General features: G+C 52.3%; 85 protein-coding genes and 1 riboswitch (2 of these 86 cut by a window edge). Of the genes, 49 read left to right on the top strand and 36 right to left on the bottom strand.

What is annotated here, in order from left to right; translation table 11 throughout:
* From BUB30_RS14770 to BUB30_RS14750, 5 genes are all read right to left on the bottom strand, one after another.
* Positions 1-296 carry the 5' portion of a sensor histidine kinase gene (locus tag BUB30_RS14770; RefSeq protein ID WP_073135460.1) on the bottom strand. Its footprint begins 1,810 nt before the window's first position, so only the first 296 of its 2,106 coding nucleotides appear in the window; it begins with the start codon at positions 294-296; the stop codon falls past the left edge of the window.
* Between the two features lie 4 nt (positions 297-300).
* Positions 301-1,872 carry a tetratricopeptide repeat protein gene (locus tag BUB30_RS14765; RefSeq protein ID WP_178377116.1) on the bottom strand — a complete coding sequence of 524 codons (1,572 nt, stop codon included), beginning with the start codon at positions 1,870-1,872 and terminating at the stop codon, positions 301-303.
* 34 nt (positions 1,873-1,906) lie between these two features.
* A complete protein-coding gene (locus tag BUB30_RS14760) occupies positions 1,907-2,839 on the bottom strand; it encodes a PorP/SprF family type IX secretion system membrane protein (protein WP_073135456.1) in 933 nt (310 codons plus the stop codon).
* A gap of 1 nt (position 2,840) precedes the next feature.
* Entirely contained in the window at positions 2,841-9,446 is a 6,606-nt protein-coding gene (locus tag BUB30_RS34875; protein ID WP_143164935.1) for an HYR domain-containing protein, read from the bottom strand.
* Positions 9,447-9,816: 370 nt separating this feature from the next.
* Positions 9,817-12,207: an ABC transporter permease gene (locus BUB30_RS14750; protein ID WP_073135452.1), complete on the bottom strand. Its 2,391-nt coding sequence runs from the start codon at positions 12,205-12,207 to the stop codon at positions 9,817-9,819.
* 839 nt (positions 12,208-13,046) lie between these two features.
* On the opposite strand from BUB30_RS14750, the gene BUB30_RS14745 reads away from it, so the two are divergent.
* Both BUB30_RS14745 and BUB30_RS14740 read left to right on the top strand, forming a co-directional pair.
* Positions 13,047-13,601 carry a hypothetical protein gene (locus BUB30_RS14745; RefSeq protein ID WP_143164934.1) on the top strand — a complete coding sequence of 185 codons (555 nt, stop codon included), beginning with the start codon at positions 13,047-13,049 and terminating at the stop codon, positions 13,599-13,601.
* 102 nt (positions 13,602-13,703) lie between these two features.
* On the top strand, positions 13,704-14,708 hold the full coding sequence (locus tag BUB30_RS14740; protein WP_084138133.1) for a family 43 glycosylhydrolase: 1,005 nt from the start codon (positions 13,704-13,706) through the stop codon (positions 14,706-14,708).
* Between the two features lie 71 nt (positions 14,709-14,779).
* Here BUB30_RS14740 and BUB30_RS14735 read toward each other — a convergent pair whose 3' ends face one another.
* Positions 14,780-15,652, bottom strand: coding sequence for an alpha/beta fold hydrolase (locus BUB30_RS14735; RefSeq protein WP_073135446.1), 873 nt, complete (start codon positions 15,650-15,652; stop codon positions 14,780-14,782).
* Positions 15,653-15,702: 50 nt separating this feature from the next.
* Positions 15,703-16,293, bottom strand: coding sequence for a TetR/AcrR family transcriptional regulator (locus BUB30_RS14730; RefSeq protein WP_073135444.1), 591 nt, complete (start codon positions 16,291-16,293; stop codon positions 15,703-15,705).
* Between the two features lie 287 nt (positions 16,294-16,580).
* On the opposite strand from BUB30_RS14730, the gene BUB30_RS14725 reads away from it, so the two are divergent.
* Entirely contained in the window at positions 16,581-17,603 is a 1,023-nt protein-coding gene (locus tag BUB30_RS14725) for a DUF2278 family protein (RefSeq protein ID WP_073135442.1), read from the top strand.
* A gap of 17 nt (positions 17,604-17,620) precedes the next feature.
* Here BUB30_RS14725 and BUB30_RS14720 read toward each other — a convergent pair whose 3' ends face one another.
* From BUB30_RS14720 to BUB30_RS14700, 5 genes are all read right to left on the bottom strand, one after another.
* Positions 17,621-18,430, bottom strand: coding sequence for a DUF5995 family protein (locus tag BUB30_RS14720; protein ID WP_084138132.1), 810 nt, complete (start codon positions 18,428-18,430; stop codon positions 17,621-17,623).
* A 138-nt stretch (positions 18,431-18,568) separates the two neighbouring features.
* Positions 18,569-19,495 (bottom strand): DUF4440 domain-containing protein, encoded by a 927-nt coding sequence (locus tag BUB30_RS14715; protein ID WP_178377115.1) that lies wholly within the window; start codon positions 19,493-19,495, stop codon positions 18,569-18,571.
* A 40-nt stretch (positions 19,496-19,535) separates the two neighbouring features.
* Entirely contained in the window at positions 19,536-20,633 is a 1,098-nt protein-coding gene (locus tag BUB30_RS14710) for an alpha/beta hydrolase (protein WP_073137238.1), read from the bottom strand.
* 207 nt (positions 20,634-20,840) lie between these two features.
* Positions 20,841-21,563 carry a LytR/AlgR family response regulator transcription factor gene (locus BUB30_RS14705; protein WP_073135439.1) on the bottom strand — a complete coding sequence of 241 codons (723 nt, stop codon included), beginning with the start codon at positions 21,561-21,563 and terminating at the stop codon, positions 20,841-20,843.
* A gap of 10 nt (positions 21,564-21,573) precedes the next feature.
* Positions 21,574-22,761 (bottom strand): sensor histidine kinase, encoded by a 1,188-nt coding sequence (locus BUB30_RS14700; protein ID WP_073135437.1) that lies wholly within the window; start codon positions 22,759-22,761, stop codon positions 21,574-21,576.
* Positions 22,762-23,055: 294 nt separating this feature from the next.
* Here BUB30_RS14700 and BUB30_RS14695 point away from each other — a divergent pair, with 294 nt between their 5' ends.
* Complete coding sequence (locus tag BUB30_RS14695; RefSeq protein ID WP_073135434.1) at positions 23,056-25,512, top strand: TonB-dependent receptor; 2,457 nt, start codon at positions 23,056-23,058, stop codon at positions 25,510-25,512.
* A gap of 45 nt (positions 25,513-25,557) precedes the next feature.
* Here BUB30_RS14695 and BUB30_RS14690 read toward each other — a convergent pair whose 3' ends face one another.
* The 3 genes from BUB30_RS14690 to BUB30_RS14680 are packed head-to-tail and all read right to left on the bottom strand — an operon-like array spanning position 25,558 to position 28,086.
* On the bottom strand, positions 25,558-26,310 hold the full coding sequence (locus BUB30_RS14690; protein ID WP_073135432.1) for an SDR family NAD(P)-dependent oxidoreductase: 753 nt from the start codon (positions 26,308-26,310) through the stop codon (positions 25,558-25,560).
* A gap of 58 nt (positions 26,311-26,368) precedes the next feature.
* The gene (locus BUB30_RS14685; protein ID WP_073135430.1) at positions 26,369-27,121 is read right to left on the bottom strand and encodes an SDR family NAD(P)-dependent oxidoreductase; all 753 of its coding nucleotides are present in this window, start codon (positions 27,119-27,121) and stop codon (positions 26,369-26,371) included.
* A gap of 26 nt (positions 27,122-27,147) precedes the next feature.
* Positions 27,148-28,086, bottom strand: coding sequence for an SMP-30/gluconolactonase/LRE family protein (locus BUB30_RS14680; RefSeq protein WP_245804102.1), 939 nt, complete (start codon positions 28,084-28,086; stop codon positions 27,148-27,150).
* A gap of 373 nt (positions 28,087-28,459) precedes the next feature.
* Between BUB30_RS14680 and BUB30_RS14675 the strand changes: the two genes are divergently transcribed.
* Together BUB30_RS14675 and BUB30_RS14670 are read left to right on the top strand one after the other, a co-directional pair.
* Positions 28,460-29,380, top strand: coding sequence for a family 2A encapsulin nanocompartment shell protein (locus BUB30_RS14675; RefSeq protein ID WP_073135428.1), 921 nt, complete (start codon positions 28,460-28,462; stop codon positions 29,378-29,380).
* Positions 29,381-29,430: 50 nt separating this feature from the next.
* Positions 29,431-31,200 (top strand): family 2A encapsulin nanocompartment cargo protein cysteine desulfurase, encoded by a 1,770-nt coding sequence (locus BUB30_RS14670; protein WP_073135426.1) that lies wholly within the window; start codon positions 29,431-29,433, stop codon positions 31,198-31,200.
* A 24-nt stretch (positions 31,201-31,224) separates the two neighbouring features.
* Here the strand turns inward: BUB30_RS14670 and BUB30_RS14665 are convergent, their stop codons facing one another.
* Positions 31,225-31,947 (bottom strand): CHAD domain-containing protein, encoded by a 723-nt coding sequence (locus BUB30_RS14665; protein WP_073135424.1) that lies wholly within the window; start codon positions 31,945-31,947, stop codon positions 31,225-31,227.
* A 212-nt stretch (positions 31,948-32,159) separates the two neighbouring features.
* Between BUB30_RS14665 and BUB30_RS14660 the strand changes: the two genes are divergently transcribed.
* Entirely contained in the window at positions 32,160-33,071 is a 912-nt protein-coding gene (locus tag BUB30_RS14660) for a pirin family protein (RefSeq protein WP_073135422.1), read from the top strand.
* 24 nt (positions 33,072-33,095) lie between these two features.
* Here BUB30_RS14660 and BUB30_RS14655 read toward each other — a convergent pair whose 3' ends face one another.
* Positions 33,096-34,523: an arabinose isomerase gene (locus tag BUB30_RS14655; RefSeq protein ID WP_073135420.1), complete on the bottom strand. Its 1,428-nt coding sequence runs from the start codon at positions 34,521-34,523 to the stop codon at positions 33,096-33,098.
* A 271-nt stretch (positions 34,524-34,794) separates the two neighbouring features.
* Here BUB30_RS14655 and BUB30_RS14650 point away from each other — a divergent pair, with 271 nt between their 5' ends.
* From BUB30_RS14650 to BUB30_RS14635, 4 genes are all read left to right on the top strand, one after another.
* Complete coding sequence (locus tag BUB30_RS14650; protein ID WP_073135418.1) at positions 34,795-35,688, top strand: PIG-L deacetylase family protein; 894 nt, start codon at positions 34,795-34,797, stop codon at positions 35,686-35,688.
* 349 nt (positions 35,689-36,037) lie between these two features.
* The gene (locus BUB30_RS14645; RefSeq protein WP_073135417.1) at positions 36,038-37,621 is read left to right on the top strand and encodes a hypothetical protein; all 1,584 of its coding nucleotides are present in this window, start codon (positions 36,038-36,040) and stop codon (positions 37,619-37,621) included.
* 189 nt (positions 37,622-37,810) lie between these two features.
* A riboswitch (SAM riboswitch) is annotated at positions 37,811-37,918 on the top strand.
* Between the two features lie 126 nt (positions 37,919-38,044).
* The gene (locus tag BUB30_RS14640; protein WP_143164933.1) at positions 38,045-38,518 is read left to right on the top strand and encodes a hypothetical protein; all 474 of its coding nucleotides are present in this window, start codon (positions 38,045-38,047) and stop codon (positions 38,516-38,518) included.
* A gap of 375 nt (positions 38,519-38,893) precedes the next feature.
* A complete protein-coding gene (locus BUB30_RS14635; protein ID WP_073135413.1) occupies positions 38,894-40,876 on the top strand; it encodes an alpha-L-arabinofuranosidase C-terminal domain-containing protein in 1,983 nt (660 codons plus the stop codon).
* A 766-nt stretch (positions 40,877-41,642) separates the two neighbouring features.
* Here the strand turns inward: BUB30_RS14635 and BUB30_RS14630 are convergent.
* From BUB30_RS14630 to BUB30_RS34870, 4 genes are all read right to left on the bottom strand, one after another.
* Positions 41,643-44,252: an ABC transporter permease gene (locus BUB30_RS14630; protein ID WP_221408722.1), complete on the bottom strand. Its 2,610-nt coding sequence runs from the start codon at positions 44,250-44,252 to the stop codon at positions 41,643-41,645.
* The gene (locus BUB30_RS14625) at positions 44,249-44,587 is read right to left on the bottom strand and encodes a PadR family transcriptional regulator (protein WP_073135410.1); all 339 of its coding nucleotides are present in this window, start codon (positions 44,585-44,587) and stop codon (positions 44,249-44,251) included. The genes BUB30_RS14630 and BUB30_RS14625 overlap by 4 nt, the downstream gene beginning before the upstream one ends.
* Before the next feature lie 196 nt (positions 44,588-44,783).
* A complete protein-coding gene (locus BUB30_RS14620; RefSeq protein WP_073135408.1) occupies positions 44,784-45,170 on the bottom strand; it encodes a superantigen-like protein SSL4 in 387 nt (128 codons plus the stop codon).
* Positions 45,171-45,349: 179 nt separating this feature from the next.
* Complete coding sequence (locus BUB30_RS34870; RefSeq protein ID WP_143164932.1) at positions 45,350-45,547, bottom strand: hypothetical protein; 198 nt, start codon at positions 45,545-45,547, stop codon at positions 45,350-45,352.
* A gap of 103 nt (positions 45,548-45,650) precedes the next feature.
* On the opposite strand from BUB30_RS34870, the gene BUB30_RS14615 reads away from it, so the two are divergent.
* From BUB30_RS14615 to BUB30_RS14555, 13 genes are all read left to right on the top strand, one after another.
* A complete protein-coding gene (locus BUB30_RS14615) occupies positions 45,651-46,310 on the top strand; it encodes an HAD family hydrolase (RefSeq protein ID WP_073135407.1) in 660 nt (219 codons plus the stop codon).
* Between the two features lie 148 nt (positions 46,311-46,458).
* Positions 46,459-48,153, top strand: coding sequence for a ribulokinase (locus BUB30_RS14610; RefSeq protein WP_073135405.1), 1,695 nt, complete (start codon positions 46,459-46,461; stop codon positions 48,151-48,153).
* Between the two features lie 23 nt (positions 48,154-48,176).
* On the top strand, positions 48,177-48,878 hold the full coding sequence (locus tag BUB30_RS14605; RefSeq protein ID WP_073135403.1) for an L-ribulose-5-phosphate 4-epimerase: 702 nt from the start codon (positions 48,177-48,179) through the stop codon (positions 48,876-48,878).
* Between the two features lie 45 nt (positions 48,879-48,923).
* Positions 48,924-50,414, top strand: a complete 1,491-nt coding sequence (gene araA, locus BUB30_RS14600; protein ID WP_073135401.1) for an L-arabinose isomerase — start codon at positions 48,924-48,926, stop codon at positions 50,412-50,414.
* Between the two features lie 54 nt (positions 50,415-50,468).
* Positions 50,469-52,157 (top strand): sodium:solute symporter family transporter, encoded by a 1,689-nt coding sequence (locus BUB30_RS14595; RefSeq protein ID WP_073135398.1) that lies wholly within the window; start codon positions 50,469-50,471, stop codon positions 52,155-52,157.
* Positions 52,158-52,193: 36 nt separating this feature from the next.
* The gene (locus tag BUB30_RS14590) at positions 52,194-52,883 is read left to right on the top strand and encodes an NUDIX hydrolase (RefSeq protein WP_073135395.1); all 690 of its coding nucleotides are present in this window, start codon (positions 52,194-52,196) and stop codon (positions 52,881-52,883) included.
* Positions 52,884-52,987: 104 nt separating this feature from the next.
* Positions 52,988-54,544, top strand: a complete 1,557-nt coding sequence (locus BUB30_RS14585; protein WP_073135392.1) for a DUF6377 domain-containing protein — start codon at positions 52,988-52,990, stop codon at positions 54,542-54,544.
* A gap of 219 nt (positions 54,545-54,763) precedes the next feature.
* Complete coding sequence (locus BUB30_RS14580; protein WP_073135389.1) at positions 54,764-56,764, top strand: glycoside hydrolase family 97 protein; 2,001 nt, start codon at positions 54,764-54,766, stop codon at positions 56,762-56,764.
* 39 nt (positions 56,765-56,803) lie between these two features.
* Positions 56,804-59,920 carry a SusC/RagA family TonB-linked outer membrane protein gene (locus tag BUB30_RS14575; protein ID WP_084138129.1) on the top strand — a complete coding sequence of 1,039 codons (3,117 nt, stop codon included), beginning with the start codon at positions 56,804-56,806 and terminating at the stop codon, positions 59,918-59,920.
* 6 nt (positions 59,921-59,926) lie between these two features.
* Positions 59,927-61,480 carry a RagB/SusD family nutrient uptake outer membrane protein gene (locus BUB30_RS14570; protein ID WP_073135384.1) on the top strand — a complete coding sequence of 518 codons (1,554 nt, stop codon included), beginning with the start codon at positions 59,927-59,929 and terminating at the stop codon, positions 61,478-61,480.
* A gap of 11 nt (positions 61,481-61,491) precedes the next feature.
* Entirely contained in the window at positions 61,492-62,736 is a 1,245-nt protein-coding gene (locus BUB30_RS14565) for a glycoside hydrolase family 99 protein (protein WP_073135382.1), read from the top strand.
* Positions 62,737-62,794: 58 nt separating this feature from the next.
* The gene (locus BUB30_RS14560) at positions 62,795-64,012 is read left to right on the top strand and encodes a hypothetical protein (protein ID WP_143164931.1); all 1,218 of its coding nucleotides are present in this window, start codon (positions 62,795-62,797) and stop codon (positions 64,010-64,012) included.
* Positions 64,013-64,145: 133 nt separating this feature from the next.
* Complete coding sequence (locus tag BUB30_RS14555) at positions 64,146-64,607, top strand: hypothetical protein (RefSeq protein ID WP_073135377.1); 462 nt, start codon at positions 64,146-64,148, stop codon at positions 64,605-64,607.
* A gap of 27 nt (positions 64,608-64,634) precedes the next feature.
* Here the strand turns inward: BUB30_RS14555 and BUB30_RS14550 are convergent, their stop codons facing one another.
* On the bottom strand, positions 64,635-65,558 hold the full coding sequence (locus BUB30_RS14550) for a polysaccharide deacetylase family protein (protein WP_073135374.1): 924 nt from the start codon (positions 65,556-65,558) through the stop codon (positions 64,635-64,637).
* Between the two features lie 148 nt (positions 65,559-65,706).
* On the opposite strand from BUB30_RS14550, the gene BUB30_RS14545 reads away from it, so the two are divergent.
* From BUB30_RS14545 to BUB30_RS14535, 3 genes are all read left to right on the top strand, one after another.
* The gene (locus BUB30_RS14545) at positions 65,707-66,363 is read left to right on the top strand and encodes a GDSL-type esterase/lipase family protein (RefSeq protein WP_073135372.1); all 657 of its coding nucleotides are present in this window, start codon (positions 65,707-65,709) and stop codon (positions 66,361-66,363) included.
* A 127-nt stretch (positions 66,364-66,490) separates the two neighbouring features.
* Positions 66,491-67,813, top strand: a complete 1,323-nt coding sequence (locus tag BUB30_RS14540) for a Gfo/Idh/MocA family protein (protein ID WP_073137232.1) — start codon at positions 66,491-66,493, stop codon at positions 67,811-67,813.
* Between the two features lie 75 nt (positions 67,814-67,888).
* A complete protein-coding gene (locus BUB30_RS14535) occupies positions 67,889-68,746 on the top strand; it encodes an alpha/beta hydrolase (protein ID WP_073135370.1) in 858 nt (285 codons plus the stop codon).
* A gap of 125 nt (positions 68,747-68,871) precedes the next feature.
* Here the strand turns inward: BUB30_RS14535 and BUB30_RS14530 are convergent, their stop codons facing one another.
* Together BUB30_RS14530 and BUB30_RS14525 are read right to left on the bottom strand one after the other, a co-directional pair.
* Complete coding sequence (locus tag BUB30_RS14530; protein WP_073135369.1) at positions 68,872-70,215, bottom strand: AGE family epimerase/isomerase; 1,344 nt, start codon at positions 70,213-70,215, stop codon at positions 68,872-68,874.
* Between the two features lie 244 nt (positions 70,216-70,459).
* On the bottom strand, positions 70,460-70,879 hold the full coding sequence (locus tag BUB30_RS14525) for an OsmC family protein (RefSeq protein WP_073135367.1): 420 nt from the start codon (positions 70,877-70,879) through the stop codon (positions 70,460-70,462).
* A gap of 497 nt (positions 70,880-71,376) precedes the next feature.
* Between BUB30_RS14525 and BUB30_RS14520 the strand changes: the two genes are divergently transcribed.
* The gene (locus BUB30_RS14520) at positions 71,377-72,273 is read left to right on the top strand and encodes a hydroxypyruvate isomerase family protein (RefSeq protein WP_073135366.1); all 897 of its coding nucleotides are present in this window, start codon (positions 71,377-71,379) and stop codon (positions 72,271-72,273) included.
* Positions 72,274-72,344: 71 nt separating this feature from the next.
* Positions 72,345-73,901, top strand: coding sequence for an alpha-N-arabinofuranosidase (locus BUB30_RS14515; RefSeq protein WP_073135364.1), 1,557 nt, complete (start codon positions 72,345-72,347; stop codon positions 73,899-73,901).
* 472 nt (positions 73,902-74,373) lie between these two features.
* Here BUB30_RS14515 and BUB30_RS14510 read toward each other — a convergent pair whose 3' ends face one another.
* Both BUB30_RS14510 and BUB30_RS14505 read right to left on the bottom strand, forming a co-directional pair.
* Complete coding sequence (locus BUB30_RS14510) at positions 74,374-74,841, bottom strand: hypothetical protein (protein ID WP_073135362.1); 468 nt, start codon at positions 74,839-74,841, stop codon at positions 74,374-74,376.
* Positions 74,842-74,858: 17 nt separating this feature from the next.
* Positions 74,859-75,635: an HAD-IIA family hydrolase gene (locus BUB30_RS14505; RefSeq protein ID WP_073135360.1), complete on the bottom strand. Its 777-nt coding sequence runs from the start codon at positions 75,633-75,635 to the stop codon at positions 74,859-74,861.
* Positions 75,636-75,889: 254 nt separating this feature from the next.
* Between BUB30_RS14505 and BUB30_RS14500 the strand changes: the two genes are divergently transcribed.
* The 4 genes from BUB30_RS14500 to BUB30_RS14485 all read left to right on the top strand — a co-directional run bounded on the left by BUB30_RS14500 (position 75,890) and on the right by BUB30_RS14485 (position 83,886).
* On the top strand, positions 75,890-77,560 hold the full coding sequence (locus BUB30_RS14500) for a sodium/sugar symporter (protein WP_073135358.1): 1,671 nt from the start codon (positions 75,890-75,892) through the stop codon (positions 77,558-77,560).
* 333 nt (positions 77,561-77,893) lie between these two features.
* A complete protein-coding gene (locus BUB30_RS14495; RefSeq protein WP_073135357.1) occupies positions 77,894-81,121 on the top strand; it encodes a SusC/RagA family TonB-linked outer membrane protein in 3,228 nt (1,075 codons plus the stop codon).
* Positions 81,122-81,136: 15 nt separating this feature from the next.
* Complete coding sequence (locus BUB30_RS14490; RefSeq protein WP_073135355.1) at positions 81,137-82,813, top strand: RagB/SusD family nutrient uptake outer membrane protein; 1,677 nt, start codon at positions 81,137-81,139, stop codon at positions 82,811-82,813.
* A 110-nt stretch (positions 82,814-82,923) separates the two neighbouring features.
* Positions 82,924-83,886 carry a helix-turn-helix transcriptional regulator gene (locus BUB30_RS14485; protein WP_073135353.1) on the top strand — a complete coding sequence of 321 codons (963 nt, stop codon included), beginning with the start codon at positions 82,924-82,926 and terminating at the stop codon, positions 83,884-83,886.
* Positions 83,887-84,041: 155 nt separating this feature from the next.
* Here the strand turns inward: BUB30_RS14485 and BUB30_RS14480 are convergent, their stop codons facing one another.
* Entirely contained in the window at positions 84,042-85,244 is a 1,203-nt protein-coding gene (locus BUB30_RS14480; RefSeq protein ID WP_073135350.1) for an acetyltransferase domain-containing protein, read from the bottom strand.
* Positions 85,245-85,286: 42 nt separating this feature from the next.
* On the opposite strand from BUB30_RS14480, the gene BUB30_RS14475 reads away from it, so the two are divergent.
* On the top strand, positions 85,287-85,790 hold the full coding sequence (locus BUB30_RS14475) for a YkgJ family cysteine cluster protein (RefSeq protein ID WP_073135348.1): 504 nt from the start codon (positions 85,287-85,289) through the stop codon (positions 85,788-85,790).
* 81 nt (positions 85,791-85,871) lie between these two features.
* Positions 85,872-87,275, top strand: a complete 1,404-nt coding sequence (locus BUB30_RS14470; RefSeq protein ID WP_073135345.1) for a sialate O-acetylesterase — start codon at positions 85,872-85,874, stop codon at positions 87,273-87,275.
* 96 nt (positions 87,276-87,371) lie between these two features.
* Here the strand turns inward: BUB30_RS14470 and trxA are convergent, their stop codons facing one another.
* Entirely contained in the window at positions 87,372-87,695 is a 324-nt protein-coding gene (gene trxA / locus BUB30_RS14465; protein ID WP_073135343.1) for a thioredoxin, read from the bottom strand.
* Between the two features lie 108 nt (positions 87,696-87,803).
* Positions 87,804-91,994, bottom strand: coding sequence for a DNA polymerase III subunit alpha (gene dnaE, locus BUB30_RS14460; RefSeq protein ID WP_073135341.1), 4,191 nt, complete (start codon positions 91,992-91,994; stop codon positions 87,804-87,806).
* 465 nt (positions 91,995-92,459) lie between these two features.
* Between dnaE and BUB30_RS14455 the strand changes: the two genes are divergently transcribed.
* The 3 genes from BUB30_RS14455 to BUB30_RS14445 are packed head-to-tail and all read left to right on the top strand — an operon-like array spanning position 92,460 to position 95,889.
* A complete protein-coding gene (locus BUB30_RS14455; RefSeq protein ID WP_073135339.1) occupies positions 92,460-93,152 on the top strand; it encodes a succinate dehydrogenase cytochrome b subunit in 693 nt (230 codons plus the stop codon).
* 48 nt (positions 93,153-93,200) lie between these two features.
* Positions 93,201-95,120, top strand: coding sequence for a fumarate reductase/succinate dehydrogenase flavoprotein subunit (locus tag BUB30_RS14450; protein WP_073135337.1), 1,920 nt, complete (start codon positions 93,201-93,203; stop codon positions 95,118-95,120).
* Between the two features lies 1 nt (position 95,121).
* Complete coding sequence (locus BUB30_RS14445; RefSeq protein WP_073135336.1) at positions 95,122-95,889, top strand: succinate dehydrogenase/fumarate reductase iron-sulfur subunit; 768 nt, start codon at positions 95,122-95,124, stop codon at positions 95,887-95,889.
* 290 nt (positions 95,890-96,179) lie between these two features.
* On the opposite strand, the gene BUB30_RS14440 is transcribed toward BUB30_RS14445, so the two are convergent.
* Positions 96,180-96,695, bottom strand: a complete 516-nt coding sequence (locus BUB30_RS14440) for a hypothetical protein (protein WP_073135334.1) — start codon at positions 96,693-96,695, stop codon at positions 96,180-96,182.
* 143 nt (positions 96,696-96,838) lie between these two features.
* On the opposite strand from BUB30_RS14440, the gene BUB30_RS14435 reads away from it, so the two are divergent.
* The 3 genes from BUB30_RS14435 (at position 96,839) to BUB30_RS14425 (ending at position 99,352) form a co-directional block, all read left to right on the top strand.
* The gene (locus tag BUB30_RS14435; protein ID WP_073135332.1) at positions 96,839-98,203 is read left to right on the top strand and encodes an LPP20 family lipoprotein; all 1,365 of its coding nucleotides are present in this window, start codon (positions 96,839-96,841) and stop codon (positions 98,201-98,203) included.
* A gap of 90 nt (positions 98,204-98,293) precedes the next feature.
* Positions 98,294-98,863 carry a hypothetical protein gene (locus BUB30_RS14430; RefSeq protein WP_073135330.1) on the top strand — a complete coding sequence of 190 codons (570 nt, stop codon included), beginning with the start codon at positions 98,294-98,296 and terminating at the stop codon, positions 98,861-98,863.
* 84 nt (positions 98,864-98,947) lie between these two features.
* Positions 98,948-99,352: a DUF3052 domain-containing protein gene (locus BUB30_RS14425; protein WP_073135328.1), complete on the top strand. Its 405-nt coding sequence runs from the start codon at positions 98,948-98,950 to the stop codon at positions 99,350-99,352.
* Positions 99,353-99,356: 4 nt separating this feature from the next.
* Here the strand turns inward: BUB30_RS14425 and BUB30_RS14420 are convergent, their stop codons facing one another.
* A complete protein-coding gene (locus BUB30_RS14420) occupies positions 99,357-100,043 on the bottom strand; it encodes a hypothetical protein (protein ID WP_073135326.1) in 687 nt (228 codons plus the stop codon).
* 458 nt (positions 100,044-100,501) lie between these two features.
* On the opposite strand from BUB30_RS14420, the gene BUB30_RS14415 reads away from it, so the two are divergent.
* Genes BUB30_RS14415 through BUB30_RS14405 form a run of 3 tightly spaced genes read left to right on the top strand, consistent with a single transcriptional unit; the run spans position 100,502 to position 104,023 of the window.
* Positions 100,502-102,634, top strand: a complete 2,133-nt coding sequence (locus BUB30_RS14415; protein WP_073135324.1) for a HEPN domain-containing protein — start codon at positions 100,502-100,504, stop codon at positions 102,632-102,634.
* Positions 102,631-103,416 (top strand): uroporphyrinogen-III C-methyltransferase, encoded by a 786-nt coding sequence (gene cobA / locus BUB30_RS14410; protein ID WP_073135322.1) that lies wholly within the window; start codon positions 102,631-102,633, stop codon positions 103,414-103,416. Before BUB30_RS14415 ends, cobA begins: the two co-directional genes overlap by 4 nt.
* A gap of 13 nt (positions 103,417-103,429) precedes the next feature.
* Positions 103,430-104,023, top strand: coding sequence for a precorrin-2 dehydrogenase/sirohydrochlorin ferrochelatase family protein (locus tag BUB30_RS14405; protein WP_073135320.1), 594 nt, complete (start codon positions 103,430-103,432; stop codon positions 104,021-104,023).
* Positions 104,024-104,096: 73 nt separating this feature from the next.
* Here the strand turns inward: BUB30_RS14405 and nth are convergent, their stop codons facing one another.
* Both nth and BUB30_RS14395 read right to left on the bottom strand, forming a co-directional pair.
* A complete protein-coding gene (gene nth / locus BUB30_RS14400) occupies positions 104,097-104,732 on the bottom strand; it encodes an endonuclease III (RefSeq protein WP_073135319.1) in 636 nt (211 codons plus the stop codon).
* A 41-nt stretch (positions 104,733-104,773) separates the two neighbouring features.
* Positions 104,774-105,973 (bottom strand): exo-beta-N-acetylmuramidase NamZ family protein, encoded by a 1,200-nt coding sequence (locus BUB30_RS14395; RefSeq protein WP_073135317.1) that lies wholly within the window; start codon positions 105,971-105,973, stop codon positions 104,774-104,776.
* Positions 105,974-106,056: 83 nt separating this feature from the next.
* Here BUB30_RS14395 and BUB30_RS14390 point away from each other — a divergent pair, with 83 nt between their 5' ends.
* The gene (locus BUB30_RS14390; protein ID WP_073135316.1) at positions 106,057-107,286 is read left to right on the top strand and encodes an ABC transporter permease; all 1,230 of its coding nucleotides are present in this window, start codon (positions 106,057-106,059) and stop codon (positions 107,284-107,286) included.
* Positions 107,287-107,501: 215 nt separating this feature from the next.
* Entirely contained in the window at positions 107,502-107,924 is a 423-nt protein-coding gene (locus BUB30_RS14385) for a hypothetical protein (protein WP_143164930.1), read from the top strand.
* A 19-nt stretch (positions 107,925-107,943) separates the two neighbouring features.
* Here the strand turns inward: BUB30_RS14385 and BUB30_RS14380 are convergent, their stop codons facing one another.
* Complete coding sequence (locus tag BUB30_RS14380; protein WP_073135313.1) at positions 107,944-108,699, bottom strand: polyprenol monophosphomannose synthase; 756 nt, start codon at positions 108,697-108,699, stop codon at positions 107,944-107,946.
* Between the two features lie 437 nt (positions 108,700-109,136).
* Here BUB30_RS14380 and BUB30_RS14375 point away from each other — a divergent pair, with 437 nt between their 5' ends.
* Complete coding sequence (locus BUB30_RS14375; RefSeq protein ID WP_073135311.1) at positions 109,137-109,556, top strand: SRPBCC family protein; 420 nt, start codon at positions 109,137-109,139, stop codon at positions 109,554-109,556.
* Positions 109,557-109,608: 52 nt separating this feature from the next.
* Here the strand turns inward: BUB30_RS14375 and BUB30_RS14370 are convergent, their stop codons facing one another.
* The gene (locus BUB30_RS14370; RefSeq protein WP_073135309.1) at positions 109,609-111,735 is read right to left on the bottom strand and encodes an elongation factor G; all 2,127 of its coding nucleotides are present in this window, start codon (positions 111,733-111,735) and stop codon (positions 109,609-109,611) included.
* Between the two features lie 254 nt (positions 111,736-111,989).
* On the opposite strand from BUB30_RS14370, the gene BUB30_RS14365 reads away from it, so the two are divergent.
* Positions 111,990-112,838: a DUF4412 domain-containing protein gene (locus BUB30_RS14365; protein WP_178377114.1), complete on the top strand. Its 849-nt coding sequence runs from the start codon at positions 111,990-111,992 to the stop codon at positions 112,836-112,838.
* A gap of 80 nt (positions 112,839-112,918) precedes the next feature.
* On the opposite strand, the gene BUB30_RS14360 is transcribed toward BUB30_RS14365, so the two are convergent.
* A complete protein-coding gene (locus BUB30_RS14360; RefSeq protein WP_073135306.1) occupies positions 112,919-114,316 on the bottom strand; it encodes a type III PLP-dependent enzyme domain-containing protein in 1,398 nt (465 codons plus the stop codon).
* Positions 114,317-114,610: 294 nt separating this feature from the next.
* On the opposite strand from BUB30_RS14360, the gene BUB30_RS14355 reads away from it, so the two are divergent.
* Positions 114,611-115,343, top strand: partial view of an arginase gene (locus tag BUB30_RS14355; RefSeq protein WP_073135304.1) — the 5' portion only. It continues 227 nt past the right edge of the window; the window shows 733 of its 960 coding nt (coding positions 1-733); the start codon lies at positions 114,611-114,613; its stop codon lies beyond the right edge, outside the window.

Raw genomic sequence — 115,343 nt, 5'->3', positions numbered from 1 at the left:
GCCGCCGGTTCGTATTGTTCATTCTTTATTTTTATGGTCTTCACCGGCACGTCGGTCTCCAGCAATTCGACAAACACTTCGCCCTTGTTGCCGGTCGAGATGAAGTCTTTGTTGTTGATCGAAACCTCGACATTCTTCAGGGGCTTCAATTGCTCGTCGAAAGTTTTCACCTGGATCAATTGCCGCACCTGCGCAGCGGCGGGAAGCGTGGCAAATGCTGTGAGCGTGAGCAAGAGCAGGATCACATTCAGCTTCGTGAATGGATGGAAAAGAAGGGAACTGTGGGAATGCTTCATATCGCTAGAAGGTGTCTTTTACAAATACAATTTCGTGGGCACTGACTTGTTGCTGATGTCTTGGGATTTCGAACACGACAACGCTTTCTTTTCCATCGGCGCCCACCGCGCGGATAACATATTCGCTAAGATACGGTACCACCACGGAAAAATTCCCGTTGTTATCGGTAACGGTTTGGAATACGGTCGTATTGCGCAAGTTGTCTACGAGGTAGATCTTCGTTTGGGGCATCGCCGTGATGGCCGATGCATCGGTCCAGGCGTGTTCTTTTAATTTAACAATGCCGGCGATGGTCACCGGATAGGTTTGCAGGTCCATGTCAAATTCGTAGAGGTCGTCGTTGAAGCCTCCATTTTTTCGATTGGACGAAAAATAGCCGTGGGTATCCTGCTCGTCCACGGTCATGCCGAAATCGTCGTAGCTGGTGTTGATGGGGTAGCCCATATTGCGCGGCTCGCTATAGCCGTCGGCTTTGATGGCCGTCTCAAAAATGTCGAGCCCGCCCATGCCGGGGTGACCGTTCGATGAAAAGTAAAGGGTCCGGTTTTGATGCAGGAAGGGAAACACTTCATCATAGGGTGTGTTCACCGTCTCGCCGAGGTTTTCCGGCTGGGTCCATTTTCCATCCTCGTCGAGGGCAGACCGGTACAAGTCTTTGCCACCCTGGCCGCCTCCCATGTCCGATGAAAAATAAAGGACCTTGCCGTCTTCGCTGATGGTGGGATCGCTGATGGAATGATACCGGCTGTTGTAAGGGAAAGGATCGGTCTCGGTCCATTCCCCGTTTTTCCATTCCGCAAAGTAAAGCTGCAAATTCCGATTGCCCCCGTTGCCCGTTTCATTCGCCGCCGACACGAAGGCCATCTTTTGTTCCTTGTCATAAAACACCACCGGCCCCGCATTCAACCGCGACGCCAGCTCCTTGCTGAAAAGCGATGGCTTATCATATTGATGCCCCCCGTCGGCGCTTGAGCCGGGAAGGACACGCGCCGAATAGATCTTGTAAAAAGGCGCGTTCATCACCGCATTCACCTTTTCGACGAGCTCGGGTTCTTTCCGGTTCGACATAAACACGATCCTGTTTTTGTAGGGCGTCGCACACAACTCTCCGTATTCCGTGTTCAGCGAAATAGGCCGGACAGCAAAATGTGATGAATCCTCGTACAAGTATTTGATGTTGCTGAGCCGCCATATTTTTCGCAGGGCAAGCTCGTCGTCTTTTTTGTTTGTCAAATGCTTTTGATAGTATTCAATAGCCGCCGCGTAGTTACCGGTAGCGGCCTGCACTTCCGCGTAGTAGTAAGTATCACTCCAGGGGAGCGATCGCCTTTCTTTCAAATACCGGCCATAGTAGGCTACGGCTGTCGAATACTCTTTGAGCGAATAATAACACCGTGCAATTCTGAGTTGGACATCCGGATTTTTCCGGGCGGCTTCCATGTATAGCTTTAGGGCCTCCGTATAATTTTTGTCCTTATAGTATTTGTCGCCAAGACCCACTTCGCTTCTGAACAATCCGAAAACCGTTTGCTGTCCCTGCACGGTCTGCACCGCGGCGAGGAGAAGAAGCAACATAAGGAGGTTTCCGTTTTTCATGATGCGTATTGGATCATCGCGGCGACGCCACCTTGGTTTCTACATATTTGAAAAGATACTGCACCATAAGCTCGTGCGAGCCGTTGCTGATCCGGGCTACGTCGCCAATGGCGTGGTCGTAGGCGTATCCAATCTGGAACTGCGGCGTGATCTGCGCCTTTAGCAAAAAATCCACCGATTCACGTTTCCGGTAGGAGAGCCCCAGCGTCAACACCTTGCGGTAGATCATGTTGATGTTCACGTCGTATGAGAACGGCAATCCTGGGAAATATTTTAATAATACAGAGGGTTCGTATTCGATGCTTTCGTTTTGGGTGATCTTGTATTTGGTAAACAAGAAATAGTTGGCGCGGCTCAAACGGACCGATAGCGTGTCGCTGAGCGAAAGCGTCTCGGGAAGCAATTGGGGCGCCGACAATCCGACGTGCAACCGCGGACTCCTGAAATAAATGCCCGCCCCAAGGTCAAAGAATGTTTGAGAGACGTTGCCGTAAAGCCTGGGATCGTTTGTCACCCCGCCGATCAGTGAAGCATAGTCCGAACGGGTATTGTGCACACCGGCCTGCAGCCCCAACGATAGGAATGACTTTTTGCCCACCTGCAGGTGGTAGGCATAGTCGGTTAGCGCACTCAGATTTTTGTGAACGCCATACTGATCATTGACGAGGGTAGCGCCCAACCCGAAATGTTTTTTCTTAAACAACGTATGTCCCGACAAGGTTTGCGTGGTGGGCGCACCCTCGACACCACTCCATTGTCTTCGATCGATAAACGTAAGACTCAGGGCCTCATCGGCACCGGCATACGCGGGATTGATCACCAGGTTATTGAACATGTACTGACTGAACTGCACTTTTTGCTGGGCCGTGCTCAGCTGAAAAGACAAAATGAGCACCCCTGCCGATAGCGCGATTCTTAAAAAACAATATCGTAGCCGTGCTCCCATACTATCGCAGCAATTCAATAAATCCACTCTTCTTTAAATGCTTCTTCAAGAAATCCACCTCGATGACATAGTAATAGGTACCCGTGGGTACCTGAACACCGTTCGAGCTCACACCGTTCCAGACCATCGTACTATTGTTATACCCGGAAGCCTGGTAAATGATGCTGCCCCACCGGTCTAAAACAATCACCTTGTTACGGGCGAATTTTTCGATATTCACAACGATCCATTCATCGTTCGTCCCGTCGCCGTCGGGCGTTACCACCTTGGTGACTTCAATTTCCAGTTCTTCATAGTCAACGATGACGTTGAAGTTGCAGGTTATTGTTTTACCGGCGTCGTTGGCGGCGGTGTAGACCACCGGTGTGGTACCCACGGAAAATGTTTCCCCCGGTTCGTGCGAACTGGTGAGCGACAATTCCCCACACCGTGTCGTGGCGGTGGGCGGGTCCCAACTTACGATCACCTCGCCTGACTCGCCGCATCGGGCATGCACATCGCTGGGGCAGTCGGCAAACGTGGGCAGTTCTTCATTCCTCACCGTTACCGTGAAGCGGCAAACCGACGCATTGCCATAGATGTCGGTGGCGGTATACACCACGTCGGTGATGCCGATATCAAATCGATCACCAGGCTGATGCGTACTGACCACGCTCATGCTGCAGTTGTCCGAAGCCGTTGGCGGTACCCAGTTCACGATCGCGCCGCAGGAGTTGTCGGCCGCGACTGAAATTTGAGGGGGACAATTTTGAAATGCGGGCGGCGTAGTATCCTCAACGGTCACGGCAAACGAACACGTGGCAATGTTGCCCGCCGCGTCGGTTGCCTTGTAGGTTACCGTGGTGCTGCCCACGGCAAAGAAATCCCCGGGGGCGTGGTCGCTGGTCAACGTGAGCGTTCCTGTGCAATTGTCGGTCACAGTAGGTGCGATCCAGTTTACGTTCGTGCCACAACCCGCACCCTCGGCAACACTGAAGTCGACCGGACAATTGCTGAACACCGGCGCGATGGCGTCGCGCACGATAACGTTGAATGAACAAGTGCTCACATTGCCCGCGGGATCAGTAGCGGTGTAAATAACCGGTGTGGTCCCCAGCGGGAAAGTTTCGCCTGGATTGTGATTGCTCGTGAGCGTAAAGGAACAGTTATCCTTCGCCACGGGCGGGGTCCAGGTTGCCACGGCTTGGCAAGAGGCATCGGCCGCTACCGTAATAGCAGCAGGGCAACCGGTGAACACGGGCGCGCGGGTGTCGTTGACCGTTACGCTGAAGGAACATGTGGTGGTGTTCCCCGCTGCGTCTGTCGCCGTGTAGGTAACCGTGGTCACCCCGATCGGGAACACGTCGCCGGAATTAAAATTACTGGTCACAGCAGGTGTTGCCGTACAATTGTCACTCGCCGTGGGAACGGTCCATGATACGGCCGCATCGCAAGACGTAGTGCTGGCAGGAGCAACAATGTTGGAAGGACAACCCGTAAACGCCGGATTGATATGATCTTCTACTGTCACGGTAAACGAGCACGTCTCTTTGTTGCCTGCCGCGTCGGTCGCTTCATACGTAACAGTGGTCACGCCGACGGGGAAGGCATCTCCCGAATTGAAGTTGCTGGTGACCGCCGGTGCTGCATCGCAGTTGTCGGTAACCGAGAGCGGTAGCCAGCTCACGATCGCTGTGCAGACCGCGGGGTCCGTCGGTACAGAAATGTTGGCGGGGCAATTCGCAAATACAGGCTTGGTGGCATCGATCACCGTAACGATGAAAGAACAAGTGCTTTGGTTTCCCTTGCCGTCGTCGGCAGTGTAGGTGATCGTATGGGGCCCGAGTCCAAAAGTTGCACCCGAAGCATCGGGGCTGGTTGGGATGATCGCCCCAACACAGGCGTCTGTAGCGGTTGGTGCCGTCCAGATCACAACAGCGTCACAGGTTGTAGCATTGGCGGTTACGGAAAAGTCTGCAGGACATCCGGCGAATACCGGGGCCGTGTCATCGGTGACGGTCACCGTAAACGAACACGTGCTTTGGTTTCCATTGCCATCGTCGGCGGTGTAAGTAATGATATGTGGTCCTAATCCAAAAGTTGTTCCCGAAGCATCGGGACTGGTCGGGGTGATCGTCCCCACACAGGCGTCTGTCGCGGTGGGCGGTGTCCAGATCACGACAGCGTCACAGGTATTCGCATCCGCGGATACCGAAAAGTCTGTGGGACATCCGGCGAATACCGGTGCCGTGTTATCAGTAACGGTTACCGTAAATGAACATGTACTTTGATTTCCATTTCCGTCATCGGCGGTGTAAGTGATGATATGTGGTCCTAATCCAAAAGTTGTTCCCGAAGCATCGGGACTGGTCGGGATGATCGCCCCCACACAGGCGTCTGTAGCAGTAGGCGGTGTCCAGATCACGACGGCACTGCAGGTAGCAGCATCGGCGGATACGGAAAAGTCTGCGGGACACCCAGCGAATACCGGTGCCGTATTATCGGTGACGGTTACCGTAAACGAACAAGTGCTTTGATTTCCATTTCCGTCATCGGCAGTGTAGGTAATGATATGCGGACCTAATCCAAAAGTTGCTCCAGGAGCATCGAGGCTGGTTGGCGTGATCGCCCCAACACAGGCATCTGTAGCGGTGGGCGGTGTCCAGATCACAACAGCACTGCAGGTAGCGGCATCGGCGGATACCGAAAAGTCTGCAGGGCATCCGGCGAATACCGGTGCCGTGTTATCGGTGACGGTTACCGTAAAAGAACAAGTACTTTGATTCCCATTGCCGTCATCGGCGGTGTAAGTAATCGTGTGTGGACCTAATCCAAAAGTTGCACCGGGAGCATCGAGACTGGTTGGCGTGATCGCCCCAACACAAGCGTCTGTAGCGGTGGGCGGTGTCCAGATCACAACCGCACTACAGGTAGCGGCATCGGCGGATACTGAAAAGTCTGCAGGACATCCGGTGATTATCGGTGCCGTGTTATCGGTGACGGTCACTGTGAAAGAACAGGTGCTTTGATTTCCATTGCCATCGTCGGCGGTGTAGGTGATAATATGTGGCCCGAGTCCAAAAGTTGCGCCCGAAGCATCGGGACTGGTCGGGATGATCGCACCAACACAAGCATCTGTAGCGGTGGGCGGCGTCCAGATCACGACAGCACTACAAGTGACAGCATCGGCGGATACGGAAAAGTCTGCAGGACAATTAGCGATTACGGGTGCCGTGTTATCGGTGACGGTTACCGTAAACGAACAAGTACTTTGGTTTCCATTTCCATCGTCGGCCGTGTAAGTAATGATATGTGGTCCTAATCCAAAAGTTGCTCCCGAAACATCAGGGCTTGTCGGGATGATCGCCCCAGCACAGGCGTCTGTAGCGGTGGGTGCCGTCCAGATCACAACAGCGTCACAGGTAGCGGCATCAGCGGTCACGGAAAAATCTGCGGGACACCCGGCGAAAACCGGTGCCGTGTCATCGGTGACGGTCACCGTAAACGAACAGGTACTTTGGTTTCCATTGCCGTCGTCGGCGGTGTAGATGATAGTATGCGGTCCTAATCCAAAAGTTGTTCCTGAAACATCGGGACTTGTCGGGATGATCGCTCCAACACAGGCGTCTGTAGCGGTGGGTGCGGTCCAGATCACAACAGCGTTACAAGTAGCGGCATCGGCGGATACGGAAAAGTCTGCAGGACATCCGGCGAATACCGGTGCCGTGTTATCGGTGACGGTCACCGTAAACGAGCAAGTACTTTGGTTTCCATTGCCATCGTCGGCGGTGTAGGTGATGATATGTGGTCCTAATCCAAACGTTGCTCCTGAAGCATCGGGGCTGGTGGGCGTTACGGTCCCAACACAGGCGTCTGTCGCGGTGGGCGGCGTCCAGATTACAACAGCCGTGCAGGTGGCTGCATCGGCGGATACGGAAAAGTCTGCAGGACACCCGGCGATTACCGGTGCTGTGTTATCGGTGACGGTAACCGTGAATGAACAAGTACTTTGATTTCCATTTCCATCGTCGGCGGTGTAGGTAATGATATGTGGCCCTAATCCAAAAGTTGCACCCGAAGCATCGGGACTTGTCGGGATGATCGCTCCCACACAGGCGTCTGTAGCAGTGGGCGCCGTCCAGGTCACGACAGCACTGCAGGTAGCGGCATCGGCGGATACTGAAAAGTCTGAAGGACATCCGGCGATTACTGGTGCCGTGTTATCCGTGACAGTTACCGTAAACGAACAAGTACTTTGGTTTCCATTTCCATCGTCGGCGGTGTAGGTGATGATATGTGGCCCAATTCCAAAAGTTGTTCCGGAGGCATCGGGACTAGTCGGCGTGATCGCGCCCACACAGGCGTCTGTAGCCGTGGGCGGTGTCCAGATCACGACAGCACTGCAGGTAGCGGCATCGGCAGATACGGAAAAGTCTGCAGGACATCCGGCGAATACCGGTGCCGTGTTATCGGTGACGGTCACTGTGAAAGAACAGGTGCTTTGATTTCCATTGCCGTCATCAGCAGTGTAGGTAATGATGTGTGGTCCTAATCCAAAAGTTGTACCCGAAGCATCGGGGCTGGTCGGCGTTACGGTCCCAACACAGGCGTCTGTCGCGGTGGGCGGCGTCCAGATTACAACAGCCGTGCAGGTTGCAGCATCGGCGGATACGGAAAAGTCTGCAGGACATCCGGCGAATACCGGTGCCGTGTTATCGGTGACGGTTACCGTAAACGAACAAGTGCTCTGATTTCCATTTCCATCGTCGGCGGTGTAAGTAATGATATGCGGCCCTATTCCAAAAGTTGTTCCCGAAGCATCGGGACTTGTCGGGATGATCGTCCCCATACAGGCGTCTGTAGCGGTGGGTGCCGTCCAGGTCACGACAGCACTGCAGGTAGCGGCATCGGCGGATACGGAAAAGTCTGAAGGACATCCGGCGATTACTGGTGCCGTGTTATCCGTGACAGTTACCGTGAACGAACAAGTGCTTTGATTTCCATTTCCGTCATCGGCGGTGTAGGTGATGGTATGTGGTCCTAATCCAAAAGTTGTTCCCGAAACATCGGGACTAGTCGGTATGATCGCTCCAACACAGGCGTCCGTAGCGGTGGGTGCCGTCCAGGTCACAACTGCACTGCAGGTAGCGGCATCGGCGGATACGGAAAAGTCCGCAGGACACCCGGCGAATACTGGGGCCGTGTTATCGGTGACGGTCACCGTAAACGAACAAGTGCTTTGATTTCCATTGCCGTCATCCGCGGTGTAGGTAATGATATGTGGTCCTAACCCAAAAGTTGTTCCCGACACATCAGGGCTTGTCGGGATGATTGCCCCAACACAAGCGTCTGTAGCGGTGGGTGCTGTCCAGGTCACGACAGCGTCACAGGTGGCAGCATTGGCGGATACGGAAAAGTCTGCAGGACACCCGGCGATTACCGGAGCGGTGTTATCGGTGACGGTTACTGTGAATGAACAAGTGCTTTGATTTCCCTTGCCATCATTGGCAGTGTATGTAATGATATGTGGCCCTATTCCAAAAGTTGTTCCCGAAGCATCAGGGCTTGTTGGGATCACCGATCCGGCACAATCATCTGTAGCCGTAGGCGCCGTCCAGGTCACGACGGCACTACAGGTGGCGGCATTGGCGGGCACCGAAAAGTCTGCAGGGCAACCGGCGAATACCGGTGGGGTATTGTCGGTCACTGTTACGGTAAAGGAACAAGTGCTTTGATTTCCCTGGGAATCCTTGGCCGTGTAGGTAATGGTATGTGCGCCCAGCCCAAAGGTTGTTCCAGGAGCATTGGGGCTTGTCGGTATGATCGCCCCTTCACAAGCGTCGGTGGCGGTCGGCGCTGTCCAGTTTACGACGGCAGTACACAAACCGGGATCGACAGGTATCGCAAAATTGGCGGGGCAGCCTGCAAATACGGGTGCCGATTGATCCCGGACCCTGACGTTAAAGGAACAGTTTTGCGTGTTGCCATAATTATCCGTCGCGGTATAGGTGACGACCGTTTGGCCCACGGGGAAAAAATCGCCCCGGTTGTGATCGGGTATCACACTGGCCACCGCGCAGTTGTCGGTGACCGTCGGCACCGGCCAGGTGACGTTGGTACCGCAGGCGTTGGCATCGGCCGGCACATCGACGTTCGGTGGGCAAAAGGTAAAGTTTGGGGGAGAGCTCTCCATGTTCAAACAACAGATCGGTTGCCCGCCTACGCTTTCGCCGCCGGTTACCGTAAAGTTGCCAAAAGTGGTCCCGATTTTTACACCGTTCGAGCAGGAGGTGTTGATGTTGGCCAGTACCACCAGCGTGGTGCGGATGGTTACCTGATCGCCTACAAAGGGATTGCCGGCGCCGGCAGAACTTTGTACGGTGAACGTACTTCCGGGAAGCAAAAGCAAGCCACTGAAAATGGTGCCACCCCCATCCTGGACGTCTACCGTAAGGCCCAGCAGACCGGTGAATTGCACGGTCATTTTTGTAAGGCCGACTGTACATCCGCAGGTGGTTATCGGGGGGCAACTGCAACCCTGCCCATAGGCCTGCCACTGACCCAAAATGACCAGCAACAGCCCCAGGAAGAGCGCTTTTCGTCTTCTTACAAAGTCAACCGATAACATATTTTCAGCATGTAACCCGCCGTATACCCGCGAAAGGCACTTTCTGGATTTTTCATTCGGACCCAAACCTTACACCCCCACATCTTAGCAAAAAAGCGCCCTGAAGCGAAAACTAAGCGATACAGTTAAAAAATTAAATCGTAAGTTAGTGATTTTCACCAACCTGACAAGTCAACTGTAAAGTTATTATTCACCTCTTTGAGAGGCTTGGGAAACCCTTCAAATCCTGTTTTGAGACCGGTTTCAGATCCCGTGGGAATGGGGCTTTTTCAGGGCCTTTTAGAAGGCACGTAAAAACCCGTCCCGGTGCTATCTATACGATAGGACCGGGATAGGTAAATCACAGATTCAGAGGTAGTAAGGGGGGAATTTATTCGTTCCGTAAAGAATTCACGGGATTGGCAACGGCTGCCCTGATGGATTGAAAGCTTACCGTGATCAGGGCAATGGTGATCGAGGCCAGCCCGGCAATAACAAAGATCCACCACGATACTTCGGTCCGATAGGCAAAGCTGCTCAGCCACTGCGTCGCGGTATACCAGGTCACCGGCACGGCAATGACGATGGCGAAGGCGATGAGCTTCAGGAAATCTTTTGACAGCAACGCGATGATGCTGGTCACGGTGGCGCCGAGTACTTTGCGCACGCCGATCTCTTTTGTGCGCTGCTCGGCCATGAAGGCGGCCAACCCGAACAACCCGAGGCTGGCAATGAAAATGGCAAGCGATGCAAGACCTCCGATGATGGTCTGGGTTTGCTGCTCGGCTTGATAAAGTTTTTGAAAATCCTGGTCCATGAACGAGTAGGCGAAGGGACTGTCGAGACCGAGTTCTCTCCACCGGCTTTCAAGACGACTCACGGTGCCCGGCACATCGTCGCCTTTGATCTTGAGGGCAATGTAGTTGTACCAGTCGGGAACGATGTGAATGATGAGCGGCGCGATCGCCAGGTGCAGCGAAGAAAAATTAAAGTCCCGGACCACCCCGATCACTTTCCCTTTTTTTCCAAGACCCCAGTCGATCTTTTTTCCAATGGCCCCTTCGGGCGATCCCCAGTTGAATTTCTTCACGGCCGACTCGTTGACGATAAAAGCCTCGGTCTCGTCGGTGGGGATGTCGCGGGAGAAATTCCTTCCCGCCACCACCGGGATCCGGAAGTTTGGAAGAAAGTCGGCGTCTACGCTGATCGTTGCTTCGGACGTGATCTCATTTTCATTGGCACCTTCGGGAAGCATGGCGATGTTGCTCACGTCGTCGCTGAAGGTAAAATTCGTCACTGTAGCGTTCAACACACCGGGCACTTTCCCCATCTCCTCGCGGATGAGCTTATACTTTGTACTGATGGAACTTCGCATGTAAAATTGCAAGGTCTGTTCCTTGTCGATGCCGAGGTTTTGCGTCTGCATGAATTCCACCTGGCGGAAGATCAGGATCGTGCCCGCAATGAGCATGATCGACATCGAGAACTGAAACACGACCAGGCCTTTGCGCAACAGGTTGCTTTCTTTGCCCTGGCGCGCATAGTTCTTCATGGTCTTGATCGGCGAAAACGACGACATGAGGAGTGCCGGGTATGCTCCCGCCAACACGCCGATGAGCAGGAAAATGACAACCACGGTAGTGATCACCTCCGGCCGCATCAGGACCCACGCGCTCATGGTTTTTCCGGTCAAGGTGTTGAAGTAGGGGAGAGCCACCGCGACGATCGCCATCGCCAGGATGAAGGCGATGCACGTGAGCAGGAAGGATTCCCCCAGCAGTTGCACGATCAGTTGTCCGCGTCGTGCGCCAATCACTTTGCGCATGCCCAATTCTTTTGCGCGGTTCACCGAGCGGGCCGTGGCCAGGTTCACGTAGTTCGCACAAGCGATAAGCAACACCAGGATGGCGATGATCGAAAAGATGTACACGTATTTGATGTTGCCGTTTGGCCCGATGTCATACGGTGTAGTAGAATGGAGGTGGATGAAGGGGAGGGGTTGAAGGACAAAATCGTACCACAGACCACTGTTCTTTTTCTCCTCCGCCATTTGCTTTTCCAGGAAGGCCGGGAACTTCGCTTCAAGCTGCTTGTAGTCGTATCCTTCGGGAAGAAGAATATAAGTATAGTAACCGTTGTTGAACCAGTTGTCCTCGGGTTGATTGTTGTTTACTGCCGTGATCGTAGAACGCGACATCACGACATCGAATTGAATGTGCGAGTTTGTGGGAATGTCGGCGATCAGCCCGGTGACGGTGAGCGTGATCGTATCCGACAACGCCATGGTCTTTCCCAGGGGATCAGCGTCGCCGAAGTAACGCTTCGCCGCTTTTTCGGTCAGCACGATGGAATAAGGCTCCGTCAACGCTTTGTCTGGATTGCCTTTGATCATGGGGAAAGTAAAGATCTGGAACAGCGTGGAATCTGCATACCAGACTCGCGTGTCGAAGAACTTCACATCACCATAAGCCAACTGCCGGCTGCTTTTGTTGAGGCGCACCATTTTTTGCACTTCCGGAAAATTCTGCAGCAACGCTGGCCCCATCGGGGGAGAGGTCACGGTTTGTGGTCGCACTTCACGTGGCAAGTGGAGCAATTCCGTTAGTCGGAAAATGCGACCGGCATTCGCGTGAAACCGGTCATAGCTCAACTCATCCAACACATACAGCGTGATGAGGATGCAAGTGCTGATCCCGATGGTGAGCCCCAGGATGTTGATCAAGCTGGTTGCTTTGCTTTTCAACAGCGTGCGAAACGTGACTTTGAGATAATTCCGGAACATAATTTTTTTGCTTTGATTGAGGATTGTGAAAACAGGCTAGCGACATGAGATTCCGAGCCTCATGTCACCTTCCACGGCCAAGACTATGCCATGGCCAAACCATTGGATTGAACCTCATTTGGGGCGATTTTGAGAAGAAACATGTTCCTTTCCGGACGACATCGATCGCGAACGAACGGTTTTCCCCGACAGACTCTGGTTCACTGATCGGGTTCAAAAACAGCTAACGGATGTCTTAAAAGAAATTGGATGATCGAACAAGCCCCAGCCTTTAGGCTTGGTCTATGCACAAATCTTTTGAAGTGAAGGGTATAGATGAGTGAGCACTCTGGGTTTAGGCCTACGTTCGGAAATCCAATGTGTGAGTAAAATCTTGAATAACCCCGGACTTTAGTCCGGGGTACAGGCAACTTAGTTATAACGGGCTTTAGCCCTGACTTTCTCACTGTGTGTATCGCTGTCTGCCAAATCATCGGTGTGGTCAGGGCTAAAGCCCGTGGCTGGATATGGCTTGTGTTCCCCGGACTGAAGTCCGGGGTTATTCATATTTCTCTTCGAAAGACGCAAGCAAGGATAAGGCCTAAAGGTCGGGGCTATGTGTGCATAAAAGGCCGGGGTTTACTCGTTCACTTGATTTGCTAGCTCACAAATAAATGTGTGCATGGACAAGGCTTTTAGGCTGGGGTTTACCCGACAATTTTTACACAGGGCTTTAGCCCTGAACTCGAGTAGGCCTTGTTGCGGAAAGTGTAGTCTGACTTTTGAGGTCCAGCCTTGCGTTTGTATATTAGGCTATTCAAATTTTGTGTACCTCCAGGGTTGTAAACCACAATGAACACATGGAACGACTAAAAAATATTGGAGTATATTTCATCGTCGGACTAACGATGCTGGGCATAATCATCATGTACGGCGTTGCGAAAGCCCATACACCGCATTTGAACTACGTCTTTTTTGGTATCGGCGCCAGCCTGCTTTTGCCGGCAATTATCGCCCTTTACTTTGAACTCCGCGACGAAAAAAAAACAGAAGCTTCCGCCCTGACCAACCTCGCAGACTTCAAGAAAAACAGTATCGTAATCCCCGTCGATCTTTCCCGATGCACGGTCACCGGAAACTCCTGGACCCAGGTCCGCGAAGAAAAAAACGACAAAGAAATCCTCTTCAACGCACTGATCGGAGACCCTTTCGAAAATCGCAAGACCGACAATATCGCCGTATCCCGCATAAAGTACACCACGACCGTTCAAGGCCAACGCCGCACCTTCACCCGCTCAGTTGCAAAAGACAAAACAACGTTACTGATGCTACTCGAGATGCAAAAGGAAACAAACCTCTACATCGACCGCGACAGTCGATATTATTATTTTGATTTAGAGTTCTTAGAAAAATAACACCCATCTTCCAGATTCCACCACTGGCTACTGAATTCTGGCTTCTGGCTCCTAATTTGCAACCATCACCGCGATGTTCACAATCATTCAAAACCCCTCCCCATGCCGATGCGAATAAAAGTTCCTCTCCTTTTTCTGCTCGCTCCAGCATTTTTTGCCTGTTCCTCAGACGAAACGACCCCCTCCTGGACAACCTGGAGCGTGTACGACGCTCCTGCATTTGAGGGACAATTCCCCTTAGTAGGCGATCCTTCCGTGATAAAAGAAAATGGAAGCTACCGCATGTTCTACACCGGCTTCGATCCCAACCGCACACCCCAGGGTCCCGAGATTTGCCAGGCTACGTCAACGGATGGTATGGCGTGGACAAATGTGAAGGTGAATGATCCGGTGGAGGGCCGGATGTTGTATTCGAACAGCACCACGTGGAGCAACGCTCATGAGACCAGCTTTGCACTAAAATTCAAGAGCACATATTTTCTTTATTTTGTCGGCTACCAAGATACGGGTGGCGGCGTGTTTAAGTCCGGGCCGGTAAGCCTTGGGTTGGCCACGTCGACCGATGGTGAAAATTTTACAGCCCAAGCCAACCCGGTAATGATCAGCTCCCCCAAGGGATTTGATCGCGACGCGTTGGATAGCCCTTCCATCATTCACTACCAGGATTCTCTTTTCATGCTTTACACAGGGTATTGTTTTACATCCTGTGGTCCAGTGGCGGCGCGACTCCTGGGGGCAACTTCCCTGGATGGTGTCACCTGGTTTAAGAAAAGCGCGCCGGTCATCGACGCGTCAGAAATTCCCTGGGCGTCAAAGGGTGTGGCGGAAGCTGAGATTGTTGAAGGTCCGGATAATTTCTATTATTTGTTTATGACCTCCGTCGACGAACCCCATGTGATTGGTGTGGCCAGGGGCAAAACGCCAATGGGCCCTTGGGAAGTGAATCCCAAACCCATTGTCAACGCCGATAAATTATTTTCTCCGTTGGGCGCCGTGGCTCCTGGGGTGATCATTGAAAACAATCGCGTCAAACTTTGGTATCATGGTTTTACAGCCGATAAAATTCAAATAGGCTACGCGGAGTCGGCGTGGCCTATAAAGAATTGAGGGCAGGATTGTTTTCGCCGCCCGGTCTGGGCGGGTTTAGGGACGATGACAAATGTTATCTTTTGCACGCACTAGTTAACGTTGTGTTCGGAAACCGTTAACGATGCGTGATTGGATTCATGGATAAATTTAAACACCGCTTCCACCACCGTCGGCGACTTGAGGTTATGACCAAACCCTTGTGTGGAGATCAGGGTTGATTTTTTCCAGACCTCGTTAATTTTCACGGCGTAGTGATACGGCGCTTCGTCATCGCCCTCGTCGTGAATGATCAGGCCTTTCTGCGACAGGGAAGCAGCAAATTTCTTGGTGGAAAAATATGCCGGCGGGACTTTATAGGTCTGCTCGAAATATTGATAGATGTGTTTCATGGCCCGGTTGGAAAGCCGCAGCGTGTCTTTGTAGAAGGTCATAAAATCGGAAGCCTCGCCAGGAGGCGCCATGAGGATCACATTGTCCACCGGCAGCGACGGATTGCGAAAGAAGGTGTATATCAATGAGAAGCTCCCCAACGAATGCCCGACCACTGTTTGTGCGCCACCGATATCCTGGATGAACTTCTGGATCAGCGTGCCATAGACCGGAACGGAAAGAAAGTTGCCGCCAGAGCGACCATGCCCGGGAGCATCCAGGGCATAAATCGTGTAGGCATCTTTGGGCAACGCGTCGATATACGCTTTCCAGCGGTAGCTGTGACTTTGCCAGCCATGAAAGAAAACCACTTTCTTTTCGCCCTTCCCCCACCGGTACACTTGCACGTTGACGCCTTCGCTGGTAATGGTAGATTGATCGGCGGTGTCGAAGAAGTCCTTTTGTTTGTCCGTGACCGGCGTTCTAAAGGGTCTGCAGAAGAGCAGGAAGCCCCGGCGTCCGGCAGCTTTGGGATGGATCCAGGCGAGCAGGTTGAGCGCGACGCCGAGAATTTTGGGGATGATTTTTTTCATGGGGGAAGGGTTTTGTAGATACCAATCGGTATCTATTGGGTTAAAAAAATTTACAGGACCAGATCTTTCAGTTGATTTTCCAGGTGTTGGATGACACGCAGGGTGTCGGCATTGTTGCCCCGCAGCTTGCTCATCATGATGGCACCTTCCAGGGCGGCGATGATCACGGAAGCGTAATACGCCTTGTCGATATCCGGTTTCAATTGTTTATAGCGGATGCCGTTCTCGAGTATGGCGACCACGGAGTTGTGGAGCATGTCCAGTATTTTTAACGCCGCTTTGCGAAGCCCTGGATGAGCATCGTCGGCTTCGATGGCGGCGTTCATGAGCGGGCATCCACCTTTGACAACCGGTTTGCCGAGATACGATTCGAAAAACCGAAAGATGGCCTTCAATTTGTCGGGGGCTGTCGTTTCGGTTTTGATGCGGCCCCGCAAGGCCTCCATCATCAGCAGGGACATCTGAAACAAGGATTCCATTTCCAGTTCTTGTTTGCTTTTGAAGTGCCGGTAGATGGCGCCTTTCGTGAAGCCCGTGGCGTCGGTGATCTCGCTGATGGAGGTCGCCTTGTACCCTTTGGTGTTAAAAAGTACCCCCGATTTTTTCAAGATCTTTTCGCGTGTGGCTTCCGGATTGCGCATTTTCAAAGATACCAATTGGTATCTTAAAATTCAAGTCGTCTTATCATACGAAAGAAAGCCGGTCGGGTTTCCGGAAAGGGCAGGATTATCTTTCTGTTAATTCGGACTCAAAAACTGTCTAAAACAAAAGCAAAAGCCCTTTCACCTCTTTCCGGGATTGACTCTTTCGGGAGGGTTGACTAGTTTTATTTACTCAAGTTCCTCGCCTCGCGTCAGCCCCCCTGGAAATTGACCAGGTGCTATTGGCTGAATTTTAAGATTTAGATAACGTTTTAATTTATCCTGTTATGCCTCTCAAAAAATACGGCGTCCTCCTGGGGAAGGCCACGGACAGTATACTTGCCTCGTCCAGCAATGAACATTTCCAGATCAAGATCGATGCTTCGGGAAAACCTTACCGGATTGCGATCAATGTAAAATCGGCTGTGAATCCGCCGGAAGTATTGTTCTATATGGACGAGGATTTTCAACATCCCATCCTGCAAGATATCCTGGATAAAAACCTGGCGGCAGGGTTCACCGAAATTCCATCCCAGCCCAACTCCATTGCCCTGGATTTCATCCGGCGGAACATGTTCCCCACCGCGGCCATGAAACCCATTCCTTTCAACAAGCCCGGTGCCGACAACGATCTGAACGAAAAGGTCGGTTTCTATGTGAGCCAGGCGATCAGCGATAGCGATGCCCGCGTGTATGCCTTCGGCGAACGGTGGGGCCCGGAGCCGGGAGTGAAGGATAAATACTTCGGCTTCGAACCCGGCAATGGCATTCACGATATTCATATGAATCAGGGGAATTCGGGCCAGTATAAAAAGGACAATGGCGTGTACCAGGATGGGGGATTGTTCATTCACTTTCCTTCGCGGAACAAATGGGTTGCCATTTTCATCGCCTTCCAGGTACAGGCCTGGCACACGGACGACAAGACCGGCGATCCCATCACCGGTCCTCCGGTCGTCGACCCCGACCAACCCGAATCCAGCACACCCGTCCGCATCATCGCGGCCATGGTGAACCCGCGGGTTCCGGATGTGGGGAACGAATATGTGATCCTTTTGAACACGGCCGATACGCCCGTCAATCTTCAGGGCTGGAAGATCGTGGACAAATCCAAAACAAGATTCGACACGCTGGGCAATCTCATCATCCCGGGTGGCGATGCCCTTCGCGTTCCCTTGTCGGGACAAGGCGCGCAGCTTAGCAACGATGGCGGGATCATCACGTTGTTGAACAAGCAAGGTTTGAAAGTGGATGGCGTTACCTATACCAAAACCGATGCGGCGAAAACAGGCCTGCTGGTTGTTTTTTGATCTGTGATCGCTACCCGTTAAGATTTTGCAGGTACCGGGCGATTTATGGAGATGAACTTCTTTTTATAGGTGTGTAATACTTCGATGATTCGCCTTGGATTCTTCCACTCAAAAAGATGAATGATCCATAGAGTGATGCGGATGGCCACACCTGGCGGTTGGACAAGCGACGTGGCCAGTGTTTGAATGGTGTTGGCCCGCGCCTGGATACACGCATCGGCTTCGGCTCCTTTTTTGGAACTCAGGTCCTCTGCAAAACTCCACGCACCATCGCGGGCGTTGGTGATGCTGAACTGGATGAGGATCGTGTCGTTTGAGGCGTGTAGTCCAAACAAGGAGAGGAGGGGCGAGATTCGGTTGATTTCCTGGAGTACCTCAAACGTCATGGATCCCAGGATGTCGTTGATGCTGTTGAAGTCTTTCCGGATGTGTGCGATGGGGTCATTGCCCGAAGCTTGAACGGCGGCAATGCCGAGGTCAAGATTGATGTGGGCGTTCATGCCGAGGAGCAGGTGCTGCAGGACCAGACGGGAGGATTTTTTCGAGGCGTCGAATGCCACCTGCCAGGGACCGGTGGGATGTTCTTTATTCCGCCACTGTTGCACGGCCGTCAGGTAGCGGTTTGCAAAAGCGACGTCGAATTGCTCCATGCGCGCGTTGTCTTCAAATTCTCCTTTCTGAATGGCATCTCTCACTCTGACCGTCACTTTATAGTACAAGGAAGCAAAGAACCCGACGCGGTCTTTGGCGTTTGCACAGCCTTCGATCAACTGTTCCAATTGCTGAATGATCGCATCAATGGTTTGGGCTTCTTTGATCGGTGACAAGACCTGTTGGGTTAGGGGTGGTGAAAGATATCGGGGAACCTGTGCAATCGCAGGTTTATGGTATACAAATCCCTCTATACAATATCGGAAAAAATGCTTAGAACGGAAATCCCTGATATCGGCCCCTTTGTTTTTTTGTCAATCGTACATCCCGATGTGTCTGAAGATTTTTAAGCTGCCATCTTTTTCCCTCCGCCAGATCCGGAGATCTTTTCCAACGCCCACGCCAGACCAGTCGCCATTTCGCACCGTGGCAATATGGCTTGCGTATTCGATCACATAATTTCCCAGGTGGTCGATGCGGTCGTTCCGGACGTCCAGTTTCTCGAAGATGGGAAGCTCCCGGCAGTGTTCGATCAGAAATTCGTCCACCTCCTTTTTACCCTTGGAGAGGACATGGCCCGAGTGGCAAAGGATGGCGTCGTCGGAGTAGAACAGGCTCCAAATCCTGGCATCCTGTTGACTCACGGTGGCTTCGACGAGACGGTTCAGGGCGGCCAGCTCAAAACTTATATTGTTGTTGATGTTTACGTGGGGACTCAAAGCAACGTCGACGTTGGGTATTTCCGTGAATTTCAATTGATCGGCAAAATCAATGGCGTGATCATAATTCCAAGCCTCGGTGATCAGGGAGAGCTTGCCATTCTCCTTTCCCCAAAGGTTGAGATACTTTCCTTTCAGATCATACACCTTGCCGGTGTTCTTTATTTTCATTTTCATGGTGAACATTCCAATCTCCGACACCATCGATCCCAGATCGAGTACTTCCATGTCGGCACGGTTGTATTCCTGGATGTCGAACCGGGTGGCGAAAGCCTTATGGTAAGCTACCAGGTTTTCTTTCCCGACGATCGTTCTTTGAAACGGCGGCATCAAACGAACATCTTCACGATAGTAGGTCTCCAACCGTTCAGGCTTTTTGTCGAGGTAGTTTTTGTTGTAGTCCGAAGTGAACTGCTTTAAGAAGGAGAGGGTCTTCTCGTCGACTTTCGTCTGCGCCAATACATCCGGAGCATTCAGGTTGAGAAATGCTGCGAAGAGAATGATGAATCCATTTTTTGTCATATCATTTGATTTTGAGAGTTGATTACGTTTTGCGATACATTCAATTTTTTGCTTCAAACACGAGGTGACGTTCAAAGAAGGGGAGCACCCGGGTATAGAAGCGGCCATCCTCATTCCAAACTGTGTGGAAGGGATCGCCGCGATATTCCTCGGCCTCATGTTCAACGCCCAGGTCGTCGAGTTTGATGGAGAAAGCGCGGGCTGAGAGCACGTGATCCTGGTTGGAATCGTAGCGTGCCCAGTCGAGAGCGATGCCGCGCATCGAGCGGAGGCGGGCGGCGCTTTCCGGAAGTTGGCGATCGAGCAAAAAGGCCGCTTGTGTTTTTGCTGTTTTTTCGGGATCGAGTTTGAGGTTTCCGTTTTCGAGGTCCATAAAGAAGTCGCAATAAAAGGGCGGGCGATCGACATTGGGCAGAAACGCGCGGCTCATGCCGAGCACAAAATCACCTTTCAACTCTTCGGGCGATTTTGCGTTCAGAATTTTGCGCCAGTCGGTAGGGAAGGTCGCCCAGGATTGATAGCCCGTGCCTGTCGCGACGGGGTGCATGGCATAGACCACACGAAACAATTCGGCGTGATCCATAGCCAATTTCAACGCGCCCCGTCCGCCCATAAAGTGGCCGGCCAGGGCACGGCTATCGGCGCTCCGCAGGGTTCGAAACTTACTGTCGACGAAGGGCACAAGTTCTTGCGCGGTGAAGTCGATCCACCGCCCGGAAACAACGGAATTTTCATAGAAGCTGCCGGTCAACGCCGTGCTGTAATCAGCCACTACAAAAATGACCGGCTTGATCACGTTTCTTTCGATGGCCTGATCCAGGAGGCTCGCGATGTTGCCGTCCTGCAACACCTGGGTGGGGTTGCTGTAGGTCGAATGACAATAATATACCACCGGGTAGGATTTGCCGGAGGTGGCATAGCCGGGTGGCAGGTAGACGTGGATGCTGCGGATCGGATCGACCCCGATCTTGGTATCGCGCAAAATAGCCGACGTCAACGTTTCGATGACCAGCGTCCCGTGTTTTGTCTCCGGGACAACAGACTTTGCTTTTGTCTTGGATTGAGCCCGCGCGCCAGTCATGCTCATACCGATGAGGAGGGCGAGTAGACTGGCGGTGAGAATGCCGTTCAATTTCATAAGAGGTGTTTTTTGGATGGACCAAACGATAACGCCAGGAAGCGGGTGTTCGGTGTCAACTAAAAATAGGGGTTCAGGAGAAGGACGGGAAATGATATTGACAACGCGCGCCCCCAGGTTTACCATCGACCTGCTTTCATTGACAACCGGGAAAAACGACTGAGATGCTTTGCTAGTGGCTTGGGACCTAACGGCTATTTCCCAATCTCATTTCTTCCAAAGCCTGTCGTTCACCACGCGTCCCAATACCTCGGCCTGATAGTTCCGGCTGATCGGAATGCGATGGGTCTGGATGTGGATGTCGTTGTTCTCGATGGCTTCTATTTTGGAGATGGAAACAATATAGGATTTGTGCACCCGGATGAACGCCTGGGGATTCAGTTTCTCTTCGATGTTTTTCAGATACAAAAGCGTCATGTACTTGCCTTTCTGGGTGTGGATGGTGATGTAGTTTTGCATGGCCTCGATGTAGAGGATGTCTTTGAAATACAACTTCTCATACTTGTAGTCGCACTTGATAAAAAAATAATCCGGTGTTTCATCGCCGGTAGCGTTCCGGGAAGTGGCGTGGAGAAGCTGATGATAGTCTTTTGATTTGTTGACTGCCTTCAGGAAGCGATTGAACGTGATGGGTTTCACCAGGTAGTCTAGCACATCCAGTTGGAAACCCTCCAGGGCATAGCTGGGGTAGGCGGTGGTGATGATCACCATCGGGGGATCGGGCGTCATTTTGAGAAATTCGATCCCGTTGATAAAGGGCATTTCGATGTCGAGAAAAATAAGGTCGATGGGTTGCTCGTCCAGCATGGCGTTGAGATCGAGCGGATTGGTCCCTGTTCCGACGAGTTGCAAAAAGCTGACTTCCTTTATATAGCTGGCAATGCATTCTACGGCCAAGGGTTCATCGTCGATGATTACGCATTTGATCATGGGCGCAGAATTACAAGTGAATGAGGTTGTCGATGGTGGCATTTTGTTCGGTCAAGGCTGCCGGTTCGGCCATGGCCCTTTCGTGGAGGCTTAACGTCAACGCTATCCGGAATTGATCGTCGCCGTTTTCTTTGACGAGCGTGTATTTACCGGGATATAATAGATCCAGCCGGCGCTGCACGTTTTTCAAACCGATGCCCCGGTGGCGGATAAATTCGGATGAAGAGCTTTGCAGCGGTGAGGCGCTGTTGGAAACTTCGAGTCTCAGCATTTCACGGTCAAGCCGGAGCTTCATCGTGATCCAGTTCGATCCGTTCCGGTGACGGGACACATGCTTGAAGGCGTTCTCAACAAAGGGCATGAGAATGAATGGTGCGATGACAAGTTTCCCCGTGTGTGGGATGTCCATTTGAATGTCCACCGTCACGTGACTGTGGTCCTGTCGCAGTTTTTGCAGCTCGATAAAATTTTCGAGATAATTCAATTCCTGGTCCAGCAGGATCTGTTGTTCGTTGCACTCGTAAAGTTGATAACGGAGAATATCGGAAAACTTGGCCAGCGAATCCGACGCCATCTGCGGATTCTTGTTGATCAACACAAATATGGAATTGATGGTGTTGAAAAGGAAATGGGGATTGAATTGGGACTTCAGAAATTTCAATTCGGTTTCCAGTTTTTCTTTTTCCAGTTCCGATTTTGCCTTCTCCAAATCCTGTTCCCTGCGTTTAGACTGGATCCAATTCTTGGTGAGCTTGATGCTCATCGCCAGGGTCATGCTCGCCACGGTTGAGGGCAGGGTGTTTACCTGGAAGAAATAGAAATATCGCTCGTGCGAGATATGGTAGAGGTCCTCGAAAGTTTGTTCCGATAGCCAGGCGCTCACAGGGTAGCCCAACGCTACAAAAACAGCCGTACAAACGATGGTGACCATCAGCAACGCGATGTATTGGGCATATCGTCCCTTTTCCAAAAAGCGGGGGATCAGGAAGTAAAGATTGAAGTAGACCCCGATCGCCTGGAAGACGACATAAAAACAATATTTAACGGTATAGGGAGAGAAAGAGAGGATGTTGCTGGCGGCATTCCACGCGCTCCCGATGGTGACGGTCCACCAACAATAATGGTAAGCAAACCAAAAGGGAATGTGGTAAAGCTTGTATTTAAAAAACCAGTCGAACTTGGATGGATAGTTTGTCACGCCCGTAAGGTTACATTCCTCAAAACGCCCGCTAAATGAAGGGCCAGTTTTTAAAGTTAGACAAAATTATCCGGGAAGGCCACGGCCGAATGCAAGGGGTGTCAAAAAGCTGATCAAAGGACGGATTAACTTGACGAGAGGTATTCCGGCTGTTTTTCCCCTCCCAGCAGGCTTCAAACTGGAAATTCGCAGGTCAGCAATTTTAATGAACGCCTCAGCAAATAATCTTTAAAACGTGTGTGGTGCCGCATTGATTTGCAGGGTCCGATAGAAACGGAACTTAAATGCTGCCTTATGAAACTGCTGTTTTTTACCTTCGTGTTACTTTGTTTTCTTCAACAGGCCCAGGGTCAGGTGTCCGGAAAAGTGGCCACCCCCGATCAGCAACCCCTCCCTTTTGTCAATGTCCTGCTGATGAACGCCGGCGACAGTTCGCTCGTGAAAGGGGCCGTGGCCACCGAAACGGGAGAATACAAAATTGATGGCATGGCTGCCGGCGACTATTTTCTTCGATTCAGTTTGGTGGGCTATAAGACTTTCAACACTCCCGTGTTCAGGATCGATGCGAACGCGCCCCGGGATTTCGGCGTGCAGGTGTTGGAAGAAGATTCCCAACAACTCGACGAGATCGTTGTGCAAGCCGACCGGCCGTTATACCAGCAGGAAGTGGACCGCACGGTAGTGAATGTTGAAAACAGCGTGATGACCAAGGGAAGCTCGGCCCTGCAGGTATTGGAGCGATCGCCCGGGGTGTTTGTGGACATGCGCAACAATAGTATTGCCTTGAATGGAAAGAGCAGCGTCATGCTGATGATCAACGGCAAACTCATACGCCTCCCCATGGCGCAAGTCGTGGCCATGCTAAACGGCATGAGCGCCAACGACATCGAGAAAATTGAACTGATCACGTCACCACCCGCTCGCTACGACGCAGAGGGAACCGCGGGAATGATCAATATCGTGATAAAGAAACACGAGGAGATCGGCACGACCGGATCCTTTTCGGCGACAGGAGGATATGGCTGGGGAGAAAAAGCCAATGGAAGCGTCAGCGTTTCTCACAACACGGGGAGAGCAAACTTTTATGGATCGTATTCTTTTATGCACAACCGCGCCCGCGACGGCTGGGTGGCGCAAAGCACACAGAACATGCCTACGTTTGGCGGGGAGCTGAGTGTGGATGTGGGGAGCACCACAAAAAGCATAACGAACAATCACAATGCCACGCTGGGTTTTGATATCAACGCGCGGAAGGCAACCTTCGGAGGCAGCGCTACTTATAACACCAGCCGCGGCCCGCGCCATACGTATAACTCCGGCAACTACACGATCATCGCTTCCGATTCTCTACTGGTCATGCATGCGGCCATCGACGGAAAAAGTAACTGGGGCAACCTGGTGACGAACCTCTACCTGGACAAGCCGCTGCGCGAGGGGGAGAAGTTAAACATCGACCTGGACTATCTCCGTTACAGCAATGAAAATCCAACTGAGATCAACATCGCCTTTTTGGACCGCGAGGGACGCGAGGCGCAACCCGGCGGCAACATCTTTTCAACCCGGCAGCGCGGCGTGGCGCGCTCGCCCATTCAAGTGGGCGTGTTCAAAACGGATTATGCGCGGCAATGGAAGACCATAAAATTCGAGGCCGGCCTCAAAGGAACATTGACGGCAAGTACAAGCCTGTCGAGAATAGAGACCTACACCGATGGGGCCTGGTCGGGTAGCGGCCGGTATACCAACGACACGGACATGCGCGAAGTCATCGCGGCGGCCTACTCGTCGATGGAGGCACAAGTCACTCCGGCTGTGCGGCTCGTCGCGGGACTGCGTTATGAATATTCACACACCCATGCCAACGCCGACAAACAAGAAAACAACATCGACCGGAAACTGGGAAAACTTTTTCCCAGCCTGTTCCTGACGCGACGGCTAAACGATCATGCCGAGTTGCAATTGTCCTACACGAAGCGCATCACCCGGCCTTCCTACAACGACCTGACGTCGTACCTGTTCTATAATGACCCGATGTCGGTGGCCACGGGCAATCCTTCGTTGCGTCCGACGATCAGCAACAATTTGAAAATTGGTTATACCTACAATGGCTATTCTTTCTCCCTGCAGGCCGGCCGCGACGATCATCCCATCGTGTTGTATCAACAAAAAGAAAGCCCGGCGCGCGACCTCATGTACCTGCAGCCTCAAAATATGGCCTATCAAAACAACCTGACCTTTCAGGCCAGCCTTCCGTTCACCGTCAACAACTGGTGGAGCATGAGCTATAGCGTGGTGGGTGGGCTCCGGCAATTCAAGCTCGATCATACCCCCGAGAAGTTGAGGAAAACGTATTTCGCCTACACGCTCAACGGCAGTGAGACCTTTACACTTCCGGCAAATTTTTCATTGGAAGTTTCGGGTTGGTATAATTCATCTCAATATGAAGGGTCGAAAAAGATCAGAGGATTTGGTATGTTGAACGCAGGCGTGAAAAAGGACCTGAATCACAATTGGGGAAGCCTTCAGTTGACCGTGACCGATCTTCTGAAATCCATGCGCGTGAATGGTTTTTTTGGAGCGCTTACCGAAGAGGCTTTCTCATTGAAGGCTGAATACACGTACAAGGCGGAGTCTGCAAGTTACAGGATCGTGAAGATCACCTATACAAAGACGTTCGGGAACACGAAAATGAAAAGCCGTGACTCGCGTGGGGCGGTATCCACAGACGAAAGAGAAAGGATCAGGAAAAATTAATGGATGAGCTTGTTGAGGGTACGGGTTTAATGCATTTCGCGCACGTTAAAACGTGATGGTCAAACCTCCATCCACAGTAACGACCGATCCCGTGATGTAGGAGGCATCCGGTCCCGCGAGAAAATAAGCCACTCCGGCAACTTCTTCAGGTTGGCCGGCTCTTTTGAGCGGAAGATGATTGTGCTTGACATAATTCTCTTTGAACCATTCGCTCTCCAACTCATTTCTGCCATCGCCTTTGATCGACATGGGTGTAAAAATAAATCCCGGGGCGATGGCGTTTGCCAGGATATTTCGCGGCGCGAACTCCACGGCTTGTGATCGTGTGAGTTGTGTGATGGCAGCCTTGGCCATGCCATAGGCTGAGCTGCCGGGCGCTACGCGTTCATAGTGAATGGAGGTGATGTGAACGATCCGGCCACCGTCCTTCATGAGCGGAATTAGCGCGCGACACACTTTGACCGCGCCGTAAAGCATGACTTGCAAACACCGGTCCCAGGCTTCGAAGTCGGACCCCAGTAATGGCTGGCTCTGCGAGATGCCGACACTATTGATCAGTACATCAAAGTCGCTAAAGTTTTTTTGTACCTGTTCTTTCAATGCATCGATGTGGCTATCCGATGTGACATCCAGGAGCACCGTCTGGTGGCCTTGCCCTTCCATATCTTTCATCGCGTTTTGAAGAAGGGCCGCCTCCGGTGCGGCGCCCAGCACCTGCCAACCTTCTTTGGCGAAGCGTTGGGCCGTTGCTTTTCCAATGCCGGAAGAGGCTCCCAGTACAATTGCTTTTTTTCTCATGCTGACTTTTTTGAAGCGTTAGGAGATTTTTTTTGAAGGTGTTGAATGTTGCGCGATCTCAATACGTTGCGCGTCCACCGGAGACATCGAAAAGGAAGCCCGTGTTAAAGCTAGCCTCTTTGGAAACGATCCAGGCCGTGATGCTGGCCACTTCTTCGATGGTGCCGAGGCGCTTCATGGGGATCTTGCCGATCATGTAGGCGAGCTGTTCCGGGGCCGTCTGATCGTTCATGGCGGTCTTGATGACGGCGGGAGCCAGCCCGTTCACCGTGATGCCCGTCTCTGCATATTCTTTCCCGATCCCTTTCACCAGTCCAATCACACCTGCTTTCATCGCGGTGTAGCCGGCCATGAACGGATTGCCTTCTTTGCCGGCCATGGATGCCATCAGAAGAATGCGTCCGTAGTTTTTTTTCTTCATGGCTATGAGCGCATACTTGGTCATTAAAAATGAACCGCGAAGATTGATGTTGTAGATCTTGTCGAAGGCTTCCGTGGGATAGTCGGTGATGTTGGTGCTGGTGGGGCCGACAATGCCGGCACAATTGATCATGATGTCGATCTGCCCATACGTGGCTTCCACTTCTTCCATCGCTTTTCGCACCCCATCTTCTGAAGCGACATCCACGAGGTGACCGGAGACGTTGTGGCCTTTGGCTTTGAATTCGGTGAGGGTTTTGTCCAGAACCTGTTGGTTGATGTCGAATAGGGCTACCGTGCCGCCTTCGGAAGCAAGGCGATCGGCAATTCCTTTGCCAAGACCTTCGGCGCCGCCCGAAACCACAGCGACCTGGTTTTTGAATCGTTCCATACTATGAGCAGTTCATTTGAGATATTTTATTGACATTCGAATACAACCGTCGGCACACCTTGCCCACCATTTTTTACCAAGAAGAGTCCGCCGGCCAGCGGCTGCTCCTCCAATTGCTTTTCTGACAAACCGACCTTTGCGGAGGTGATATAAAGATCCTGCAAGTGTTCACCCCCAAACGTGCAGGACGTGACGCGGGCAACGGGCATGGCGATGTGCGAGAGCTTTTCGCCCGTGCGCGGATCCCACCGTGTTACCTGCCAACCGTCCCAGTGTGCGATCCACAACATGCCTTCCGCGTCGATGGTCATGCCATCCGGAAAGCCATCTTCCTTTGGGATTTTTATAACGACACTTCTCTCCGTGATCTCGCCCGACGGAAGATGATAGCGATAGGCCACCACTTCATAGGTAGGGGTGTCGATATAATAAAAGGTTTGATGATCATCGGTCCACGCCATGCCGTTCGAGATCGTGACACCACCGATCTTTTTTGTATGTGCCAGGTTTTTGTCGATCATATAGAGACTGCCGGCACCGGGCGCTTCGGACAGGGCCATGGTGCCCACCCAAAACCTGCCCGCGGGGTCGCACTTGCCATCGTTAAAGCGATTGCCGGGCAAATGCACTTCGGGGTGATGCAGCATCCGGATGCGGCCGCTGTCTTTATGGACAAAGGCCAACCCGGTTTTCAGGGCCGCGATGTATTCGCCATTGTTGCACAAGGCGATGGAGCCCACCATGTCGTTCACAACGATCTTTCGATGGTGTTGCGCGACGGTGGAGAATTCATGCACCTCGCCGTTGAGAATGTCGACCCAGCAAACCGTCTTTCGCGCGGCATCCCAAACCGGTCCCTCGCCCAGCAAACACGTGTGCGGGATAACGAGGGTGGGGGCGCTCCGGGGGGTGATCATGAATTGTAATATAACCCATTTTTCATAATCGGTGACGAGGTTTTCCATCACCTTAAAGATTTGCTTTTCAACGCGATGATTTGAATTTGAACAAACCCTTGTTTTATCCACCATTTAATAATTACCTTACTACAGAATTAGTGCATACTGATTCCCGCCGCTTCAATGTCAGGATCAAGTCCCACCTGTTTGATCTTATTGAAGACGGGCACCTTCAAATTTTCATATCGTTCTTCGTAACGTCTCTTGACGATCAACGTGCGTTTCGCACATTTTCATCAGGAGCGTACAACCGTAAAATGCTTGTCGATCCTTGACCGGGTCGATGGTGTGTATTTCAGTAGAGCAAGACTAAGTGTTGAAAAAACAAAACATTCTATAAATCAAAAAAGCAAGACCTCCGAAAAAAATCTAAAAGCATATGGCAGAGAAAATCAAAAATCAAACCGCACTCGACGATGTAGCCGCACGACAATTGGCCATAGCCACCCGCACCGTGCCTCAAATGGGAACGATCACGCCGCGCTGGTTGACACACCTCATGAGCTGGGTTCCCGTGGAGTCGGGCGTGTACCGTCTCAATAAAGTGAAGGACGCCCAAAACATCGAAGTGGATTGCTCCACGCGCGACGAGCACGTGCTTCCCCACACGTTTGTGGACTACGACGCCAACCCGCGTGAATATAATCTCAGCGCCGTCAACACCCTGGTGGATGTGCACACACGTGTGTCCGATCTGTATAGCCGACCCTACAATCAAATCAGTGAACAACTCCGGCTGGCCATCGAGGCGATCAAAGAGCGCCAGGAAAGCGAGCTCATCAACAACAAGGAATACGGTCTCATCAGCAGCACGCCGGCAGCTCAGACCATCAAAACTCGCACGGGCGCACCGACACCCGACGACCTGGACGAACTGCTGGCCAAAGTGTGGAAAGAGCCCGGCTTCTTCCTGCTCCACCCGCTGACCATCGCAGCCTTCGGTCGTGAGTGTACGCGCAGAGGTGTGCCACCGCCGACCGTTTCGCTGTTTGGTTCGCAGTTCATCACCTGGCGTGGCATTCCGCTGATCCCGAGCGACAAACTCCCGATCACCAATGGCAAATCAAAAATTATCTTGCTCCGCACCGGCGAAGCGCGCCAGGGCGTGGTGGGCCTCTATCAACCCAACCTGCCCGGCGAACAAACACCGGGACTATCCGTGCGATTCATGGGCATCAACGACAAGGCTATCGCCTCTTACCTGATTGCACTGTATTGCTCCATCGCCGTGCTGGTAGACGATGCCATCGCCGTGTTGGAAGACGTGGACATTACGAAGTACCACGAATACAAGTATTGAGGATTTTTTCCTTGGTAAGTGACGTTTGTCCTATTTCTTAACACACGGTCATGAACGATTTACATCAAGATAATCTACCCGACGTCCGGGAACTGGAACGGTTGGCTAATCAATATTTTAAGGCTACCCCCGGCGACCCGTCCGTGGAATCGGCACAACGTTTTGCGCAGGCAAACCCGGTTGCCGAAAGCCAGGTGAGTGACTTTTCGCCGGCGGATGTGGGCGCTTCCAATACCCAGATCAACCACCCGGAAAGTTTTGACATAAAGGATCCACAAACCAGTTTGCCCGATCCTCATTTTTACAATGGTGAAATACCCAAGTCGGTCGCAGGCAGTGGCCGGTCGCCCTCTTTGCAAAATCCGAGCGGAAACTACAGCGCAGAACCGGCGGGAAACAAGTCGTCGCATCGGTTGCCCTTTCAATCGGAACAACCGTTCGAGCAGGAGTTGAACCAGGTGCTCCGGCAGATCAATTCCTTTATGGCCACGCCGCAGCTGCCGGTCAGTCCTTTTCCCGGAATGCATCCCACGTCGTTTTACTTTTTGAATGACAACACACCGTCACCCGTGCCGGGTGGGATTGGGATGGTGAGACCACCCTTCGATATCAACCGCGTGAAAGGCGACTTTCCAATTTTAAAAGAACGGGTCAACGGGAAATCGTTGGTCTGGCTCGACAACGCTGCCACCACGCAAAAGCCAAAACTCGTCATCGACCGCATCAGCGAATTTTACGAACACGAGAACTCCAACATCCACCGCGCCGCCCACGAGCTGGCCGCCCGCGCGACGGATGCTTTTGAAGGCGCACGCAAAAAAGTACAGCGCTTTCTCAACGCAGGCTCGCCCAACGAGATCATCTTTGTCCGCGGCACCACCGAGGGGATCAATCTCGTGGCCCAAAGCTGGGGTGATCAAAATCTGAATGCAGGCGACGAGATCATTCTCAGTCACCTCGAACACCACGCCAACATCGTGCCCTGGCAATTGCTCGCCGAAAAGAAGGGTTTCAAGATCCGGGTGATCCCGGTCGACGATGATGGCCAGATCCGGTTGGACGAATACGGCAAGCTGCTCAACAGCAAGACCAAGCTGGTGTCGTTCACGCACGTATCCAACGCGCTGGGGACGGTAACACCCGCCCAGACCATCATCAATATGGCGCACACGGCTGGAGCAAAGGTTTTGCTCGACGGTGCCCAGTCGGTGTCGCACATGCGGGTTGACGTCCAACAGTTGAACCCTGATTTTTTTGTTTTCTCCGGTCATAAAATATTCGGACCCACCGGCATCGGCGCGGTCTATGGAAAAGAGGAGTTGCTCAACCAGATGCAACCCTGGCAGGGTGGAGGCAACATGATCAAGGATGTGACCTTCGAGCACACCGAGTTTCACAAGGCCCCCGGAAGATTCGAAGCCGGCACAGGCAACATCGCCGACGCCGTGGGGCTTGGCGCCGCCATCGACTATGTGAGCCGCATCGGCATGGAACTCATCAACCAATACGAGCACGCCCTTTTGCTTTACGGAACGCATTTATTGAGACAAGTTCCAGGCCTGCGCCTGATCGGTACCGCCCCCGACAAAGCCAGTGTTATGTCGTTCGTCCTCGACGGCTACACGAACGATGAAGTAGGACAAGCGCTGAATAAGGAGGGCATCGCGGTGAGAACTGGCCACCACTGTGCGCAGCCAATTTTGCGCAGGTTTGGGGTGGAGAGCACCGTTCGTCCGTCGCTGGCGTTTTATAACACCTGCGCCGATGTCGACGCCCTGGTGGCTGTGCTGCATAAATTGAGGTCGGCTAAAAGAAGGTAAGACAAGTATCACATCGATGGGCGGTTAACCATAGAAACCGGCGGTAAGATTTCGGATTTGGCGTATGTCGTGTGCACAGGCCGTGCGGAGAGCGCGGTGCTCATGACGATTGCCGTCATTTTTCTTTAGCAGCTGCAGTAAGAGTTGTTTGTCATGAAGATTGCCGATGGCTTCCTGCAGCGTGTCGTAAAATTTTTCTTTCTTCTTTTTTAAGTGATCGGTGGACCCGGCAATAAATAAAGCCGCCTTTATGGATTTTCGGGTTTTATGAATGTCTTTCAACGCGAGATGAGGATAGAGCTTGCTTTCTATTTTCTTGTATTGATGTTTGAGATAACGACCGATGTCGCGATCCTTGATTTTTTTTAGATAAGGCTTGAGTTTTTCGGATTGCGCCTTTACGGTTTGCAAGTAGTTGGGGACTTTCGATTCAAAACTTTCCAGCGGCGGGTGCTTCGTGGGAGGAAGCTGCAGACCTTCCTCGGGATACTTTGTCAGGAGCGAAGTAAGCACTTCCGATTGGCGGATGGCATCGGCCTTTCGAAAAATAGCACGGAAGGGAAGAAAACGTTTATGACTTCTGAATTTCTTCTTGCCGTTATGGATCAGGTTCAGGACGGCCTTCACTTTTTTTATGTCGATACGGACGAGGTGCAAGGTTTCGATGTCATGATTGACGGGAACGGCTTTCAAATGTTCCGTGAGTGCGCGGAAGGGCTTGTTGGCAAATTTTCTCAACCGTTTCATTGTTTTACGAAGCGGGCCCCTGGTCGGCCCTCGTGTTGGGATTAACAAGTTACGAAAAGAGTTTGTTCACCGGTTCATTTGAGCAAAAAGAAAAGTCGTCGCGGTCTGGCGTGTAAACACAAATCGTTTTTAGGCTTGAGCTCTATTTGTTTAAAACGGTATCTTTGAAAGACCGATAATTTCCATCGAAAAAATCAGAACCAGACTCGATCATGCTCGACATCGTCATTGAAGCCCGCAAAGCCGCTATCGCTCCCGGAATGGAAGTGAAAAGAATTCTTCCCTTCCGGATGCGCAGAATGGTGGGCCCATTTATTTTCATGGACCACGCCGGCCCCGTGAGCATTCAACCCCAGTCGGTCGCAAAGATGGATGTGTTGCCCCACCCGCACATCGGGCTATCCACGGTCAGCTACTTATTTAATGGCGAGGTCACCCACCGCGACAGCCTCGGCGTGCAACAAGTGATCCGCCCCGGCGAAGTGAATTGGATGACGGCCGGAAAAGGGATCGCACACTCCGAGCGATTTGAAGACCCCTCCGTCCTGGTTGGTGGCTTCGAGATGATCCAAACGTGGGTGGCGCTACCCGAAAAAGACGAAGAAGCCAACCCTACCTTCGACAACTACAAACCCGAACAACTCCCCATCTATACCGACACCGGCGTATGGATGCGATTGATCGCCGGCGACGCCTATGGCCTGAACAACAACGTGAAGACCCACTCGCCGTTGCTTTACCTGCACGCCGTGTTGCAACCTGGCGCAACGTTCGGGCTACCGAAGGAACACAGCGAACGCGCCGTCTATGTCGTGAAAGGCAGCATCGAAGTTTCAGGACGCACGTACACGGCGGGCCAGATGCTTGTTTTTACAAAAGGTGTGGATCCTACTTTGATCGCCAAGGAAGCGAGCACGCTCATGCTCCTAGGCGGCGAGCCCGTGGGAGACCGGTTCATCTGGTGGAATTTTGTGTCGTCGCGAAAAGAGCGCATCGAACAAGCCAAAGCCGACTGGACCGCGGGACGGATCGTTCTACCCCCTAACGACAATCATGAATTTGTGCCGCTCCCCGAAGACAAATCGAAAGCCGCGGGTAGCCCGCCACCACAGGCGCTGTCGTAATAGGATCAATTTATTTTAATGTCCTCAACACACCTGGACCACCTCGATCCCCCACAACGCTCCCAACTTTTTTAGCTTACCGGCAATATGGGTTACGCCCACGGCACAGTGATGCGCGGGGCCCTGTCGATTCCAGTGTTCAACAAAATTCCGGGCGCCAATAGGAAAGCGATAGCGACTGTTGGTGTTCCCGATCTCCAGGATCGGGCCAGCAACCGATTCGCCCTCGGCACACAAGAGCATGAGCGTGCCATCCACCTTCTCGACCACCGACAGCAGCGTTACCGGCCCTTGCTTCACACGCATCTCCACCGACAGACCACTGCCCACTTTTCCATGATAGACGTGCAGCGGCTTCACCTTCGTTTTCCCCTGGGCAATGGCAATGTGGCCCGGGCCGTCATGCCCCATCAACACCACATCGTCCACGTAGTCCATGGCATAATATTCCGTGAACGAACCGCCCACGCCAAAGCTGTCCATGATCTTCATGGCTTGCGCATTCTTCACTTCATATTCCCCGGCAACGGGAATGCCCCGGCCCGTGAGCAGCGATGTTCCCAGGATGATCGAACTCATCGTATCGGCATTGGCAACATTGCCGGTTCCTTTGTGATAGTAGGCGAGCGATCCCAACTGATGCTGTTCCACCAGGAGATCCAGGGCGACGGAGGTACGGGCCGCACGGACCAATTCGTCTTTTGAGCAATCGGGTTGAACATCGAAAGCGCTGTTAAAATCATTGACCCGAAGATCGATCAATTCCGGGGCAATGGATTCGCGAAGGGAGGAGAGCTCGTCTACTTCAATGATCTCCATATGTCCGCCAAAGGTGGCGCAGTGCAGGGTTAGGTTGGAGTAGATGTCGAGCATGCCGCCGTAGTAATTGCCCATCAGCCCCAACCGGTTGTGGAACAGGATGTGGGCCACCCGCGCGGCATCTACCCAGGCCGTTACTTCCTCCCAGATCGCCGGATCATGAAGCGTGCCCGTCACTTGATAGAACGGGATCCTGGACCGCTGGAAGACGCTGGCAATTTCGGGCACCGGACAGGGAGAACAATACGCGAGCCACTCACCGGTCATCTGTGTGCGGTCGGTCAGGTGGTTAAAGCGGTGGTAGTCGATCGATGCCTCGGGAACAAGATTGAGAATGACCACCGGCACTTTGGCGCGCTGCACCACCGGCAACACGGTCGACGACAGCGCATAGGTGGTGACGTACAAAAAAATGATGTCGACATCTTTTTCCCGGAAGGTATGACCCGCCTCCAGCGCTTTTTCGGGCGTGTCGATCAGCCCCAGGTTGATCACTTCGTGGTGGGTGGACGAGATGTTTTTGTGTACCACCGATACATAACCCTCCAGCCGTTGCTGTAAGCCTTCAAATTGTTCCCAGTAGGCTTGCAGGCCTATACCGAACAGTCCGATTTTTAAATGATAGTTTTTCATCTGCGTCGAGAGTGGTCTTTTGTTTTTCGCTTTAAAAAAACGCGGTGTTTTAGTAAAGATAGCGAATTCCAAATGCTACACGCCAGCATCAAAACCCCTGTGAACACCCCGCTTCATGCCGGCGATGACGGCATTCGGATAGGGTGAGGAGGTGTATGATTCCGCATATTTTTGTTACGACCGGTCATAAAATAAGAGATGCCGCGGTGACAAGGTGTAGCAATTCTTTTGTAACATTACTTACCAACAGGTATTGATAAAACCATTCCCTATGAAACGTCACGTACTTCACTTCCTCATCGTACCGGTGCTCCTGCTGCTAACGATCGCCGGTTTTGCACAGACCCAACAACCGATCAGGATCGTCATGATCGGCGCGCACCCCGATGATTGTGATATCAAAGGCGGTGGCACCGCTGCGCTCTTCGCTGCGATGGGCTATGCCGTGAAATTTGTGGCGGTGACCAATGGCGATGCCGGTCATCAAACGATGGGTGGTGGTCCGCTGGCCAAGCGCCGGTTTGAAGAAGCGCAGGAGTCGGCGCGTCGACTGGGTATTGCGGCCTATCATATATTGCCAAACCACGATGGCGAGTTGTTACCCAGCCTTAGCGTGCGCCTGGAGATCATCCGCGAGATCCGCGAATGGAATGCTGATGTGGTGATCAGTCCACGTCCCAATGATTATCACCCCGACCACCGCTACACCGGCGTGCTGGTGCAAGATGCCGCCTTCATGGTAGGCGTACCCAACGTAGCCTCCGATGTCCCCGCGCTGCGTAAGAATCCCGTGTTCCTTTATTTTGAAGATTACTTCCAACGCCCCAACCCGTTCCGTCCAGATGTATCGGTTGACATCACTTCGGTATTCGACAAAAAAATAAACGCCCTCGATTCACATAAATCACAAGTATACGAGTGGCTTCCCTGGATCGGCAACTACGCCACCGAAGTACCCGCCGAAGGCCCCGGACGAATCAAATGGCTGGCCACGCGCTACACCCGCAAAATAACCCCCGAAGCCCGCAAAACCCTGGAAGCCGGCTACGGCAAAGACAAGGCCCAAGCCGCCCAACACGCCGAGTCATTCGAAATATGCGAATACGGCACCCAACCCACCCCCGAAGAAATCCACCGCCTATTCCCCATGATCAAAATACAATAGAACCCCACGCCCCAACGATCAAATGTCATAGCAGCCCACACCCACCATGATCCTTTTGTACTTTTCCAAATAAAAAGGGATCACCCGCTTGTTGGTGTCCCCACCAACAAGCATTCCTTCCAGCCACAACGCGAAGACACACCACCCCGCACAACGTTAAAATTTTATACGTCCATTCATCTCAACCCAAGATCCAAACCCCATTTCCCCTCCATATCCCAAACCCAACCCCATCAAAACCCCTGTTTAAACACTTTTTCAACGCCCCGAAATCCAAGTATGATTTCCTCCAATTTTCATTTAGGAATCCTCCCCAAAAATCCAGATTTTTCGGATTATAATATTTCCGATGAGGTTGTGCATTATTTTGATCTTTAGCTGCCTGGGCCTAACGGGAGGTTATGCGCAACAAGCGTCCGTGGACAGTTTACTGAACCGGATACCATCCACCGACAGCCTCCGGGAATTTCTTCCGAAAGACACCCTCCTGCAAAAATCCCATCACAAAGTAGATTCCATACAAGCGTCGTTCTATCACGGCGCCGACAGTTTAAAGGGCATTTATCAGCGCCCCATCAGCAAGCTGGATTCAGTGCAAAACAAATTGCAACACCGGCTCGACAGCCTCACCACACTGAATCTCCCTACCGGCAAAGTAACGCATGCGCTGGACAGCGTGAACCAACTGCGCGAAAAGACGGTGGCCAGCTTCAATGAAAAATTGAATACCCTGAAAGGAAAGACCACGGGCAAGCTCGAACAACTGGAGCTACCGCCTCAATTGAAAGACAAAGTCTCGTCGGTGACCGGGAAGGTTGACGGCTTTCAAATTCCCGGTTCCGAACTCGGCCTGCCCTCCGTGGGAGGTGCCTCACTGGGTAAGATCGATGGAATCAATGGCATCGGGAGCATGGACGGGCTGAATAAAATCAATGGTGTGGACCTTCCTCAGACCGGTGGGTTGGGAGGCATAACCGATGCTGCTAAAGTAGGAGAGCTGCAAAACGTGACCAGCCAAATGGGTGAAGTGTCGAAGGTGACAGGACAGGCCGGCGAATATGCCACGCAGTTGAAAGAAGTGAAGGCCGTGGCCGGCGGCGATCTGAGCAACACCGCAGAATTGTCAAAGACAGCCGAGACAAAAGCCGCAGAGTTGTCGGGCATCAAAGACCTCGAAGGACAAACCAAAGTACTCGACCAATACAAAGACATGGCAGGCAAAGCCGCAGACCCCGAAGCCATGAAAGAAGAAGCGGCCACCAAAGTGAAGCAAATGGCCGTGAACCACTTCGCCGGCAAGGAGAAGCAACTGCAGGAGGCGATGGACATGGTGTCTAAATACAAACAGAAGTACGGCAGTCTGAACAGCCTCAGCGACATCCCCAAAAAACGTCCCAACGAAATGCACGGCAAACCCTGGTATGAGCGCGTGCTCCCCGGTATCGCGATGCAGATGCAAAAGAAAGGCGAGGACCTGATGGTGGATTTCAATCCCTATGCGGGCTACCGCTTCACGGGCCGCATCACCGCCGGAGCGGGTTGGAACCAACGGGTTGCCTACAACACGAAACGAAATTACTTCGATCATGCCGCCCGTGTGTATGGCCCGCGCGTGTATGGCGAGTTCAAACTCTGGAAAGGATTTTCTCCCCGCCTTGAAGTGGAGACCATGAATACCTTTGTGCCGCCCCTGACCCGGGTTGCCATTCCAGACGCCGGCAGTCGCGAATGGGTGTGGGGTGTGTTCACGGGCATGAAGAAGGAATACCGCTTCATCAAAAATGTGAAAGGCACGGCCCTGATCATGGTGCGTCTGTTCGACCCCCATCACAAAAGCCCCTATGCCGACGTGCTGAATGTGCGGTTTGGTTTTGAGTTTCCCATCAAGAAAAAGCCAAAAACCGCCAAGGACACGAAGAATTCAAAGCCCTAGCATTTGAAAAGGTCGACAGTTTTTTCGATGCCCCCAACAACGTCTTGCTGTCCTAACATCCTGATAAATAATTGTTTGTAGTGCATGAAGACAGCTCAAAGGGCTGGCTTTAAAATACCGGAAAATATTTTTTTTAATATTTCCACAAAGTCTATTGACTTACTAGATTTATAACCTATATTTGTTCCATATTTATAAAGAATAGGGAAGAGAGCAGACTCGTTGAACCTATTGCAACCTAGCCTCTTGATGGGAAAAGGTGCTAAATTCTGCCTAAATGATTAGGGAATATAAATAAGTACAAAACCATGAAAAACATTCAAAGTCTCTCCTTCCTCCCCCAAACGTGTTGTTGCTGTTGTTGACGGCCAGTCCACCTCCGCTTTATACAATCCATTTACAACACAAAAAAATCTTACGACCATGTCACAGACAGCATCTGTATTGTCATCCGAACAATCTTTATACATCTCCACAGCCGAAGTTTCATTTGCTCCTGCAAAAAACGCTGAAGCCGTTGCCTCCAACTTGAATTTCGTTTTCGAAGAGAATGGCTTTTATATTCCCTCGACCGCCTTTGCCTACAACGAGCGGGTGAGCCTGACCTTCCGGGTGAAGGAAGCATTTGCCACGCAGTTTATTTTGATCAAGGGATTGATAGAATTCAACCGCTCGAAGGATTTGAAGTTTGCGTATAACCGTGATGAGAGATCTTTCGAGATCGATCTGGAAGCCGCGCAGCTTGAAACGTTGAATAATTTCCTGGGACATATTCATGCGTTGCTTCAGAAAGAAATTCTATTCAAAGCCGTGTTGAAGAAGGTGATCGCCTTCGAGAACCAATACAAAGCCCTCCGCGATGTAGTGTATGCCGAGCAGCAAGCCGTGGCAATCTAGTCAGGCTGAAATTTTCCAGTTCTTCTTATTTTTATTTGGTTGATGACGCCGGTGATTGGGTGACGATCACCGGAATGTCTATTTGCCCTCTTCAGTTTCACCGCCCCGCTTTCGCTAAAGCTTCAGCGGGCACAGAAAGATGCAAAGTTAATGCAAAGCGTGCTCAGCGACTTTCTTTGCGCCTTCTCTGCGTCCTTTGCGACTTTCTTTGCTCGCCGAAGCTTTAGCGAAAGTGAGGCGGTTCAAACCATTCAAAGCCGAGCCAGCACCTCCAAGCGATCCCCGCATCCCCGACATACAAAAATAAATAAGTGTAAATGATACAGTTTATTAAATGTATCGTTAAATTCGAAACACTGTTCAAAAATTTTTGATATGAAACGATCCAAGGCTCTCCACCGGTTTTCGGCATTTCTGTTTTTATCAGGCTTTTCAATTTTATCCCTGCAGGCACAGACCGTGCTGAATGTAAAAGCCGACCAACCCCTCTCGAAAATTGAACCGACCATGTGGGGGATCTTCTTCGAAGACATCAATTTCGCGGCCGACGGCGGGATCTATGCCGAACTGGTGAAGAACCGCTCGTTTGAATTTGCCCAGCCGCTGATGGGATGGAAGGAACAGGCGAGCAACAAATTCGCCATCACCAATGCCGGGAGCGTGCTCATCCTGCACGAAGGCGGCGACACCAATCCGCGCATCGCCCGTGTAAACGTTCAGGCCGACAAAGGCTATGGCCTCACCAACGAAGGCTTTCGCGGCATGGGCATAAAGAAGGGCGCGACCTACACCTTCTCCGTGCAGGCCCGCCAGCAACAGGGAAGTCCCACGATGCGGGTAGAACTCGCGGATGCAAACGGTAAGATCTTGGGGACGACCAGCATTACCCCGGCCGGCAGCGAATGGAAAAAATATACAGCCACGATCGTCGCTTCGGAAACCGAACCCAAAGCGCTGTTGAACATCTGGTTCGACGGCAAAGGCGTGGTGGATATCGACATGGTCTCCCTGTTTCCAAACGACACCTGGAAAAATCGCCCGGGTGGTTTGCGCAAAGACCTCGTACAATTGTTGGCCGACATGAAGCCCGGCTTCATCCGGTTCCCCGGCGGCTGCATTGTGGAAGGTCGTGAACTGACCACGCGCTACCAATGGAAAAAGACCGTGGGCGACATCGAACAACGCGAGATGATCGTGAACCGCTGGAATACAGAATTCAATCACCGGCCTGCGCCGGATTATTTTCAAACGTTCGGCCTCGGTTTCTTCGAATACTTTCAGTTGGCTGAGGATGTAGGCGCAGAGCCCTTGCCCATTCTCAACTGCGGCATGGCCTGCCAGTTCAACTCGGCCGAAGTCGTGCCCATCAACCAACTGGACACCTATGTGCAGGATGCCCTCGACCTCATCGAATTTGCCAACGGAAGTCCCGATTCGCCGTGGGGAAAACTGCGCAAGACCATGGGACATGAAGCGCCCTTCCACCTGAAATACATTGGGGTGGGCAATGAACAGTGGGGTCCGCAGTATATCGAACGCTATGCCGTTTTCTCGGCGATCATCAAGGCAAAGTACCCCGACATTCAAATTGTTTCCGCCGCCGGTCCGGCACCTTCCGGTGAGCTTTTTGATTATGCCTCCAAGGAATTGAGAGATCTAAAAGCGGACCTCGTGGACGAGCATTACTACAGCAGCCCTGATTGGTTTTTGAAAAATGCCAACCGCTATGATGCCTACGACCGCAAGGGCCCAAAAATATTTGCCGGCGAGTATGCCGCACAAAGCGTGGCGACCGTGAGCCCAAAAAATGAAAACAACTGGCGCTGTGCATTATCCGAAGCCGCATTCATGACAGGCCTCGAACGCAACGCCGACCTCGTGCACATGGCCTCCTACGCACCCCTGTTCGCCCACGTCGACGCCTGGCAATGGACACCCGACCTCATCTGGTTCGACAACCTCAACGCCTATGGCACGCCAAACTATTACGTCCAAAAACTATTCTCCACCAACAAAGGCACGCACGTATTGCCGGTGACAGCACAAGGAGAAACGGTGGCGGGCAAGAACGGATTGTATGCATCGGCCGTGACCGACGCGAATGCCAAGACCATTTTAGTGAAACTGGTCAACGCCGGCGACGAGCCACAAACCATTACCCTTCAACTTTCCAGCGCCCGGAAAATTTCACAAGCCGGAACCATAACCGTGTTAAAAGGAAATCCCGACGAAGTGAACAACCTCGAGCACCCCACACAAATCCATCCCGAAGAGCAACCGCTGAAATGGAAAGGTAAGGATGTGAAGACGGTTCTGCCGCCGCGTTCGTTTTCAGTGGTGAAGATCCCTACGCTCTAAAGATGGTTGGTCGTCGGCAGGCTTTGCTAAAATTCCGGACTAGCATAATTCCGCAAGGATCGTCGGGGCCTCGAAGTATTTCTTTTCAAAAACAACATGCGTAAACAATAACCCCGGCCTTTAGGGCCTTGTCTATGCACACATTATCATGATTTAACTTTCTTTGGAAAGGGGCGAATTCAAGACGTTGAACTAAATAAGCCCGTAGGGCTTCCCCATCATAACGCCCGGTGCAACCGGGCGAAGCGAGTCCATGTATTTTAAACCCGCCTAGGCGGGTTACCCTTAAGTGAGGGAATCTAATTCGTAGTCGCAAATCTATATTAGTATGACCAAATTGTGTGGGGCTCCATCGAAGGTTCGGAGTATGGTATGCTGAGTACGAGTAAATGGAGATTCTGAAGCGTAATGGTGTGAATCGAATCTGCAAGAAGAACCCACCCGAAAGGTAACCCGCCTGGGCGGGTTGTTATAGATAGTCGCTGTTCTCCCGGTTGCACCGGGCGTTATGATGGAAAAGCCCTACGGGCTTGAATGCAAATTTTTTTGGCGGTTCATGTGGAGCTTGGCCCAAGGGTAACCTCTTATGTGGATATGGTGCATGGTCACTATTATTCAGTTCCGGGCGCTCTCCCTAACGTAGGTTTCGAATTGACCTTTTTCAGAGATAAATGTGTGCATAGACTGGGCCTTTAGGCCGGGCTTATGAAACAAGCATGTAACGGACTTTAGCCCTGACCGTGCGCCTGAAAAGTCTTTACTAGTCTTATTCCGACCGCAACGATTTCACCGGATTTGCCATAGCAGCGCGTATAGCCTGGTAGCTGACCGTTAGCAACGTCAGCGCAATCGCCCCACCCGCCGAACCTGCGAAGACCCACCAAGCCATTTCTGTGTGATAAGGGAAGCTAAGCAGCCACTCTTGCAGGAAGTAGTAGGCAACGGGAATGGCCAGCACACACGCCACTACCACCAACGCAACAAAGTCAAGCGAAAGCATCTGCCACAAGTTGGCCACTGAGGCGCCCAGCACTTTGCGGATGCCGATCTCATTGGTGCGCTGCTCGGCCACGAACGAGGCGAGCCCGAACAATCCCAGGCAACTGATGAAGATCGCGAAGACCGTGAAGAACGAGGCCAGTTTTCCGATGCGTTCTTCGGCATCGAACTTGGCGGCGTAGGTGTCGTCTATGAATTTGTATTCAAAGGGGGTGGCGGGGATGATCTTTTTGAAGATGGCTTCTGTTTCGGCCAGGGTCTCGTGGGCGCTTCGTGCAGGGTTGAGCTTGAGCAGCATCCAGTTCACCCAGCGGTAGTTCATCAGGTAAACGGTTTGACGGACGGGCTTATAGGGCGACTCGGTGATCATGTCTTTAACAATCCCGATAATGTGCAACCGGTCGCTGCCCCACGTAACTTCCATACCGATGGGATCTTTTACGCCCATGTATTTTGCCGCCGCTTCGTTGATGATCACCGCCGATGAATCCGCTGGAAAATCGCGTGAAAAATTTCTTCCCTCTTTCATCTTCCAGCCAATGGTGGGGCCATACTCCGCGGTGATAAAAATAGCCCCGAAATCTTCCGCGAGACCAGGATCTTTCCCGCTCCACGTAAACCCGTTGCTGTTCAGCCATACGTCGGTGATGGGGCTCGACGATTCGGCCATCTCCTCGATGGTGCCCGCTTGTTTCAGGGCTGTCCGGAGGGCATCGAACTTGCCAAAAAATTCGGGTCCGCTCATTTGGATCGTCAGCAGTCCTTCGCGGGTATAGCCTGCGGGCCGGCTCTTCGTGAATTGGATTTGCTGGTACACCAGTGTTGTGCCAATGATGAGCGCGACCGACACCGTGAACTGCACCACGACCAGCACCTTGCGGGGCAGCGAAGCACGTGGCCCGCTTTTGAAAATACCCTTGAGCACTTTGACGGGTTGAAACGACGACAAGTACAGCGAAGGGTAGGAGCCTGCCAGCAGGCTGGTGACCAGAATGAATCCCACGCTGATCAGCCAGAACACCGGGTTCAGCCAGGTGATGACAATATGCTTATCCGCCAATGCATTGAACCAGGGGAGCGCCGCGCCGGTGCAGGCCAGGGCGATGATAAACGCGAGTGCTACGACGAGAAACGATTCGCTAAGAAATTGATGGACCAATTGACGCCGCACGGACCCCATCGTCATGCGGATGCCAACTTCCTTGGCGCGCTTTTCGGAGCGGGCCGTGCTCAGGTTCATGAAGTTGATGCAAGCGAGGAGCAACACAAAGACACCGATCACACCAAACAACAAAACCATTTGGATCCGGCCGCCGCTGTGCACGCCGTTTTTCCATTCCGAATGCAAGCGCCAGTCGCGCATGGGATGAAGAAAGATGCGGGGATGCAACACTGCTTCTTCTTTTGAGTTTTTGGCTTTGACATTTTCGATTTTCTTCGACACGGTGTTGATGTCGGTATGCGGATTGAGTTGCGCAAACAGCTGGAACGAGTTGTTGCCCCAATTGGTGGCCGAGGGTTTTATCCACGGCTCGGTGGTCACATAAAGATCCCAGGTGCTGATGAATTGAAAGTCACGGAACGTAGTATTGTGCGGAAGGTCTTCATAGACGCCGGTGATTTTTGCATCATGGCGACCGTCGATGCGGATGGATTGATTGAGGGCGTCGTCTGTGCCAAACAAGGCGCGGGCGGTGGACGCAGAAACCAAAACCGAGTTCGCGTCGCGGAGACCGTCGCGCGTGCCGGCGATCATGTGCAGCGAGATCATTTCGGGAAAATCCGGCTGCGTGTAGATGCCGAGCTTGGTGATCTTTTCTTCACCGTGGCTGAGGGCGTGATAGTTGATCCACGTGGCCAGCACGATGTATTTGAAGTCGGCGCCATACGTGTTTCGCATTTCGGTTTCCAGCGGCCAGGGGATGGCAGGTTCTGTGATTACGGTGCCGTCGACGGTTTGGTGCTGCATGACTTGCACAATGTCGTTGTAGTTTTCGTGATACGTATCGAACGACAACTCGTCGTAGATCCACAACCCGATGAGCATCGCCACCATGAGGCCCATGGCCAGGCCACCAATATTGATAAACGAATAGCCTTTGTTCTTTGCCAGGTTTCGCCAACCGATCTTGAAGTAACTTTTGTACATGCCGTAAGGATTTATGGGTTTATGATCATACAAGGGACGGATGATGCCGGGCCTGAACATTTGGAGGACGTCCACGATAAACTTCCGGTTCGCCTTGCGTTTTCCCAACGCTGCACAACGTTCGTTGTATAATTCCATCAGGTCGCCCTCCAGGTGATTGCGCAGCCGGGGCTTGCAATACCAGCGGAAGAAACGAAGGAAGAGTTGGGGTGGGCGTGGAGGGGTCATACGATTTTTACCTGGAGCGCCATTTTCGGGATCGCGCGCCATAGTTCTTCGCGCGTGCTTCGCGAGTATTCCATCGCCCTTTTGCCCAGCGCCGTGATCTGATAATATTTTCGCGGGCGGCCGGCCCGTTCTTCCGTGGCTTCGCCGTCAAAGGTTTTCAGATAGCCTTTGTCTTCCAGTCGCGTCAGCGCGGTGTGCAGGGCACCCATGCTCACATTGCGCGACAGTCGCGTTTCGATGTCTTTTTTTATGGATACGCCGTATGCTTCGTTGTACAGAACGCCAACGGTAAGCATGACGATCTCTTCAAATTCGCCCAGTTGATATTTCTTCATGGGAAAAGTTATTTCCTAAATGTAGGAATAATAATGGTGCCAGAATTTATAAGACGCGAATTCAGCGCAAATAGGGATGATCGGGGAGGGAGGTTGTTCGCTTGCGAACGATGAGCGGACAAACCGACAAGCCTATAAAAAAACAAAGCGCATACGGATAAATCCGTATGCGCTGATGCCGGTCTTACGAATGGTGTTACGGTTTTGGGCTCGGGATAAGTTTTCCTTGTGCATCAAAACGATACGATTGTGTTTCTTCGCCGTTTTTTATTTGAATCATGTAGCCGTTGTTGGAATTGCTTTTATAGATGTTGGAATGTTCCCAGCCTATATATTGAGGATCTTGCAACGTTTGTCGCATGCCCGATGGAATGTCGGTGGCCTGGATCAGGGTCATGTCCCTTTGATAATTCTGTGCCGGCTGGGGTGTAGCGGCCGGTTGCGGCTGTTGTGTCGGGCTGGATTGGGGTGATACGGCCGGAGGCGTGGCGCTCTGCTTTGTACGGGTTGTGTCGGTCTGTGCGTAGGCGGCCGTGATGCTAAACAGCAAAGCACTGGCGGCGATGAACATTATCTTTTTCATGACGTGTGTGTTTAATGAAGTTATTTTTTTCTAAGCATCGCAGTAAAATCATGCCAGCCGGAAAGCATGATCAAAGGGGTGTGAGCGAGTGTAAAGGGTGGAAATACGGTACGCTTTCTTTGTGCATGAGCGAGTATTTCTCAAACTGTGTCCGGGTGAGGAATTTTTACAACACGTGTTCACGCATCCGGACGCTTCGGTATTTCCTGAGGCGCCGGCGGTGGTGTTGTCAAGGGCTCATGTTCAGGTCTTATCTCCGGTTCCTTTCGGGGCCAGACGTTGGGTTCAGGCTCCTTTCCGGGTTTTATCTCCGGCTCTTTTCCCGGCACCGGCACTTCACCGGGTTTATCCATCCGGTCTGATCTCACGGTTAGCATAGCAAGCGTTGTTTAGGTTGATCTTTCAACAGGGTGAGGTCAAAAAAATGTGCCAACCTCATTCCGAATCCTTTAAGCTTGTGAAAAATGATAATTTTACTCCATGAAAATTCCCCAAGCCATCCTCTTCGACCTCAACGGCACCATGATCGACGACATGCATTTCCACCTCGACGTCTGGCATAGCGTCGTGAACCAACTCGGTGCCCAACTGAGCCGGGAGCAAGTGAAGCTGCAGATGTACGGCACAAATCCGGAATTTCTCGGGCGTATTTTTGGCGTGAATCATTTTACACCCGAACAAGTGGAAGCCATCACGGTGGAGAAAGAGCGTGAGTATCAAAAAGTCTATAAACCGCACCTGAGATTGATCAATGGCTTACCTCAATTTCTGGAACGCGCTCAGAAGAACAACATCAAAATGGGCATCGGATCGGCAGCGCCTCCGGTGAACGTGGACTTCGCGCTCGACAATCTGAATATCCGTCAAATTTTTGGAGCTGTGGTGAGCGCAGCCGGTGTGCAGAAAAGCAAGCCGGATCCCGAGGTCTTCTTAAAGGTATCGCTCCAGTTGGGCGTGGCGCCCGAAAACTGTGTCGTGTTCGAAGATGCTCCAAAAGGCGTGGAAGCCGCCCGGAATGCTGGCATGAAGGCCGTGGCCATCACCACGATCCACGAGACGGAGGACTTTAAGCAATACACCAACGTACTGTTCTCCATTAAGGACTATACCGACCCGCGACTGACCAACCTAAACCCGTAACATCCAGTCATTTCCAAGCGTTCTGACCAGCCTAAGAATAAGGTGGAGGCCTGGGAAAGCGCAGCTCCTTTTTTCATTTTTTATTAATTGTTTGTTTTACACTTATAAAATTAAGTGTATCTTTCGTCCGTTCAAACGATTGAATGACATGAACCAGGCATATGTTATAGGGCTCGATTATGGAACGGACTCGGTTCGCGCCATGATCGCCAACGCGCGCACGGGTGAAGAGATGGCCTCTTCCGTGTTCGCATACCCACGCTGGCGCGATGGACTTTTCTGCGATCCGTCGCGAAACCAATTCCGCCAGCATCCACAGGATTATGTGGAGGGATTGGAGGCCGCCATCAAGGCGTGTCTGCAACAGGCCGGCCCAACGGTGCGGGCCAACGTCAAGGCTATTGCCGTGGACACCACTGGCTCCACGCCCGTGGCCGTCAACAAAAACGGAACACCGCTGGCGCTGACACCCGGGTTTGAAAACAATCCCAACGCCATGTTCGTGTTGTGGAAAGACCACACCAGCGTCAAAGAAGCAGCCGAGATCAACCAACATGCCCTGGACTTCGATGTGAACTACCTCCAGTTCGTGGGCGGCATCTATTCTTCCGAATGGTTCTGGGCCAAACTGCTCCACGTGTTGCGCGCCGACACGGCCGTGCGGGGCGCGCTCTATTCCTGGGTGGAACATTGCGATTGGATCCCCTTCCTGCTCACGGGTGGCAACAACGTCCATGCCCTGAAGCGCGGCGTGTGTTCTGCGGGACACAAAGCGTTGTGGTCTGCCGAATACAACGGGCTTCCTCCCGATGTATTCTTCTCGTCACTCGATCCCCTGCTGAAAGGATTCACCGATCGCCTCTTTAAAGAAACGTACACCGCCGACAAGCCTGCTGGAAAACTCAGCGCAGAATGGGCCACACGTCTTGGTTTGAATACCGACGTCGTGGTGAGCGTGGGCGCTTTCGATTGCCACATGGGCGCTGTGGGTGGACAAATAGAACCCTACCATCTCAGCAAGGTGATGGGCACATCGACCTGCGACATGATGGTCGTGCCGTTGAAGGATATGGAAGGCAAACTGGTGCGCGGCATATGCGGACAGGTGAGCGGCTCCATCATCCCCGGCATGATGGGATTGGAAGCAGGACAGTCGGCTTTTGGCGACACCTATGCATGGTTTAAAGATTTGTTGCTCTGGCCTTCGGAAGCCTTGCTGAAGACCTCGTCGTTGATCTCGCCCGAGCTCGCCGACAAACTTAGCGAGGAACTCTCCGGCAAGATCATCCCCGAGCTTTCACGCCAGGCACTAGCCTTGCCGTTGGATGAAGCCGGTGAACTGGGCGTCGATTGGCTGAACGGCCGGCGAACCCCCGATGCCAACCAATTGCTGAAAGGTGCTATGACCGGTCTGAACCTGGGCACGGATGCGCCCCGGCTTTTCAGGGCTTGGGTGGAGGCAACCTGCTTTGGAGCCAAAGCGATTGTGGACCGCTTTAATGATGAGAATGTTCCCGTGAAAGGTCTCATTGGTTTAGGAGGCGTCGCCAGGCGGTCGCCGTATATTATGCAGGTCATGGCCGATGTCATGAACATGCCCTTGCGCATCCACCGGTCGGAACAAACCTGTGCTGCCGGAGCGGCTATGTTTGCCGCCACTGCGGCGGGGTTGTATCCCAAGGTGGAGGAGGCCATGCACGCCATGGGCCAAGGGTTTGACCAGGAGTATAAACCGAATGCAAAAGCGGCAGCACTATACGCAAAGCGCTATCAACAGTATTTGGATCTGGGCGCGATTTTGGAAAACAAGGAGCTCCCGTTAGCGGTAGAGCATAAAAAATAGATCCGTTAATTTAGTTCTGAGGAATGAGCCAATACGACCACATAAAAGAATCGGCCTACCGGGCCAACCTGCAACTGCCCAAGTTAGGCCTTGTGATCTTTACCTTTGGAAATGTGAGTGCGGTAGACCGTGCTTTGGGTGTCTTTGCCATCAAGCCCAGCGGTGTGCCCTATGAAGATCTGCGGCCGGACAGTATGGTGATCGTTGACTTTAATGGAAAGACCGTGGAGGGAAACCTTCGACCTTCGTCGGATACAAAAACACACGCGGTGTTATACAAACACTGGGAGAAAATCGGTGGCATCGTGCACACGCATTCCACCTATGCCACGGCCTGGGCGCAGGCGCAACGCGACATCCCCATCTTTGGCACCACCCATGCCGATCACAACACCGTGGACATTCCCTGCGCACCCCCGATGGCCGACGACATGATCCAGGGTGATTACGAATTCGAGACCGGCTACCAGATCATGAAATGTCTCACGGAGCGCAAGCTGAGCTATGAAGAAATTGAAATGATACTGGTGGGCAATCACGCGCCGTTTACGTGGGGAAAAACACCCGAGAAAGCTGTCTATAACAGCGCCGTGTTGGAATCCATTGCTCAAATGGCGCTCTACACCGAACAGATCAATCCAAAGGCACCCCGGCTCAAGGACTCGCTCATCAAAAAACATTTCGAACGCAAACACGGACCCGACTCCTACTACGGTCAGTCCTGACGCATTCCATTTTAAAATTCAAACAATAGAAAATAAATCACCCACATGAAGGATCTGAAGACATTTGAAGCCTGGTTTGTTACCGGCAGCCAGCATTTATATGGTGAAGAGACACTGAAAAAAGTAGCGGAACATTCCCAGCAGATCGCCAAAGCATTGGATGCTGCACAGGACATTCCCGTGAAAGTTGTTTTCAAACCCGTATTAAAATCATCGGAAGAAATTTACAGACTTTGCCAGGAGGCCAACGCGGCCCCGAACTGTATCGGCATGGTTGCCTGGATGCATACTTTTTCGCCGGCCAAAATGTGGATCGGTGGTTTGAAGATATTGAACAAGCCTTTGTTGCACCTGCACACGCAATTCAACCGCGACATTCCCTGGGGCACGATCGACATGGATTTCATGAACCTGAACCAGAGCGCTCATGGCGACCGCGAGTTTGGCTTCATCATGTCGCGCATGCGCCTGGAACGCAAAGTGGTGGTAGGCCATTGGGAAGACAAAGGCGTGCAGCAAAAACTCAACATTTGGATGCGTGCCGCGTGTGGATGGCATGACCTGCAAGGCGCCAAGTTCTGCCGCTTCGGCGACAACATGCGCCAGGTGGCCGTTACGGATGGCGACAAAGTGGAGGCGGAGATCAAATTCGGTTACGCGGTGAACGGCTATGGCATTGGCGACCTGGTGAGTGTGATCAACGCTGTCGCGGATGGAGAGATCAATGCACTGCTCGACGAATATGCTTCCAAATATACACTAGCCGGTGCGTTGCAAACGACAGGCGACAAATATGCTTCCCTGCGCGATGCCGCCCGGATAGAATGCGGACTGCGCACGTTCCTGAAGCAAGGCGACTTCAAAGGGTTTACCGACACCTTCGAAGACCTGCACGGCCTTGTGCAATTGCCGGGCATGGCCGTTCAGCGCCTCATGGCGGAAGGCTATGGCTTTGGCGCAGAAGGCGACTGGAAAACGGCTGCCCTGGTGCGCGCCATGAAAGTGATGGCCACCGGCCTGAAAGGTGGCAACTCGTTTATGGAGGACTATACCTATCACTTCGATCCCTCACAACAACTGGTGCTGGGTGCCCACATGCTGGAGATCTGCGAGTCGATCGCCGACGGAAAGCCTTCGTGTGAAATTCATCCGCTGGGCATCGGTGGCAAGGCCGACCCGGTCCGCCTGGTATTCAACAGTGCACCGGGTGCTGCGCTCAACGCGTCGATCATCGACATGGGCAACCGGTTTAGGTTGCTCGTCAACGATGTGGAGGCCGTGAAGCCGCCCCATGACTTGCCAAAACTTCCCGTGGCGCGCGTGTTGTGGAAACCCTTCCCGGATATGCCAACAGGCTGCGCGGCATGGATATTGGCCGGCGGCGCCCACCACACCTGCTACAGCCAAAACCTGACATCGGAACATCTCCAGGATTTTGCCGAGATGGCGGGCATCGAGTTTGTGCTGATCGGAAAAAATACAAACCTATACGATTTCAAAAATATGCTTCGCTGGAACGAAGTGTACTACCGCTAAATCCGGTAGCCCCCCAGTTGATCAACCTAAACCATCACCAAAATTCCTAACCGCATGAACAAAGCCCTTGTATTTGAAGACTATCTTGTTTTTATCATCTACTTCTTGATTGTTGCCGGGTATGGATATTGGGTTTACCAACGAAAAAAGAAAGCGGTAACCGACACGAAGGACTTTTTCCTGGCCGAAGGTTCGCTCACGTGGTGGGCCATTGGTGCATCGTTGATCGCCTCCAACATTTCGGCGGAGCAATTCATCGGCATGAGCGGTGAGGGATATTTTGTGGGCATTGCCGTGGCGGCGTATGAGTGGATTGCCGCGATCGCGTTGATCATCATCGCCGTGTGGTTCATTCCCATCTATCTGAAAAATAAGATCTACACCATGCCACAGTTCCTGAAGACGCGCTACAACGAAACGGTGGCGCTGATCATGACGGTGTTCTGGTTGTTCCTGTATGTCTTTGTCAACCTCACGTCTATTTTGTATCTCGGTGCGGTGGCCATCAACGGTTTGGTGGGTGGCGAGTCGCTGCACCTACTGATGATCGGGCTGGCCGTTTTTGCGTTGGTGATCACGCTCGGCGGCATGAAGGTGATCGGTTATACGGATGTGATCCAGGTGGGTGTGCTCATTATCGGCGGGTTGGCCACGATCTATCTGGCCTTGGTGATGGTGAGTGAAAAGTTCGGCGTGGGATCCAGCGCGATCGAAGGTTTTAAAGTATTGATGAAGGAAGCACCGGATCATTTTCACATGATCTTGTCCAAGCCCGGGCCGGATGCATCGCAGGAGTATATCAACAAGTACCTCGTGTTGCCGGGCATTGCCATGTATTTTGCGGGGCAGTGGATCGTGAACCTGAACTATTGGGGATGCAATCAATACATCACGCAACGCGCCCTGGGGGCCGACCTTCAAACGGCACGCACGGGTATTCTTTTTGCGGGCCTGATCAAACTGATGATGCCGGTCATCGTCATGTTGCCGGGCATTGCCGCGTTTGTGTTGTATAAGAACGGCCACCTTCCCCAACTGGAAGGCGGGAGCAAAGACGGGGCTTATTCGGCCATACTCGGTTTTCTTCCCAGCGGTTTGAAAGGACTGTCCATCGCGGCCCTCACGGCGGCGATCGTGGCGTCCCTGGCCGGGAAGCTCAACAGCATCTCCACCATTTTCACGCTCGACATCTATAAGAAATACGTCCGCACCGACGCCAACGAGCAGGGTATGGTTTGGGTTGGGCGCCTCACGGTGCTGGGGGCCATGGTGCTGGCACTGATCTTTACCTGGAAGGACCTGTTGGGCATTGGCGGGGAGGGCGGTTTCACCTTTATCCAGAAATATACCGGGTTCATTAGCCCGGGTGTGTTTGCCATGTTCATCCTGGGGATGTTTTGGAAACGCACAACGGGTGCAGCGGCAGTGGCCGGTGTGATCACGGGATTCTTGTTGTCGGTGTTCTTCAACCAGTTTGCCCCGCAGGTGTTGGGTAACGAGACGCTGTTTTATACCGCCTATCCGAACGGTCGTGGCGGGTTCGAGATCCCTTTTCTCATTGCCATGGGGCTGTCCTTTCTCTTCACCATGATCGTGATGATCCTCATGAGCCTTGCCGGCCCGAAGGTGAACCCCAAGGCCTTTGCCATCGACTGGGAAATGTTCAAGGTGAAAACGTCCACCCAAATCCTGATCCTGGTCACCATTTTAATATTGATGGCATTGTACGTCAAGTTTTGGTAATATTCAGGATATTAGTGCCTATTCAAATTTTGGCGCATGGATATTGGAAAGTACAAGAGTCACGATAGGTTACTGGTCGCCGTAGACTGCATCATCTTTGGCTTCGACGGCGACGGGCTAAAGGCGTTGCTGATCAAGCGGAGTCTTCAACCCGAAAAAGGCAAATGGTCGCTCATGGGTGGCTTTGTGAATCAGGATGAAAGCACGGACGAGGCTGCCACCCGGGTGTTGCGGCAGCTCACCGGTATCGAGAACATTTATATGGAGCAGTTGTATTGCTTCAGCGACGTGAACCGCGACACGGCGGGGCGCGTCATCTCCATCGCCTACTTTGCCCTCATCAACATTGCCGACTATAACGAGCAACTGCAAAGCGAACACGAGGCACGCTGGTTTCCCCTGGATAAGATCCCGACCCTGGTGTTCGACCACAAGGAAATGGTGGCCACGGCCAAAGAGCGGCTGCAATCCAAGGTAGCCAACCATCCCATCGGTTTTGAGTTGTTGCCGGAGAAGTTCACCTTGCCCCAGCTTCAAAATCTTTACGAAGCCATCTACGAAAGCAAGCTGGACAAACGCAACTTCACCAAGAAGATCCTTTCGCTCAGCATCCTGAACAAGCTGGAGGAAAAAGAAAAAGCGTCATCCAAAAAAGGAGCGTTCTATTATGTGTTCGACAAGAGCAAGTACCGCAAGCTCCATCGCGAAGGCGTAAAATTTGTGTAGCATCACGCTCGCACCTTGCCGGGCAATTTTGAAAAGTTCCTTCCTGCCGGGGTATTCCACCCTGCGTTTTTTTGTATATTTTAGATTGGTAAAGTTTTCCTTTTATGAAAGTGTGGTTTCTCATGGGGTGGATGCTGTTGACAACGGTAGCGATGGCGGCCTCTTCCGACAGCCTGTTGATCCGGCTGAACAAGACGATTGACCGGAAAGAGGAGTACACGAAAACCAAACTGAACCACCTGGAAGACCTTCACCAACAATTAAACCGCACCCCAGCCCGGGACGATGAATCCCGTTTTCACCTGTTGCAGGAAATTTCCGAAGAATATAAGGCCTTTATTTATGACTCGGCTTTTGTCAACATCCAGAAGCTGCAACGGCTTGCCTACAAAATGAACGACCCGGTGCGGATCTCTTATGCCCGGGTAAAGTTGGGATTTATCTTGCTGTCGTCGGGCATGTTCAAGGAAACCATCGACACGCTCAGCCGGATGCGGGTGCAGGGATTGCCCGACAGCATCCGGGTGGACTATTACGCCATCCTGGCCCGGACCTATTATGACCTGGGCGACTTTGACCGTGACGGGTTTTACACGCAACGGTATACCGCCCTGGGGAACAAGTATGTCGATTCGGCCAAGGCCTTGTGCCGCCCCAATGACTACAACTTTGTGTATTTGAGCGGACTGAAAAACCTGAAGAACGAGAATACCCGCGAGGCACTGGCCAACCTGAACCAGTTGCTAAACGAATACAAGCTCACCCCACACCAACTGGCTGTAACCGCTTCCACGCTCAGCTACTTCTACATTTCCCGCAACGAACCCGACCAGGCCATCCACTTGCTGGCACAGGCCGCCATTGCCGACATTATCTCGGCCACCAAAGAAACGGCGGCCATGTCGAGCCTGGCCGAGCAACTCTACAACCGGGGCGACCTGATGAATGCCTACACCTTTATTCAACAAGCGATGGACGACGCCATTTTTTATGGCGCCCGGCAACGCAAAGTGCAGGTAGGCTCTATTCTGCCGGTGATCGCAGCAGCCAAGGTTCACAACGTGGATGAGCAGCGCCGGCGTTGGCTGATCTACTCCACGGCCCTGACCGTGCTGGCCATCCTGGTCATCGTTTTTGCGGTGGTGATTTACAAGCAGTTGGAGAAATTGAAACGGACGGAAAAGGCCTTGCTGGAAGCCAATACCATCAAAGAGGAGTATATCGGCTATTACTTTAATATCAACTCGGAATACCTGGGCAAGATCGAGGCGTTCAAAAAGGCCGTGGAAATGAAGCTGATCACCAAAAAACTGGAAGACATCAAATTCATTGTCAATAATATCAATGTGAAGAAAGAGCGGGAGGAGTTGTATTTCAGTTTTGACAAAGTCTTTCTAAAGCTATTCCCGGATTTCATAACCGTGTTCAACTCTTATTTTAAGGAGGAGGACCGGATCGTATTGAAAGAGGGTCAACTGATGAATACGGAGTTGCGGATCTTTGCCCTGATCCGCATGGGCATCCACGACACGGAGAAAATTGCGAAGATCCTCGACTATTCCATCAATACCATTTACAACTACAAAGCCCGGATCAAGGGCAAGTCCATCGTGCCCAACGAGAAGTTTGAGCAGAAGATCATGGAGATCCAGACCGTTTAGGTCCTCAAAAACCCTCACATGGGTTTATATTTTGATCGCGCGAAGTTTTTTGCAAACGATTGATATTCAATTTTGTAGCGATTTATAGCCTTCACTTTTATTTACATTTTTAGTGGAATAATTCATCCATCCTTTTCCGGACGCGTGCTTTGTTGAGCTGACGCAAACGATAGCGGGAACCGTTTTTTCGCTCGTTGCACAAACCCTAACGCTCAACCCATGAAGGCATTCTACGTCGTATTACTGATCTTTTTGTTCGCCCTGCTGGCCCTGACCGGCCACAGCAAAGACCACCCGGTGGAGGTCGCTTCTCCTGACGGACAGGTGACCGTTCAATTCGAATTGAAGGGTGGCGTCCCGTTCTATAGCGTTTTCCGCAACAAGGTGGCGATCATAAAACCCTCCGCCCTCGGCTTCATCCTGAAAGACCTGCCCGCCTTGAACAAGGATTTCAAGATCGTTTCCGCCAAAACCGGTTCGTTCGACGAGACCTGGACGCAGGCCTGGGGTGAGGTGAAGACCATCCGAAACCAATACAACAGCCTGACCCTGTCGCTGGAAGAAACCTCGGGTCTCAAACGCCAGTTCGACATCCTCTTCCGGGTGTTCAACGACGGTCTCGGCTTTCGCTATGTCATCCCCGACCAACCCAACCTGAAAAGCTTTGTGATCATGGACGAGCTCACCGAGTTCGCCCTCCGCGACGACCTGTCGGCCTGGTGGATCCCGGCCATTGGCGAAGACATGGACAGTGAATACCTCTTCAAAAACAACAAAGTGAGTGAACTGAAAGAGGCCGTTCACACGCCGCTGACCATGACGGGAAAGGGCCTGTATGTAAGTATTCACGAAGCCGCCCTGGTGGACTATGCGTCGATGACGCTGAAGAACAAGGGCAACCTCACCCTGAAATGCGACCTCGTGCCCTGGGCCAACGGCAACCGCGTGGAAGCAACAGCACCCCTGCAAACGCCTTGGCGCACCGTGCAATTAGCAGATAAACCCGGCGACCTTGCTACGTCCTACCTCATCCTAAACCTGAACGAACCCAACGCCATCGGCGATGTGTCGTGGATAAAACCCGGCAAGTACAACGGCATCTGGTGGGGCATGCACTTAAAAACGCAGACCTGGGAGGGAGGACCCCACCACGGGGCCACTACGGCAAACATGAAAGAACTGATTGACTTTGCCGCCGCGCATCATCTCTCGGCTTCCCTGGCGGAAGGTTGGAATGAGGGCTGGGAGGGCGATTGGACCAAGTCGGGCAATTTCAATTTCACCAAGCCTTATCCCGACTATGACCTGGAGGAGATCAGCCGCTATGCAAAAGAAAAAAACATCGGGCTCATTGCCCATCATGAAACCGGCGGCAACGTGGCCAACTATGAGCGTCAGTTGGAGGACGCGTTCAAGCTTTGCCAGAAGTATGACATTCACCGGGTGAAGACCGGTTATGTGAACCGCACACCTTCGGGCGAGCGTCATCAAAGTCAGTTCATGGTGCGTCACTATCACAAGGTGATGACGCTGGCCGCGCAGTATCACATCATGCTGGACGTTCACGAACCCATCAAAGACACCGGCCTTCGCCGGACGTATCCGAACATGATGACTCGCGAAGGAGCCCGGGGCACGGAATACGAAGCCTGGAGCACGGGTAACCCGCCCTCGCACACGACCATACTTCCCTTCACGCGTTGCCTGGGCGGGCCGTTGGATTACACGCCCGGGATCTTTGACATCACCTTCAAAAATGATGGCTCCCACCGCGTCCACACGACGCTGGCGAAACAACTCGCCTTGTATGTCGTGATCTACAGCCCCATGCAAATGGCCGCCGACTTGCCAACCAACTATGAAGGCAAGCCCGCTTTGAAATTTATTGAAGACGTGGCCACGGACTGGGATGAGACCCGCGTGCTGAACGCCGAGATCGGCAAGTATGTGACCACCGTGCGCAAAGATCGCAACAGCAGCGACTGGTACCTGGGCAGCATCACCAACGAAGACAAACGGACGCTGGAAGTAAAACTGGATTTCCTAAAACTAGGCCAGAAGTATACGGCCACCATCTACCAGGATGGCAAAGACGCGGACATGACCACCAACCCGCTCCCCATAGACATTTTTCAAAAGGATGTGGATGCGGCCTCGACCCTCACGCTGATGCTGGCGCCGGGCGGTGGAACGGCCATTCGCTTCCAGGAGAAGAACTGATTTCTATGAATAGTTGCACGCGCTAAAACAGACGAGCCTATGAAAATATCTCTACAAAGAAAACATAACGCCGTGTCGCTCTTTATGGTGCTCGCGTTGTCACTCGTCGTCATCTTCCCGGCGCAAGCCCAGGATGCGGAGGGAAAGCGTACCATCTCCGGCCGGGTGACCGCCTCAAACAAGGAACCCATCCCCGGGGTGAGTGTATATGAGAAAGGAACAACCACCGGCACATTGAGCGATGCCGATGGCCGCTTCACGCTCACCGTGAACACAGAAGCTACACTAGTATTCAGCTCTATCGGATACGTGACACAAGAAGTGCCGCTGGGTACTCAGACGGTGATCAACCTTGCGTTGGTGGAGGATGTGCGGGCTTTGGATGAGGTGATCGTCGTGGGCTATGGTGAGCAAAAGCGTTCGAATGTTACCGGTGCGATATCGTCCGTGAACGTTCAGAATATGGAAAATAAATCCGTGTTGCGGATGGACCAGGCGTTGCAAGGCATGGCTGCCGGTGTGAACGTGACGCGTGACGGAGGTGCTCCGGGAGCGGCGCCCACCATACACATCCGGGGTGTGGGCTCTATCGGCAACACCGAACCGTTGTGGATCGTCGATGGCATTCGCATGAGCCCCGGCAATCAGTTCGATGTGGATGATGTAGAATCCATTGAGATCTTAAAAGATGCGGCCGCCTCCGCAATCTATGGGATTCGCGCCGCGCACGGTGTCATCCTCGTCACAACGAAGCGCGGCAAAGGCAGTCTCCAGGTCAACTTCAAAACTTCGCTGGGCAAGCGCAGCCCCATTCACCTTCCGACCTTACTCAACAGCGCTGACTTTGTGAAATACAAAAAAGAGAGCCGTTTGAATGCAGGCCAAAACCCGGAACCGGCGTGGGACAACTACCAGGACGACACGGATTGGATCAAAGCTTTTTATGGTGGAAGTGGGGTGGTGAACACGTATGACCTTTCGGTGTCGAAGGGTGATGACAAAAGCAATTTCTTCCTTTCGTTCGGACACGATACAGAAGACGGCATTCTCATCGACAACAACTATAAGCGCTATAGCATGCGGTTGAACTCCGACATGAAGCTGACCAAATGGTTGAAGATGGGGGAGAGCATCTTGCTTTCGCGCGTGATCGAAAATCCCATCGGCAACAACAACGAGAACACGACGGGGGGTGTGCCTTATCGCTCCATTCCCATCATGCCGATCCATGATCCGGCCAACGAATTTGGAGGATGGGGAAAAGGTCCCGTTTATTTTCAAGGGCCCAATCCGGTAGCAACACAATATCAACAGCACGAAACACGTACGTATAGCCGCGTGGATGGAAACGTGTACCTCGAAGCCAACCCCCTCAATGGACTGACGATACGGGGCACCGTGGGCTATAATTACTACAATTACCTTGGGCAGAAATTTGACGAAGCGTTTAACTACGGGTCGTTCTCCAACCCGATCGCCGCTCTCACCTACAGTTCGGGCAACGACCAGACCATCACCGGCAACCTGGTGGCTACCTATGCACGGTCGATAAAAAAACACAACTTCAAGATCATGGGTGGCTATGAAGCCATGAAGTACGACTCGCGGCATTTCAATGTGATCGGCAACCGCTTCCCGGTGGACGTGGCGTCCAGCATCAACCTCGCGACAGGTTCCATTGCTACGACCGACAAGGCCAATGTGAATCAGTCGCGGCTCATCTCTCAGTTTGCGAGGTTCAACTATAATTATGACGAGAAGTATTTGATCGAGGCAAACATCCGTCACGATGCCTCGGCGCCGAATTTTGCGATGAAGAACATTTGGGGAACCTTCCCCTCGGTTTCGGCCGGTTGGCGAATTTCGCAGGAGCGTTTTTTCCAGAATGTGCCCTACATCACCAACCTGAAGCTGCGCGCCAGCAGCGGGTCGATCGGGTCGAACAACAGCCGGGATTTTATTTACCTGCCCACGTACACGTCGCAGTTCTCCTACTATTCATTCGATGTGAATGGAAGCAACAAAGTTCCGGGCTTCTTTATCAGTCGCTTCACCAATGCGGACGTGACCTGGGAGCGCGTGGTGATGCACGATGTGGCGCTGGATATGAAAGCGTTTGAGAACAAATTCTCCATCAGTGTCGACTACTACATCAAAGACACCAAGGACATGTTGTACCAGGTGCCGATACCCTCCTCTTCGGGTATCGCAGTGCACAACTTCGATCCGGTGAGCCCCGAGATCAACGTGGGAACCATGCGCAACACGGGCTTTGACATTGACCTGGGATACAACACCAGCATTAAAAAGTTTGATATCAACGTGACCGGCAACACCTCGTTCATGAAGAACGTGCTGACAAAATTGTCGGACGATCGCAATGGTGCGCTCATCAGCGGGAGCGGTGGTGGTCAGATCGGGGGGATGACGCGGACGCAGGCCGGCAAACCCGTGTCGAGCTTCTACGGCTACCAGGTGCAACAGATGTTGAACTCTGCCAATGATGTCTATGCCGTGAACTCGTGGGCCGCTGATGGCACCTACCAGGAAGCGGGCACCGGCCCCGGCGATTTTATGTATCGCGACTTGAGCGGTCCTGATGGAAAACCGGATGGCGAAGTTACTGCGGAACATGACCGCACGTTCATTGGAAATCCCTGGCCGAAGATGACCTATGCGCTGAACATCGGTGTCACCTACAACCGGATCGTCGATCTGGCCTTACAATTTCAAGGCGTACAAGGCGTCGATGTCTTCAATGCCAGCAAAGCCTACACGCGCAACTTCTTTGGTGACGACAACACGACCACCGATATTTTCGAAGCGTGGACGCCGGATCATCACACCAACAACCCACGCAACATCGCCAGCGATCCCAATCAGAACTGGGGCAAGCCTTCCAGCTATTTCGTGGAGAGTGGATCGTACCTAAAGTTGAGAAACATCCAGATCGGATTCAATGTGCCGGCCCGACTGCTGGAGAAGTGGCACATGAAGAAGCTGCGGTTCTATGTGAATGGCAACAATGTGCTGACGTTCACCAAATACTCCGGTCTCGATCCAGAGATCGCCGGCTCCAACCTCAGCCGTGGCGTTGACTTCGGATACTACCCGCAGGTGCGCACGTTTACTGGTGGTTTTGAACTTCAATTTTAAGACGATATGAAACGCAGGAAGATCATTATATACTTTTTCATTTTGGCAGGACTTGCCGTGGCCACGGGCTGCGCAGATAATTTTCTGGAACTCACCAACCAGAACGAGCTCACAGCCGACAACTTTTATACAAAGATCGAGAACTTCGACTTGTCGCTTAATGCAACCTACGATGCGGTGAAGAACCTTGACCTTTTCGGTCAGACCTTCTATGTACAAACCTTGCTGGCCTTGCCGCACGAATCCGATTATTGGAATGCGCAAAACCGGAACGAAGTAACGTCGATCGACGGCAACGTATACATCGCGTGGCGTGGATTCTTCCGCATTGTGGCGCGCGCCAACGACATCATCGGGAATGCCCCGGCCTATGAAGCCAGCGGCAAGGCCACCCCGGACCAGCTCGCCCAGTTGAACAAGATCGTAGGCCAGGCACATTTTCTCCGGGGACTGGCTTACTTCCACATGGTGCGCCTTTGGGGAGAGGAGTCTTATGCGGCAGACAGTTCGCGTCTTGCCGTGCCGTTGATCCTGAAAGTGGCCAAGACCCGCGACGAATTGATGATCCCCCGTGCCAGTGTCGGAAAAGTATATACACAGATCATCAAGGATTTTGAAGCCGCAGAGTCGCTCGTGCCCGAAGGATGGGATGCCAACAACATCGCACGCGTCACCAAGTTTGCCGTGGAGGGCTACCTCGGTCAGGTGTATCTCTACATGGAGAACTATCAGAAATCAAAACAATACTTCGACCAGGTGTTTGCCAGCAACAAATACGCGCTGGTGCCTTTTGAGCGCTACGACGATTTGTTCCAGGGCAAAAACGAGTTCAGCAGGGAGTCGCTCTTTGAGTTGAACTACACGATAGACATGCAGCAAAATATTTGGGAGAACGGTCTCGGCTCTGGCATTGCGCTGGTGCTGGCACCTCCCGGCCGAGGCTGGAGCAACTGCACCCCGCATGGCGTGAACATTTTCAGATTTCACAACGATCCCCGTCTGAAGATCTGCACCTACGCGCCCGACGATCTCGCGGCCGACGAGACCGGTGCCATAACCCCGGTGGGGAAAAGCCAATTCAACTACACCGGTCATAGCTTCAGAAAATATGTGCCCAAGGATTATTGTGTGCTCACCACCAACCGGAACAGCGGCACCAACTATCTCCTGATGCGCCTCGCCGATGTGTACCTCATGTATGCCGAGGTGATGAACAAACTGGGTAACGACGCCCAGGCATCCGAGTACATGAACAAAGTGCGCCGCCGCGCCTATGGTTTTTCGCCCGAGGCCTCGGAGCCTGCCGTGGACTACGTTGGGTTAGGAGGGACGCAGCTCCGGGATTCCATCCGCGAGGAACGGTTCCGCGAACTTTTTGGCGAAGGCCATCGCTGGTACGACATCGTGCGCTGGAAGATCGTGGAGCAGGAAGTGACCAAGTATAACACGCTGAATAAGACACAAGGTGTGATCGTGTACAACGCCAAGGACTATTACTATCCCATACCCCTGCAAGAAGTGGACAACAATACTAAAATGGTGCCCAGCACCGGTTACTGAGATCGCGAAGCATGACGGAAAGCATAAAAAAATATAGACACTCGTTGCGCCACGTGCTCTTCACGACAAGTCTTGTGATGGCCGTGCTGTTCTCCTGCAGCTCGTCCGATCCCGAACCGGAAAAAGAAGTGACGGGACCGCCCGCGGTACAGAAAACCAACAGCATGAAAGTGTACATGCACTACATGCCCTGGTTCCAAAGCAAGCCCTTTGCCGGTTATTGGGGCTCGCACTGGACGATGGCCAACCAGAACCCCGACATCGTCGACGCCAACGGTCAACGCCAGATTGCTTCGCACTATTATCCCCTCATCGGGCCATATGACTCTCGCGACAAAGATGTGATCGATTATCATTTGTTGCTGATGAAATACGCGGGTGTCGATGGACTGCTGATCGATTGGTATGGCACGCACAGCGTCTACGACTACAAAGTGAACGCCACCGCCACGAATGCTGTGGTGACGGAGTTGGACAGCGTGGGGCTTCAGTTTGGGGTGGTGTATGAAGATTACACCGCGCAGAATGTGGAAGCTAAAACAAACCTCACCGCAGTGGAGGCCGCGCAGGCCGACATGAAATATCTCAACGACAACTACTATCCAAAAAAGAACCACATCGCCATCGATGGCAAGCCTTTGTTGCTCACGTTTGGCCCCCGGTATTTTAAAACCGCCAGTCAGTGGACCGAAATTTTTAAAAACACGCATGCGCCCGTGTTTCTGCCCTTGTGGGATCATGCATCGCTCACCGGTTCGACGGGAGGCGGAGAATTTTCGTGGGTGGACTTCAACGCATCGCTCAGTCAGCTCACGACTTTCTACGGGAAAGCAGCGGGCGGAAAATTAGAACTAGGGTCGGCGTATCCGCGCTTCCACGATTTCTACGCCGAGGGTGGCACGGGCTCCAGCTATGGTTACGTCGACTTCAACAACGGGCAAACGCTGCAAAACACATTGAACAAAGCTGCCGAGTACGATCTGAAATATTTGCAACTGGTGACCTGGAATGACTTTGGTGAAGGCACCATCCTCGAACCTACGGTGGAAGATCAATTCAAATGCCTGGAGATCCTTCAGACGTTCACCGGTGTGTCGTATACAAAAGCCGAGCTGGAGCTGGTGTATTCCTACTATCTGAAAAAAATAAAATACAAAGGCAACCCACCCGCGCTGGCCACGCTGAAGCAGACCTTTCAACACCTCGTGAACCTGGAAGTGGATCAGGCACGAACGCTGTTGGATTCGCTGGAATAAAATAGTACCGCAATACCTATGATTTGAACCTTAATGATCAACTAAAAACTGAACACCTATGAAAAAATTATCCCTAAGACTTTTACTGATGCTGACGCTGGCCCTCCCGTTCATCATCGTGTCGTGTAGTAAAGACGACGCCGAGCCGGAAGAGCTGATCCCCAAGCTGGATGGCGTCTACATTTATGGCACCAACACGGTTGCTGCCTCTGCTGTTGAACCGGCTGCCCGCATGAACGTGGCACAACTTGATCCCGGCAAGGTGCCGCATGTGGAAACGCAAGATGGTGTATACGGCAAATTCATGTACATCGGCGCTGGCTCCAAGATCAAAGTCGCCGAAGTGGTAGGCGGCGTGGGCACGATCTATGGCGCTGAAAACGGCGGCAAGAAAGAATTGGGAACCGACATTGAAAATGTGCCCATCAACGATGTGGTGATCCATGGAACACTGGTAGCCGATGCTACCGAGATCGCGGTGAGCGACGAAGGATTGTACTATGCTTATGTTGACATCAACAACAAGAGTTTCGTGATCATGCGCGTGAAGGCCAACATGATTGGCGACGCCACGCCCGGCGACTGGGCTGCGGCGACCAGCCTTGCTCAAAAATCCGTATCGAAAGATTCCTCGGTATTCGAAAGCACCGTCAAGTTGAAAGCTGCTGCAGGGTATCGTTATCGCTTCAACGACGGCTGGCATGCCTACAATGAAGATGGCGTGACCACCGTGATGTCGAGCCTCGGCGTGGCAGACTATGCGGCGGCCTGGGCTTCGGGCAAGAACGATCTTGGCTTTTTCCTTGACAACATACCGAATCACGCCGGCGGCAATATTCTCGTGAAACTAAAATACACAGCTGCCAGCGACACCTGGACCGAAAGTAAGCTCACCGATTTCAGCGCCACAAAAATGGGCCTGTTCGGAAACGCCTACAAAGTTGGCGACACCGAAGCCAACTGGGACAATGGCTACGACCTGAAGACCCCGACCAAGTCCGGAACGGTCTACACCTGGAAATGGACGGATGTAAGCCTTATTGGCGATCGTGAATTCGTATTCCTCGAAAATGCAAAATGGGAGGGATCTTACCTGGTCGACTTCAGCATGGCCACCTCCAACGGTTCCGCCATTACCGATGGCAAGGTGAAAGACGCCACCGCCGCCGGCAAGGAATACCATAACTTTTATGTTGCCACCGAAGGTAAATATGATATCACGCTTGCCGTAGACGGCAAAACCAACATAAACACGGTTACGATTGTTGCCAAGTAACACGAGTAACGGTGTGACATAGAATAAGGCTAAAATCCCTTATTCGATTTGAAGCGGGATGCTCTAAAGGGGAGCGTCCCGGCTTCAAAAGTTGCAGAACAAGTTTGAGAATAACTTTTTTAACTCCGTTTGTATGCGCATAAAACAACAACCACTACCCACAAGGAAAATACAATTCGATGGCGTTCACAAAAATGACTCCCTGCTGATCGGCAATTTTGGCGATGTGGAATTCATCGCGAAGGGTTCGTTTGACCTGGGCGGAATGATCTATTGCGTCCGCAGCTCTGTTACCTTCCAGGTGGTGGGCGATGGGTGCATCACGTTTCACGGTTCCTGTCGCAGGCTTGTGATCGATTATGTGAATGGTAACTGTGTGCTGGACTTCAGCAAGCTGGAATGTAAGGAAGCGGTTTTCATTGCCGTGAAGGGCAAGTCGGAGATTATCCTGGGGCCCACCAAGGTGATCAGCCGTGCCAACATTCAGGACGAGGCCGTGTTGTGGTATACGAACAATCCGGTGTTCACCAACTATTCCATTGCCGGCGCCGGCCGCATCGAGCAGTTGTCGCGCGTGGTGGCGAATGCAGGCTGAGCCGTCGGGTGGCTCGTATTGGTTTTACTATTTCTTTTGTAACGCCTCGTAGGCTTTGACAAGCTCTGCATTTTCGGGTTCGGCCCGGAGCAGGGCTTTGCGTTTTTCAACGTCGCGTTCCCAGCGATAGATCCAGCTGAAACCGGCACTTCCAAAATAACGGTCAGGTTGGTTATATACGTCGTCCTGAAGGGCTTTGTCCAGGGTGATGAAGGTGTAGCCGTTTTTGCGCAGGCCGTCCACCAACGCTTGCAGGTAGTCGGTGTTGAGGGCGTTGTCGTGGCAGAGATAAATATGTTTGATGGGGCGTCCGAATCTTTGCTGGCAGAGGGTCTCAAAATAATCGAACAGCGCCAGCGTGGTGCTGACGTAGGTTGAGCCGATTTGCTGGGCTTTTGCCTTGTCGTTGTGTCGCAAAGCATCTTCGTACAAAGCGCTGTAGGCCCAGTCGGAGTTTTCGATGGTGAAAGGCGTGAGTGTATAGCCTTTGTTTTCCAGGAAAGCCCGCATGTGGTGATGTGCTGCGCTGTCGGGTCCCATGTCGTTGAACGGAAAACGGAAATACTTCAGCGTCTTCCCCTGGCGCTTCAAAACATTTGCCGTAATGACCTCGCCCTTCAACACGCTTTCCTCGAACGCCGTTGCGCCGGAAGCGGTGTAGCCGATGTGGTTGAAGGTATGGTTGCCCGCGGTGATATTTTTGTTCAGGATCCATTTCTCCAGCCCCTTGAAATTCTCGGCCGCGAACTCGGTGTTATACAGGTTGGCTTCATTGCTAAAGATGGCCACCGGCAAGGCGAGCGCATCGATCTTTTCAAGCAGACGTGAACGGAACCCGTCTTGTTTGTAGAGCCCCGCGTTGGGGACATCGTCCAGGGTGAAGGCAACTTCTTTTTGCGCAACGCTGACGGTGGAGAGAAACAGGAAGCAGAGAAGAAGGTATAGTTTCATGAGGGTATTTTAAAGTGAATACGTGTAAAGGTAAAAGTAACAGTTAATCCTGTTTTTGACGCGCGGTAAGGAACCGTTTGCATAATTTTTTCGCAAACGTGTGGCGAATGCACTACCTTCATTACGGATAAACCCCTATTCTTCGCCCATGAAAAAAATAGTAGCCCTGCTGGCGCACATACTCCTCCTCACGACTTTTGTTTTTGCCCAGCCTTTCCACGACGACATCGTCGCCTTCAAGAAAAAAGATAGCCTGAACGCTCCGCCGGCGCATCCGGTCCTGTTTGTGGGCAGTTCGTCGTTCACCATATGGCAAGATGTACAAACCTATTTTCCGGGCCGCACCATCCTGAACCGGGGGTTTGGCGGTTCGTCGCTGCCGGATGTGATCCGCTATGAGAAAGACATCATCTTTCCCTATCAACCCAAACAGATCGTGATCTATTGCGGTGAAAATGATATTGCAGCTTCCGACACCGTGACCGCCAAGATGGTGCTGAAGCGTTTCCAACAATTGTTTACGGACATCCGCAGCACATTGGGTGATGTGTCGGTTGTATTCGTTTCTATAAAACCCAGCCCGAGCCGGCAAAAATTTCAACCCGTTGTAGTGGAGGCGAACAAACTGATACGTCAATACTTAAAGAAGGACAAACACGCATCCTTTGTAAATATATACGACGCGATGCTAGGCAAGGATGGTCTTCCCATGAAGGACTTGTTCCGGGAAGACATGCTGCACATGAACAGCAAGGGCTATGTGATCTGGCAAAAGATCCTCGACCCTTACCTATTGAAAGGATAGGCCACCCGCCCACCCGCGCCCTTGTTGGTGTTCTTCACCAACAAGATTTGGGCGGGCCAACATTAAATTTTCCCCTTATTCGGTGTTCACACCAATAATCAACATCAAATTTAAAACACATCCCACCATGACCAACCGCCGACAATTCCTCAAACAAACCACCCTCGCCGGGGCCGGTTTGTTCATAGCCCCGAGTGTCTTTAGTTTCCAAGGATCACCCGCCGACAAAGTAGTGATCGGCATGATCGGCACCAACAGCCGCGGCCTGGCACTATCCACCATGCTGGCCAAATTGCCCAACGTGGAAGTGGCCTACATCTGCGACGTAGACGACAACGTGATCGCCAAAACCCAAGCCGAGATCGAAAAGATCTCCGGCAAAAAGCCACAGGGGATAAAAGACCTCCGCAAGCTTCTGGAGATAAAGGATGTTGACGCTGTTGTCATCGCAGCACCCGACCACTGGCATGCGCCCGCAGCGATGCTGGCCCTGAAGGCCGGCAAGAACGTGTATGTGGAAAAACCCTGCGCACACAATCCAGCCGAAGGCGAGATGCTGGTGGCCGGTGCGGCAAAATATAACAAGCTCGTGCAGATGGGCAGCCAGCGTCGTTCGTTTCCCAAGGTGATGGAAGCCATGCAGGCGTTGCATGATGGGGCGATCGGCCGTGTCTATTTTGCCAAGGGATGGTATGCCAACGGCAGAAAACCGATCGGTGTGGGAAAGGTAGTGCCGGTACCCGCCACGTTGGACTTCGAACTCTGGCAAGGCCCCGCACCCCGCAAGCCCTACAAAGACAACCTCGTGCACTACAACTGGCATTGGTTCTGGAACTGGGGCACCGGCGAAGCGCTGAACAACGGCACCCACGAGATCGACGTGATGCGCTGGGGTCTTGGCGTGGATTATCCCACGAAAGTGGTGTCGGGCGGTGGCCGTTTTGCTTATAAGGACGACTGGGAAACACCCGATACACAAACCATCACCTTCGAATTTGCCAACAACACGGCGATGACCTGGGAGGGACGCAGTTGCAACAACTTCCCCGTGGAAGGCGTTGGCCGCGGCGTGATCTTCTATGGCGAAAAGGGAACGATGGTCATTCCCGGTGGCGACGACTACAAGATCTATGATCCCGAAAACAAAATCGTCAAGGAAGTGAAGACGGACCTGCAACAGGCCGACATGGTGAACACCATGGGCATGGGCGAGCGACTCGACAGCATGCATTTGCTCAATTTCGTTGAAAGTGTCCGGGGCAAAGCGAAACTGAACGCACCGATTTCCGAAGGTCATAAATCGACGTTGCTGCCGCAGTTGGGCAACATCGCGTATCGCACGGGGGGCACGTTGTACTGCGACCCGTCCAACGGGCACATCAAAGACAATCCCAAAGCATTGCAACTTTGGAAGCGGGAATATCAAAAGGGCTGGGAGATGACGTTGTAATATGCCGCTCATAACCTTTGGCGTTGTATGACCCAAGGCGGTTGCGCATATTCCGTTCCATAAACCAGATCACTTATGAAAAAACTCCTTTACCTGTTGGCCCTGCTGCCGACGGTGCTCCTGGCACAGTCCGGCAAAGTGTTTGATAACCTTTCGTTTCCCAGCAAGATCCTGAAGGGCGATCGCAAGTTTGCCATCTACCTTCCCCCCGATTATGAATCATCCCAACGCAGCTACCCCGTGCTATACCTCCTGCACGGCGGCGGCGACGACCAAACGGGATGGGTCCAATTCGGTGAAGTACAAAACATCACCGACAAAGCCATCGCCGAAGGCAAGGCCACACCCATGATCATCGTCATGCCCGATGCCAACACGGGCCAGCGCGGCTATGCCAATGACGTGAAAAATGAGTGGCGTTATGAGGATTTCTTTTTCCAGGAATTGATGCCGTATGTGGAGAAGACCTATCGGATCAAAAAAGACAAACACTATCGCGCCGTAGCGGGTTTGTCGATGGGAGGGGGAGGATCGTTCACCTACGCCTTACACCACCCGGAGCTTTTTGCTGCGGCATGCCCCTTGAGCGCGGCAACCGGTCCGTTGACGCTGGAGGATACGAAAGCTTATCTGGAGCAACGGAATAATCTAAATGGTACGGCTGCCGAGATCGAAGCGTACTACAAGCGACAAAGTGTATTGGAGTTGATCAAAGCCATGCCCGACGATCAGAAGAAAGCCGTCCGCTGGTATATCGATATTGGTGATGATGACTTTTTATTTGAGGGCAACTCGTTAGTGCACATCGCCATGCGCAAGAAGGAAATTCCGCACGAGTTTCGCATTCACGACGGTGGTCATACGTGGACATACTGGAGAGCAGCATTGCCGACAGTGCTTGCGTTTGTGTCGGATTCGTTTCACCAGTATTGAGTGTGGGGGTGTGAAGTTTTGAACCGCATCATCTTCGCTAAAGCTTCGGCGCGCAAAGAGAAGGCGTAAAGAATCTCGTCGCCCTTGTTGGTGAAGAACACCAACAAGGGCGGAGGGGCGGCGGTTTAATGCACTCGTCCCCGCAGCCTGTCCATACAATTCGCCATCGACCGGTAATGATGATACGTGGCCTTCCAGATGTGCCCTTTCAACCCTTTCTTTCTATCGGGCTCCTTATCTAACCCAGCTTCATACCAATCACCGTATTCGTGGTCGATGAGATACGTGTCGTTGTACTTCCACTGTGTTTTAAATTTCTCGTAATACTGATGCTCATCGTTGGGAAACAGATCGGCCATGAGCAGGAGGGTGTTCATGCCTTCGGCCTGGGCCCACCAGTTTTTGGTGTCGCGGGTGATGGTGATGCCGGGCTTGTCTTTGAAGTAGTAGGCTTCATCATAAAAGCCGCCGTTGGGGTCCCAACAATTTTGCAGGGCGTGGTCCACCATTTTTTTGGCGATGCGCAAAGTGGTGGTGTCGTTTTGGTTGCCCGCAATGTGGGAGGCTTCCAGCATGAGGTAGGCAGTTTCAATGTCGTGACCAGCCGAAACGTGGTCCAGGTTGTGATGCTTGAGTACGCTGGCTTCGGAGGAGTCGCGGAAGGTCACGGGTGTCCAGTCGGGGAGGAAGAAGAGTTGGAGATAACCTTTGGGCTGGACGATGGTGTCGCGGATGAGGTGAAGCATTTCCTGCAGGCGTTCGTGTACCAGGGCATCGGGCCATACGGAGTAGAGTTCTGTCAGGGCTTCCAGCAAGTGAATGGAACTGTTTTGATCTTTGTAGCCTGTCTCGGCCGTCGAGGGCACGGAGGCATCGCGTTGAATGACCGTGCCGTCGCGCTTCATGTGTTGAAAATATCCTTTGCGCGCGGGATCGTGACTATGGGCCTCCAGCCAGGCGAATGATTTCTTTGCTAACGCCAGTGCCGCTGTGTCGCGCGAGGCATGATAGTAGGCCGACAAGGCATAGAGACCGAAGGCATTTCCATACGCCGTTTTCTCTTCGTTAGGACCTGACTTCACGGCGCCGGCGCGGTCCACTAAGGTATGAAAGCCGCCATAGGTTTTGTCCCACATCACATCGTACAAAAACAAAAAGCCGTGTCGCGCATTTTCTTTGTATTGTTTCACGTCCGGGTAGCGTTCAGACGCTTTTGAATTGGTCCACACTTGGCGGGCCTGGGTTACGATCATTTTGTCCTGGTCGCCGGTGGGTTTGAAGTCGAAGGTAAAGGTGCTGAGAAAGCCGCCGTAGGAAGTGTCGACCGACAAGGGATACCACTTGTCCAACGTTTCGGTGCGCAACGATTTTTCGATCGCGGCGGCGATGGCTTCACGGTCGTCCGATGGCTTTGGCGTGCCACAGCGCACCAGCAACAGGATGGCTAGAATTCCAGTGATAGGTTTCATGCGTCAGTTCCGGGTTAGGGGAAGTGAATATACATGACTTTCCGCGATTGTGGGAGACCGGCATGCGGGAGGAACGACCATTACTCCATGAGCGGAATATCGGGACAGGTCGATGGATTGAAAGTGGTATGAAGGTGCAACAACACGGGCGATCGGAGACCATCCATAAAAAAACGAAGGCCTCCGAAACGTCACTTTTTTTGCGAAACGGTTTCAGAGGCCTTTCGGAATAAAAAGAATCGATTTACAACAGCGTGGCGTCGATGCTGATCTCGGCTTTGAAAAGTTTGGACACGGGGCAGTTTGCCTTGGCATCCTGCACGGCGGCGTCGAATTTGTCTTTGCTGATGCCGGGCACTTTGGCTTTCAAGGTCAGTTGCGCCGTGGGGATGGTGCCGGTGTTGGGATCGAGGGTGATCACGCAGTCGGTGGACAATTCGTCGGCGGTGAAGCCGGCTTCGTTCAGCACAAAGCTGAGCTTCATGGTGAAACATCCTGCGTGTGCGGCGGCGAGAAGTTCTTCGGGGTTGGTGCCTACACCTTCGGCGAAGCGCGAGTTAAAGGAGTATTGTGTCTTATTCAATACGGTGCTCTGCGTGCTCACCGTTCCTTTGCCTTCCTTGCCGGTGCCGTTCCAAACGGCGTTTGCTCTTCTTTTGATCATAGCGGTATGGGTTTATTTGTTTTTGTTGTGCGATGAATTTACCGGCGATTAACGACCGGCCCTGTTTCAGTGTCGGCGAAGATAACAAATTCATTTCGCCTGAAAATTTGAGGCGTAAAAAATAACGCAGAAGCAATACAGGCTTAGGATGACGCTTTCCACCGTGAAGGTGCGTGTGAATTCATCCTAACTCAAGCCGACGTCCGCGACCGGCGTGTCGCGAGGCCCAACGGCTTGAGCGCGCTCCGAACTTTTTGCAAGACATCATTTTCGTGTTTCAGGATGACAAATCGCTGGCGATCAGAAGGGTAATGCGGTGTGGAAATGAGGTTCACAAAGCTTTTTTTTGGCGGTTTCAATCGTTTTCCATGATTTTTTTATAATATAGTGTAAAATTGACACCTAATCGGAAGGCGTAATTTTTTCAAGTGTGGTTAGGGGATAGGCCGACCCATACGACTTTATAAGAAAGAGATAGAACCAGACCAGAGAGCATTATGAAAAACAACGAAAATTATTCCCGCCGCAGTGCCTTGAAGAAGATGGCAGGCACGACCGCCATGGCCGTAGCCGGCGCTTCACTGGCCCACCGCTTGTCGGCCGCCGAAGCCGTGCTGGACGGCAACCTGAAAGGCAAAGTGAACCACTCCGTTTGCCGCTGGTGCTACAACGATATTCCCCTCGAAGACCTCTGCAAAGCCGCCAACAGCATCGGCCTGTCATCCATCGAGCTGACCGGCCCGGAAGAATGGCCCATCCTGAAAAAATATGGTCTCACCTCAGCCCTACCGTGGGGAGCGGGCAAAGGCATCGTCGATGGTTTTAATAATCCCGCCTTACACGACGAACTGGTGAAGAGCTATTCGGAAGTCATTCCCAAAGCCGCCGCTGCGGGCCTCAACCAGATCATCTGCTTCTCGGGCAACCGCAAGGGCCTCGACGACGAAAAGGGAATCGAGAACTGCGCCATCGGGTTGCAACGCCTTATGCCCATCGCTGAAAAATATAAAGTGACCATGGTCATGGAGCTGCTCAACAGCAAAGTGAACCACCCCGACTACCAGTGCGATCACACCCCCTGGGGCGTGGCCCTCTGCGACAAGGTGGGCTCCGAGCGTTTCAAGTTGCTGTATGACATCTATCACATGCAGATCATGGAAGGCGACGTGATCGCTACCATCAAAAAATATCAAAAGTATATCGCCCACTACCACACCGGCGGCGTTCCCGGACGCAACGAGATCGACGACACGCAGGAGTTGAACTATCCCGCCATCATGAAAGCCATTTTGGAAACGGGTTTCAAAGGCTATGTGGCGCAGGAATTTATTCCCAAGCGTGAAGACAAGATCGCATCCCTGCGTCAGGGAGTGCAGATCTGTGACGTTGCGTAGAGACACAACGAAAGGGGTATACTTTATTTTCATTGTTATTGTAATCACTATTTAAAAAACAATTTTCCTCTATGAGCACTCTACGCACCCTCGCGTTCATGGCATTGGTTTGCTGTGGCCTCACTGCAACCGCCCAAGGCGTGAAAGAAAACCGGATCGTCGCGAGCCCGGAGTTTAGCAAATACACCATCAGCCGTCACATCTACGGCCATTTTTCAGAACACCTGGGACATTGTATTTATGGAGGATATTTTGTGGACGAAAATTCAACGATCCCCAACACGCGTCGCATCCGCACCGACATCGTGGACGCACTGAAAAAGATCCACATCCCCAACCTGCGCTGGCCCGGCGGATGTTTCGCCGATGAATACCACTGGAACGATGGTATCGGTCTGCGCGCCAACCGGCCGAAGATGGTCAATACCCATTGGGGTGGCGTGACCGAAGACAACAGCTTCGGTACCCACGAATTCCTCGACCTCTGCGAGATGCTGGGCACCGAGCCCTACATCTGCGGCAACGTGGGCAGCGGCACCGTGGAAGAAATGTCCAAGTGGGTGGAATACCTCAACTTCGACGGTGTGAGCCCGATGGCGGAACTGCGCAAACAAAATGGTCACGAAAAACCATGGAAGGTGCAGTTCTGGGGTGTGGGCAACGAGAACTGGGGCTGCGGCGGCAACATGACTGCCGAATTCTATGCCGACCAATACCGCCGCTACGCCACCTATGCCCGCAACTATGGCGACGCCAAACTGATGAAGATCGCCGGCGGCGCCAACTCCTTCGACTACCACTGGACAGAAACTCTCATGAAGAACGTCCCCCTCAACATGATGTGGGGCGTCTCGCTACACTACTACACCCTTGCTGGCGGTTGGGACAAGAAAGGCTCCGCCACAACCTTTGGTGAAAACGAATACTTCTCCGCCATGAAAGCCTGCCTGCGCATGGACGAACTGGTGACGAAGCACTCCACCGTGATGGACCGCTACGACCCCGAAAAGCGTGTAGCCCTGGCGGTAGATGAATGGGGCATCTGGACCGACGTAGAACCCGGCACAAACCCCGGCTTCCTCTTTCAGCAAAACAGCTTGCGCGACGCCCTCATCGCCGCCTCCACGCTTAACATCTTCAACAACCACAGCGACCGCGTCCGCATGGCCAACCTGGCGCAGACGGTGAACGTGTTGCAAGCCCTTATCCTCACCGATAAAGAAAAGATGCTGCTCACGCCGACTTATCACGTATTCGATCTTTACCAGGTGCACCAGGATGCCGCCTTGATCCCGCTGGCGGTCAACACCAAAGACTATGTCTTCGGCACTGAAAAACTGCCGGCCTTGAATGCTTCCGCCTCCCGCGACAAAGACGGCAACATCCACCTCACTATCGTCAACATCGACCCGGCAAACGCGATCGATCTTCAGGTGGACGTCCCAGGAACACAAACTCTGAAGGCTTCCGCCCAAATCCTTACATCGGATAAGTTCACCGATCACAACACGTTCGAAAAACCGTCAGCGTTAAAGCCTGTGGCATTTGCCGGCGTGAAGAAAACCGGTGAATCGGTGGGTTTGAAGATTCCTTCGAAGTCGCTGGTGGTGATTACGCTTGCGAAATAAGACTTAAGTCTGTAGTTCTCCCATAACCTGAAAATATCTCTAAGGGAAAGCGAGCTCAACTGCCGATGAAGCACAGAGCTTGCGTGTCAAGAAATGCGAAGATCGATTTAACTTTCCTGTGACACGCTGATTTGAGCGGCTGTCAATAACCCCGGGCTAAAGTCCGGGGTTATTCGTTTGGTACGAAAGCTATTCTGATTCCAGAAGCAAATTGATAGTTCATCCAACACTTTCGCCGATTGCGAAGCTGGATAACCCCAGGCTTTAGCCTGGGTTATACACAACCTGTGAAAAGTGCGCCACGCTCGCGCTATCATATGAAATGCTGACGTTCATGGCGCGTAACATCGAAAAGCTCGATTAAAAGCGAAAGGCGGCGGGGTGTTATTCGCGAACGCAGAGTCCAAGGAGCAACGACATCATCAGTTTAAGAGAAAGGCGAGAAGCAACTATGGCGAGACACGGCGGCGCGCTAGTCACTCCGCTTCTGACCGCGAACGTATTTGATCCCGATCGGCAGAAGAGCCAACGCGAGACTTGCAAAGATGATCCGTTCGTATCGAATGTCAGAATACTCAAGCGTCCGGATCCCATCATCGCAAGCCGTGCACTCAACAATTTTTATATTGCTATCAAAATAACAGAGGAGGGCCAGCACTAAAAAAAAGATGCCCACCACCAGACTGGCGCATTTGATTTTCTCGCGCAGCGTACATACTCGAAAAACGTGATAACAAAATAATCCGATGAGCGCAAAGATTGCCGGATAGTGCCATCCAAAAAAAAGCGGAATTGAAATCTTGCCATGAAAACGGATGTGATTATCGGTAAAAAATACAAAGAGGTCTTGTATGAATCTTTTTATCCAAAACTCAGTCCACAGCCCAACTCCGAAACCGCCAAGAAAACTCAGTACAGAAAATATGATTTTCTTTTTCATTCCATGACGGCGGATTCCTACACCCACCACTCCAACGGCAACTCAATATCACTCACCGAATTCACCACCAAATCCGGCTTAAACGCATACTTCTTCAACTCCTCATTCTTACTGATCCCCGACAGCACCAATATCGTCCGATACCCCATCTGCACGCCACCTTGAATATCCGTATCCATCGTATCACCAATCACCGTAGTATCCGCCGTCTCCAATCCGATATGTTTCCGCGAAGACCGCATCATGACGGGTCCAGGTTTTCCCACCACAAACGCCTTGATGCCGGTCGCTTCTTCGATCATGGCCGTGGTGGCCGCGATGCCCAGGTTGTTCCAGCCTTTCTTTTTGGGAGAGGGGTCGCGGTTGGTGGTGATGAATTTGGCGCCGGCCAGGATCATGTCCACGGCGCGTTGCACCATTTCGAGGGTGAAGTTGCGGCCTTCGCCGAGCACTACGAAGTCGGGCTCGGTGTCCACCAGCGTGATGCCGTGGTCGTGGAGGCTGCTGATGAGGCCGCCTTCGCCCAGTACGTAGGCGGTGCCCTTGGGTACCTGGCTGGCCAGGAACTTGGCAGTGGCCATGGCGCTGGTGTAGATATGGTTTTCGGTTACCTCGATGCCCAGTTTCCGCAACTTCCGCACGGCCTCCAGGGGGGTGCGCTGGCTGTTGTTGGTCATGAAGGTAAAAGGGATGTTTTCACTCAGTAAACGGGCAATAAAGGTGTCGGCTCCCGGAATGAGGATATCCCCTCCGTAGATCACGCCATCCATATCGATCAATAAGCCTTTTGCCATGGTGTTTTGGGTTCTATTTTTCAGAAACCAAAAGTTGAAGGTTTATTTAATGAAATTCAAATATCTACCGCCGGGTTTGTGATAAAAGCCTAAAAAATCGATTGCATCCTTTGTAGTTTCAAAAAAGAACCTGACTTTTATTTTCCAGACCCTCAGAAAACCAACAGACTGACCTTCATTTGCCTCTTCCTGGGAAGCGGCTGTGGAGGCGGAAACCTAACAATCATTCGCCTAAACACATACCCTAAACCAAGATGCAGCAGCAATTACACTCCATAGACTACATCGTCTTTCTCATTTATTTCGTCATCGTTTCTTCCTACGGGTACTGGGTCTACAACCGCAAGAAAAAAGCCCTGCAAGATTCCAAAGATTTCTTTCTGGCCGAAGGGTCGCTCACCTGGTGGGCTATCGGCGCCTCGCTGATCGCTTCCAACATTTCGGCCGAGCAGTTTATCGGTCAGTCGGGATCCGGTTTCAAGATGGGTCTGGCCATTGCCACCTACGAATGGATGGCCGCGGCAACGCTGCTGGTGGTGGCCATTTTCTTTATGCCCATCTACCTCAAGAACAAGATCTACACCATGCCGCAATTCCTTACCCAACGGTATAGCAGTACGGTGAGCACGATCATGGCGGTGTTCTGGCTCTTGTTGTATGTGATCGTGAACCTCACGTCGATCCTCTTTTTGGGTGCCTTGGCCATCAACACCATCTCGGGTATTAACTTCTGGGTGTGTATGGGCGGCTTGGCCCTCTTCGCCATCGTCATCACGCTGGGCGGGATGAAGGTGATCGGGTACACCGACGTTATCCAGGTGTTCTTCCTCATCCTCGGCGGGTTGGCCACCACGTATATGGCCCTCAACATGGTGTCGGAACATTTTGGCTCTTCGGGCGTGCTCAACGGATTCAGTCTCATGATGGATCATGGCAACGATCACTTCCACATGCTCTTCAAACAGGGGAATCCAAATTATCTGGACTTGCCGGGTCTATCAATATTGTTGGGTGGTATGTGGATCGTAAACCTCAACTACTGGGGTTGTAACCAATACATCACACAACGCGCCCTGGGCGCCGACCTGCCCACAGCACGCAACGGTATTTTGTTTGCCGCGTTCCTGAAGTTGTTGATGCCCGTCATCGTCGTACTGCCGGGTATTGCTGCCTATGTGTTGTACCAGGAAGGCATGTTCCAAACCGAAATGCAAAGCAACGGTGCACTCAACCCTGACCGCGCTTATCCCATCCTCCTAAACCTACTCCCCATCGGATTGAAAGGACTTTCCTTTGCCGCGCTCACGGCCGCCATTGTAGCGTCGCTGGCCGGTAAGGCAAACAGTATCTCCACCATCTTTACGCTGGACATTTACAAGAAATTTTTCAACCCCGCCGCCACTGAAAAGCATTTGGTGCACGTGGGCAAGATCGCCATCATGGTAGCCATGGGGTTGGCCATTGTCATTTCGCCGTTCATGGGCATCGATAAGAAGGGGGGCTTCCAGTTCATCCAGGAATACACCGGCTTTGTGTCGCCCGGGATCTTTGCTATTTTCATTTTAGGTTTCTTCTGGAAAAAGACCACGGCGAAAGCAGCATTGGTAGCCGCCGTCATCGTGTTCCCGCTTTCGATGTTCCTGAAGGTGTTGCCAGGATATGCTGATCTTTCTAGCCTCAGCAGCTTTGGCCTTGCTGCCATCAACAACGATTCAGGGTTGTATGAGATCCCGTTCATCGACCGCATGGGCCTCGTGTTCCTGGTGGTTGTGGCCGTGATGGTAGTGGTGAGCTTGGCGGATACGAAAGCAGAACCCAAAGGACTGGAGATCGACGCTGCAATGTTCAAACCCAAGGGAGCTTTTGCTGTGGGCGCTGTCATCGTCTGCGGAATTCTCGCTGCCTTGTATATCATCTTCTGGTAGATCTTTTTTTGAAAGGTGGGAGGGGAATGAAAATCCCATGATCCACTTACGGTATAGAGAGCGTCTTGCTGTTGGATACGGCAAGACGCTTTTATTTTTTGATGGTGATCGATCGGTTGCCAACGTTTTAGATTTTCTTTTCGATCGAAACCAAAGCGCACCGGTGAAACGAAACCAGGGTATCACAATCCCCCCGAATCCATCGTTTCACTTCGCCGGTCTCCCGCGTCTCGTGTGATTACCCCATCCTAATGTTCCCCTGTACGGTGTGATTCATTTCAAAGCGGATTTCCCAAGCTTTGGTTATTAACAATTCATTAACAAAAACAACCTATGAGTAAATTTTTACTGTTAGCATGTTTGCTAGGCACGACCCTATTGGCGCGTGCCCAGGAACGCGTGGTGACGGGCAAGGTAACGTCTAAGGAAGACGGCTCTGCTTTGCCCGGCGTCAACGTGGTGTTGAAGGGTACTTCCTTCGGCACCGTTACGAATGCGGATGGAGTCTACCGGCTTTCCATCCCCAACGCCGATGCAGGAGGGAACATCGTGTTCTCCTTCATCGGTCTGCAAACCCAGGAAGTCGCCGTCGGCGACCGTTCGGTCATTGACATCCAACTTGCTTCGGATGTCACGCAATTATCAGAAGTGGTAGTCACCGGCGTTGGCGTCGCTACGGACAAACGACGTTTGGCCATCTCGGTCGAGTCGGTTTCGGGTGATCGCCTGCCGACCATTCCCACCGCGTCGATCGACCAGGCGCTGGTGGGAAAAATTGCCGGCGCGCAGATCATGTCGTCGTCGGGCAACCCCGGGGCTCCGGTCAGCATCCAGCTGCGCGGCATCAACACGCTGTCGGGTGGAACACAGCCGCTCATCATGGTGGACGGTGTTGAAATGCGCTCCACCTCGCTCAACGCGCTTGACCTCAACAACGTGGAACGCATCGAAGTGGTGCAAGGCGCTTCGGCGGCCACGATCTATGGCGCACAAGGTGCCAACGGTGTGATCCAGATCTTCACCAAAAAAGGAAAGCAAGGCCCGATGCACATCGACGCCTCGGCCCGCACCAGCGTTGACCAGGTGCTGAACATCGGCGACCTGCACCAACCCTTCCATCACTCCTTCACCACCGACGCCAACGGCAACATCCTCGACAACAACGGCGGCTTGCTCACGCAAGACAACCTGGGTCTCTGGGGACAAGCCAACTGGGAAAACGGCCCCGCAGCACAAAACAACAAACCCTATCAGAACAACACGAAATACTACGACCACATCGCCCAGTTGTTCCGCAACGTTCATACTTCCAACTACAACGTGGCGCTCTCCGGCGGAAAAGACAACAGCGACTATGCGTTCTCGTTTTCGAAGCTCCGCCAGGAGTCCGTTGTGCAAGGTGTATTGGACCGCACCAATTTCACCACCAACGTGGGTGTCGACATTTTGAAGAACCTGAAATTCCGGTCCACGACCCAACTGATCTATACTGACAACACGGTTAACCCCTATTACGTGAGCAATGCGCCCTTGTCGTCGGCCATGTATACTTACCCGTTTGCCGATCTGGACTACAAGGATGCGGATGGTAATTATACCTATCAGTTTGGCGGTGCGGGAGCCAACAACTCGAACCCGAAATATTTCTTCCAGTACCAAAAGTTCAAGAGCACGGTCATCGACGTGATCCCCACCCTAAACCTGCATTACACGCCCACCAAGATCTTCGAGCTGGATTATAAACTGGGCTTGAACTACTCGGTAAACAATTTTGCGCGCGAAACGCAGAATCAGACCGGCAACGCCTCATCGCTGGCCAACAACAGCTTCATCGGAGAGTCGATCAACGGGGGATTGAACAAGTCGGTCACCAACAACTACAACCTCAACTCGCTGGTGACCGGAACCATCAAGTTTGATTTCGACAAAGACCTCGGCTGGAAAGTGCCGATCGCCTCCACCACACAACTGGCCTTCGACTGGCGCAAGAGCAGTTTCCACCGCCAGTACCTGATCTATACGGGGCTGCCTTCTTATTCAAGCATCGACGACATCAACGGTGCACAATCGTCGTCCAACAGCACCACCGAATATGAAGACCTTTTCATAACCTATGGCTTTTTGTTGAACCAGCGGTTTGAATACAAAGAGACGGCCGGAATTTCCGGAGGTTTCCGCTCCGACTACAGTTCGACCTATGGCGATGCCAAGTCGCCCTTCACGTTCCCCCGCGGCGATGCCTACCTGCGGCTTTCCAAACTCACGTTCTGGGACGGCATCTCTTCGGTCTTGCCCGAGTTCAAGATCCGGGCGGCCTATGGTGAAGCCGGTATACAGCCAGTAGGCTATACGTTGGACGCATCGAAAGACCTTGCAGGCCCTGTGCCCAATCACTACCTGCGCATCCCATCATACAAAACCGGCACGGTCGACAATGGATTCATCATCTATAGCAATCCTACTTTCGCAAATGCAGGTTTGAAAGTGGAGCGCACCAAGGAATTTGAATACGGTTTCGATTTTGGCATTGCACCGACAAAGAACGGTGCATGGTTCAACTACATCTCCACCAACGTGTCGATCTGGAGCCGTAAAAGCACGGGCGTCGTGTGGCAACGGACGCAGCCGGTGTCGCAAGGTTCTGAGACCATCTGGGATAACTACATCGACCTGAAATCCAACGGCGTGCAATTCAGCGTGGACATGGATGTGTACTCCGGCGATAACCTGAAATGGGATTTCGTGACCAACTTCGGAACACAAACCTCATCGCTCTCCCGCACAGCCGACGGCAAAGATATTCCGCTGGTCTGGGCGAACGCCGCCACCTACACATTGAAAGGAGGCGAGAGGATCGGCACCATCTATGGCTACAAGGCGCTGACCAGCATCGATCAAAAAGATAAGAACGGCGACCCGTATATCAACCCCGCCAATGCCGCCAACTACGAAGTGGTGAACGGCCGCGTGGTGGACAAGGCCGGCAAACGCGTGCAGTTCACACCCGACAAATACTACCTGGGCAACACAACACCCAAGTTCAACATGTCCTTCATCAACAATTTCTCCTACAAAAATTACCTCACCTTCTCCTTCCAGATCGACTGGGTATATGGCGCGAAGACCTATAACCAGACCAAGGAGTGGATGTATTCCGAAGGCCTCCACGGCGACTACGACAAACCGCTCACCATCAATGGAGAGACGGGCGCATGGACGGCCTATTACAAAAGCTTCTACGACGCTTCCGAAAGCAACGGCACGAAAGATTACTTCCTGGAAAACTCATCGTTTGCCCGCTTGCGCAACCTGTCGGTCGGATTTGACTTCGCGAAGTTTTTTGACATGAAGGGGTTCACCCGTCTTCAGTTGGTATTCACCGGAAGGAACCTCGCGACGATCACCAACTACACGGGTATGGATCCGGAAAGCAGCCAGAACACCTCCGGTGGAGGAACCACTTCGGCATCACCGCAGGTGGCCACGCAACGCGGTCTGGATTTCTGGTCGTTCCCGAATTTCAAATCGTACCAGGTGGGTCTGAACGTTTCTTTTAACTAAGTAAATCACGATCGTATGAAACACAGAAAACTTTATATATCCCTTTGCCTTCTTTTGCTGGTGACACAAGCCTGCAAGAACGAGCTCACGGACGTGGTGAACAAGAACGAGCCGCTGGAAAATGCACTCTCTACAGAAGGCGGACTGGTGGCCTACGCCAAAGGAGGAGCCTACATCAACGGCATCGGCAGCTACTATGCCTCCGTCGACGATCAATTGGGTCCGCGTACAGGACGCAACCTGGGTTTCCTCACCGCGCAGATCTTCGGCCTGCACGATGCGATGGGCGACATCATTTACATCCCCTGGGGAAACCAGAGCTTCCGCTTCGCCAACAATCCCACCGACATCACCATCGATGACGGCACGGTGGTTCCCATGCCCATCGGGGTTTCACAACCCTATGAGCTGCGACTGCGCAACGACCGCGCTTATGGCCCGGCCAACACCATGCTGATGGAATGGACGCAAATGTATTTCCTCAACAACGCCATGAACATCCTGCTGAAAAAAGTAGATGGTGCAGAATATAGCGGCGATGCAGAAAATAAAAAGCACACCTTGAAAGCCTGGGGCTACTGGTGGAAGGGCTATGCCTATTCACGCATCGGCTCCATGTATGTGGCCGGCGTGATCAACGACGAACCCAACCTGACGAATGGCGATTTCAAAACAAATGCAGAGATCATCACGGAGGCCATGGCCAACTTCGACAAGGCGGAAGCAGAATTGACTGCGATCACCGACCCCGGTGTCTCTGCCGACATTCTGGCGGTGGCCATCCCGGGCTATTGCCAGCAAGGCAAAGGCGGCATCCCTTCACCCGAAGCATGGATCCGTAACATCAATACCCTGCGCGCCAGAAACATCCTGGTGAACACCCGCGTGGCCGACATGACGGCTGCGCAATGGACCGCCATCGAAGGCTTCGTGGACAACGGCATCCAGGAAGATGATCCCGTGTTCATTGTAAAAACTACGGAAGACTTTAGCCGCTCCGTTGTCGATCCCAATTTCGGTTCCGTTGCCGGCCTGGCCGCCACCGAAGATGGTCAGACGTTTTATGTGAGCGAACGGCTCATCCAGGATTTTCGAGCCAACGACCAGCGCATGGCCAACAATTTTGACTTGCTGGAATCGCCCCAGGTGAACATGCGCGGCCGCGGCCTCGGCTACGGAACGCGTTATTATCTGGTCGATGGCGGCAACAACATGCCCGGCGTGATCACCTACGTCCACACACAGGAAACCGGCGTGGATGACATCTACCTGGCCGGTACTTACGAAGAGAATCAGCTGATGAAAGCAGAGGTGCTAATCCGGTCGGGTAATGTGGGAGGGGGAACGGCCTTGATCGACGACGTGCGCAGTGATCAGGGTGCAGGCCTTGCAGCGATTGGCGCGATCACCCAGGCGGAGGCGCTGGAGGAACTGCGCAGCGAGCGCCGGATCAGCCTGGCCTTCCGCGGCTTGTCCTTCTACGATGCTCGCCGCATGGGCGTCACCGATGACAAGAGCGTGGGCGGCGGCAGGGCAAACGGTGTGATCCTGTCAAACTTCACGGGCAGCACGGTGGTGAACACCAAGGCGTTTATCAACTATAATTACCTGCCCTATTTTGATGTGCCGAAAAATGAAGTAGAGTATAACAATCCCGCGTTGGGAAGTGCACCGGTAGTGGGCCCTGAATAGCAGCGCCCGAGCTTTAATCAATTTATAACCCCGCTAAAATGTCCCGGAACCCCTGGTTCACGGGACATTTTTTTGAGAACAAATTCCGGCCGAAGCCGTAACTTTAGGGTATGAACCGAATCGACCGACTCACTGCCATCCTCGTACAGCTCCAATCCAAACGCGTGGTCAAGGCCGAGGAAATCGCCGACCGTTTTGAGATCAGCCTCCGCACCGTCTACCGCGACGTGAAGGCATTGATGGAGGCGGGCGTACCCATCGGGTCGGAAGCCGGCAAGGGATACTTTATCGTCGATGGCTATCATTTGCCGCCGGTCATGTTCACCCAGGACGAGGCCAGCGCCATGTTGCTGGCGGGAAAACTGGTAGAAAAAATGACGGACAAATCGATCCGGCAGGCCTTCGAATCTTCGCTGTTGAAGATCAAGGCGGTGATGAATGAGTCGGACAAAGATCTCCTCGAGGATCTGCACTCGCACATCGAAGTGCGTCGCATGCCGATGGATGAACACCAATTCCCCAACGATTTTCTCTCCGGAATTCAACGGGCCGTCGTCGCGAAAGATGTGGTCCGTATAGAGTACTTCAGCAGCTATAACGAACAATCAACCCAACGCGACGTTGAGCCCATCGGCTTGGTATTTTACAGCGCCGCCTGGCACCTCATCGCCTGGTGTCGCCTGCGCAACGGCTACCGCGACTTCCGCGCCGACCGCATCAAGAACCTATCGACGCCCGGCATAAAATTCGACGGCCGGAATTTGTTAAGCCTGCAGGAGTATCTCGCCTCCATGATGCAAGGCAATCAAGAGCTACAGAAGATCGTCGTCTCCTTTGATCAGCCCACGGCACGCTATGTGCAGCATACAAAATATTTCTATGGTTTTGTCTCCGAAGAAACCCTCGACACCAAAGTGCGCATGACCTTCCTCATCGGCTACGTTAAGCCCTTCTGCAAATGGCTCCTCAGCTACGGCGCCGCCGTTGATATTGATTACCCCGAAACCGCAAAAGAAATCATGCTCGACCTCGTAGAAGAGCTCACCAACCACTACGCCCGCGAAACGGTCTAAAGCGCAAGGCGCCTTTCTGTGCCCGCTGACTTGCCCGTCGTAGCTTTAGCGAAGGAGCTTTAGCGAAAAGCGGGCCTTTGCTCGCCGACTTGCCCGTCGTAGCTTTAGCGAAGACGGGAGCTTTAGCGAAGGTGAGGCGGTTCAAAAATCCCGCTCTAAAGATAACTCAACCACCAATCCTTATGCGTACTCTTATACCGGTTATACCAAGTGCACACAGGGTATAGTACTAACACAATCCCCGCCCACACCACATACACCCAAAACAAAGACACTCCCGACCCCGCCGTAATTCCTCCAAACCCTTTCGCAAAATGAAAATCGATCGCCGAGAAAGGAGTACCATTCCCAATCGTATACAACAATGCACAAAGATGGATCAAGTAGAAGTGCACAATAAAATAAAACAAAGGCACCCGTCCATACACCAAAAAGAAAGACCCCTGCTTCCCCTTCACCCGTTCCAACAGCGCCAATAACAACAACGTATTCCCCAGGATCATCAGCGTAAACAACAGTGACACGGGATATTTCGTCGTGTTTATAAAGCTCATAAACGTATACAAAGCATTCTTCTGAACACTCCACGGTGCAGGGTCGCCATAAATATTGATGAAGCGCAGCACCACAAAAAGCGCCAACGCGATCAGGCCCGACCTGACCAACCAAACCCTGCGTTTCTCTGCATCATAGCCTTTCGCATACCACATGCCCATGCCATACCCCGTCATCATAATGCCCAGCCAGGGCAACATCGGGTAAGGCACCGCCACGCCGCTTTGAGGAGGGATCTGGAAAAATCCAGGCTGTACGAGCAACGTCCAAAGCGGGAACAACGGGTTTTGCTGCGGAACCGAAACCATGTCCAGCAAATTATGGCCAAACACAATCACCAAACCCAGGATGAAAACGACACGCTCCTTCAGAAAGACGAGTGCCGAAAGCGCCACCATCGAAGCACCGATGGCCCAGATCACCTGCATCAGAGTGAAGTCATAGTAGAGGTTGAAAAGCAATCCGAAGCGCACCACCGTCACCTCCAGGAAGATGAGCCACAACCCCCGCGATAACAGGAATTTGCTCAACGCCTTCGTGCCTTTGCTTTGCAGACTGATGCGCGCCGACATGCCCGAAAGAAACACAAACGTCGGTGCACAAAAATGCGTGATCCATCGCGTGAAGAACAGGGCTGGCGAAGTCTTGGTCAGGTCCAGCGGATCGAAAAGAAAAGCGTTGATGTGAAAGAAGTCGCGCGTGTGGTCAAGGGCCATCACAACCATGACGATGCCGCGCATCATGTCGATGGAGGAAATACGGGGTTTTTCAACAAGGACGGTGGCAGGGGCTGCAGTCGTCATATTTTTATCAGTAGGTTTAGCCGAATTTACGATCTTTGCACAATGGCAAGTGAAGATAAGGCTTTCGACCGGGAGAAATTCTATCAGCAGGCAAAAAACCGAGCCACGGAAAACAAAAAATTCCTGGAGCGCGTAAAAAAAATGGACCCCCGCAAAGTGGATGATGCCTTTCATTCCACCCATGAAGAGGTGTTCGAGGAAATGGACTGCCTCACCTGCGCCAATTGCTGCAAGACCACATCGCCCATTTTTTATCAAACCGACATCGAGCGCGTCGCCAAAAGCCTGCGCATGAAACCCGGCGACTTCGTTGAACAATACCTGCGCATCGACGAAGACCGCGACTATGTGCTCAAGTCCTCGCCGTGTCCCTTCCTCGGCGACGACAACTATTGCAGCGTCTACGAAGCCCGCCCCAAAGCCTGCCGCGAATACCCACACACCGACCGGAAAAAAATGGTGCAGGTCACCGGCCTGGCCTATAAGAACACCCAGGTTTGTCCCGCCGTGTTGGAGATCGTGGAGCGCCTCAAAAAAATTCTGTAGAAAACATCCGGAAGAGGCTGTCGCAGCCGTTATGTTTCTTCCAATACCTTTGTATTTTTGATTCACAGACAATCTCACAACATGCGAAAGATCTCCCTGCTCTTCACCTTGCTGCTGGCCGCAGCGACCACTCAAGCCCAACTCCGCCTCGCCGCCCTCTTCGACGACCACATGGTACTGCAACAACAATCGCCAACGCCCATCTGGGGCTGGTCCTATTCCACGCAAGACATCACCATCAAGGTGAGCTGGGACACCACCACCGTGAAAGTGAGAACCGACAACACCGCCTTCTGGGGCACAACGCTGTTCACACCCGTTGCAGGCGGCCCACATACGATAACCGTGAAAGCCGGCAATGAAACCATCACCCTCCAGGACGTGATGACCGGCGAAGTATGGCTTTGCGCGGGACAGTCCAACATGGAGTGGAGCATGCATGCTTCCCTCGATGGAAAGGCCGACATCGACAAAGTGAACGACCCCAACATCCGCCTGTTCGACGTGCCCAACTCCGCCGCCATGACACCGCAGGTGCGGGGCGAGGGCCAGTGGAAAGTGGCCAACCCCGAAAATGTGAAATCGTTTAGCGCCGTGGCCTACTACTTTGGAAAGAAACTGAACACCAGCCTCAACGTGCCCATCGGCCTCATCAACGCCAGCTGGGGCGGCACACCCGCCGAAACCTGGACACCCCGCGAGAGCATCGAAGGCAACCCGAAGCTACTGGAAGCATCTAAGAAACAAGTAGACGACAAGCCCTGGTGCCCGTCGTCGCCCGCCGTCGTATACAACTCCATGATCAATCCCATGCTGCCGTTCCGCATTGCCGGGGCGTTGTGGTATCAAGGCGAAGCCAACACCGCCGCGCCGTCAACTTATAAGCTGCTGATGGAAACCATGATCACCGATTGGCGCAAACATTTCCTGCACGACTTCCCGTTCTACTATGTGCAGATCGCACCGTTTAGCGGCTACGGCGAAGTGGAGAAGGGAACCCTTGTCCGCGAGCAGGAAGTAAAGATGCTCGACATCGCCAAGACGGGCATGGTGGTGGTCTCCGACCTCGTGGAAGACGTAACCGACATACATCCCAAATACAAGAAACCCGTAGGCGAACGCCTGGCAAACCTGGCGCTGTCCGACACGTATGGCAAAAAGGGCATCAGCTACCTGAACCCGCTGTATAAAGAGATGAAAGTTGAAAAAGCCAAGATCCGCCTATCGTTCAACAACATTCCCACCGGCCTGATGGCAAAAGGTGGCGCGCCAACCGAGTTCACCATCGCAGGAGAAGATAAAGTCTTCTACCCGGCAAAGGCCGTCATCGATGGAAATACGGTAGTGGTATCGGCCAAAGAAGTGAAGAAGCCCGTGGCCGTCCGGTTTGGATGGAAGAACGGGTCCATCCCCAATCTTTTCAGCAAAGAAGGCCTGCCCGTGTCCAGCTTCCGCACCGACGACTGGACGATTGAAGTGAAATAAAAAGCATCTCCGCTAATGCGGGCACAAAATAAAAAGAGGCACGTTCACCACGCGCCTCTTTTTTATTTTGAGGGGACTTAAAATACCCTGTAATGATTATGCAACCTGTGCGGCGATCTTTTGATTCAATACCGATTTGGGTACAGCGCCAACTTGTTTGTCAACGATTTGGCCGCCTTTAAAAACCAGCAGGGTGGGGATGCTGCGCACACCGAAACGGGCGGTTACAGCGGGGTTCTCGTCAACGTTCAGTTTGCCGATCACGGCTTTGCCTTCATAGTCGCCGGCAAGCTCTTCCACAACCGGTCCGATCATTTTACAAGGACCGCACCATTCTGCCCAAAAGTCTACCAGTACAGGCTTATCAGAGTTGATGATCTGATCAAAGTTAGCATCGTTAAGTTCAATTGCTTTTCCCATGTGAGTATATGTTATAAGTTCTTTTTATGCTTTCAAAAGGACCAACGCAAAGGTATAGCTTTTAGTTCAGAGTTCTATGAAGCCTCAATGGCCGGCAGCACCTTTGTACTAAAACATCACTTCTACCTCGATTTCACCGGCTTTTTTCATTTCCCGCACCATGTCATTGACCGGGTTAACACGGAATTTGCGGCAAAGCAGGTCCAGGTTGATGTTTTCCTGCAGGTCATGGATCTTCAGGTAAAGCGGGGTGTTGCCCGAATACTCTCCGCAAACGCCTTCGATGATGCCGATCATGCCCGGGGTGATATCGTTGGCGTTGATCCGCAGCTTCACGCCCTTGCTGCGCTTGATGCCCAGTTCGTTGAGCAGGTCCATGTTCCGGATCTTGAACTCCAGGTTTTGCTGTCCCCACGAGTTGCGCACCACGGCCCCCTCCACAAAGAGGAACCACCCCACCGTCATGAAGGTCTTGAATTTGAGATAGTCCTCGCCAAAGAGCGTGAACGTGAAGTTGCCCGTGTAGTCCTCCAGCGTGAACTTGCCAAAGGGCTTGCCGGTCTTCGTGGTCCGGTGTTCCACCCCGGAAACGATGCCTCCTAACTTGACCTCGCGCCCCTGCATGGCTTCCAGTTCGGTGAGTTCGCTGCACCGTGTCTTGCAGAAGGAGTCCATCTCGAACCGGAAGTTGTCCAGGGGATGGCCCGAAATGTAGATGCCCACCACCTCTTTCTCCAGGTTCAGCTTTTCGATCTCACTGAAGGGCTCCACGTAGTCGATGCGGGGCTTGGGCATCACCGTGCCCGAGCTTCCTCCAAAGAGGCTGGCCTGGTTGCTTTGTTCTTCCTGTTGGGTCTTCGCGGCATATTTGATGGCCTTCTCCAGCAAGCTCACCTCGCCGTCTTTGGCAAACACATACTGCCGGCGATGAATGCCGGCAAAGCAATCGAACGCCCCCGACAAAGCCAGGCACTCATAGGTCTTCTTGTTCACCGAACGTTGATTCATCCGCTTGGCAAACTCGAAGATATCTTCAAAGGGTCCGTTGGCTTCGCGCTCCTGGATGATGGCTTCCACGGCGGCATCACCGGCACCCTTGATGGCACCCAGCCCAAACCGGATCTCGCCATCTTTGTTCACTTCAAAATAAACACCCGACTCGTTCACGTGCGGGCCCAATACCTTAATGCCCAAGCTGCGGCATTCCTCGATAAAGAAGGTAACGCTTTCCAGGTTGCTTTGTGAGTGGGTCAACACGGCCGCCATATACTCGGCAGGGTAGTTGGCTTTCAGATAGGCGGTGTGATAGGCCACCAACGAATAGCACGTGGAGTGCGATTTGTTAAAAGCATATTGCGCGAACGCTTCCCAGTCCGTCCATACTTTCTCGCAGATCTCCTGGGCATGCCCGTTCTTTTCAGCACCCTTGATGAATTTATCCTTCATCTTATCCAGCACGGCCTTCTGCTTTTTACCCATCGCTTTCCGCAGCACGTCGGCGTCGCCTTTGCTAAAGCCGGCAAGCTTTTGGGAGAGCAACATTACCTGCTCCTGGTAGACCGTGATGCCATAGGTTTCATGCAGAAACTCTTCCATGGCCGCGAGGTCATACTTGATCGCCTCTTGTCCGTGCTTCCGCTTGATAAACGCCGGGATGTATTCCATGGGGCCCGGTCGGTACAAGGCGTTCATGGCGATGAGGTCTTCAAATTTATCGGGCTTCAGTTGGCGCAGATATTTCTGCATGCCCACACTTTCAAACTGGAACGTGCCAGTGGTTTCGCCGCGTTGAAAAAGCTGGTAAGTCTTCAGATCGTCCAGCGGAACATCGTCGATGTTGATGTGGATGCCATGACTTTTCTTGATGTTGCGCAGTGCCGAGTTGATGATCGACAACGTGGTAAGCCCCAGGAAGTCCATCTTCAACATACCGGCGCTTTCCACCACACTGTTGTCGAATTGAGTGACCAACATGTCGGAGTCGCGCGCCGTTGATACGGGCACGAACTTGGTGAGGTCGTCGGGGGTGATGATGACCCCGCAGGCGTGGGTTCCCGTGTTGCGCACCGAGCCTTCGAGGATCACGGCTTGTTGCAGCACCTGCGCTTTCAGGTCCGTTCCCTTCTTGATGTCGGAAAGTTCTTTCACTTCCTGGAAGGCGTCATCGAGGGAAGTGCCCGGCTTTTCGGGGATCATCTTCGCCAGGAAGGTGGCGTCGGCCAGAGGAAGTTCCATCACCCGGGCGCAGTCGCGGATGGACGACTTCGCAGCCATCGTGCCATAGGTCACGATCTGGGCCACCTGGTTTTTGCCATACTTGTCGATCACATATTTCAACACGCGGTCGCGTCCTTCGTCGTCGAAGTCAATATCAATATCGGGGAGGGATACACGGTCGGGGTTTAGGAAACGCTCGAACAGCAAGTCGTACTTGATGGGGTCGACGTTGGTGATCCCGATGCAATACGCCACCGCCGAACCGGCAGCCGAGCCCCGTCCCGGACCGACCGACACGCCGATCTCGCGGGCCTTTGAAGTAAAGTCTTGTACAATGAGGAAGTAGCCGGGGTATCCGGTTTTCTGGATTGTATCCAACTCAAAATCCAACCGCTCACGAATGGCAGTGGTGATTTCCGGGTAGCGTTTGGCCGCACCGATGTAGGTGAGGTGTCGCAGGTATTCGTCTTCTGTGCTGAAGTCGGATGGAATGTCAAACTTGGGAAGCAACACATTCCGCTCCAGCGTATAGCTTTCGATCTTGTCGAGGATCTCGCTGATGGTCTCCACGGCTTCCGGCATGTCGCGGAAGATGGACTTCATGTCGTCCTGCGATTTGAAATAGTATTCGGTGTTGGCCAATCCATACCGGTGGCCGCGACCGTAGCCGATAGGAGTGGACTTGAATTCACCTTCCTTTATACACAACAAAACGTCGTGGGCATTTGCTTCTTCTTTTTGTAGATAGAAAGCTTCGTTGGCCGCAAAATATTTCACGCCATACTTCTCCGCAAAGCGCAACAACGTCTCATTCACGTGATCTTCCTGGGGAATGCCGTGACGGTTCAACTCGATATAGAAGTCTTCACCAAAAATTCCGTGCCACCATTTGAACGCTTCCTCCGCCTGTTTTTCGCCGACGTTTAGAATCAGATAAGGCACTTCGCTGGACAACGACCCGGTCGTGGCGATCAGATCTTGTTTGTAGGCTTCGATCAGCGCCTTGTCGATCCGCGGATAGATGCCGTATAGCCCCTCCGTGAAGCCCAGCGAACTGAGTTTTGCCAGGTTGTGATAGCCGTTTTTGTTCTTGGCAATCAACACCTGGTTATAGCGCTTGTCGGGATTGTCTTTTGTGAATTTCAGTTTCAACCGCTCGTCCGCGACATAAAACTCGCAGCCTACAATGGGTTTCAGGTCGTTGTTCAACGCCTCGCGCACGAACTTGAAGGCGCCATACATGTTGCCGAGGTCGGTCAGCGCAATGGCGGGCATGTTCAATGCCTTGGCTTTGCTCACCATCGACTTGATGTCGGGCGTGGCTTGGAGCACGGAGAACTGGGAGTGGGCGTGCAAATGAACAAAGGGTTTGTCCGTAAGGACGGAGACTTTGTCGGTGAGGGAATAGTCCGCTGCCTTTTTCTTTTCGCGCTTGGCAAAATTGGCGGCGTCCAGGTTCGGTTCTTCGTAAGTGATTTCCTCGAACGGTGTTTCATCAAAGGGCTTGACCACTTTCTGTTTGACCAACCCGAAGAAGCTTCGCGCGGTAGCGGCCACGTCGTAGGATGCATCGTGGGCATCGCCAAAGTCGCGGTTGAAGAGTTTCTTGTGCAGCTCAAGCAGCGTGGGCATCTTCAGTTTGCCCCCCAGGCCACCCGATAGCTGGCAAAACTCGGTCGATGAAATACCGGTGTCCAGTTTGGCCAGGTTCAGGAAGCGGTCGGTGCTTAACTGCTGACGGATAAGTTCCGCGCCAATGATGTTGATGTCGAACTCTATATTATGACCGACCAGCTGACGGGTGCCTTCCAGGTCTTTCACAAAGGTGTCGAGCACAACGCGCAGGTCGTGACCTTCTTCCAGGGCGCGTTTGGTCGAGATGCCGTGAATTTGCTCGGCGTTGTAGGGGATGTCGAAGCCGTCGGGCTTCACCAGGTAGTTGTGTTGGGCGATGAGTTTGCCGCGGTTGTCGTGTAGTTGCCATGCCAACTGCACCAGCCGGGGCCAGTTGTCGAGGTCCGTAATGGGCGCGGTTTTATTGCGTGGAAGACCGGTGGTCTCCGTGTCGAATATTAAATACATGAAAGTCGAAAAAATGTAGTGGTGACGTAAATGTACACCATCATTTCAATTGTAACAGCGGGATTTTAGTTCTGTGGACGGCAATTAATGGGCTTCCAGAAATGGGAAATGGATACAATTTTGATTCTTAAATCTGCATTGGCATCTAAATCAAACTGTGCTAATTGGCTGATATTCAATGGATATTGAAGTAGGGCCTGATATTTGGCATAGGGTAGAAAATTGTTTTTAAAGCTATGAAACGCTTGTTCTCTTGGATTATGAATTTTGTGCGGAAAGAATGGTTCTTACTGATCGCCGTCGTGGCCATTTCCATCATTATCCTCCTGTTTGAGCTTCTCTGATCGGCGTTTCCCTTACGTAGAAAGGTTTATTTAGAATTTTTATAAAGTGAGGTTGGTCTTGGTGGAATAGGGTTTGCGAAGTAATTTTGGCCACATTCAAAATTTTTCGACAACTACATCTATGAATTGGTTTACCAACCTTCTGACCAGCACGCTGGGCAGAAAACTTCTGATGGCCCTCACCGGTCTCTTTCTAATTCTCTTTCTCGTCGTTCACCTTATCGGAAATCTTCAACTCTTAAAGCATGACGACGGCCATGCGTTCAATGTCTATGCTCAGTTCATGACCAGCAACCCGCTGATCAAGATCGTCTCTTATGTTAACTACACCATCATCCTGGTCCACATTCTTTGGGCCATCATGCTCACCTCGCACAACAGAAAGGCACGTGGCAGTGAAGGATATGCCGTAAGCAAAAACTCTTCCGCCTGGACCTCCCGCAACATGGGAATTTTAGGTAGCATCATCTTTATCTTCCTGGTGATTCACTTGAAAGGATTCTGGTACGAAATGCACTGGGGAGGAATTCAAACGGTTGACTACGAAGGTAAAACAGTAAAGAATTTGTATTTAGTTGTAGCCGCAGCCTACGCTCAATTCTGGTACGCGGCCCTCTATGTGGTCTCCATGCTGATCCTGGGCTTTCACTTGTGGCACGGCTTCGCCAGTTCGTTCCAGACACTGGGCTTGAATCACCCGAAATACAACCCCATTATTCGTTTTGTGGGAAGAGCCTTCGCCATCGTCGTGCCCGTATTGTTTGCGTTGATCCCCATTTGGATGTATCTGAACCAAGACATTTATAACAAATAGCAATTAGCCGGACCTTAGCCGTGGTCCCGACCCAAAATAAACAGACAGATGAAATTAGATTCTAAAATTCCCGAAGGCCCTTTAGCGGAGAAATGGACAAAACACAAGTTCAACCTCAAGCTGGTCAACCCGGCGAATAAGCGCAAGTATGATATAATCGTCGTCGGCACCGGACTGGCGGGCGCCTCGGCAGCCGCATCGCTCGGAGAGTTGGGCTACAACGTAAAAGCATTCTGTTTCCAGGACAGCCCCCGTCGTGCACACAGCATCGCGGCACAAGGCGGTATCAACGCAGCAAAGAACTATCAGAACGACGGCGACAGCGTCTACCGTTTGTTCTACGACACCATTAAAGGTGGTGACTACAGAGCACGCGAAGGCAACGTTTACCGCCTTGCCGAAGTGAGCGTGAACATCATCGACCAGTGCGTGGCACAAGGCGTACCCTTCGCCCGCGAATATGGCGGTCTGTTGGCCAACCGCTCTTTTGGTGGTGCACAGGTATCCAGAACCTTCTACGCCCGCGGTCAAACCGGGCAACAACTTTTGCTCGGTGCCTACTCAGCCCTGAACCGCCAGATCGCCAACGGCAAAGTGACGATGTACACCCGGTCCGAGATGCTCGACGTAGTCATCGTCGACGGCAAAGCCCGCGGCATCATCACCCGCGACCTGGTGTCGGGTAAAATAGAATCACACTCTGCTCACGCTGTGTTGCTTTGCACCGGCGGATATGGCAACGTGTTCTTCCTTTCCACCAACGCCAAAGGCTCGAACGTAACGGCGGCCTGGAGAGCGCACAAGAAAGGCGCTTTGTTTGGCAACCCTTGCTATACACAAATTCACCCTACGTGTATCCCGGTTTCGGGAGATCACCAATCCAAGCTCACACTCATGTCGGAGTCGTTGCGTAACGATGGCCGCGTGTGGGTGCCGAAAGTGGCGCGCCCCGGATTGAAAGCGAAAGATGCTGCCGCCATCCCCGAAGCGGACCGCGATTACTTCCTCGAAAGAAAATATCCTTCGTTCGGTAACCTCGTTCCCCGCGACGTGGCCTCCCGCAACGCCAAGCAAATGTGCGACGAAGGCCGCGGCGTAGGATCCGGCCTGGCCGTGTTCCTGGATTTTGCCGATGCCATCAAGCGCGATGGAAAGAAAACCATCGAAGCGAAATACGGCAACCTGTTCGATATGTATCAACAGATCACCGGCGACAATCCCTATGAAGGGCCGATGATGATTTACCCCGCCGTTCACTACACCATGGGCGGTCTTTGGGTGGACTATAACTTAATGACTACTGTTCCCGGCTTGTACGCCCTCGGCGAAGCCAACTTCTCCGATCACGGCGCAAACCGCCTCGGCGCCAGCGCCCTCATGCAAGGCCTGGCCGACGGATACTTTGTGATCCCTTACACCATCGGCGACTACCTCGCAGGTTTGCCCACCGAGAAAGTGAGCACCGACCGTCCCGAGTTCAAAGAGGCCATCGAGAAAGTGAACAGCACCGTTCAGAAATTCCTTTCGATCAAAGGCAAGAAGACTGTAGACGAATTCCATCGCGAGCTCGGCTTGCTGATGTGGGAGTTCTGTGGCATGTCGCGTAACGATGCGGGCTTGAGAGGAGCCAAGCAAAAGATACAAACCCTGAAAACGGAATTCTGGAAGGATGTGAACGTGCTGGGTGGCGGAAACGAGCTGAATCAGGAATTGGAAAAAGCCATGCGCGTAGCCGACTTCATCGAGTTGGGCGAACTGATGGTGGACGATGCTTTGAACCGCACCGAATCCTGCGGCGGTCACTTCCGCGAAGAATCACAAACACCCGATGGCGAAGCACTGCGCAAAGATGATCAGTTCACCTATGTGTCGGCCTGGGAGTTTAAAGGCGAGAACCAACCGGAAGAACTTCACAAGGAGCCCCTGGTATTTGAAAATGTTAAATTGACTCAAAGAAGCTACAAATAATATGAAGATTAACCTGAAGATTTGGCGCCAGAAAAACAAGGATACTAAAGGTTCCTTCAAATCATATCAATTGGATCACGTGTCGGCCGACATGTCCTTCCTGGAAATGCTGGACGTCCTGAACAACGACCTCATTCACAAAGGTGAAGAGTCTGTAGCTTTCGATCACGACTGTCGTGAAGGGATTTGCGGCATGTGCAGCCTCTATATCAACGGTCGTCCGCACGGCCCGCAGCAAACCACGACGTGCCAGTTGCACATGCGCACGTTCAAAGATGGCGAGACCATTGTGATCGAGCCTTGGAGAGCAAAAGCATTCCCCGTCATCCGCGACCTCGTCGTAGACCGCACGGCCTTCGATCGCATCCAGCAGGCAGGCGGCTATGTGTCGGTGAACACCGGCGGCGTGCCCGATGCCAACGAAATACCCATTGCTAAAAAAGTAGCCGACGAAGCGTTTGACTCAGCAGCGTGTATCGGCTGTGGCGCTTGCGTGGCGGCATGTAAGAACGCTTCCGCCATGTTGTTCGTGAGCGCGAAAGTATCGCAGCTCGCCCTCTTGCCACAAGGAAAACCCGAGCGCAAAGAACGCGTGGAGAAAATGGTAGCACAGATGGATGAAGAAGGATTCGGCGCTTGCACCAACACCGGTGCCTGCGAAGCGGAATGTCCCAAGGGCATCAGTCTAACCAACATCGCGCGCATGAACCGCGAGTACTTTGGAGCCATTACTACTTCGTATGAAGTGAAAGTTGGCGGAGGGGATTAAGAAGAAAATCAACATTCGAAAAAAGGCGGCTATCTTCAGGGTGGCCGCCTTTTTTTATGGACACTGGTGTGGTTCAACCCCAGGTAAATACAAGTCATATTCGAAATAGCAAAGTCCCCGAGGCGGAGACTTTGCTATGCGTGACGCGCCATAGGGGAATGGATTGCGGCTACTTTCGTATCCTTAAGGGCTGTCACTGTCCAAATCAAAATCTCCCGTCTCGGGGACTTTGATTTCTCAAAAAAAAAGGCCGCCTTTGGGGCAGCCTTCTACGTTTTATAATTTTGTATCTACTCGCTCTTGCAGGCGCTTATTCCCAAACGTCCCGAGCTCACATCCGAACTGGCGGCCTGGCCGATGTTTCCGGCGGCCAGGATGATGTCCCGGTCGGGTCCGGTAGCACCCAGGTGCACCTTCACGCAGGCGTTCAATTGCAACAGTTGTGCATAAGTGACTTTCGATTCATCTGCCAATTGCAGCAGGTTGGTTTCGCTGGCGCCGCTCTTTCCCTGGACGGGGTTCAACAGGGCTGCAACTGCCGCGTCGGGGGCCGCGATGTTGCCCATGTGAAGGTGAACGGGAAATTCTGCTGTGCCTTCCGTGCCCGTCAGGGCCAGGTCGATCAAGGCAGTTCCATCTTTCTTTTCTTTAAAGGTCACCGTTCCACTGATGTTGTAGGTGGATCCGGCTTGCAAGGAATACACGGTTTGGTTACCCGTTAAATCCGAATTTACGGCTTGTTCGCTTTCGCGGCAGGCTGAAAGCAGCATGCCCATGGTCAATACCCCCAGAATCAACTTTTTCATATACCCCGTCATTTGGTTATTAAAGGTAAATATTTTGGTACATACTTCACTATTTGAACCTTATTCCCCGTTAGATTTGTCTGTTTGGTCAAGATTGGCATGGAAGTGGCATCTGACTAACGTAATCGGTAAAAAGTTATTTTGTGAAAAGATTCTTTGCGGTTCTCATCGTCCTGGCAGCCTGCAGTCCCAAGGTGCAGCCGCCCGATCCGGAATCATTGAAACCCTCGTGGCTCAAAACAACCCCTTACCAGGATGGCTACTATACCGGCATTGGCCACAGCGTAAAAGACGGCACCAACAACTACATCCAATCCGCCAAGAAAAGCGCCCTCGATGACCTGGTTTCGGAGATCAAGGTGAATGTATCCAGCACCTCCGTGCTCAGCCAGCTGGAGTTGGATAAAAAGCTCACCGAACAATACCAACAGGTCATCCAAACCACCGCCGCCGACGAAATCGAAGAATTTGAATTGGTCGACGCCTGGGAAGACAACGCCAACTATTGGGTGTACTACCGCCTCTCCATCGCCCGTTATCGCCAGATCAAGGAAGAGCAAAAGCAAAACGCCACGTTGCTGGCCACCGACTATCTGCAAAAGGCAAGACAGGCCGAGAAAGGCGGCGAACGTCTTCAGGCGATCGGATTATATTTTCAGGCGTTTCGAAGCCTGGAGAAGTACCTGGGAGAAGCGATCCGCGTCACGGTAGACGGCAAAGAGATTTTGTTGGTCAACGAGATCTACAGCTCGCTGCAAAGCATTCTGGATAAAGTGAGTATCCGCGTCACGCCGTCCGAGATCACCCTAAACCGGCGCGTAAACCAGACCTCGCAAACCGTCACCGCCAAGGCCACTTATAAAGACAACAACAAACCTTCAGAAGGATTGCCCCTGGCCGCTGCCTTTGAAAAGGGCGCGGGCGATGTTTACCCCACCTACAAAGCCGACAACACCGGGCAGGCAAAGATCCTGCTCACCAAGATCGGCTCGAAAGACCTGGAACAAACCGTGGCCGTAAAAGTGGATATCGATGCCTTGAGTGGTGCCGGAAGCTCGCCGCTCTATGCCATCATTGCCAAAACCCTGAATGTTCCCCGCGCCCAGGTAGACCTCAAGGTGCAGCGCCCCATCGTTTTTCTAACCGCACAAGAGAAGACCTTCGGCCAGCAAAAGGCCAACCTCCAGATCAGCAACAAGCTCAAAAACCTGTTGGCCAACAACGGCTTTGAGTTCACGGACGATAAAAAGACCGCCGACCTCTGGTTTGATGTTACTGCCGACTCGGAAAAAGGCTCTATCTCCGGAAGCATTTACATCACCTACCTTACAAGCGTAATCAAAGTTTCAACCGTTAAAGAAAGTAAGGAGATCTACGCCACTACCTTCGACCGCATTAAAGGCTATGGCCTCGACTATGACAAGTCCAGCGTGGATGCGTACAACAAAACCATGGAAACCCTGGAAAAGGAGCGCATGAATGAATTGCTGAACACCGTATTGCAATGATTTTTGTTGCGGTCGCTGGTTTGGGATGGACTGAGACTTTGGTATTTAAATTGTTTACATATAACTTACTATAACTAAATAATGTCGAGTATGAAACGAATCACCTATTCTACCTTGATGCTGGTTGCTCTCGGAAGCGTTCTTCTGGATGCTTGTAAAAGCAAAGAGAAGACCCCGAAAGGCGAAACAGAAGTAAACGTACCGTGTTCGGGCCCTGATTTCTTTACCACAAGCAAATTCTTCCGCGCCAACTCCATCGGCGAAAGCCAGGACCAGGTGACGTCGAAGAAGAAAGCCTTGGCCAACGCACGTGCAGAACTTGCGGCCAGCATTCAGACCACCGTAAAAGCCGTTACCGACAACTACACCAACTCCCGTGAAATGAACAACAAGGAACAGGTGGAGGAACGTTTCGAGCAACTGAACCGCGAGATCGTGGATCAGAAACTCACCGGCCTCAAAACCATTTGCGAAAAGCTGATGAAGACCGAGAACGCCACCTACAAAACCTACATCGCGATCGAACTGTCGGCCGAAGAACTGGTGGCTACCTACAACGAACGTCTTTCCAAAGACGATCGCCTGAAGATCGACTACGACTACGAGAAGTTCAAGGATACCTTTGAAAAGGAAATGGAGAAAATGGGTAACAACAACTAAGCCCACGCTTCAATTTTCTGCACAGATGCCTCGGTAATCACCGGGGCATTTTGCATTTTAGGGTAGACCAAATCCCCCTCTCGCATGGCAGGCTATTCCGGCACACCCCTCCTTAAAAAGCTCGGCATCAAAGAAAACACCAGCGTCTATGCCTTCAAGCCGCCGGCCGACTACTTCGATCTGCTGGGCGCACTGCCAGAAGGCGTCACCGTGAAAGAGAAAGCGGCAGGCGCATTGGATTTCATTCACATCTTTGTGAAGGAACAGGCCGTGTTCGAGAAGGAATTTCTGCGCGGGCAGAAGCTTCTGAAGAAAGACGGTATGCTATGGGTGTCGTGGCCCAAGAAAGCTTCGAAGGTGGCGACAGACCTCGATGAAAATGTGATCCGCGATTTTGGTTTGAAAAATGGATTGGTCGATGTAAAAGTTTGCGCCGTCGACGAGGTGTGGTCGGGGCTGAAATTTGTCGTCCGGTTGAAAGATCGATAGCGATCTACTCCACCAGCTTTTCCGCATGCATCGTTTCGGTGTTCAGCAGCGCAATCAAAAATAAGATCAGGCAAACGCCCACCTGTATCGAGATCGAGAGTTCCTCGCGATAGGCAAACCCAAATAACGCCAGGCAAAGATTCCCAATAAACGTGACGAGAAAGAACCCGCCCGACACGCGCACGATCATTTTCAAAAAGAACAAGCGACTGCTTCGGGTGAATACATTGGCGCCGGTGATGTGCTTCTGGAAGTGGACCACATAAAGATCGGCCACAAAACAATAGCCGATGATCTGTACGAACAACAGAATGTACAAAGCCAGCTCCACACCCTCGCGGACCTCGAGCGGCGCCTGCGCGAAAGACTTTTCCAGCGTCAACGACAGGCAATAGAGGAGGAAGGGAAGGAAATGTTTCCAGGACGACCCGATGGTGCGGCCAGCATCCATCCGGTGTTGACAGTAGAGAAAGAGGAGAGGTCCATACAGCAAACTGACACCACCGGCAGCGTAGCGCAGCAACAGGTTCCCTGCGGGGATCAGCGGTTCCGCAAGCCCAACCGTTAACGACAAAGTATACAGACCGAGGAAGCGCACGGCGTGCTCGTGCGGGGGTCGCTTCACCAACAATAAGAAAAATGAGGTGAGTGTGCCCAGTAAAACTCCCGTTCCGGAAACGAAAGCTAGCATATCGACGTTAGAGCGTTCATAAAGTGATCTGAAACCCGGCTTAAAGTGCGAAGTTGCCAGCGCCGGCGCAGATTTGGATCACCCGTAATCCGTGATTTTTGGTGCAACACATTCGATTGCACTGCGTTACGAACAGTTGTTAAGGCCTAAAGACACAATTTTTATAAAAGATTGATTTGATTTTTGTAAAGCATAGTCTACTTTCGTGATAGATATTATAGAATCGATATAATAGATATAATAGTATATGAAGAATGTGATTTCCTGTACGACCAAGAAGATGAACGCAGCCAAGGTGTGTTGCTGTAAACATCTTGATGCTCACGCAGGAATATCCGGTACGTAAGACAAACACAAATCAAATCGTCTCACAAACACAAAACATACCGAGCCTTTCCTGCCACAGGAAAGGCTCTTTTATTTAAGGACATCACCACCAAACGAACAACCGCTAGAACATGGAAAGCTTTCGCACTGAATTAGAAGACTTGAACAACCCTGTCGTTGCACGCGATATTATTGATCTCTCAAAAAAGATCCAGCTTTTTCGCGACGGCAAGATAGATGACGAGAAATTCCGTAGCCTCCGGCTCGCACGCGGTATCTATGGTCAGCGCCAACCCGGCGTGCAAATGATCCGCATCAAGCTTCCTTTCGGAAGACTGAGCACCAAACAGATCCGCCGCATCGCCGACATCTCCGACGAATACGCCAGCAGCACTCTGCACGCGACGACGCGCCAGGACATCCAGATCCACTACGTGAGCCTGGACAAGACCCCGGAGCTGTGGGCCAAGCTGGAAAAGGACGAGATCACTACGCGCGAAGCCTGCGGAAATACAGTTCGCAACATCACCGCGTCCGCTACGGCCGGCATCGATCCGAAGGAACCCTTCGACGTGTCGCCTTATGCGCATGAAATGTTCCGCTATTTTCTGCGCAATCCCATCTGCCAGGAAATGGGTCGCAAGTTCAAAATTTCATTTTCCTCCAGCGAAGAAGATACCGCCTTCAGCTTCATCCACGACCTGGGTTTTATTCCCCGCATTGTAGATGGCAAGCGTGGCTTTAAAGTGATGATCGGTGGCGGCCTCGGTGCCAACCCAACCCTTGCCGAACTGGCCTATGACTTCCTGGAAGAAGACCAGATCATTCCCTTCGCCGAAGCGGTGCTCCGCGTATTCGATCGCTATGGCGAACGCAACCGCCGCATGAAGGCCCGCTTCAAATTTTTGCTGACCGACATCGGCCTGGAAAAAGTAATGGCGCTGGTGGCCGAAGAAAGAACAGCCATCAAAAACAAATCGTATCCCATCAACACCGCGATCTTACCCGACGCGGTAATCCCCAGCGAAGTTGCCGCGGGTCCGGCGGTGATCGCCGATCAGAAACGCTATGACCGCTGGAAAGACACCAACGTGTTCGAGCAAAAACAACCCGGATTCTTTGGTGTGAACGTGAGAGTTCCCCTGGGCAACTTGTCGTCGAAATTGGCGCGCCAGTTTGCGAACGTGGTGGATCAGTACGCTGCCGACGACATGCGCGTAACGATCAACCAAGGCTATCTCCTCCGCTTCGTGCGCCCCGAGAACCTGACGCACCTCTACGTGGCCCTCGACCAATTGGGTTTGGCCGAACCGGGCTTCGACAGCGTGGCCGACATCACAGCGTGCCCTGGAACGGATACCTGTAACCTCGGCATCTCGGATAGCACCAACATTTCGCTGGCGCTGGAAAAAGTGATCCGCAACGAGTTCCCCGATCTCATCTACAACAACGATATCAAGATCAAGATCAGTGGCTGCCCCAATTCATGCGGTCAACACGGCCTGGCTAGCATCGGTTTGCACGGCAGCACCATCAAAGACAAGCAAGGCAAGGTAATGCCCGCGCTGGTGGTCCTGTTGGGTGGAGGCAAAGTGAAGAACGGCGAAGGCATCATCTCCGACAAGATCATCAAGATCCCCAGCAAACGCGGCCCCGACGCGCTGCGCATCCTGTTTACCGACTACGAGACCAACAGCCTCGAAGGCGAATACTACCACGACTATTTCAAACGCCTTGGCCGCAACCATTTTTATCAATTGCTGAAGCCGCTGGGCGACATCACGGCGGTATTGCCCGAAGAATATATCGACTGGGGCCAGGATCACAATTTCATTCTGCACACCGCCGTGGGCGAATGCGCAGGCGTGATCATCGACTTAGTGGCAACACTGTTGTATGATTCCGAGGATAAATTGGGATGGGCTAAAGAAGCTTATGACCAAGGACTGTATGCCGACTCGATCTATCATAGCTACAGCGCGTTCATCAACAGCGCGAAAGCTTTGTTGCTGGGTCGCGATATCAAACCGAGCACGCAATATCAAACCATCAGCGACTTTCAGAAAGAGTTTGTCGATACCGGCGTGTTTCCTTTCGTAGGCAACTTCAAAGAATACGTGCTTCGCATCAACAAGAACGAACCTTCCGAAGCCTTTGCCGCAAAATTCATTGCCGAGTCGACAAAGTTCATGGAAGATGTGGCCGCTTACCGAGCCGCAGAAACCGGCGAGAACGTCGCAGAAAAAGTAGCCGTAGCAAAATGATACCAACGATATTCACATTCGAAAAAGTACCCCGCCTCACGCTGGTAGGCGCCGGCCCCGGCGATCCGGAGCTGATGACGCTGAAAGGCCTCATGGCCCTGAAGGCCGCCGACGTGGTGCTGTACGACGCGCTGGTGTCGGAAGAGATCCTGAACATGATCCCCGTGCACGTGCCCTCGTTTTCCGTGGGCAAAAGAGCCGGAGCGCATTCGCATACACAAGATGAGATCAACGAATTGATCGTCGACTACGCTTATGTGTATGGTCACGTGGTGCGCTTGAAAGGCGGCGACCCGTTCGTGTTTGGACGTGGCGCGGAAGAAATCGCTTTCGCGGAAGCGCATGGTGTGCAAACCACCGTGGTGCCCGGCATCAGCAGCGCATTGGCGGTTCCCGCTAGTGTGAACATCCCGGTAACGGAACGCGGCGTGAGCGAAAGCTTCTGGGTCATCACCGGCACCACAAAAGCCGGCGAACTATCGGGCGACCTTGCACTGGCGGCGCAATCCACCGCGACGGTAGTCATCCTGATGGGACTCAACAAAGTCAAAGAGATCATGGAATTGTTCCAGGCCCATGGAAAGTCCGGAACACCGGCGGCGATCATTCAGAATGGTACGCTGCCCACACAGCGGCTCGTAACGGGCACCGTGTCAGACATCGCTTCGAAAGCGTCGCTGGCCGGCATCGGCTCACCGGCCATTATGGTGGTGGGCGAAGTGGTGCAGCATGCCCGCGCATTAGCCGCCGTGACACAAGAAGTAGCAACACATTATCAATAGAAAAGTTACCACCATGGAGCGCAATAACCTGTTCCCCGTTTTCCTCAAGCTTGAATCGCTCGACACCCTCATCGTCGGCGGCGGCAACGTAGGCCTTGAAAAATTGACGGCCATCCTGAAGAGCAGCCCCGCAGCTAAAGTCACGCTGGTGGGCCGCACCATTATGGATGACATCAAGGACGTGGCCAAAGCCCATCCTACGGTGAAGCTATACGAAAGAAATTTCAAGCTGTGGGACTTATGGGACAAAGACATCGTTCTCCTGGCAACGGACAATCGCAGTTTGCACGAAGCGATCAAGAAGCTGGCGCGTACCCGCCGCATCCTCACCAACGTGGCCGACACCCCCGACCTCTGTGATTTCTATTTGGGTTCTGTTGTAACAAAAGGAAATCTAAAGATCGGTGTCTCCACCAACGGCAAATCCCCAACTATCTCCAAACGCATCCGCGAATACCTCGACGAAGCGATCCCCGACAACACCAACGAGCTGCTGGACAACATGCAAAAGATCCGCGACCAGATCAAGGGCGACTTTGGTCAGAAGGTGAAGGTGCTGAATGAGATCACAGCATCCTGGCTGGAAGAAGCAGCTGTCGCGAAATAATAAATTGATGGACTGGTTCAAGTGCTCCCACTTGGACCAGTCATAAAGCAAGTCTTCAGACTTGCGAAAGAGGCTAATCCCGCAAATCCTTCCGCATATACTTCGAACAAATGGGACACGTCTCCCAAACATGCCCCCTTGCCGGACAATATTCCCGTCCGAAATAAATGATCTGCAAATGCGCCTTATTCCACTTCGATTCCGGGATCAATCGCTTCAAATCTTTCTCTGTCTGCTCCACACTTTTCCCATTGGATAACCCCCAACGATAGGCGAGCCGATGAATATGCGTATCCACCGGAAACGCAGGCACCCCAAACCACTGCGTCATCACCACCGACGCCGTCTTGTGACCCACCGCAGGCAATTCCTCCAGCGCCTCAAACGAATCGGGCACTTTCCCATCATACTTCTCGATCAGGATCTTCGACAACCCATAAATGCCCTTCGACTTCATCGGCGACAAACCACACGGCTTGATGATCTCGCGAATTTCATCGACACTCATCTTCACCATGTCATAAGGATTGTCGGCCTGTTTGAAAAGGGATGGTGTGGTCTTGTTCACACGCTCGTCCGTGCACTGCGCCGAAAGCAGCACAGAGATCAGCAACGTATAAGCATCCTTGTGATGCAAAGGAATGGGGGGGTGCGGATAGTAATGCTCGAGAATGGCAAGAATGTCGTTTACTTTTTCGGCCTTGGTCATAACGATGTGCTCGCGACGGTCAACAGTTAATAAAATATGACTTAGGGATAAAGCAGATATTTCTTGCGCATCGCCTTGTACTGCTCCAAATCTTTCTGCCACGACGCTCTGATCTGGTCTTCCGAAAGCCCGTCGATGATCTGCTGTCGCAGGGCTTTCGTGCCCGACCACCGCTCGAAGTGTTGAACAAAGAAATGTTCTTTATCAGGGAAGAGCTTATACATGTCGATCAGGTAGTGCAGGTCGACTCTTTTGGCAACGGGCACCTGGCGCAGGTCGAGGCCGTAGCACAGCTTGCCTTCTTGTGGAGGATCGTTTGCCATCCCCGGAATGTCTACCGGCGTGAATTGATAGGGGAGGCTCTTCAGATCGGGATGGCCAATCACCTGGAAGGGCGTCTGCGTGCCGCGGCCCAGGCTGATGGGTGTTCCTTCAAAGAAACAGATGGAGGGATATAGACGCACGGCCTGATCGTTAGGAAGATTTGGCGACGGCTTTAAGGGTAAAGAGTAGGCATCGTTGTGCGTCCAGTTTTTTAAAGGAATAACTTCCAGCTCACATTTCTTTGCGCCTTCCAGCCAGCCTTCACCGTTGATCATCTGTGCATATTCTCCCACGGTGAGGCCGTGAACCACGGGCACGGGGTGCATGCCGATAAACGATTTGAATTCCATCGACAAAACAGGACCATCGATATAGGATGCATTGGGATTGGGCCGGTCCAGCACGATCACCTTCTTTCCATTTTCGGCGCAGGCCTCCATGAGGTAGTGCAGGGTGCCGACATAAGTAAAGAAGCGCACGCCCACATCTTGGATGTCAAAGATCACGATGTCCACATCGGCCAGTTGTTCGGCTGTGGGCTTGCGATTGTTGCCATAGAGTGACACCACGGGCAATCCCGTTTTGGTGTCCACACCATCCTGCACGTGTTCGCCAGCCGCAGCGTTGCCCCGGAAGCCATGCTCCGGCGACATGATCTTGACGATGTTCGCCCCGCGGCTCTTCAACGTGTCGGCCAGGTGGGTTTTACCGACCGTGGCGGTATAGTTGACCACCAACGCCACGCGTTTGCCTTGGAGTTTTGGCAACAACACATCGAGCTGTGCCGCGCCCGTGAGCACGTCCTTCTTTTGGCTTGGGGTGGTCGCTGTGGCCTTGGGCGCAGGAGATGTGGTCTTGGGGCTGGTGCAATACGTGGTATTCCACACGATCAAGAGTAATAGGAGGAGTTTCTTCATGATCCGTTCCGGGCAGTTGATTGTGGTCTGCGGTTATCTTATTTTGCAGAAATCATTAACGGCTGAAAAGTTAGCAATAACACGTGAACCTTTCCTATTTCATATCCAAAAGAATAAGCCGTGAGCAGCAGCAGGGATTTGCGTCGACCATCCATCGCATCGCCATCGCCAGCATTGGCATCGGGTTGGCGGCCAGCATCCTTTCGTTCCTCATCATGCGTGGGTTCCAGGACACGGTGAAGCAGAAAGTATATGGCTTCAACGGCCACATGGTGGTGACCAAATTCACCGGGAGCAGATCGTCCGAAGAAAAGCCGATGAACTATCACGTGGATCCGTACGATCATCCGGAGAAATATCCGTTCGTCACCCACATGCAGGAGTTCGCCCACAAGCCGGGTCTGATCAAGACCGAACAGGACGAGGTGCTGGGAGTCTTTGTGAAGGGCGTGGGGAAGAGTTATGACGTCAACGCGTTTCGCTCCAGCATCGTGGAGGGCAAGTTCTTCGACTTCCCCGACTCGGGGTATGCGCACCAGGTGGTGGTCAGCAAGATCATTGCCCGCAAGCTCAACGCCAAGGTGGGCGACGACCTGGTGGTGCATTTCTTTCAGAACCCCATCCGCTCGCGCAAGCTCACCATCAGTGGCATCTATGAGACCAACCTCTCCGAATATTTCGACAGCAAGGTGATCATCGGCGACATTCGCATGATCCAGAAGCTGAACGACTGGTCCGACAGCCTTGCCGGAGGCTTGGAAGTATTTGTGAAGGATGAAGGCCCCGAAAAGATGGAGGAAGATGCCTTCACTGTTAGCGAGGCGATGGACTTGGATTTTGATGTTCAATTGATCAGCGATAAATACGTCCAGGTGTTTGAGTGGCTCAACCTCATCAGCCGGCAAGTCAACATACTTTTGGTCATTATTCTGACGGTTGTGTGTGTAAACATGATTTCTATTGTGCTGATCCTGGTGATGGAGCGCACGCAGATGATCGGCATGCTCAAGGCTATGGGGGCGACCGACAAGATGATACGGTCTGTTTTCCTTTTTAATGGCATTAATCTGCTGATAAAAGGTCTGGTATTGGGCAATTTGTTGGGTCTTGGATTAAGCGCTTTGCAGTATTATTTCAAAATAATTAAGCTAAACGCACATGATTATTACATGAGCTTCGTGCCTATTTCCTGGAACTGGGAGGTCGTTGCGGTGCTCAACCTTGTAACGCTTTTCGTCGTCACAATTGTGTTATTGGTCCCTACAATGGTCATTGCACGGATAAATCCTATACGTGCCATCCGTTTTGACTGATTAAGAATATATTAAAACTGAAATATTTTTCTATTTTTGTTACATAAGGAGCCCGCCTTATCAGTAACGTTAAAAATGTTATGCAATTAAAATTCAAAAACCCAGTTAGGCCGGACCTAACAAACACGATTCAAAAGAGAAATCGTAGGCTTCAGGCATTCTTCAATGCGAAGAATCTGGACGTACGATTGCACGGAGATGCACAAAACCCGCTTATGGTATTGTGCGGATGCGTAGGCCTGTCAGCCTATGTTCATAACTTCGACCTGCGCATGTTGGACAAGCCCAACCAGGGAGAAGTGATGAAAATTTATAAGCTGACGGAAATCATACAAGGAACGCGCGAAGAAGTGGTGGAGTGGCTGCAGCAATTTCCGCAGATGCCCCTTTATCGGATTCAACACAGCGCTAGTAAATTGTACCTGTGTGGCTTTAACTTTGTAGACCGCGAACAAAAACTGGGACGTTATCCCGTTTTTGCCCGTGAAGACTATCACATCTACAAACAGCACGAAGCCGCAGAGGATATACTGAACATGCTCAAGGAAGATGGCTATGAAGTAGAGATCACCGAACCCGACCTGGAATTGGTGAAATCGCACGTCGGTCCCATAACTTTCGTAGGGTTTCAGGAATAAGTGCGATGGACAAATTGGTTTAAGAAGATTGACCGATTGGGATATACTTCTTAAACCAACTTTGTACGGTCATTTGAAGTACACCGAAAAAAGCTTCCTTAAAGATCCCCGCCGACATCTTGGACTCTCCCCGGGTCCGGTCTGTAAAGATGATAGGCACCTCTTCCAATACGAATCCGTATTTCCAAGCCAGGAATTTCATCTCGATCTGGAACGCATAGCCGACAAATTTCACTTGGTCCAGGGGAATCGTCTCCAATACTTTTTTGCGATAGCAGAGGAAACCGGCCGTCGTGTCGCGGATGGGAATGCTGGTGATGAGCCGCACATAGCTGCTGGCAAAGTAGGATAGCAACACCCGTCCGATGGGCCAGTTCACCACGTTCACCCCCGTAGCATAGCGCGAACCGATGGCCACGTCGCTTTTTCCTTCGGCACAGGCCAGGTAGAGATTGACGAGATCCTTGGGATCGTGCGAAAAGTCAGCATCCATTTCCAGGATGTATTCATAGCCTTTCGCCATCGCATATTTAAAGCCCGTGATGTAGGCCGTGCCCAAGCCAAGTTTGCCGGGGCGCTTCACGAGGTGAAGTTTATGTTCGGTCAGATTATAGTATTGCTGCATTTGCTCCACGATCTGCGGCGTGCCGTCGGGAGAGTTGTCGTCGACAATGAGGACGTGAAATTCTTTTGGCAAAGCAAACACAGCGTCGATGATCGCGCGGATGTTGTCGCGTTCTTTGTAGGTGGGAATAATGACGATTGCGTTGCTCACAGGATGAAGCCTAAGATAACAAATCTATAAAAAGTCATATGTAAAACAATCGTTTCCAATTTCTGATTCCAGCTTTTTTAAGATTATTAGATGGACACAACGGTTTTGCAGATGAACACAGCGACACACACCACCGCAACTTGAGTTGCGGTGGTGATGTTGTGAATTTTTGTTCAGATTATCCATTTCGTTTTGCGGAATCAGGCCGATCAGGCGTCGGTTTTCCTGCATTAAATACCCAGGCGAGCTTAGCGTTTAGACCGCACCGCGTTGTGCGTTAGGCTCCGGGGCCACTAGCCCATTCATTTTTTACAAGAAAGCCACAGACCGAAAAAAAGCGCGTGGATATTTGTAATATTATAAGTATACATATTATATTTGTTTATATAATATAAGACACTTAGTTAATAAAACAGAAAGAAAACAAGAAGAAGCTTATGTGGACTAAATCGCACACCCTGGTGACCCGCGAGGTGACCAAAGAACAACTCTGGAAATTATTCTCCGACGTCGACCGCTGGCACACCTGGGATGCCGGCGTGGAGTATGCCCGCTTGCTGGGTAAATTTGAAGTGGGGGCTCAGTTCATCCTCAAGCCCAAAAAAGGACCCCAGGTGAAGATCAAACTGGTGGAAGTGATCGAGAACCGGAAGTTTGTGGACTGCACGACCTTTCCGTTGGCCAAGATGTATGGTGAACATACGTATGAGGATACACCCGAAGGCCTGCGCATGACCACCACGATGAAAGTGGTAGGTCCTTTGAGTTTCCTGTGGCGCCGGATCGTGGCGCAAGAGATTGCCGATGCCCTCCCCGCCGAAATGGTGGAACAGGTAAAGGCCGCTAAGAAATTGTGATGTAAAGGCCGGAACCATGACCCGGTATGGATCATGGTTCCGACCGGATATTTCAGACGGCTTCCACTTCCTGCAACTGCTTGGATAGTTTTTGCTGAAGTTCGAACGGTACGGATGAAAATTCGGAGAAGGTTTGTGTGAACCGCGCCCGGCCTTGCGACAGCGAACGGAGTGTGGTCGAGTAGCGATCCAATTCGGCCAGCGGTGTCTTGGCTTTGATGACCTGGTAGTTGCCCTTGCTGTCCATGCCCATGATGAGCGACCGGCGGGTTTGAAGATCGCCCATCACTTCGCCCATCACGTCCTCGGGGAGCATGATCTCTACGTCGCAGATCGGCTCCAGCAATTGTGGTTCGCAGCGCAGGAAGGCGTCTTTGAAGGCCATCATGCCCGCGATCTTGAAGGAGATGTCGTTGGAGTCGACGGGGTGCATCTTGCCATCGTAGACCATCACGCGAACGTCGCGCACATACGAGCCGGTGATGGGGCCTTCTTCCATTTTTTCCATCACGCCTTTCAGAATGGAGGGGATGAAGCGTGCGTCGATCACACCGCCCACGATGCAGTTGTAGAACACCAGTTTGCCGCCCCACTCCAGGTCGATCACTTCCTTGCCGCGCACGGGAAACTCCGTGGGCTCGGGCATGCCTTCAAAGTAAGGCTCCACTTTCATGTGCACTTCACCAAACTGGCCTGCGCCACCGGATTGTTTTTTGTGACGGTAGGTAGCGTTGGCCGACTTGCGGATGGTTTCACGATAGGAGATGCGGGGACTTTCGAAGTCTACATGGAGCTTGTATACATTTTCGAGATACCATTTGCACACAGCCAAATGCAGTTCGCCTTGCCCGGAGATGATCAGTTGTTTGATCTCTTTGGAATAGGCCACCATGAGGGTGGGGTCTTCGTGATGGATCTTGTGCAGCACCTCGCCGATCTTTTCGTCGTCATTCTTACTGAAGGCGATCACGGCGGTGCGGATGCGCGGCTCGGGGAAGGTGATGGGCTGCACGGTGATGTCGTAGCCTTTGGCGTGCAGGGTTTGGTTGGTGTAGGTGTCTTTGAGTTTCAGGGTGGCGCCAATGTCGCCGGCCACCAGGCGGTCAACCGGGTTGCGCGACTTGCCGTCGACGATGAACAGTTGGTGGATGCGTTCCACCGCGCCGGTCTGGCTGTTGACGAGTTCGGAGGCGGTGGTCACTTCGCCGGAGATCACTTTGAAGAAGGAGAGTCTGCCGAGGTTGGGTTCGAGGTGGGTTTTGAAGACAAACAGAACGGCGGGTTTGCTGGGGTCGATGGGAAGCTCCTGGCCGTCGGCGCTGAGTTCGGGTTTGGCTTCGGCGGGGCAGGGGGCCACGTTGTCGATGAAACCCATCATGCGGCCGGTGCCCATGTTCTTTTTGGCCGACGTCACAAAAACGGGGAAGACCTCGTGGTGGATCATGCCCAGCTTCAGGCCTTCGCGCATCTCGTCTTCGTCGAGGGTGCCCTGCTCGAAATATTTTTCCATGAGCTTCTCGTCGTTCTCGGCCGCTTTTTCCACCAGTTCGTTGTGGAGGCGGTCGGCCTTTTCTTTTTCGGAGGCGGGGATGGGAAGCTTTTCGGGTTTGCCGCCTTCCGGCGGAAACTTGTACATCACCATCTTCAGCAGGTCGATGATGGCGTTGAAACTCTCGCCCTGGTTGAGGGGATACTGCATTTGTACGACAGCGTTTCCAAACCGCTCTTTGAGTGACTGCAGGGCACTGTCGAAGTTTGACCTGGGGTGGTCAACCAGGTTCACCGCGAAGAGCACCGGCTTTTGGAACTGGTCGATGTAGTCCCAGATCAGTTCGGTGCCTACTTCTACACCGTGTTGCGCGTTGATGACCATCACACAGGTGTCGGCCACGCGTACCGCGGCAATCATTTCGCCTATGAAATCGTCGAACCCTGGGGTGTCGATGATGTTGATCTTGTAGTCGCGCCACTCGGTGTGCATCGACGAGGCGAAGACGGAATTGCCCCGTTCTTGTTCAATGTCATGGAAGTCCGACACCGTGTTTTTACCTTCAATGGTACCCCTCCGGTGAATGATGCCGGCTTCAAAAACCATGTCTTCGGCCAGCAGGGTCTTGCCGGCCTTGGGCGCACCCAGCAGAACAATGTTCTTGAGGTGCTTTTCGTCGTAGATTTTCATGAGCGTTTGGTTTTAGTCGTCGCATGAAGTGCGGTGCTAAAAAATAGCGGGGACGGTCAAGCACACCAGAGAAGCATTTCATAAGGCGAGCGGTTTAGAAAATAAATAAAGGCAGGAATCTTGAATGAATTTAGCCTAAAATGGGGAAACACGAAAGCAAAACCCGGCCGAACATTTTTCTGATTCTTTAGTTATCTTGGATGCCGGTTTCGACAACCCCCCCGAGGCCCATTACCCTAACTAAAAAAATCACCATGAAAAAGACATTGATCCTTCTTCTTCTCCTCACGGTCACACTCACCCACCACATCCACGCGCAAAGCTGGGAGGGTATCATCAATTGGACCATGAAAATGGAGATCACCGATCCCCAAATGAAAGCCCAGATGGACGCCGCCCAGAAACAGATGAGCGACCCCGCCACCCAGGCCAAAATGAAAGAGATGCAGGCTAAAATGGACGATCCCCAATTCAAGGCGATGATGGAGTCCAACCCCCAAATGAAGGCCCAGATCGAAAATATGCTGAAAGCGGCGCAAGGCGGTAACCTCAATTCCATGTTCCCCAAGGGCATGCAGATCAAAGTGAAAAACAACAACTCCATTACCAAAATGGACGGTGGCATGATGTCGAACTGGGAGGTACTGCACCTGACGGACAAGAACACCACCTACCGCCTCGACCGCGAAAACAAAACCTTCTCGGTAATGCCCCAATACACCGCCGATAAAGACAAGGAAAAGGTTGACTATAAAGTGACCAAGACCTCCGAGACCACGAAGATCCTGGGCTATACCTGCACTAAATACGCAGTGGAATCTACCTCCAAAGATCCCGAAGCCAAGAAGTATGCCATGACGCAATTCTTCTGGACCACGACCGACATCAAAGGCATCGACCTGAAAAGCCTTTCCAAGCAACGTATGGGCAATTCACAGCAGTCGCTTTTCTATGAGCAGATCGAAGGTGTTCCGTTGAAAATAGAGATGAACATGCCTCAGGGACACATGGCCATGGAAGTTACGGAGCTCAAAAAACAATCGCTGCCGGCTTCTGACTTTGAAGTGCCTGCCGGATATAAAGAAGTGAAGTCCGCATTCTAGATCGCCTGGAATTATAGACACAAAAAAAACGCAAAGGAGCTCTTTGCGTTTTTTTTATGTCTATGATTTAAGATCCGTTTTTACTTTCCGTACCCGAGCACGCGCAGCATGCTTTCGCTGGTTTGTTCCGGAGCGAAGAGCTGTGTGGTGATCACCCCGTCTTCATCGCGATCGATGAGCACGTGTTTGGGAGCGGGGATGAGGCAGTGTTGAATGCCGCCATAGCCGCCCAGCGATTCCTGGTAGGCGCCAGTGTGGAAGAACCCGATGTAGAGCGGTTCTTCGTCGGTGATCATGGGAAGGAACACTTCACCGGTGTGGGCCTCAGAGTTATAATAGTCCATGCTGTCGCAAGTGAGGCCGCCGATGTTCACTTTGTGGTAGGGGTCATCCCATTTATTCAGCGCGAGCAAAATGTATTTCTGGTTCAGTCCCCAGGCGTCGGGCAGGTGGGTGATGAACGAGCCGTTGATCATGTACCAAAGCTCCTTGTCGTTTTGAAGCTTCTGGTCCACGAGGGAATACAATACCGCGCCGCTTTCGCCAACGGTGTAGCTGCCGAACTCGGTAAAGATGTTGGGCACTGGCACGTTGTTCTTGTCGCAGATCCACTTGATGTTTTCCACGATCTGTTCGATCATGTACTTGTAGTCGTAGTGGAAGGTGAGCGATGTTTTGATCGGGAAGCCGCCACCGATGTCGATGGAGTCGAGCGAATCGCAGATCTTTTTCAGTTCGCAGTATTTGAAGATGAAGCGGCTGAGCTCGCTCCAGTAGTAGGCCGTGTCTTTGATGCCGGTGTTGATGAAGAAGTGCAGCATCTTCAGCGATGCCTTGTCGCTCTTCTCGATCCTTTCCTTGTAGAACGAATTGATGTCGCTGTAGCGGATGCCCAGGCGCGAGGTGTAGAATTCGAACTTGGGTTCTTCGTCGGCCGCCACGCGGATGCCCACTTTGTAGGGCACCTTCACATTCTCTTCGTAGAAATCTATTTCGCCCAGGTTATCCAGGATGGGAATGCAGTTGTTAAAGTCGTCGTTCAGCAGTTCGCTGATGTACTGACGATAGAGCGGCATCTTGAAGCCGTTGCAAAGAATGTAGGTGTCTTTGGTGAGTTTGCCCTGCTCATAGAGTGCGCGCACGATGGGAATGTCGAACGACGACGAGGTTTCCATGTGCACGTCCTTATTCTTCAAAGCCTCCTGCATGATGAAAGAGAAGTGCGAGGACTTTGTACAATAGCAATACGTGTATTTGGCGTTGTATTTGAAACGCTCCAGGGCATTGTTGAACGTGGCCTGCACATAGCGGATGTTTTCGCTGATGCGGGGCAGATACGTCAGCTTCAAGGGCGTGCCATATTCCTTGATGATATCCATCAGGGGCACATCGTTGAACAGCAATTCATGGTCGCGCACCTTAAATTCTTTCTGGGGAAACTCAAAGGTTTGCTCAATCAGCTCGCGATAACTCTTCATTTATGGATAGAATCGTTAAGGGGTTAACCGTGAATAAAAAGTTAAACTAATATTAATTAATCAGATGGCTTTCTTTCTGGAGTTGCCCGTTGGGAAAGAGGTGCAATATTGTGATAAATTTGCCATCTTTGCAATACACATCAAGCTATGGTAAATCGTTTTCCCGCCTGGATAATCGACCCGGACCCTGCCGGAATGCATGCCTTGCCCGACTTCTAGCGGCCTGGCGGGATATTCTCTTTGTTCTTTTGTTTAAACGATAACCATTCAGTTAAAAACCTTAATTTTATTCCTGTGAAAGCGTTGAAGATCATTGAAGTAAAGTCAGAGATCGGGGCCGGCACCCGCGGTGCCAGTCTTGGCGTGGAGGCCATAAAAATTGCCAGCCTGGACCTTCAGTCGGACTTTTTTAAGCAAAACGAGTCCGTGGAGGTAGAACACGTGAACGACATCCTGTTCGACAAACCCACACAACCCCATGCCAAATACATCGATGGCGTGATGGTGATGGAAGAGCGTGTATGCCTGGAAGTATATGAGACCATCTGGGAGGAATATTTCCCCATTATCCTTTCCGGCGACCACAGCACCGCCTACGGCACCATAGCCGGCATCAAAAAGGCCGATCCCAAAGCCCGCCTCGGCGTGATCTGGATCGACGCCCATGCCGACATCCAAACCCCTTTCACATCACCCACCGGCAACATGCACACCATGCCCCTGGCCATGGCTTGTGGTATCGACAACCTGGAGTGCAAAGTGAACGACCCCAAAAGCGACACGCTGGACTATTGGGAACAGATCGAAAACGTTGGCATGCCGGGTCGGAAGGTGTATCCTGAAGACATCGTCTACATCGGCGTGCGCGAGCTGGAGAAATCGGAGAACTATCTTATCAATAAATACAACGTCAATTACATCGAGACGGAAGAAGTGAAAGCCGGGCCTGCGAAAATTGCCGAAAAGGCGTTGAAGATGCTGGACCATTGCGATCTCATCTATGTTTCTTTCGATGTTTCGGCGCTTG

Origin of the sequence: Chryseolinea serpens (genome assembly GCF_900129725.1) — a bacterium.
Lineage (GTDB): Bacteria > Bacteroidota > Bacteroidia > Cytophagales > Cyclobacteriaceae > Chryseolinea > Chryseolinea serpens.
Note: the sequence above shows the minus strand (reverse complement) of the source record. Positions and strands in the feature narration are given on the sequence as shown.

Bases quoted from the DNA above. Each gene is read 5' to 3' on its own strand.
- BUB30_RS14485 (WP_073135353.1), top strand. From the start codon at position 82,924: ATGAACCGAATCGACCGACTCACTGCCATCCTCGTACAGCTCCAATCC.
- BUB30_RS14430 (WP_073135330.1), top strand. From the start codon at position 98,294: ATGAAACGAATCACCTATTCTACCTTGATGCTGGTTGCTCTCGGAAGC.
- BUB30_RS14360 (WP_073135306.1), bottom strand. From the start codon at position 114,316: ATGAAGAGTTATCGCGAGCTGATTGAGCAAACCTTTGAGTTTCCCCAG.
- BUB30_RS14630 (WP_221408722.1), bottom strand. From the start codon at position 44,252: ATGACCCCTCCACGCCCACCCCAACTCTTCCTTCGTTTCTTCCGCTGG.
- BUB30_RS14715 (WP_178377115.1), bottom strand. From the start codon at position 19,495: ATGACAAAAAATGGATTCATCATTCTCTTCGCAGCATTTCTCAACCTG.
- BUB30_RS14740 (WP_084138133.1), top strand. From the start codon at position 13,704: ATGCCGATGCGAATAAAAGTTCCTCTCCTTTTTCTGCTCGCTCCAGCA.
- BUB30_RS14640 (WP_143164933.1), top strand. From the start codon at position 38,045: ATGTCACAGACAGCATCTGTATTGTCATCCGAACAATCTTTATACATC.
- BUB30_RS14605 (WP_073135403.1), top strand. From the start codon at position 48,177: ATGAGCCAATACGACCACATAAAAGAATCGGCCTACCGGGCCAACCTG.
- BUB30_RS14425 (WP_073135328.1), top strand. From the start codon at position 98,948: ATGGCAGGCTATTCCGGCACACCCCTCCTTAAAAAGCTCGGCATCAAA.
- BUB30_RS14710 (WP_073137238.1), bottom strand. From the start codon at position 20,633: ATGAAATTGAACGGCATTCTCACCGCCAGTCTACTCGCCCTCCTCATC.
- BUB30_RS14645 (WP_073135417.1), top strand. From the start codon at position 36,038: ATGAGGTTGTGCATTATTTTGATCTTTAGCTGCCTGGGCCTAACGGGA.
- BUB30_RS14365 (WP_178377114.1), top strand. From the start codon at position 111,990: ATGAAAAAGACATTGATCCTTCTTCTTCTCCTCACGGTCACACTCACC.
- BUB30_RS14525 (WP_073135367.1), bottom strand. From the start codon at position 70,879: ATGATCAAAAGAAGAGCAAACGCCGTTTGGAACGGCACCGGCAAGGAA.
- BUB30_RS14545 (WP_073135372.1), top strand. From the start codon at position 65,707: ATGAAAAAAATAGTAGCCCTGCTGGCGCACATACTCCTCCTCACGACT.
- BUB30_RS14470 (WP_073135345.1), top strand. From the start codon at position 85,872: ATGCGAAAGATCTCCCTGCTCTTCACCTTGCTGCTGGCCGCAGCGACC.
- BUB30_RS14615 (WP_073135407.1), top strand. From the start codon at position 45,651: ATGAAAATTCCCCAAGCCATCCTCTTCGACCTCAACGGCACCATGATC.
- BUB30_RS14745 (WP_143164934.1), top strand. From the start codon at position 13,047: ATGGAACGACTAAAAAATATTGGAGTATATTTCATCGTCGGACTAACG.
- BUB30_RS14655 (WP_073135420.1), bottom strand. From the start codon at position 34,523: ATGAAAAACTATCATTTAAAAATCGGACTGTTCGGTATAGGCCTGCAA.
- BUB30_RS14395 (WP_073135317.1), bottom strand. From the start codon at position 105,973: ATGAAGAAACTCCTCCTATTACTCTTGATCGTGTGGAATACCACGTAT.
- BUB30_RS14695 (WP_073135434.1), top strand. From the start codon at position 23,056: ATGAAACTGCTGTTTTTTACCTTCGTGTTACTTTGTTTTCTTCAACAG.
- BUB30_RS14675 (WP_073135428.1), top strand. From the start codon at position 28,460: ATGGCAGAGAAAATCAAAAATCAAACCGCACTCGACGATGTAGCCGCA.
- BUB30_RS14555 (WP_073135377.1), top strand. From the start codon at position 64,146: ATGCGCATAAAACAACAACCACTACCCACAAGGAAAATACAATTCGAT.
- BUB30_RS14530 (WP_073135369.1), bottom strand. From the start codon at position 70,215: ATGAAACCTATCACTGGAATTCTAGCCATCCTGTTGCTGGTGCGCTGT.
- BUB30_RS14650 (WP_073135418.1), top strand. From the start codon at position 34,795: ATGAAACGTCACGTACTTCACTTCCTCATCGTACCGGTGCTCCTGCTG.
- BUB30_RS14620 (WP_073135408.1), bottom strand. From the start codon at position 45,170: ATGAAAAAGATAATGTTCATCGCCGCCAGTGCTTTGCTGTTTAGCATC.
- BUB30_RS14670 (WP_073135426.1), top strand. From the start codon at position 29,431: ATGAACGATTTACATCAAGATAATCTACCCGACGTCCGGGAACTGGAA.
- BUB30_RS14590 (WP_073135395.1), top strand. From the start codon at position 52,194: ATGGATATTGGAAAGTACAAGAGTCACGATAGGTTACTGGTCGCCGTA.
- BUB30_RS14625 (WP_073135410.1), bottom strand. From the start codon at position 44,587: ATGAAGAAATATCAACTGGGCGAATTTGAAGAGATCGTCATGCTTACC.
- araA (WP_073135401.1), top strand. From the start codon at position 48,924: ATGAAGGATCTGAAGACATTTGAAGCCTGGTTTGTTACCGGCAGCCAG.
- BUB30_RS14575 (WP_084138129.1), top strand. From the start codon at position 56,804: ATGAAAATATCTCTACAAAGAAAACATAACGCCGTGTCGCTCTTTATG.
- BUB30_RS14370 (WP_073135309.1), bottom strand. From the start codon at position 111,735: ATGAAAATCTACGACGAAAAGCACCTCAAGAACATTGTTCTGCTGGGT.
- BUB30_RS14660 (WP_073135422.1), top strand. From the start codon at position 32,160: ATGCTCGACATCGTCATTGAAGCCCGCAAAGCCGCTATCGCTCCCGGA.
- BUB30_RS14495 (WP_073135357.1), top strand. From the start codon at position 77,894: ATGAGTAAATTTTTACTGTTAGCATGTTTGCTAGGCACGACCCTATTG.
- BUB30_RS14505 (WP_073135360.1), bottom strand. From the start codon at position 75,635: ATGGCAAAAGGCTTATTGATCGATATGGATGGCGTGATCTACGGAGGG.
- BUB30_RS14635 (WP_073135413.1), top strand. From the start codon at position 38,894: ATGAAACGATCCAAGGCTCTCCACCGGTTTTCGGCATTTCTGTTTTTA.
- BUB30_RS14580 (WP_073135389.1), top strand. From the start codon at position 54,764: ATGAAGGCATTCTACGTCGTATTACTGATCTTTTTGTTCGCCCTGCTG.
- nth (WP_073135319.1), bottom strand. From the start codon at position 104,732: ATGACCAAGGCCGAAAAAGTAAACGACATTCTTGCCATTCTCGAGCAT.
- BUB30_RS14550 (WP_073135374.1), bottom strand. From the start codon at position 65,558: ATGAAACTATACCTTCTTCTCTGCTTCCTGTTTCTCTCCACCGTCAGC.
- BUB30_RS14385 (WP_143164930.1), top strand. From the start codon at position 107,502: ATGGTATTGTGCGGATGCGTAGGCCTGTCAGCCTATGTTCATAACTTC.
- BUB30_RS14535 (WP_073135370.1), top strand. From the start codon at position 67,889: ATGAAAAAACTCCTTTACCTGTTGGCCCTGCTGCCGACGGTGCTCCTG.
- BUB30_RS14750 (WP_073135452.1), bottom strand. From the start codon at position 12,207: ATGTTCCGGAATTATCTCAAAGTCACGTTTCGCACGCTGTTGAAAAGC.
- BUB30_RS14730 (WP_073135444.1), bottom strand. From the start codon at position 16,293: ATGCGCAATCCGGAAGCCACACGCGAAAAGATCTTGAAAAAATCGGGG.
- BUB30_RS14500 (WP_073135358.1), top strand. From the start codon at position 75,890: ATGCAGCAGCAATTACACTCCATAGACTACATCGTCTTTCTCATTTAT.
- BUB30_RS14450 (WP_073135337.1), top strand. From the start codon at position 93,201: ATGAAATTAGATTCTAAAATTCCCGAAGGCCCTTTAGCGGAGAAATGG.
- BUB30_RS14705 (WP_073135439.1), bottom strand. From the start codon at position 21,563: ATGATCAAATGCGTAATCATCGACGATGAACCCTTGGCCGTAGAATGC.
- BUB30_RS14765 (WP_178377116.1), bottom strand. From the start codon at position 1,872: ATGTTGCTTCTTCTCCTCGCCGCGGTGCAGACCGTGCAGGGACAGCAA.
- BUB30_RS14735 (WP_073135446.1), bottom strand. From the start codon at position 15,652: ATGAAAAAAATCATCCCCAAAATTCTCGGCGTCGCGCTCAACCTGCTC.
- BUB30_RS14685 (WP_073135430.1), bottom strand. From the start codon at position 27,121: ATGGAACGATTCAAAAACCAGGTCGCTGTGGTTTCGGGCGGCGCCGAA.
- BUB30_RS34870 (WP_143164932.1), bottom strand. From the start codon at position 45,547: ATGCTAACCGTGAGATCAGACCGGATGGATAAACCCGGTGAAGTGCCG.
- BUB30_RS14415 (WP_073135324.1), top strand. From the start codon at position 100,502: ATGGAAAGCTTTCGCACTGAATTAGAAGACTTGAACAACCCTGTCGTT.
- BUB30_RS14375 (WP_073135311.1), top strand. From the start codon at position 109,137: ATGTGGACTAAATCGCACACCCTGGTGACCCGCGAGGTGACCAAAGAA.
- BUB30_RS14515 (WP_073135364.1), top strand. From the start codon at position 72,345: ATGAGCACTCTACGCACCCTCGCGTTCATGGCATTGGTTTGCTGTGGC.
- BUB30_RS14475 (WP_073135348.1), top strand. From the start codon at position 85,287: ATGGCAAGTGAAGATAAGGCTTTCGACCGGGAGAAATTCTATCAGCAG.
- BUB30_RS14665 (WP_073135424.1), bottom strand. From the start codon at position 31,947: ATGAAACGGTTGAGAAAATTTGCCAACAAGCCCTTCCGCGCACTCACG.
- dnaE (WP_073135341.1), bottom strand. From the start codon at position 91,994: ATGTATTTAATATTCGACACGGAGACCACCGGTCTTCCACGCAATAAA.
- BUB30_RS14595 (WP_073135398.1), top strand. From the start codon at position 50,469: ATGAACAAAGCCCTTGTATTTGAAGACTATCTTGTTTTTATCATCTAC.
- BUB30_RS14520 (WP_073135366.1), top strand. From the start codon at position 71,377: ATGAAAAACAACGAAAATTATTCCCGCCGCAGTGCCTTGAAGAAGATG.
- BUB30_RS14610 (WP_073135405.1), top strand. From the start codon at position 46,459: ATGAACCAGGCATATGTTATAGGGCTCGATTATGGAACGGACTCGGTT.
- BUB30_RS14420 (WP_073135326.1), bottom strand. From the start codon at position 100,043: ATGCTAGCTTTCGTTTCCGGAACGGGAGTTTTACTGGGCACACTCACC.
- BUB30_RS34875 (WP_143164935.1), bottom strand. From the start codon at position 9,446: ATGTTATCGGTTGACTTTGTAAGAAGACGAAAAGCGCTCTTCCTGGGG.
- BUB30_RS14760 (WP_073135456.1), bottom strand. From the start codon at position 2,839: ATGGGAGCACGGCTACGATATTGTTTTTTAAGAATCGCGCTATCGGCA.
- BUB30_RS14585 (WP_073135392.1), top strand. From the start codon at position 52,988: ATGAAAGTGTGGTTTCTCATGGGGTGGATGCTGTTGACAACGGTAGCG.
- BUB30_RS14510 (WP_073135362.1), bottom strand. From the start codon at position 74,841: ATGAAAAAGAAAATCATATTTTCTGTACTGAGTTTTCTTGGCGGTTTC.
- trxA (WP_073135343.1), bottom strand. From the start codon at position 87,695: ATGGGAAAAGCAATTGAACTTAACGATGCTAACTTTGATCAGATCATC.
- BUB30_RS14440 (WP_073135334.1), bottom strand. From the start codon at position 96,695: ATGAAAAAGTTGATTCTGGGGGTATTGACCATGGGCATGCTGCTTTCA.
- BUB30_RS14445 (WP_073135336.1), top strand. From the start codon at position 95,122: ATGAAGATTAACCTGAAGATTTGGCGCCAGAAAAACAAGGATACTAAA.
- BUB30_RS14565 (WP_073135382.1), top strand. From the start codon at position 61,492: ATGACGGAAAGCATAAAAAAATATAGACACTCGTTGCGCCACGTGCTC.
- BUB30_RS14540 (WP_073137232.1), top strand. From the start codon at position 66,491: ATGACCAACCGCCGACAATTCCTCAAACAAACCACCCTCGCCGGGGCC.
- BUB30_RS14405 (WP_073135320.1), top strand. From the start codon at position 103,430: ATGGAGCGCAATAACCTGTTCCCCGTTTTCCTCAAGCTTGAATCGCTC.
- BUB30_RS14725 (WP_073135442.1), top strand. From the start codon at position 16,581: ATGCCTCTCAAAAAATACGGCGTCCTCCTGGGGAAGGCCACGGACAGT.
- BUB30_RS14480 (WP_073135350.1), bottom strand. From the start codon at position 85,244: ATGACGACTGCAGCCCCTGCCACCGTCCTTGTTGAAAAACCCCGTATT.
- BUB30_RS14680 (WP_245804102.1), bottom strand. From the start codon at position 28,086: ATGGAAAACCTCGTCACCGATTATGAAAAATGGGTTATATTACAATTC.
- BUB30_RS14570 (WP_073135384.1), top strand. From the start codon at position 59,927: ATGAAACGCAGGAAGATCATTATATACTTTTTCATTTTGGCAGGACTT.
- BUB30_RS14690 (WP_073135432.1), bottom strand. From the start codon at position 26,310: ATGAGAAAAAAAGCAATTGTACTGGGAGCCTCTTCCGGCATTGGAAAA.
- BUB30_RS14490 (WP_073135355.1), top strand. From the start codon at position 81,137: ATGAAACACAGAAAACTTTATATATCCCTTTGCCTTCTTTTGCTGGTG.
- BUB30_RS14455 (WP_073135339.1), top strand. From the start codon at position 92,460: ATGAATTGGTTTACCAACCTTCTGACCAGCACGCTGGGCAGAAAACTT.
- BUB30_RS14560 (WP_143164931.1), top strand. From the start codon at position 62,795: ATGAAAAAATTATCCCTAAGACTTTTACTGATGCTGACGCTGGCCCTC.
- cobA (WP_073135322.1), top strand. From the start codon at position 102,631: ATGATACCAACGATATTCACATTCGAAAAAGTACCCCGCCTCACGCTG.